The following is an 87,763-nucleotide window of genomic DNA, read 5'->3' as shown; positions in this document are numbered from 1 at the left end:
AGATTGTCTGATAAATTGTTAAAGAGCAGTGCCGCTTCGTTTTCGCTGCGGCGCGGGGTGTGCATATTACGCTTTCCCGCTACAGAGTCAAGCATTTATTTTCGCTTTTCTCCGGGATTCTTCAGCGGCTTTCGCCGGAGAACCCTGCTGACCCGGCGGCTTGCTTGCCGTTGTTCCGTGTCAGTGGAGGCGCATTATAGGGAGTTATTCTGAAGTGACAAGCATAAAATTCAAAAAACTTTTCGTTCGCTCACTTTTCAAACTTTGCGTTTATTTTACCTTCGAATCGGCCGTTAATTGTGCGATTTCACGCGCAAAACTGGCGACCTGCGCCCAGTCGGTATAGACCACTTCTTTACGGGTATCCGTTTCACCGCCGGTCATCTTCATAATAAGACGGATCATAAAGCGGTCGTACCAGCGATAACGTGGGTAACGCAGCGCGCCCGCAAATACGGCACACAGATCTGGCTGCCACGGAGAGCCCAGCAAAAACTTACGCGTGTAGCTGTTCGTCTGCGGTGTGCGTTTCTCTGCTTTGCGCGCAACCAGGTTTACGGAATAGAAAGCGCCAGGCAATGCATTCAGCACCGCCGTATGCTTTTTCACAAAGCTATCCAGCGCAGGATGGAAATGCCCGTAACGAATAGACGCCCCAATGACCACACGATCGTAGTCCTGCCAGCTAATCTCTTCTGTACGGTTCAGGTTCACGACATCCGCGTAAACCCCCAGCTCTTTTAATTCAGATGCCAGATAAGAGGCAATCTCACGGGTTTGCCCGTCACGTGTAGAGAATAGAATAAGTGTTTTCAACAATGACTCCCTTACTCGCGCCAGAATGTTGGGGTAAACAGCACCAGCAGCGTAAAGACCTCAAGACGCCCGAACAACATGTTGGCAATTAAGATCCATTTCGCCACCGGGTTCATACTGGCAAAGTTATCCGCCACCACGCCCAGCCCTGGCCCCAGGTTATTAAGCGTTGCCACCACGGACGCGAAAGCAGAGAAATCATCCACCCCAGTTGCAATAATGGCGAGCATACTGACGATAAAGACCAGCGCATAGGCAGAGAAGAATCCCCACACCGCTTCGAGGATACGTTCCGGCAGCGCACGGTTCCCCAGTTTAATGCTGTAAACCGCGTTCGGGTGGACCAGGCGTTTCAGCTCACGGTTCCCCTGCTTAAACAGCAGCAGGATACGAATCACCTTCAGACCACCGCCCGTAGACCCGGCGCAGCCGCCAATAAATGCAGAGCACAACAACAGCACAGGCAGGAACAACGGCCAGCGCGCAATGCTGTCGGTTGTGAAGCCCGCCGTTGTCGCCATCGACACAACCTGGAAGAAGGCCTGATTAAGCGTCGTGATTGCCGAGTTATAAACATCGTGAAGCCACAACACCAGAGTACAGATGACAACCAGAGTAAGCTGGACGCCAATAAACATGCGGAATTCCGGGTCGCGCCAGTAGACCTTCAGGCTACGCCCGCTTAATAAAGAGAAGTGCAAACCATAGTTACAGCCGGAGATCAGCAAGAAGATAGCAATAATGGTGTTGATTGTCGGGCTGTCGAAGTAGCCCACGCTGGCATCGTGCGTAGAGAAGCCACCAATGGCGATCGTGGCAAAGCTATGGCCAATGGCATCAAAGGCAGGCATCCCGGCAAACCACAGCGCCAGCGCACAGGCAACCGTCAGTAAGACGTAAATAAGCCACAGCGTTTTCGCCGTTTCGGCAATACGCGGGCGCATCTTGTTATCTTTCAACGGGCCGGGCATTTCGGCGCGATACAACTGCATCCCCCCGACGCCCAGAATCGGCAGAATGGCCACGGCCAGCACAATGATCCCCATACCGCCGAACCATTGCAGCATTTGCCGGTAGAAGAGGATCGCGTGGGGTAGTGAATCCAGCCCCACCAGCGTGGTTGCCCCAGTGGTGGTTAAGCCTGAAAACGATTCAAAGAAAGCGTCCGTGATGGTCAGATTCGGTTGCTCAGCAAAGATGAAAGGTAGCGCACCCACGCTCCCCAGCACCGTCCAGAACAAGACGACAATCAAAAACCCTTCCCGGGATTTCAGTTCACCTTTCTCACGACGGTTAGGCCACCACAGCATCGAACCGATCATCAGCGCGACAAAGAACGTCTGGGTAAACGCACGCCCCGCGCCGTCCCGGTAGATAAGTGCCACCAGGCCTGGGAGAATCATCGTCCCGGAAAAGAGTATGACCAGCAGTCCAACGATTCGGGTAATGGCACGAAAATGCATCTCTGCCGCTTCCTTTGGTATTCAAAAAGTAAGGTGGGGATTATTCTTCAATCGGCAGCAATTGCAACGAACCACGACTAAAATCAGCTAGTTTTGCTGAAAAAGCATCCAGTTCTGCCTGAGGAAGCGCCACACGCAACTGTACTGTCGCCTGGTAATCACTGTGCGCAATCACGCCATTAAATTGCTTTAGCAGGGTTTCGATACCCGATAACTGTGCGTAATCGCACAACAAAGTATATTCGGTAAGTGGCGTTTTGCGGGTTGTGATCAGCAGATTAAGTGCCTGCTGAACACCGCCACCGTAGGCTTTAACCAGCCCACCCGTTCCGAGCAAAATGCCGCCATAGTAGCGAACTACTACAGCGGTTATTTCTCCCACACCGCTTCCCATTAGCTGAGAAAGCATGGGTTTACCGGCCGTGCCAGCCGGTTCACCATCATCAGAAAAACCCAGTTGCTGTGAGTCATCCGGCGGCCCGGCCACCCACGCGACGCAGTGGTGACGCGCATCAGGATGTTGCGCGCGGACGGACTCCACAAACGCCTTTGCCGCCTCTACGCCGTCGGTGTGCGCCAACAGCGTAATAAAGCGGCTTTTCTTGATTTCCTCAACAAAGGTGACCGGTTCCGCCGGTATCAGCCAGCTTTCCATCAGGCCAGTTTCAGATCTCGCGTCATGTTCTCGACACCGTTTTCGTGGATAACCACGTTATCTTCGATACGAATACCGCCAAACGGTTTCAGCGCTTCAATTTTTTCCCAGTTGAAGTGCTTGCTGAACTGGCCTTCACGCCACGGCGCCAGCAGGGATTCGATAAAGTAGATACCCGGTTCAATGGTCAGCACCATACGCGGCTCGATAATACGCGTGCAGCGCAGGTACGGATATTTAGACGGTGCCGCCAGATGCGTGCCCGTGTCGTCCTGCATAAAGCCCGCGACATCATGAACCTGAAGACCCAGCGGGTGACCAATACCGTGCGGCATGAACGGCCCGGTCAGGTTGTTTTCCACCATCGCTTCTTCGCTCATATCCTTCACAATCTGGTGCTTACGCAGCAGCTTTGCGATGCGCTGATGGAACTGGATGTGGTAATCCACGTAGCTGGTTCCCGCTTTCATGGTGCCGATAAGTGCCAGCTGCTCGTCATTCACGTCTTTGATCAGATGTGCAAAATCGGTATCACCGTGGGCCGCCCAGGTACGGGTCAGGTCAGCGGCATAGCCGTTGTACTCGGCACCCGCATCCAGCAGGAAGCTGCGCATCTCGGACGGAACATGGTGATCCAGTTTGGTGTAGTGCAGAACAGACGCGTGCTCATTCAGCGCCACGATGTTGCTGTACGGCACATCGGTATCACGGTGGCCGGTTGCCGTCAGGTATGCCTGGTTGATATCGAACTCGCTCATGCCAGACAGGAACGCTTCATGCGCAGCACGGTGGCCCGTCACCGCCGTTTTTTGCGCTTCACGCATACAGAAGAGTTCGTAATCAGTTTTATAAGCGCGGTAATAGTGCAGATAATCCAGAACCCCTTTCGGATTCAGTTTGTCAGCCGGAATATCCAGACCCAGCGCACGCTCTGGCACAGGACCAATATAGGCAATATTGCCACGCGCAGCAGGCAACTGGCTGCCAATCCCGTCGGCTTTCGGCAGCGCGATCACGTCCACCTCTTCGGTCCAGAAGGTTGTTGGCAGCGGTTCAACGTTGTGCCAGTAATCCACCGGCAAATAGAACCACAGCTTCGGCTTGTTCACGCCATCCACCAGCAACCAGCAATTTGGAACCTGTGTCACCGGCACCCAGGCTTTAAACTGCGGGTTGACCTTAAACGGGTAAGCATGGTCATCAAGGAAGGTATTCATCAGCTCGCCGGAGTGGATAAGCAGGGCATCCAGCTTAAAACGAGCCAGTACATCGCGGGTACGTTCCTGTAGGGTAACGATATGATTTTTATAGAGCGCAGCCAGTGAGTCCATCATTTATCCTTTCGTTTTTTCGACCTCAAGTCTTCGCATCTTAGCACACCTGCCCTCACCTGCGTGATTTCCACCGAGCGTGATCAATGCAGCAATTTCTTAATGAGTAATTTGCATTTTATTAACATAAATTCCACACTCCGTTTCATCTGGTATGACCAGATCCAATTGCTGGATTCAGGAGACTGACATGCTCTACAAAGGCGACACCCTGTACCTCAACTGGCTGGAAGATGGCATTGCCGAACTGGTGTTCGATGCCCCCGGCTCAGTAAACAAGCTCGATACCGCGACGGTGGCCAGTCTTGGCCAGGCGCTGGATGTACTTGAAAAGCAATCTGATTTAAAAGGGCTGCTGCTGCGATCTAACAAAGCGGCCTTTATTGTCGGTGCCGATATCACCGAATTCTTGTCTCTGTTCCTGGTACCGGAAGAACAGCTGAGCCAGTGGCTGCATTTTGCTAACAGCGTCTTTAACCGCCTGGAAGATTTACCTGTCCCGACGATCTCCGCCGTTAACGGCTACGCGCTGGGCGGTGGCTGCGAATGTGTGCTGGCCACAGATTATCGTCTGGCGACACCAGACCTGCGTATTGGCCTGCCGGAAACCAAACTGGGCATCATGCCGGGCTTTGGTGGCTCTGTACGTATGCCACGTATGTTGGGTGCCGATAGCGCCCTGGAAATTATTGCCGCGGGTAAAGATATCGGCGCGGAGCAAGCGCAGAAAATTGGCCTGGTGGATGGCGTCGTTAAGCCAGAAAAACTGGTTGAAGGTGCTATCGCCATTCTGCGTCAGGCTATTAATGGCGATCTCGACTGGAAAGCGAAACGCCAGCCGAAGCTTGAGCCCTTAAAGCTCAGTAAAATTGAAGCGGCCATGAGTTTCACCATTGCCAAAGGCATGGTGATGCAGACCGCAGGTAAACACTACCCGGCCCCTATCACGGCGGTAAAAACCATTGAAGCCGCTGCCCGCTTTGGCCGTGAAGAGGCGCTTAAATTAGAAAACCAGAGCTTCGTTCCTTTGGCGCACACCAACGAAGCGCGCGCTCTGGTGGGCATCTTCCTGAACGATCAGTTCGTTAAAGGTAAAGCCAAACAGCTGACCAAAAACGTTGAGACACCAAAACACGCAGCGGTGCTCGGCGCAGGCATTATGGGTGGCGGTATCGCTTACCAGTCCGCCTGGAAAGGCGTGCCGGTAGTGATGAAAGATATCAGCGAAAAATCCCTGACGCTGGGCATGACCGAAGCGGCCAAATTGCTCAATAAGCAGCTTGAACGCGGCAAGATTGATGGCCTGAAACTCGCGGGTGTAATTTCCACTATCCAGCCAACCCTGGAATACAGCGGTTTCGATCGCGTTGATGTGGTTGTCGAAGCCGTGGTTGAAAACCCAAAAGTTAAAAAAGCAGTGCTGGCAGAAACTGAAGATAAGGTTCGCCAGGACACCGTTCTGGCATCCAATACCTCCACCATCCCGATTAGCGAACTGGCCAGCGTCCTGAAGCGCCCGGAAAACTTCTGCGGTATGCACTTCTTTAACCCGGTTCACCGGATGCCGCTGGTTGAAGTCATTCGTGGGGAAAAAACCGCTGATGACACAATTGCCAAAGTGGTGGCGTGGGCCAGCAAAATGGGCAAAACGCCGATCGTGGTGAACGACTGCCCGGGTTTCTTTGTGAACCGCGTGCTGTTCCCTTACTTTGCTGGTTTTAGCCAGCTGCTTCGCGACGGTGCAGATTTCCGCAAAGTCGATAAAGTGATGGAAAAACAGTTCGGCTGGCCGATGGGCCCGGCGTATCTGCTGGATGTGGTCGGTATCGACACGGCGCATCACGCACAGGCCGTCATGGCCGCGGGCTTCCCGCAGCGTATGAGCAAAGATTATCGCGATGCCATCGACGCCATGTTCGATGCCAACCGTTTTGGTCAGAAAAACGGTCTGGGCTTCTGGCGTTATAAAGAAGACAGCAAAGGCAAGCCGAAGAAAGAAGAAGATGCGGCGGTGGAAAGCCTGCTGGCGGACGTCAGTGCGCCAAAACGCGACTTCACCGACGAGGAGATTATCGCTCGCATGATGATCCCAATGGTTAACGAAGTGGTGCGTTGCCTGGAAGAAGGCATCATCGCCAGCCCGGCAGAAGCGGATATGGCGCTGGTCTATGGCCTCGGTTTCCCTCCATTCCATGGCGGTGCGTTCCGCTGGCTGGATACGCTTGGCAGCGCGAAGTACCTCGATATGGCCCAGCAGTATCAGCACCTCGGTCCGCTCTATGCCGTACCGGAAGGTCTGCGTAATAAAGCGCGCCATAACGAACCCTACTATCCAGCAGTTGAGCCTGCCCGTCCGGTTGGCGAGCTGAAAACGGCTTAAGGAGTCACAATGGAAAAGGTTGTCATTGTCGATGCAATTCGCACCCCCATGGGCCGTTCAAAGGGCGGCGCATTCCGTAACGTTCGCGCGGAAGATCTCTCCGCGCACCTGATGCGTAGCCTGCTGGCGCGTAATCCGGCGCTGGATCCCACCGCGCTGGACGATATCTACTGGGGCTGCGTGCAGCAGACCCTGGAGCAAGGTTTTAACATCGCCCGTAATGCAGCATTACTGGCTGAAATCCCGCATTCCGTACCGGCGGTGACCGTTAACCGCCTGTGCGGCTCGTCAATGCAGGCACTGCATGATGCTGCCCGTATGATCATGACCGGCGATGCACAGGCCTGCATGATTGGCGGCGTGGAGCATATGGGTCACGTGCCGATGAGCCACGGGGTCGATTTCCACCCGGGCATGAGCCGTAACGTGGCGAAAGCGGCGGGCATGATGGGGCTGACCGCCGAGATGCTCTCGCGAATGCACGGCATTAGCCGTGAAATGCAGGACGCCTTCGCTGCGCGCTCTCACGCCCGCGCCTGGGCTGCCACGCAGTCTGGCGCATTTAAAAACGAGATTATCCCAACCGGCGGGCACGACGCTGACGGCGTACTGAAGCAGTTCAGCTACGACGAAGTGATCCGCCCGGAAACCACGGTCGAAGCACTTTCCACACTGCGCCCGGCATTTGACCCGGTAACAGGTACAGTGACCGCAGGAACATCTTCTGCCCTTTCCGATGGTGCTGCCGCGATGCTGGTGATGAGCGAAAGTCGCGCCCGCGAGTTAGGCCTGACGCCACGCGCCCGTATTCGTTCGATGGCGGTGGTCGGTTGTGATCCGTCGATTATGGGTTACGGCCCGGTTCCGGCGTCGAAACTGGCGCTGAAAAAAGCGGGATTAACCGCCAGCGATATCGACCTGTTTGAGATGAATGAAGCCTTTGCCGCCCAGATCCTGCCGTGCATTAAAGATCTGGGGTTGATGGACAAGATCGACGAGAAGATTAACCTCAACGGCGGCGCGATCGCACTCGGTCACCCGCTGGGTTGTTCCGGTGCACGTATCAGCACCACCCTGATTAACCTGATGGAACGCAAGGATGCCCAGTTTGGTCTGGCAACCATGTGTATTGGGTTGGGTCAGGGTATCGCGACAGTGTTTGAGAGGGTGTAAATCAGGAAAAGTATCGTAGGCCCGATAAGCATCGCGCCATCGGGCTGTTGCCGGGAGGCGCTGCGCTTTCCCGGCCTACGAAAAGCATCTCGCCGTATTCACGAAGAGAGACAGTTTAGTTGCCGTTCTTCCCGCCTGTCAGGGGCGGGTTTTTTATTTCGTTTATTTAGATAAACGCAAATGCATCGCCGAACAGGCGGTCTTCACGCGCACCGCGTTCGTTACAGAACAGGTCACGAGCAATTTTCGCCATCTCAAAACGACCCGCAATATAGATATCGTGCTCCGCAAGCGTGCCGTAATCCTGCAATACCGCCGTCAGCACCGTGCCGCTGCGCCCACGCCAGCCTTCTTCCGGCTGCTCGACAACCGGCTCAATACGCAGGTTCGGATGGTTAATGCTCAGTGCTTCCAGCTCGGACAGATCGTAGAGATGTTTCTCTTCGCGTCCACCCCAGTAGATGGTGATATCACGGTCTGGATTGCGTGCCAGTGCGGTCAACAGAATAGAACGGGCGTAAGAGAAGCCGGTACCGCCAGCAATCAGGATCAGCGGACGGTCTTCGTCTTCACGCAACCAGGCGTCACCGTGAGGAATATCCACCAGGATTTCGCGCTCTTTCAGAATGCGATCCATCACGGCCATCGCATACAGGTTAAGCTCTGACGCACCAATATGAAGCTCGATGAATTCCTGCTCTGCTGGCGTAGAGGCCATAGAGAAAGGACGCTTATCTCGTTCATCCATCACGACCATCAAGTACTGACCAGCGCGGAAAGAGAATGCCGCTTCTGGCACTAAACGGACGCGATATACGGTGTCGGTGATAGCATCTACCGAGGTCACTTTACAGCTTAAGGTTGTCATTCGCTCTCTCTGTCGGGAAGTCTATAGGGCTTAACGGTCAGATTCGGGTTTACCGTTATTCATTATGGCCAGCTCGTCCCAGATCGCGTCAATTCGCGCGGTCACGGCAGGATCTTTTTTGATCGGGCGGCCCCACTCTCGGTCGGTTTCGCCAGGCCATTTGTTTGTGGCATCCAGTCCCATTTTTGAGCCAAGACCGGAAACCGGCGAGGCAAAATCCAGATAATCAATCGGTGTGTTTTCCACTAACACCGTGTCACGTGCCGGGTCCATCCGCGTGGTGATGGCCCAGATAACGTCATTCCAGTCGCGGGCATTGACGTCATCATCACAGACAATAACAAACTTGGTATACATAAACTGGCGCAGGAACGACCATACGCCCATCATCACGCGTTTGGCGTGACCCGCATACTGCTTCTTCATTGTTACCACAGCCAGGCGATAAGAGCATCCTTCCGGCGGCAGATAGAAATCAACAATTTCCGGGAACTGCTTTTGCAGAATAGGCACAAACACTTCGTTCAGCGCCACACCGAGAACGGCCGGTTCATCCGGTGGACGACCGGTGTAGGTCGAGTGATAAATGGCATCTTCACGCTGGGTGATGTGGGTAACGGTAAACACCGGGAAGTTATCGACTTCGTTGTAATAACCCGTGTGATCGCCATATGGACCTTCCGGTGCCATTTCACCCTGCTCAATGTAACCTTCCAGCACGATTTCCGCACTGGCCGGTACTTCCAGGTCATTGGAAATACACTTCACCACTTCGGTTTTGGTGCCGCGCAGCAAGCCTGCAAATGCGTATTCAGAAAGCGTATCAGGAACAGGCGTAACTGCCCCCAGGATGGTTGCCGGATCGGCGCCCAGCGCCACGGAAACTGGGAAACGCTCGCCTGGGTGTTCAGCACACCACTCCTGGAAATCCAGTGCGCCGCCGCGATGCGACAGCCAGCGCATAATCAACTTGTTTTTACCAATCAGCTGCTGGCGATAAATGCCGAGGTTTTGCCGCTCTTTGTACGGACCACGCGTAACGGTCAGTCCCCAGGTGATAAGCGGCGCAGCATCTTCGGGCCAGCACTGCATAATGGGGATTTTCGTCAGATCAACTGCCTCACCTTCCAGCACTTTTTGCTGGCACGGCGCACCGCGCAGGCGTTTGGTTGGCATGTTCAACACCTGCTTAAATTGCGGCAGTTTGTCGAACAGATCGCGGAAGCCTTTTGGTGGCTCCGGCTCTTTCAGAAAGGCCAGCAGTTTGCCCACTTCACGTAACGCAGTGACATCCTCTTGCCCCATGCCCAACGCCACACGACGTGGTGTGCCAAACAGGTTGCAGAGCACCGGCATGGAGTAACCTTTTGGATTTTCAAATAACAGCGCAGGGCCACCGGCACGCAGGGTGCGGTCAGCAATTTCTGTCATTTCCAGATAAGGATCAACAGGAAGCGTAATCCGTTTGAGTTCGCCCTGCTTTTCCAGCAGCGCCAGGAAGTCGCGTAGATCGTGGTATTTCATGCAGTTAGTCATGGCCTCTCTGTAAGCGCTTCATTATACGGCGTAAGACTGCGTGATGCTGTAATTTTGTTAAATTAGCGTGAACTTCCGCGTCTTACTCCACTTTCGGCCATTATAATCAACTTAGCGATCCCGCCAGGGTTTTGATATGCTTGCGCCCCGAACTAAGGGAAAGAGTGATTATGCAGGCCTGGTATTTACTGTATTGCAAACGCGGGCAACTTCAGCGCGCGCAGGAACATCTTGAACGTCAGTCAGTGCATTGCCTGACGCCGGTGATCACGCTTGAAAAAATGCAGCGCGGGAAACGTGCGATGGTCAGCGAACCTCTGTTCCCGAACTATCTGTTCGTCGAGTTCGACCCGGAAGTGATCCACACCACCACCATCAGTGCCACGCGCGGCGTCAGCCACTTTGTACGTTTTGGCGCGCACCCGGCAACAGTGCCTTCAACGGTCATTCACCAGCTTTCGGTCTACCAGCAACCTGAAGATATCACCGATCCAGAAACGCCTTACACTGGCGATGACGTGGTGATCACCGAAGGTGCATTTGAAGGGTTACAGGCCATTTTCTCTGAACCGGACGGCGAAGCACGCTCCATGCTGTTGCTCAATCTGTTGAACAAGCAGGTGCTTCAGAGCGTCAAAAACACCGATTTCCGCAAACTTTAAAACTGCACACCGAACAGGCGGCGCACGTTGTCATCCGTTTGTGCCGCCACCCACTGTGGTTCTTCTCCACGCCAGCGTGCCACGCTTTCCACAATATGCCCCAGAAATGCCGGTTCATTACGTCGTGAAGAGGGTTTTGGCGAGAGGTCACGCGGCAGAAGATAAGGCGCGTCCGTCTCCACCAACAGCCGTTCGGCAGGAATAACAGGCAGCAACTCTCGCAGCTCCAGCCCACGCCGTTCATCACAGACCCAACCCGTGATCCCCAGATATAGCCCCCGATTCAGGCAATCCAGCGCCTCCTGCCGGGAGCCGGTAAAACAGTGCAATACCGAGCCGGGCAGCTTATCCAGCCAGGGTTCGAGCAGCGCAAGAAAACGTTCGTGGGCATCACGGCAGTGCATAAACACCGGCATCCCCAGTTCAGCCGCCAGCGCAAGCTGAGCGGTAAAGGCGTGTTCTTGTTCAGCGGGGGTGGAAAAGTTGCGGTTGAAATCCAGCCCGCATTCGCCAATCGCCACCACTTCTGGCGTGTTTGCCAGCGCATGAAGGATTTCGGCACTCTCTGCATTCCAGGTGCTACTGTCATGTGGATGCACCCCCGCAGTTGACCAGCAGTGTGCATAATGCCGGGCAAGCTGCTGCGCCTGTTCGCTTTCATGCAGACTGGTTCCCGTCAGCAGCAGGCCTTTCACCCCGGCGGAGAAGGCGCGTGCGACAACGTCATCGCGATCTTTGGCAAACTGAGAGCTGGTGAGGTTAAGGCCAATATCAAACATGCGGTTTCCCATGTAAAAACCGCCCTGACGGGCGGCTGGTTTTATTCTTCAGTGGTCTTGTCTGACTCGTCGTCTTCTTCGCCTTCCTGCGGGCGTCGTTTGCCGACGTAGAACCGCGAGAAGAACACGCCAACTTCAAACAGACAGTACATCGGTATGGCCAGAAGCGTTTGCGAGAACACATCCGGCGGCGTCAGTAACATGCCGACCACAAATGCCCCAACCAGGATATACGGGCGTTTCTTACGCAGGTCTTCCGGCGTGGTCACGCCGACCCAGCACAGCAGCACAATCGCCACCGGGACTTCAAACGCCACGCCAAACGCCATAAACAGCGCCATGACAAAGCTGAGATAGCTGGCGATATCGGTCGAAACCTGCACCCCTTCCGGCGCAGTATGCGTCAGGAAGCCAAAGGCCAGAGGGAAGACCACGAAATAAGCGAACGCCATACCGATATAGAACAGCAGCGAGCTGGACACCAGCAGCGGGATCACCAGCTTGCGTTCATGCTTATAGAGCGCCGGGGCCACAAACGCCCAGACCTGGTACAAAATGACTGGCGCAGACGCAATCAGCGATACCCAGAAGGTCAGCTTGATTGGGGTAAAGAACGGTGAAGCAACGTCCGTTGCGATCATCGTTGCACCCAGCGGCATTTGCTTAATTAGCGGCGCAGAAACCACCTGGTAGATATCGTTGGCGAAATAGACCAATCCTAAGAAAATGATGCAAACCGCAATAATGCAGTTCAGCAGGCGCTTGCGCAGCTCAATAAGGTGCGCAATAAGCGGTTGAGTATCATCTACTGCCATGTTTACGCTTTATCACTCGACGAGGGGGATGATTCGGAAACAGACGCAGCGGCTTTAGCTTCGGTCGCCGCAGCGTTAACAACGGGCTCATCCGGCTGCACCTGTTTTTTCACTTCGGGTTCCTGCGGCGTCTGTTCAGGTGCTGTGGCCTGATGCTCTGCGCTGGCAGGGGTCACCCCCTCTCGCTGCGCTTCGCTCTCTTTTACCACCGGGTTATGGATGGTATTTGCTTCATCGCTCGCTTTTTCAGGATCGTTGACGCTGTAAGAGCGTTTCATGGATTCCGCGGCTTCGCGCAGTTCATCCATCGAGGCTTTGAGCTCTGGCGTCAGGTTATCCATGCTCGCCTTCTCAACCTTTTTCAGGCTATCCTGAAACTCCTGAAGCTTAAGCTCCTGCGCCAGTTCGTTCTGTACCGTGGTGGCCAGCGATCGAAGCGCACGCACCCAACCCGCAACAGTTTTTACCGCAACGGGTAAACGCTGCGGGCCCAGCACAATCAGGCCAATCACAAAGACCAGCAGCAGTTCACCAAAACCAATGTCGAACACGAATTACACCTGCTCTTTATCGTGGCGTTTAGCGTCTTCCTTTTTGGCTTCATCTTGCTTGTCGGCAATGGATTTAGCAGTAAAATCAGCGTCCTGGCTGGATTTTTCCTGCTTATTTTCATCATCACTCATCGCTTTCTTGAAGCCTTTGATGGACGCGCCGAGGTCGGAACCGATGGAACCGAGCTTTTTGGTGCCAAACAGCAGCACGACGATGACGGCAATGATCAACAATTGCCAGATACTGATACCACCCATACATGTTCCTCAGTGATAGATGATTAATTAATCAGGTCGCATTATACGTATGCGACCCGGCGATAGCGACGCAAATTCAGCGCGTTTTTCTCCAGCCCGCAAACCAGACCACCACACCGCCGGCCATCAGCCAGGCAGGCATCATCTGCCAGTCCGGGCGATTGATCAGCAGCAGCGTTCCGCTCAGCAGCAATGTCGCACCAATCCCAAAGAGATAACGGGACTGTCCCTGACGAACGCGATTGGACTGAAGCTCGCGGGCGATTTTATCCATGCTGTGCTGAAGGTTCTTGCTCTGACGCAAACTGTCGTAAACCAGTTCAGGTATTTCCGGCATTTTTTCAATCCAGAACGGGGCTTTCTCTTTGAAAGAGCGCACCAGCGCCGGAATGCCGACCTGATCCTTAATCCAGGATTCGAGGAAAGGTTTCGCTGTTTTCCACAAGTCTAACTGAGGATAGAGCTGACGGCCTACGCCCTCAACGTAAAGTAATGTTTTCTGAAGTAAAACTAACTGTGGCTGAACTTCCATATTAAAGCGGCGCGCGGTGTTAAACAGGTTCAGCAAAACATGGCCGAATGAAATTTCTGCCAGCGGTTTTTCGAAAATCGGCTCACACACGGTACGGATAGCGAATTCGAACTCTTCAACGTTAGTATCCGGCGGAACCCAACCAGAATCCACGTGCAGCTCAGCAACCTTACGGTAGTCGCGGTTGAAAAATGCGATAAAGTTTTCCGCGAGGTAGCGCTTATCTTCTTTGTTCAGTGAGCCCACAATACCGCAGTCGATACCGATGTATTTCGGGTTTTCCGGGTGCTCATAGCTGACGAAAATATTGCCCGGATGCATATCCGCATGGAAGAAGCTGTCGCGGAACACCTGGGTGAAGAACACCTGCACACCGCGTTCGGCCAGCAGTTTCATGTTGGTTCCCTGGTTTTCGAGAGCCACCACGTCTGATACAGGAATACCGTAGATACGCTCCATGACCAGCATATTCTGGCTACAGTAGTCAGAGTAAACCTCAGGAACATACAGCATCGGGCTGTCTTCAAAATTACGGCGCAGCTGGATGGCGTTTGCCGCTTCACGCAGCAGGTTGAGCTCATCAATCAGCGTTTTTTCGTACTCGCGCACAACTTCCATTGGACGCAGGCGTCGACCGTCCGGCAGCAGGCGCGGAACCCAGCGTGCAAGGCGGTAGATAAGCTTCATGTCCGCCTTGATAACCGGCAGGATGTCCGGGCGGATCACCTTGATGACGATCTCTTTGCCATTTTCTTTCAGGCGCGCAGTATGCACCTGAGCAATGGAGGCCGATGCCAGCGGCTGAATTTCAAAATCGTCAAACCAGGTTTCGACAGGGATATTACCCATCGCCTCTTCAATTTGCTGCTTAGCTCGCGCACCGTCAAAAGGCGCGACGCGATCCTGCAATAAAGCCAGCTGATCGGCGATGGTAGGCGGGAAGAGATCCCGGCGGGTAGAGAGCATCTGCCCAAATTTGATCCATACCGGGCCAAGTTCCTGCAATGCCAGACGCAGGCGTTCACCCAGCGGCTGATCCTTATGGCGATTTGGCATCCAGAACAACATCCGCCGCCAGATTCGAAGCGGCAGAGTGATACGCATTTTGGGGATAAGCTCGTCGAGCCCGTAACTCAAAAAGGTGTGGACGATAAAATAGAGGCGCCGAATTTCACCAGGCGTCATTTGCCCTCCAGTTTTTCCAGCCGTTTGGTTAGCGCGTCAACCGCACGTTCGACAGCAGCGGTTTCTTCTGCAAACCATGCCACTTCAAGTGGTCCCGGAGCCATACGCCACTCTTCAGTCAACACCTCGGCTGCGTAGCGCTGTTGGCGCTGAACGGTTTTACGCAGAAATGTAGAACCACCGTGAATGACTTTGCTGATCCCTTCGGCGGCGATGTCGCCAATATAGGGTGCAAGCAGTTCCGCCGGGTCGAACTCGGCAAGATCGCTTAGCGCAACGAAGTTCTGCACAACCTGAATGTCACCTTCGACTTCCAGTTCGCCGCTACGGATAAGCGCAGTCAGTTGCTGGCGGTCGCGCAGTTTTGGCAACACGCTCATGTGCGTGATAACCGAGCAGTCGGCCTCACCTTCCCACTCGCCCAGGACATCAAGCTGGCGCTCGCTGAACACCAGCACCAGCGGCGTCGAGAACTCTTTTAAAACAATACGTAATACCTTTCCGTTGAGCCGCTGACGCGCAGTTTTTAGCGCAGGAGCACGGTACAGAAAGGCATTCAGTGCATTCTCGATGCCTGCGGTGACTAAAGGTTTAAAGGGCACGGGACACCTCCACTCAGAACTTATAACCGCGATGCAGCGCGACGACACCCGCCGTCATGTTGAAGTACTCAACGTTTTCAAACTCAGCATCCTGCATCATCGCTTTTAAGGTGTCCTGATCCGGGTGCATGCGGATAGATTCCGCCAGATAGCGATAGCTTTCCGCATCGTTTGCCACCAGCTCACCAATGCGCGGCAGCACGTGGAACGAATAGGCATCATAAGCTTTGCTCAGCGGCTCGATAATCGGTTTGGAGAACTCGAGCACCAGCAGACGGCCACCCGGCTTCAGCACGCGGTACATGGAACGCAGCGCTTTGTCTTTATCAGTGACATTACGCAGGCCAAACGAGATGGTGATGCAGTCAAAAGTGTTGTCCGGGAACGGCAGCGCTTCGGCGTTTGCCTGTACATATTCAACGTTACCCACAACGCCGATGTTACGCAGCTTCTCACGTCCCATTTTCAGCATGGAGTCGTTAATATCTGCCAACACCACGCGACCGGTTTCGCCAACCAGACGTGAAAACTTCGCCGTCAGATCGCCTGTGCCACCCGCTAAATCGAGTACCGTTTGCCCACGACGCACACCGCTACAGTCAATGGTGAAGCGCTTCCACAAGCGATGAATGCCGAATGACATCAAGTCATTCATCACATCGTACTTCGCCGCCACGGAATGAAATACGTGGGCCACCATGTCAGCCTTCTGCGCTTTAGCAACAGTCTGAAAGCCAAAGTGCGTCGTGTCTTGTGAATCGTCAACCATCTCAGAGCCTGCTTATCAGTCAAATGTCCGTGAAGTGTAACAGATTGGGCGCGTTTGCCCTACGGTTCAACCACCGTGAAAGAAACGATTCGGCGGTTCGGAAGGTGATAAATCCGCGGCTAAATCGTTGTCTTCGCTGTCTGTATTTTGCTCACCTGCCTCTTCCCGCAGACGATATTCCTCATCCTGAGCGGTAGCCTGTTCAACCATTTCAGGATTAATCTCGCGTTTAACCTCCACCCCCAGGCTACGGAATGCCTCCGCTTGTGCCAGCAGGTTGCCGCGCCCGGAAGAGAGCTTTTTCATCGCCTGGCGGTAGTTATCCTGCGCGCGATCTAAGCTTTGCCCAACGGAGGACATATCGTCCACAAACAGGCGCATTTTGTCGTACAGCTTGCTGGCGCGATCGGCAATCTGCTGTGCGTTACGGCTTTGGTGCTCGTAGCGCCAGAGGTTTGCAATCGTCCGTAGCGCCACCAGCAGCGTCGTGGGGCTCACCAGCATAATGTTATTTTTCAGTGCTTCGGTTATCAGTTCGGGCTGTCTGTCGAGTGCCAGCAGGAATGCGGGCTCCACCGGAATAAACATCAGCACGTAATCCAGGGAGCGTAACCCCGGTAGCTGCTGATAGTCTTTGCGGCCCAGCAGACGAATGTGGTTGCGGACAGAGGCGATATGCTCTTGTAGCGCAGACTCACGGATGTCATCGTCCTCGGCATTGAAGTAGCGTTCGTACGCCACCAGCGTCATTTTGGCGTCGATAACGACGTCTTTGCCCTGCGGCAGGCGCACAATGACATCAGGCTGCATCCGCGAGCGGGCATCATTTTCGATGCTGACCTGCGTTTCATACTCGTACCCTTCACGCAGGCCAGAGGCCTCCAGCACGCGGGTCAGTACCACTTCACCCCAGTTGCCCTGCGCTTTGTTGTCGCCTTTAAGCGCGCGCGTCAGGTTAACCGCCTCTTGCGCCATCTGCGCGTTCAGTTGCTGGAGGTTACGTATTTCATGTGCCAGGGTGTGACGTTCGCGCGCCTCCTGGCCAAAGCTGTCCTGCACCTGGCGACGAAAACCGTCCAGCTGTTCACGCAGCGGTGTGAGCAGGCTGTTCAGGCTCTGGCGGTTTTGTTCGTCAACACGGCGGTTGCTGTGCTCAAAAATGCGGTTCGCCAGGTTTTCGAACTGTTCGCTCAGGCGCTGCTCGCTGTTGATCATCTGGCGGATTTTGTCTTCCGCATGGAGCTGGGTCGATTCAAGACGGGTGGTGACTTCGCGCAGATCGGCTTCCAGCGAGGTGTTGATGTCGCGCAGATTGCGCAGTTCGTTATTGAGCAGCTCGCACTCGTCGCGCCAGTGTCCGCTCTGGGTAAGCTGTTGTTTCGCGGCACTGAGCTCAGCGACCATCTCTTCGCGTTCTGCCAGTTGATCGGCCTTATGCTGCGCGTGCTGATAGCTGGAGATAAGCCAGCCTATTCCCACGCCCACCAGCGCAATCACCGCATAAATCAGGATTGAGATATCCACAATGCCCCCTGCATCAACGTTTTACCCGCACAAAATAGAATTGTGCTGTATAAACGTCCAGTTTGAAAGGCTTTTCCTGCGAGGCGCTACGCAAAAAAGAAAAGGCCGAACGAGTCGGCCTTTTATCGAAGAACAGAGGACTAGATCAGGCGGCGAGCCGCTTCAACCACAATTTTCACCGCATGGCTTTCAGTCTGCTTCATGGTTTCAGCGTTCGGGATCTCCTGCTGAGTACGGTTAACGATAACACCCGCCACCATACCGGCACGCAGACCCTGGCTTGCGCACATGGTCAGCAACGTTGCAGATTCCATTTCGTAGTTCATCACGCCCATAGATTGCCACTCTTCCATTGAGCCTTTGAAGCGGCTCACTACGCGACCAGAGAAGGTGTCGTAACGCTCCTGGCCCGGGTAGAAGGTATCGGAAGAGGCGGTAACGCCGATGTGCGTTGTTGCGCCCACAGATTTCGCGGCTTCAACCAGCGCGGTGGTGCATTCGAAATCCGCCACTGCCGGGAATTCCATTGGCGCAAAGTGCAGGCTTGCACCGTCCAGACGCACAGATGCCGTCGTGACCAGCACGTCACCCACATTGATATGCGGCTGAATTGCGCCGGTGGTGCCGATACGCAGGAAAGTACGGATACCCAGCTGCGCCAGCTCTTCAACCGCAATAGAAGTAGACGGGCCACCGATACCGGTAGAACACACGATCACCGCTTTACCATCCAGCTCTGCGCGCCAGGTGGTGAATTCACGATGGGATGCCAGCTTAACCGGCTTATCCATCAGCGCGGCGATCTTTTCCACACGCTCTGGATCGCCAGGGACGATAGCGAGCGTAGCCCCTTGTAAATCGTTTTTAGTGAGGCCGAGATGAAAAACATCAGACTTAGACATAGGTGACTCCTCTGTGGGTCGGTTTGTCAGAAGAAGTAAAACGGTACTTTACAGAAGCAGTGTGCGTAATTTCGTGACGAATCTCACCATGAATGAAAATGATTGCAGTTAATTTCCATAAATAAGTGATCAACATCACATTAACAATGTTATGCCGTGGTGTGTTGCACAAAAGATAGACCGTTTAAGGCACTGTGGGTTGTTAACCTTGTGACTATATTTACCTTTGCGCTAACTCAACATTGGTACGGAGAATGCCATGACTGAAAAAACCGGTTTTGCACCTGCTGCTGCCCCTCATGCTTCAACCATCGTCACGACTCCAGAAGAAGCCATTAGTGCAGGAGAGACATCCATTCCCTCACAGGGAGATAACATGCCGGCTTACCATGCACGCCCGAAATCGGCCGATGGTGCTCTGCCGGTCGTGATTGTGATACAAGAAATTTTCGGCGTACATGAGCATATTCGCGATGTGTGCCGTCGACTGGCGCTGGAAGGCTATCTGGCTATCGCGCCAGAGCTCTATTTCCGCCAGGGCGATCCAAATGACTACAGCGATATCCCGACGCTGTTCACCAATCTGGTCAGCAAAGTCCCGGACGCACAAGTGCTGGCAGACCTGGACCATGTCGCCAGTTGGGCGGCACGTAACGGCGGCGACCCGCATCGCTTGATGGTGACCGGTTTCTGCTGGGGCGGCCGCATCAGTTGGCTGTACGCCGCGCATAACCCGCAGCTCAAGGCTGCCGTGGCGTGGTACGGCAAGCTGGTCGGCGAAAAAACGTTGAACTCACCTAAGCAACCGCTGGATATCGCCGTGGATCTTAACGCCCCCGTGCTGGGTTTGTACGGCGGCCAGGATACCGGCATCCCGCTCGATACCGTAGAAACCATGCGCCACGCACTGCGGGCGGCAAATGCGAAGGCGGAAATCGTGGTTTATCCCGATGCAGGACATGCCTTTAACGCGGATTATCGGCCAAGCTATCACGAAGAATCCGCGAAAGATGGCTGGCAACGTATGCTGGCCTGGTTCCGCCTATACGGCGCTAAAAAGGGTTAAGCGGCTCACAAATTGGTGCATGAAGCGCCTGTGTTGTTTGACTTTTAAACACAATCTGGACGATATACAAAGCACAGGCGTGTAACTACGAGCCGTAGGCAAGACCTGAAGCCCTTCTCCTCTTTCGAGTGGAGAAGGGCTTCAGGTCTTTTTTTTGCTCTGGAGACAGGGGCCAGAACATGAACCACTTGCAAACTGCGCTGGACATCATCGCCCAGGTTGGCGGTGCTGAGAATATCGAACATATCGAACATTGCTCCACCCGCTTGCGGTTGAGCCTGTATGACAACAGCAAGGTCAATGAAACGGCGCTGACCAACATCGACGGTGTGCTGGGCGTTCGCGTCAACGTGCAGTGCCAGGTGATCATCGGTCACGAAGTGGTACAGGTGTTTGATGCGGTGCGTTCTCTGGTGGGCTCACCGCAGGCTGGCGGGCAACATACGCCCGCCAGAGTCAGTCGTGGAGCGCAGATTGTCGATTTTGTCATTAGCGTCTTTCAGCCGCTGGTGCCGGCAATTGCTGGCGGCGGGGTACTGAAATCCCTGCTGCTGTTGCTGGATGTGATGGGCTGGTTGAGCCGCGACAGTTCAACCTACAAGGTTCTGGATAACATCGGTTCTGCGCCGCTCTATTTCCTGCCGATCCTGGTGGCGATCACCACCGCCATGAAGCTCAAAGTGAACGTGCTGGTTGCCGTATCTGCCGTGTCGGTGATGGTGTTGCCAGCCATGACCAAACAGCTTGCCGAAGGAACGGCATTTATGTCATTCGACCTGCGCAACGTGGCGTATGCCTCGCAGGTGTTTCCGGCCATCCTGTGCGTGCTTTTTTACACCCAGACCGAAAAGCTGTTCAACCGCTACTCACCCGGCGCGCTGCGCATTTTCCTCTCGCCAATGCTTTCTCTGCTGGTCACCGTCCCAGTCACCCTGCTGCTCCTGGGGCCGCTGGGTTATGAGCTGGGTGCCGGGCTGGCAACGGTCATTTTGTGGCTGTACGGAAAACTGGGTTTTGTGGCAACCGGGCTGCTTGCCGCCGCCCTGCCTTTTATGGTCGCCGCCGGGATGCACAAACCGATGCTGCCGTACGCCGTCGCCTCTATGAGTCAGTTCGGGCGTGAGATGCTCTACCTGCCTGCATCGCTGGCGCACAACATTGCCGAATCCGGCGCGTGCCTGGCGATTGCACTCAAAAGCAAAGATAAAGTGCTGAAGTCCACCGCGTTCTCTGCCGGGATCTCCGCGCTGTTCGGTATTACCGAACCGGCGCTGTATGGCGTAACGCTGCTGAATAAAAAAGCGCTCTACAGCGTGATACTCGGGGGCGTGGTGGGCGGTGCATTTATCGGCTGGATGGGTATTCAGGCTTTCGCGCTTGTGGGCCCCGGTCTTGCCAGCATCTCAATGTTTGTCTCGCCAGATAACGCAATGAACATCGTCTGGGCCTTTGCCGGTGCGGGATTGTCGTTTGCCGTGGCATTTATCAGTGCATTACTGCTCTGGCGCGACAAGGTACCGGAAAAAACCGATACCCTGACGTTCACCCGCCCGGTAGAAGGGCAAATCATCCCGCTGGAAAACGTTAATGACGATGTTTTCTCACGCAAAATCATGGGTGACGGGATAGCGATTGTGCCTTCTCAGGGTGTGTTGCGCGCACCGGCAGACGGCACTGTGGTGAATGTATTTGAAAGTGGTCATGCGCTAAGCCTGCTCACCGATGCCGGTGTCGAGCTGATATTCCATATCGGGATCGACACCATCAGGCTGCAAGGCGAGGGCTTCTCAGCAAAAGTAGCCGAAGGCCAGCACGTAAAGAGCGGCGACACGCTGATTGAATTCTCACTGGACACCATAACCGCCGCCGGGCTCGATCCGGTGGTGATGATGGTGGTCACTAACGGCGAACGCTTTTCGCTGACACCAGGTAATACCGACGATAAGAATCCAAATCCTCATATCATCATGACGCTTAAGGAGTCCGTGTAATGGAGAAATCCCTCCCGTTTCCGCAAGGTTTTTTATGGGGTGGCGCAATTGCCGCCAATCAGGCCGAAGGGGCATGGAATGTGGACGGTAAAGGGCCGTCTGTGGCTGACGCTATCACCTGGAAGCCTAATCTGTCCGTTAAGGATTACAGCGGCCATATGGCACTGACCGACGATAACATCCGCGACGCGTTCGAAGGGAAAAATGACGTGCTGTACCCGAAACGCCGCGGCATTGATTTTTATCATCACTATAAAGATGACATCGCATTGTTTGCCGAGATGGGCTACACCGTGTTGCGAGTGTCGATTGCCTGGTCGCGTATTTTCCCGACTGGCGAAGATGCTGCGCCAAACGAGGCAGGTCTGCAATTTTACGAGAAGATGTTCCGCGAGCTTCGCCGCCATAATATTGAACCGCTGGTCACGCTTTCTCACTATGAAATGCCGCTGGCGTTGAGCGAAAAATACAACGGCTGGGTACATCGCAATGTGGTGGATGCCTTCGTGCGTTTCAGTAATGTCTGTTTTGATCGCTATAAAGATCTGGTGCGCTACTGGCTGACGTTTAATGAAATAGACAGCATTCACCGCCATCCGTTTACCACGGCAGGTATCCGCGAAGAGAAAAGTCTGCCGGGCAAAGCGAAACAGGATATCTACCAGGGGCTGCATCATCAGTTTGTTGCCTCTGCGCTGGTGACGCGCGATTGCCACGCCAAAATTCCGGGCAGCCAGGTCGGGTGTATGCTCACCAAGCTCACCACCTACCCGCATAGCTGCCGTCCGGAAGATGTGGAAGCCACGCTGAAGAAAAATCTCGAGAACTACTTCTACGCGGATGTACAAGTGTTTGGTGAATATCCGCCGCTGATCCTGTGCGATCTGGCGAGCCGGGACATTCAGATAGAGATGCAGACCGACGATCAGCGCATTCTGAAGGAACATACCGTCGATTTCGTCTCCTTTAGCTACTACATGTCGATGACCGAATCAACGCAGCCGGATGTCGAGCGTATCCCGGGTAACACCGTTCTCGGGGTGAAAAACCCGTATCTGCCGGCCTCTGAATGGGGTTGGCAGATTGACCCGGTCGGGCTGAAGATCTCCCTGCTTGAGCTATACGACCGTTACCAGAAGCCGCTGTTTATCGTCGAAAACGGCCTTGGCGCGAAAGATGTGGTCGAAAACGGTGAGATCCACGACAGCTATCGCATCGACTATTTCCGCGCCCACTTCGAGCAAACTTTGGCAGCTATTAATGAAGGGGTGGATGTGATGGGATTCACCACCTGGGGATGTATCGACATTATCAGCGCGGGCACGTCACAGATGTCCAAGCGCTATGGCTTTATCTATGTCGACCAGGACGATGAAGGCAACGGCACGCTAAAACGCCTGAAGAAAGACTCTTTCTGGTGGTACAAAAAAGTGATTGCCAGCAATGGCGCTGACATGAGCTAACCGACCCGGCTGCAGGAATAACCGTGATAACGATAAAAAAATCGCTTAATAACAGTATGCTGCTGGTCGACAACGACCAGCGGGAGATGATCCTGTTCGGCAAGGGGATCGGCTTTGGCGCAAAACCCGGCACCAACATCGATCTCGCACAGGTAGAGAAAGTTTTCCTGCCGCTGAGCGACCTCAAATCCCGCCATTTTTTATCGTTGACGGACACCATTCCTGCGGCGTTCTTCGATATCAGCCACGACATTCTTACCCTGGCACGCAGCCAGTGCGGGGACAAACTCAATTCAGTGCTGCTCTTCACGCTCGCAGAACATCTGCACTTTGCCGTGGAGCGCAGTCGGAGCGGGCAAATCATCCGCAATAAGCTCAGTTGGGAAGTGAAGCGCTATTACCCGCAGGAGTACGGCGTGGGGTTGCTGGCACGGGCGCAGGTGAACAATAAGTTTGACGTTGAGCTACCGGAAGACGAAGCGGTGAATATCGCCTTTCATCTGATCAACGCCAGCAGTCAGGATGATGACAGCAGCGCCCACCAGCAGGTTGAGCTGGTGAACCGTATCGCCGAAATCGTGCGCTATAAACTCGGCAAGGCCATTGATACGCAGTCGGTGAACTATATGCGCTTTATTACTCATCTGCGTTACTTTGCAGAGCGGGTGCTGGCGGGGAAGATTGCGCTGAGCGAAACCGAGGATTTTTATCAGGAGCTGATGCGCCACCGCCCGGATGCGATGACCGTGGCGTGGGTGATCCGCGACTATGTGCAGGATAAATATCAGCTCACCTTACCGAAAGATGAGCTGACATGGTTAAGCATTCATATTAGCCGCCTGATGGATGGGGTGGCGTAAAACGTGCGCAGGAGTTAACCCTGACGCAGGTTCTGCGCCGCCTTCACCATGTTCGCCAGAGCGGCGCGGGTTTCTGGCCAGCCGCGGGTTTTGAGGCCGCAGTCCGGGTTTACCCACAGACGCTCCGCCGGGATACGCTGCGCGGCTTTCTGCAACAGCGCTTCAATCCATTCCACGCTCGGTACGTTAGGGGAGTGAATGTCGTATACACCCGGTCCGATTTCGTTCGGGTATTCAAACTCCTCGAAGGACTCCAGCAGTTCCATGTCTGAACGTGACGTCTCAATAGTGATCACATCGGCGTCCAGCGCGGCGATGGAATCCATGATGTCGTTAAATTCGCAGTAACACATGTGTGTGTGGATCTGGGTGTCGTCCTTTGCGACGGCAGCGTTGATGCGAAACGCCTCTACGCCCCACGCCAGATAGGCATCCCAGTCGCTGCGACGTAGCGGTAAACCTTCACGCAGAGCCGGTTCGTCGATCTGGATAATGCCAATGCCTGCCGCTTCCAGGTCCGCCACTTCATCACGCAGCGCCAGCGCAATCTGCTTCGCGATAGTTTCACGGGTCACGTCTTCACGCGGGAAAGACCAGCAGAGGATCGTCACCGGGCCGGTCAACATGCCTTTGACGGGTTTGTCGGTCAGGGACTGGGCGTACTTCGCCCACTCAACGGTGATCGCTTCCGGGCGGCTGACATCGCCGATTACCACTGGCGGCTTCACGCAGCGGGAGCCGTAGCTCTGCACCCAGCCGTTCTGGGTAAAGACAAACCCGTCCAGATGCTCACCAAAGTATTCCACCATGTCGTTGCGTTCGGCTTCACCGTGTACCAGCACGTCCAGACCTAAACGTTCTTGCTCCACAATCGCCTGCTTGATGTGTTCGGCGATGCCAGTACGGTAGTTGTTCGCATCCAGGTTGCCCTTTTTGAAGTCCAGACGCAGGCCGCGGATTTCCGTGGTCTGCGGGAATGAACCGATGGTGGTTGTCGGCCAGGCTGGCAGGTTAAAACGGGCACGCTGGGCTTCGGCACGCACTGCATAGGCGCTCTGGCGCTGGCTGTCCTGAGCAGTGATGGCCGCAAGACGTTTTTCCACTGCCGCGTTATGCACGCGAGTCGAATGGCGGCGCGCCTGAATCGGTGCGCTCCATTCGCTAATGGCAGCCGTGTCGCCGCTGTTCAGGGCATCGCGCAACAGCGCCAGCTCTTCACATTTTTGCAGGGCGAACGCAAACCAGCTCTTCACTTCGGCATCCAGACGCGTTTCAACACTCAGGTCGATTGGGCTGTGCAGCAGTGAACAGGAAGAGGCCACCCACAGATCTCGTTTACCCACGATCGCGTTAACCTGGGCATATTTTTCCGTCAAATCAGCACGCCAGACGTTACGGCCATTCACCAGGCCAGCCGAAAGCAGCCAATCAGCAGGCAGGCGTTTGTGCAGCTCCGCCACATCATCCTTACCGTGGACCAGATCAACATGCAGGCCCTGTACCGGCAGCGCAGTGATAGTGTCGAGGTTCGGGGTTACCCCTTCAAAATAGGTGGTTAGCAGCAGCTTTACCTTTCCTGTGAGCGCGTCATACGCGGGTTTGAAGGCGTTCAGCCACTCCGGTGTAAGCTCCAGTACCAGCGCAGGTTCGTCGATTTGCACCCACTCGATACCGCGTTTTGCCAGCTCCGCCAGCACTTGCTGGTAAACCGGCAGGATGTCGTTCAGCAGGCTCAGGCGATCAAACTGCTCGCCTTTCACTTTACCCAGCCACAGGTAGGTGACCGGGCCAAGCAGCACAGGCTTCACCTTGTGACCCAGCGCCAGCGCTTCGTCCACTTCATCCAGCAGCTGCGTCCAGGTCAGTTTGAACTGCTGGCCTTTCACAAATTCCGGCACCATGTAGTGATAGTTCGTGTTAAACCACTTGGTCATTTCCGCTGCTGCCGCAGGCTCACCGCTTGGCGCACGGCCACGGCCGATACGGAACAGGGTGTCGAGATCGACCGATCCATCGCTGTTCTGATGACGAGCCGGCACGTTGCCAAGCAGCAGGCTGGTAGTCAGAACATGGTCGTACCAGGCGAAATCGCCCACCGGCAGCAGGTCAATGCCCGCCTGTTTCTGCTGATCCCAGTGACGGGCACGCAGCTCACGGCCCACGGCCAGCAGCTCTTCGCGGGTGGAGTTTCCTGCCCAGTAGCTTTCTTGCGCTTTTTTCAGTTCGCGACGCAGACCAACGCGAGGGAAACCGAGTGTGTGATTGCGGATTGTCATGTTTTCTTCCTCTAATTAATTGTAAATCCTTTGGATTTTGAATTTAGGGAAGGCGGCAAGTTTGCTCATCCCCGGGAGCTTACAGGAGTAAGTGACCGGGGTGAGTAAACGCAGCCAACGCACCATAAATTTAAAAGACGAAGGATTTTAGCCGTCCAGATGTTTACACATCCATAATTGGCAGTTACTGTATATTCCTCAAGCGCAAAATGTTCATGCCGAAGTGAAGGACTTTCATGATCGAGATAAAACACCTGAAAACGCTACAAGCGTTGCGGAACTGCGGTTCTCTCGCAGCGGCTGCGGCCACGCTGCACCAGACTCAGTCCGCCCTTTCACACCAGTTCAGCGATCTGGAACAACGCCTCGGCTTCCGTCTTTTTGTGCGTAAGAGCCAGCCACTACGCTTTACCCCGCAGGGTGAGATTTTGCTGCAACTGGCAAACCAGGTGCTGCCGCAAATTGCCAGCGCGTTGCAATCCTGCAACGAACCGCAGCAGACAAAATTGCGCATCGCGATTGAGTGTCATAGCTGTATTCAGTGGCTGACCCCCGCGCTTGAGAACTTCCGCCAGAAGTGGCCGCAGGTGGAGATGGACTTTAAATCCGGTGTGACGTTTGACCCACAGCCCTCGCTCCAGCAGGGCGAGCTGGATCTGGTCATGACTTCTGACATCCTGCCGCGCAGCGGCCTGCACTATTCGCCAATGTTTGATTATGAAGTGCGCCTGGTGCTGGCACCGGATCATCCGCTGGCCGCTAAAACGCGCGTCACGCCAGAAGATCTGGCCACGGAAACGCTGCTGATTTACCCGGTGCAACGCAGTCGCCTGGATATCTGGCGTCACTTCCTGCAACCGGCAGGCATCAACCCGCAGCTGAAAAGCGTGGATAACACCTTGCTGTTAATTCAGATGGTTGCCGCCAGAATGGGCATCGCGGCGCTGCCGCACTGGGTGGTGGAGAGTTTTGAACGCCAGGGCCTGGTGGTGACCAAAACCCTGGGTGAAGGACTGTGGAGCCGGCTTTACGCTGCCGTGCGCGATGGCGAGCAGCGTCAACCGATTACAGAAGCGTTTATTCGCTCAGCGCGGAACCATGCTTGCGACCATCTTCCGTTTGTGCGGAGCGCGGAGCGACCCAACGGCGATGTACCCACAACGAAGCCAGGATCACCGTTCCCCCAATAATAAAGCTCGGCCAGTGCGGTTGCTCCTGCCAGATAGCCAGGTTGACCAGCAGACCCGCAGGCACATGCACGTTGTTCATGATCCCCAGCGTACCGGCGTCTACTTGTGTAGCGCCGTAGTTCCACATGAAGTATCCCAGTCCTGATGCCACTACACCCAGCCAGACCAGAACGCCCCACTGCACGGAAGTGGTCGGCAGTTTTTGCGGGTTACCGAGCATAAACCACGCCGCCACGGCAACGATTGCCGCTCCCATATAGAACCAGGCAAAGGCGTTATGCTGCGGCATCGGACGGGTTTCCATCAGGCGTTTGTAACCCACCATGCCAATGGCGAAGCTGATATTCGCTAACTGCACAAACATCAGGCCGGTCCAGAAGTGGTCGCTCACTTTGTCGTAGCGAATGATCGCCGCGCCGACAACCGCCAACAGCGCGCTCAGCGCGTAGCCCCAGCGCAGGCGACGCTTACTCAGCAGATCATAAATCAGCGTGATATAGAGCGGTGTGAGCACGGTGAACAGCAGGAATTCGGATACCGACAGGTACACGTAAGCGCGGAAGCTGAACAGATACATGATGCCGAGCTGCATTGCCCCCACCAGCATGTACAGCAGAATGGTTTTCAACGTTTGCCCACGCGTACGCAGAAATGGCAGGAATACCAGCGCCGCCAGCCCCACGCGCATCAGCACTGAGAAATAGCTGTCCACCGAACCCGCAAGATATTCGCCAATCAGGCTAAAGGAGAAGGCCCACAGAATAGTGGTGATAATGAGTAGCGCCACAATGCTTGTCTCTCTGAAAGAAGGACAGGCATTGTAGCGAACTCTTTAGTTGACAACTGAGCAATAAATAACCGAATGAAGATTATTCAAGGAACAGCTTGCGCAGATATTTCGGCACGGCGTTATCGGCATTAGATCCGATCACTTCCAGTTCCGGGTGCAGATCCTTCAGACGCTGGTGCGCGTTCTCCATGATGCAGCCTTTACCCGCCATCGAGAGCATTTCCGCATCATTCATGCCGTCGCCGAAGGCGATGCAGTCTTTCAGTTCAAAGCCCATACGTTGTGCCACCGCTTCCAGCGCGTGACCTTTCGACACGCCACCGGCCATCACTTCCAGGCAGGTTAGCGTAGAGAAGCTAACGTTAACACGGTCACCCCAGCGGGCGTTGATCGCCTGCTCCAGCGGCAGTAACTCTTCATGGCTTTCACAAGTGAAGAACACCTTGCTGATCCCTTCTGGCTCGAGCAGGCCTGGCTCATACAGGGTGTAGTTGAATACTGCTTCTTTGAAGAAACGCATTTCGTCCGGGCGATGGCGGTTCATAAACCACTCATCATCGCGATACACGTTGGTCACGATGTCCGGGTTATTGTGCACCACGCCGAACAGATCGGTGGCGATATCCCGGTCAAGGTTATGCGTGAAAATCAGATTGCCATCGGTGTCGTGTACGCGCGCACCGTTGGAGGTGATCATGTAGGCTTTGATGTCCAGGTTATCGCGGATCTGCCCCACGTCCACGTGGTGGCGACCGGTGGCAAACACGAAGTTCACGCCACGGGCAGTCAGGAGCTTCAGGGTTTCTTTCGCAAAAGGCGATAAGGTGTGATCGGGGGAAAGCAGCGTGCCATCTAAGTCAGATGCAACAACCTGGTACATAGGGAAATTTAACCTCAATAGAAAATCAGTTATGCCTGTCGAAAAATTCGACAATGGCGTTGAGCGCGACTGAGCGCATGGTGTCCTTTTCAAAAAGGATCTCATGGTACGCGCCATTTATGACCAGCGGTTTACCCCCTTCACAAGGGTAACCGGCGGCGGCACGCAGTTCACAAAAGCGGTCGTGCATACGGTTATCAACCACACGTTCTTCTTCGGCCTGAAGCAGTAATGTCGGCGTGTTGTCATCGCCAGCGCCCGCCAGCGCCTGCTCACCGGCAAGAATGCCTTCCCGTACCCAGTGATAGGTGGGGCCGCCAACGCGTAAACGCGGTTCATCGGCATAAAAACGCAGGTTACGACGGTATCGCTGTCGGCTATGAGTCAGCACGTTCATCGTATACGGCAGCGCCCGCCAGCGACCGGTTCCGATAGCATAACCTTCCCGAATACGCTGATGGCCCTCAGCCCAGTCGAGAATATGGCGTACCATCCAGTCAGGAAAACGCATCACGATGCCAAACATGGGCGCGCTGAGCGCAATGGCATCACACTGATGCGAATGGCGCTGCAAGAACAGCGTGGCAATGGCACCGCCCATTGAATGCGCGAGAATATAGCGTTTTCGCCAGGGACCGGGCTGCACTTCCTGCTGCCAGAATGCCGCAAGATCGTCGACATAATCGCTGAAATTATCCACGTGGCCACGGTGAGTGTCCGACAGCATTCGCCCGGAAAGCCCCTGCCCGCGATGGTCAATAATCAGCACGTCAAAACCCATGTGGAAAAGGTCATAGGCCAGCTCGGCATATTTGACGTAACTCTCAATGCGACCCGGGCAAACCACAATGACCCGATCGTTTTTTTCAGCCCGAAAACGGACGAAGCGTACAGGAACATTGCCCACTCCGGTAAATCCGGCCTCTTCACGCTGACGCCAGAACTCGGTAAGCGGGCCCATAGAGAAAGCAGCAAATGCGTTTTCTCGAGTTTCCCAATCCTTTTTCTGCTGAAACATCGGGTTTCCACCCCTGTAAGCCAAGGAATATCGTTTTTTCGTGACAGGTCACAAAATGACTCAACAATAGCGTATTGTGGCATAAAAACAGACGATTCGGGAGTTTCAAATGACCTTCGAGTGGTGGTTCGCTTACCTGCTGACATCCATCATCCTCAGCCTTTCACCGGGCTCTGGCGCGATTAACACCATGACCACCTCCATCAACCACGGCTATCGTGGTGCGGCGGCATCGATTGCTGGTTTGCAGACCGGGCTGGGCATTCACATCGTGCTGGTCGGTATCGGCCTGGGGACCCTGTTCTCCCGCTCGGTGCTGGCGTTTGAAGTGCTGAAATGGGCCGGTGCGGCGTACCTGATTTGGCTTGGCATTCAGCAGTGGCGCGCGGCAGGCTCCATCAACCTGAACACCCTTGCGCAGGCGCAAACGCGTGGCCGTCTGTTTAAGCGCGCCGTGTTTGTTAACCTGACCAACCCGAAAAGTATCGTCTTCCTTGCTGCCCTGTTCCCGCAGTTTATCGTGCCTCACCAGCCACAGGTGATGCAGTACGTGGTGCTCGGGGCGACCACCATCATTGTCGATATCATTGTGATGATTGGTTACGCGACACTGGCGCAGCGGATTGCGGCGTGGATTAAAGGGCCTAAACAGATGAAGGCCCTGAATAAAGTATTTGGTTCGCTGTTTATGCTGGTTGGCGCGCTGCTTGCGTCAGCGCGTCATGCTTAGCGAGAAATGATGAGATGAATGCCGAAGCCGGTGAACAACGCACCGGCAAAGCCGTCAATCCACTTCGCAACACGCTGATACCCACGGCGCATCGCTGGTAAGGCAAACAGGCTCGCCACGATGGTAAACCAGGCGAACGTCTCAACGACGATCAGCAGGAAGATACCCCAACGCGCACCCGCGCCCACGCTATCACCCACAAACAGAGAGAACACGGAGCCGAAATAGATAATCGCTTTCGGGTTTGCCAGGTTAGTCAGTAGCCCTTTCACAAAGCTGCGGCCACCGGTTGCCAGCTCAACTTTTGGCTCTTCCGGCTTTTTCTCTTCTTTCTTCAGCGCCCCGCGCAGCATCTGGTAACCCATCCAGCACAGATATAGGCCACCACCGACCATAATGATGTTATGCAGCCAGGCCATCTTCGCGAGGATCAGGTTCAGGCCCAGCAACGCTACCGCCGCCCAGACCATGACGCCCATGGTAATCCCGAGCACGCCCATCATCGCCTCTTTGCGGGAGCGGCTGACGGCAGTTTGTGACACGAAGAAAAAGTCAGGGCCCGGGCTCATCAGGGCAACAATGTGCACTAACGCCACGGTGAGAAATAGCATTAACATAATTAACTCGCGGGGAAATAATTGAGTGAGTCACCATCCTGGCACTTTTTAGCCCGGCTGACTACTCCTCATCATCACCGTCAGCGTGAGAGCGAATGAGTGCCATAAACTCCTTACCAAACCGCTCGAGCTTACGCGTGCCAACGCCGTTGACGCTGAGCATCTCGCTGGCGCTGAGCGGCATCTGTTCGGCCATCTCAATCAGCGTCGCGTCGTTAAAGACCACGTACGGCGGGATATTCTCTTCATCCGCGATGGCTTTACGCAGCTTGCGCAGTTTGGCAAACAGCTTGCGGTCATAGTTGCCGCCGTAGGATTTCTGCATCACACGCGGCTTGAGGGCGATAACGCGTGGCACGGCGAGCTTCAGTTCGACATCACCGCGCAGCACCGGGCGCGCCGCTTCGGTGAGCTGAAGCGCAGAGTGCTGGGCAATATTCTGGGTGGCAAACCCCAGATGAATAAGCTGGCGGATAATACTGACCCAGTGCTCGTGGCTCTGGTCTTTGCCGATCCCGTAAACGGGCAGCTTGTCGTGGCCCATATCGCGAATACGCTGGTTGTTCGCGCCACGCAGCACTTCCACCACGTAGCCCATCCCGAAGCGCTGATTCACACGATAGATAGTCGAGAGCGCCTTACGCGCATCCATCAGGCCATCGTACTGTTTTGGCGGGTCAAGGCAGATATCGCAGTTGCCGCAGGACTCCTGTCGCCCTTCGCCAAAGTAGTTGAGCAGCACCAGACGACGACAGGTTTGCGCTTCAGCAAAAGCCCCCATTGCGTTGAGCTTGTGGCGTTCGATATCCTGCAATTGCCCCTGCGGTTTCTCTTCCAGGCAGCGGCGCAGCCAGGCCATATCCGCCGGATCGTAGAACAGCATGGCTTCCGCTGGCAGGCCATCACGCCCGGCACGGCCGGTTTCCTGGTAGTAAGACTCAATATTGCGCGGGATGTCGAAGTGCACCACAAAGCGCACGTTGGGTTTATTGATCCCCATCCCGAATGCCACCGTGGCGACCACGATTTGCAGGTCATCGCGCTGGAATTTCTCCTGCACGTCAGCACGGATGTGGTTTTCTAACCCGGCATGATACGCCGCCGCGCTAAAGCCACGGTTTTGCAGACGCGCGGCAGTGTCTTCCACTTTTGCGCGGCTGTTGCAGTAAATGATGCCAGACTTGCCGCGCTGCTCCTGCACGTAGCGTAAGAGCTGATCCAGCGGCTTGAATTTTTCCATCAGCATGTAGCGGATGTTTGGGCGGTCGAAGCTGCTGACCTGAATAAAGGGATCGTTCAGCCCCAGCAGACGAACAATATCCAGCCGGGTGGTGTCATCAGCCGTCGCGGTAAGCGCCATAAACGGCAGCTCGGGGAAACGCTGACGCAGTTGACCGAGGGCCGCGTATTCCGGGCGGAAATCGTGTCCCCACTGGGAGATACAGTGTGCTTCATCCACTGCCAGCAGCACCGGGTTCCAGTGCGCCAGATGCTCAAGGAAGTTATCCAGCATCAGGCGTTCAGGCGCAATGTACAGCAAGCGGATCTGCCCGGTACGGCAACCCGCCATGACCTCAAGTTGCTGCTCACGGGTTTGCGTGGAGTTAAGACAGGCCGCCGCGACGCCGTTGGCAAGCAACTGATCCACCTGGTCTTTCATCAGTGAGATAAGCGGTGAAACCACGACCGTCAGGCCGTTCAGCACCAGCGCGGGAACCTGATAACAGAGCGATTTCCCGCCGCCGGTCGGCATCACCACCAGGCAGTCGCGACCGCCCAGTACGGTGTCGATGATGGTTTCCTGGCCAGGGCGGAACTGCTGGTAGCCAAAGGTTTCGTGCAGAATCTGTTTAGCCAGCGATTCCTGATTCAATACTTCCGCCTGCGCCACGTTAACCCCATTTGCCAGAAATAAAACAGGCGCTATTTTCAGCGCCTGAGAGAGAAACTTCAACGTTTAACGCAAAAACATTCGAGCGGCCTAGAAAATATCATTCAGCATCACGCCCACACCGACGCGGGTTTGATTGAAGTTATAATCGATAAGTGACTCGCCGTAACCACTGTATACTTGCGTATAAAGACGCACATGTTTGCTCACCGGATAGCTCAGGCCCACTTCCGCGCCGCCGTAGCCGGTATTCCAGTTGTACTGCCCTTTCGCGCTCAGCACCGCATCGCCTAACTGGTAGCCAATTTTGAGCTGGTAGTAACCCATGTATTTGGTGATATCCGGGTTGTCGTCCGTGGCACCCACCACGTACCACGGCTTAACTTCCACCATCCAGTTACCGTTTTGCGCCATCAGGCGGGTATAAACCCGGTTCCAGCTGCGCGAAGTGGGGTCAGCGCGGCCATTGGAGTCGTGGTTAAAGCCCATCTCCACATCGCGCAGCGTCCAGCCGGCAAATTCGTAATCCGTTGCAAAGCCGAGGAACAGCTGCGGTTCATAGTTGGTTTCACGAAACGGCGAGGACTCGCCGCTGTTTGAAAGCTGCCACCAGGATTTTTGCGTATAAGAAGCACCCAGCACCGAGTTTGGCCCTAAGATACCGCGCCAGAACGGGAATGCCAGACTGAGCTGGTACTTCACTTCATCTTTGCGCGCATTATCAGACCAGCTGTAAGACTTAATCGCCTCTTTGTTGATATCGCTGGTCCAGGTGTAGAGCAAATAGTTGGTGTCATACGGGTAGAGCGTGAACGGATTGTCATGCTCCTGAAGTAAGTTAGCGATAATGCTGCCGCGAACGGCTGGCGTATCGTGTACTTCATTCACTGTCGCTTCCTGCGCATATGCTGTGAGGGGCAGCGCAACCGCCGCCAGTAACCAACCCAGATACGTCCGCATCGGTGGTGTTCTCCTGCAAATATTGAGATTTCATGAATAGTTTTATGGCGGACATTCTACAGACTTCCGCACTAACTTCCGCCTCCTCGTTTCTGAAAGTGGAATTCCTTATTGTTGAGGCATAAAATCAACATTTTATTAACAATAAGGACGTCATTTCTCATGTCAGCCACGCTAACCGCCGAAGAAGCTTTAAAACTCGTGGGCGAGATTTTTGTTTACCACATGCCGTTTAACCGCGCGCTGGGGCTGGAACTGGAACGCTACGAGAAAGACTTTGCCCAGCTCAGCTTCAATAATCAGCCGATGATGGTGGGCAACTGGGCGCAAAGCATTTTGCATGGCGGGGTGATTGCTTCTGCACTGGATGTAGCGGCGGGGCTGGTCTGCGTGGGCAGTACGCTGACGCGTCACGACACCATCAACGAAGACGAATTGCGCCAGCGTTTATCGCGCATGGGTACCATCGATTTACGTGTCGATTATCTGCGCCCTGGCCGGGGAAATCGCTTTACCTGTACCAGTAGCCTGTTGCGCGCAGGCAACAAAGTCGCCGTCGGCCGTGTCGAACTGCATAACGAAGAACAGGTGTATATCGCCAGCGCAACCGCCACTTATATGGTGGGTTGATGCCGCAAAATCGGGTAAAGTTAGTTCACTTTTTTGTAACGGATTTTCCCGATGGATGCTAAACAGACGCGGCAGGGCGTGTTACTCGCTCTGGCCGCTTATTTTATTTGGGGTGTTGCTCCGGCGTACTTCAAGCTTATCGCTTATGTACCGGCTGACGAGATCCTCACTCACCGCGTAATCTGGTCCTTCTTCTTTATGATTGCCCTGATGAGCATCAGCCGTCAGTGGTCAGGCGTCAAAACGCTGCTAAAAACCCCGAAGAAGGTCTTTCTGCTGGCGCTCTCTGCGGTGCTGATTGGCGGCAACTGGCTGCTGTTCATCTGGGCGGTGAATAACCATCATATGCTCGAAGCGAGCCTCGGGTATTTTATTAACCCGCTGGTGAACATTGTGCTGGGGATGATTTTCCTCGGCGAACGCTTCCGCCGTATGCAGTGGCTGGCGGTCATTCTGGCGTTCTGCGGCGTGCTGGTGCAGCTGTGGACCTTTGGCTCGCTGCCGGTTATTGCCCTGGGGCTGGCGTTCAGCTTTGCGTTTTACGGGCTGGTGCGTAAGAAAATCGCCGTTGAAGCGCAAACCGGCATGTTGTTCGAAACCCTGTGGCTGCTGCCCGTGGCCGCGATTTATCTGTTTGGTATTGCCGACAGCGCCACCAGCCATATGGGCAGCAACCCGTGGTCACTGAATCTGATGCTGATGGCCGCAGGTGTGGTGACAACCATCCCGCTGCTGTGCTTTACCGGTGCGGCAACGCGTCTGCGCCTCTCTACGCTGGGCTTCTTCCAGTACATTGGCCCAACGCTGATGTTCCTGCTGGCAGTGGTGTTTTACGGCGAAGTGCCGGGCGCAGATAAGATGGTAACCTTCGCGTTTATCTGGGTCGCACTGGCGGTATTCGTCGCGGATGCGATTTATACCCAGCGCAGGGTGCGCAAAGGGCTGTGATGTTGCCCTCACCCTAACCCTCTCCCACAGGGAGAGGGAATTCGATCGTAGGGCGGGTAAGCTCAGCGCCACCCGCCTGATTTTTACAGCCAGTTACGACGCTTAAAGTACAGATACGGCGCAAGCCCGGCGAGGATCATAAAGATAATCGCACCCGGGTAACCAAAGCTCCAGCGCAGCTCCGGCATAAACTCAAAGTTCATCCCGTAGCTTGAAGCCACAAGCGTAGGCGGCAGGAACACCACAGATACCACCGAGAAGATCTTGATGATGCGGTTCTGCTCGATATTGATAAAGCCCATTGCCGCCTGCATCAGGAAGTTAACCTTCTGGAACAGGGATTCGTTGTGCGGCAGCAGGGATTCGATATCGCGCAGGATCTCACGCGCCTGCTCCAGCTGACCACCCGGCAGACGCGCTTTACGCACCAGGAAGTTCAGCGCACGCTGGGTATCCATCAGACACAAACGCACCTTCCAGCCGATATCCTCCAGCTCCGCCAGCGTGGAAAGGGCTTCGTCATACTCATCGCCCTGATGGCCTTCCATGATCACGCGGCTCAGCTTTTCCAGATCGCTGTAGATGTTTTCAATCTCATCCGCCAGCTGTTCGATTTTGGTTTCAAACAGATCGAGCAGCAGTTCGTAGGCGTTTCCGTCAACCATTGCCTGGCTACGGGCGCGCATTCGGTAGAGACGAAACGCAGGTAATTCACGCTCACGCAGGGTAAACAGGCGACCATCACGGATGGTAAATGCCACGGTGGAGTTACCGGCGTGATCTTCGGCATCTTCAAAGAAGAAGAAGGAGTGAATATGCAGGCCGTCTTCGTCTTCAAAGAAACGGGCCGATGCTTCGATGTCTTCCAGTTCTGGACGGGTTGCCAGGCTTTGCCCTAGCTCGGATTGTACGCGAAGGCGTTCATCGTCGTCCGGCTCGACCAGATCCACCCATACTGCATCAATGAGGGGCTGCGACTCTTCGGCTTCAAGCCGAGTCAGTCGGTTATTTTCGAGTTGAAATGCGCTCAACATGACCGGGACTCCCAATGCAAAAAATATCGGACAGTTCGGTGGGCACACAGAAACAAATTGGGTTTCAGACCATTAAACAGCCTGACTCAGCGCGACGGGAATAATGCAGTCGCTGACAACCACTAAGGCCATCAGCAAGAGGAGATAGCCTTAGGAGTTGTTCCTGGTTGACAGGGAATTGAGCCAGTATCTACTGGGTGTGTCCAAGGCGAATGTCCTCTTAGCGTAATCGTGCGCGCATGTTACGCCAGCAGTAACTGTGGCGTCAACACGCAACGAAACGCTGAAGGGCATTAATTGACCTTCAACGTATAAGGCTAGCAGATTATTACAAAATAATGATATTTTTCTGAAAGTTACACAGTTTCCAGTCGGGCGTAGGCCGCCACCAGCCATTTGATCCCCTGCCCCTGGAATGCCACCTGCAACCGGCTGTGCTCGCCGCTGCCTTCAAGGTTCACAATGGTGCCTTCACCAAATTTCGCATGACGCACGCGCTGACCCAGCTTATAACCGGTGTCGTTTTCCGACATCGGCGTCCCCATGCGCTGATGGCTGACAGGACGGCTGACACTGGCGCGCAGGCGTACCTCTTCCACACACTCTTCCGGCAGTTCGCCGATAAAGCGCGACGGACGGTGATAAACCTCTTTGCCATACAGACGGCGGGTTTCGGCGTAGGTTAACGTCAGTTTTTGCATCGCGCGGGTGACCCCCACGTATGCCAGACGGCGTTCCTCTTCCAGACGTCCGCCTTCATCCAGCGACATCTGGCTCGGGAACATCCCCTCTTCCATCCCGACAATAAACACCTGCGGGAACTCCAGCCCTTTGGCGGAGTGCAGGGTCATCAGCTGCACCGCATCCTGCCAGGTATCCGCCTGCCCTTCACCGGCTTCCAGCGCGGCGTGGGAGAGGAATGCCTGAAGCGGCATCAGATCTTCATCTTCTTCGTTGTAGCTGAACTGGCGCGTTGCCGTGACCAGTTCCTCTAAGTTCTCAATACGGGTCTGACCCTTCTCGCCTTTTTCCTGCTCGTACATCATCCACAGGCCGGAATCTTTGATAACCCGGTCAGTCTGCACATGCAGCGGCATATCTGCCGTTTCCTGCGCGAGGGCGTCAATCAGTTCAAGGAAGCGTTGCAACGCGCTGGCCGCACGTCCGGCGAGGGCTTTTTCCTGCAACAGCTCGCGGCAGGCCTGCCAAAGCGTGAGCTGGCGATCGCGGGAAGCCTGACGCACCACGTCCAGCGTTCTGTCACCAATGCCGCGCGTTGGGGTATTCACCACGCGCTCGAAGGCCGCGTCGTCGTTGCGGTTGGCCATCAGACGCAGATACGAGAGCGCATCTTTAATTTCCTGGCGTTCGAAGAAGCGCATCCCGCCATAAATCCGGTACGGCATACTCACCTGCAACAACGCCTCTTCCAGCACACGCGACTGGGCGTTGCTGCGATAGAGGATGGCACACTGCTCCAGCGCGCCGCCGTTGTCCTGCCAGGTTTTGATGCGGTTAACCACAAAGCGCGCTTCATCGAGTTCGTTAAAAGCACAGTAGAGAGAGATGGGCTCGCCATCGACGCCATCGGTCCACAGCTTTTTGCCCAGACGCCCGTTGTTGTTTTCAATCAGGGCGTTCGCCGCGCTCAGAATGTTGCTGGTCGAACGGTAGTTCTGTTCCAGACGGATGGTTTCTGCGCCCGGGAAGTCGTTGAGGAAGCGCTGGATGTTTTCCACCTGCGCCCCACGCCAGCCGTAGATAGACTGGTCATCATCGCCCACGATCATCACCTTGCCGGTATCGCCAGCCAGCATCCGGATCCAGGCATACTGAATGTTGTTGGTATCCTGGAATTCGTCCACCAGGATATTGGTAAAACGTTCGCGGTAATGCTGGAGAATATGCGGCTTGTTCAGCCACAGCTCGTGCGCACGCAGCAGCAGTTCGGCAAAGTCCACCAGACCGGCGCGATCGCAGGCTTCCTGGTAGGCCTTATACACATTCTGCCATGTCTGCTCGACCGGGTTGCCGAAGCTCTGAATATGATGCGGGCGCAGCCCTTCGTCTTTTTGACCGTTGATGTACCACATGGCCTGACGCGGCGGCCACTGTTTCTCATCAAGGTTCATCGCCTTGATCAGGCGTTTCAGCAAACGGAGCTGGTCTTCGCTGTCGAGGATCTGGAAGTCCTGCGGCAGGTTGGCGTCCATATGGTGCGCGCGCAGCAAACGGTGCGCCAGACCGTGGAAAGTGCCTACCCACATACCGCCCTGGCTTGTGCCCATCAGCTGCGCGATGCGGTGACGCATCTCTGCCGCTGCTTTGTTGGTAAACGTCACCGCCATAATGGAATACGGTGAGCAGTTTTCTACGCTTTGCAGCCACGCGATACGGTGCACCAGGACGCGCGTCTTACCACTGCCCGCCCCAGCCAGAACCAGCAGGTTAGTTCGCGATGCGGCAACCGCGTCACGCTGTTTGTCATTAAGGCTGTCGAGAAGGTAGGAAACGTCCATTGGCACCGCCAGGTCATGTCGGGCAGGCGAACGTCATGCATTCGCCAAAACCCTGGTAATTTATACAATATTACTGGTGATTATATCAGCGTGGTGAGGGATGCCAACCGCGAAATTTCTATGTGTGGCAGCAGCCGGCTGTCCTGGGTCTGCATCAAATCAGCCTTTTCTGGCTTGATCCAGCACGCCTGCATCCCGCAGCGGATCGCCCCGGCAACGTCTGTAGTCAGATCATCGCCCACGTGCAGGATCTTGCCTGTCGGCAGGTCGAGTTTTTCCGCCGCCAGGTGGTACATGTCGTTGAACGGCTTAGAGCGCCCATCCGGGCCGGCACGCAGCACGAATTCAAAATAGTCGCCAAGACCAAAGAGCTCAGGCTGCGCGTTGCCGTTGGTGATCGCCACCAGCGGCCACTTTTCAGCCAGCGCTTTCAGGGTGTCGTGGGTTTCCTGCGGCACATCGATGCGGCTACGCCATTTTGCGAAGTTTTCCATCGCCGCTTCGGCACCGATGGCCGCATCGTGCGCACTCATGCCGACATTTAGCATCGCCTGCTCCACCGCACGGCGACGCCATTCAGAGACATCGTGATAAATATCCGGCTCGGTTTCCCGCAGCGCCTGACGCAGACGCTGGAAGTCTTTGTTCTGCATCTCTTTCAGGGCTGGGTGGTAGTTCTGTACAAACGCCAGGGACTCTTGCTCAGTGCGCAAGATAACCGGGTGGTTGTCATAAAGGGTGTCATCAAGGTCAAACGTCAGGGCTGAAATCTGACCTAATGGTCGGTAAAAACGCATTATTTCCCCCGTTTGGCGCGTGGATGCGCCGCATCGTACACCGAGGCAAGGTGTTGAAAATCAAGGTGGGTATAGATTTGAGTGGTCGATAAGTTGGCGTGACCTAACAGCTCCTGCACGCCGCGTAAATCACCGCTCGATTCAAGCATGTGGGTGGCAAAAGAGTGGCGCAGCTTGTGTGGGTGAACATGGCTGTTCAGCCCTTGCTTGATGCCCCACTCCGCAAAGCGTTTCTGCACGTTTCGCGCCGAAATGCGCTTGCCGAGCTTCGATAAAAACAGGGCGTTTTCCTCTGCGCCAAACAACCCGCGCAGATCCAGCCAGTGCTCAATCCAGGACACCGCATTGCGGCCAATCGGTAAGCGGCGCTCTTTGCTGCCTTTACCCATCACCCACACTTCACCGGTATCAAGATCGAGATGTTTTAAATCGAGGTTCACCAGCTCAGAAAGACGCAGCCCCGCACCGTACATCACCTCCAGCATGGCGCGATCGCGCACGGCCAGCGGATCGTTAAGATCGATATCCAGCAGGCGGTTTACATCGTCTACATCGATATTCTTGGGCAGATGACGCGGGGCTTTTGGCGTGGCGATCCCTTTTGCCGGATTGGCTTTCAGGCCGCCCTGGCTGACCAGCCAGTCGAAGAAACTGCGCAGTGCAGAAAGCCTGAGCGCCAGGCTTGCCGGGCTTAACCCCTTGCGGCGGCTACGCACCACAAAGGCGCGCACGGTAGCAGCGTCACATTGTTGCCAGCTTTTCAGGCCGATTTCTTCGGCAATCTGCATGATGGCATCAAGCTGACGCTGATAGTTGAGCAGCGTAATCGGGCTTAGCTGACGCTCGACGCCCAGATAACGCAGAAAGCGCGTGACGTCAGTTGTGAGCAGTACGTCCGTCATACCCGTTCAATCCAGCGCTCCAGTAGCTCAGGCAGCATGAGCGCCAGCTCCTGCAACAGGTGTGTCCCCTGCCCTTGCTCATAGTGGTGCGCATCACGGCTGGTGAACAACATCACGCCTAAATCGCCATCGCGCCCCATCAGCGACATCGCCACCGAACCAATGGCTTTGGCCTCTGGCAACACCACCAGCAGCTCAGGTCCGTTCAGCGGCCCAAGATAGTGGTTCTCGTGACCAAGACGCTGAATGCGCAGCGGTTCAAACGCCTGACGGTTTAGTGCCAGATGAGTAAAACCGGAGGGCGCGCCGATGCGCCAGCGGTCAGGGAAGAGGCGGAGCGTTGCGCCTGCCAGCCCCAGTTCACGCGCCCAGCGATGGAAGCGGCTGAGAAACTCGTCAAGGCTGTGCGCCGAGGCCAGACGCGCCTGCAAATGCAGCAAGCGATAGAACAGGCTTTCGTTGTTACTTGCCTGTTCCATTAACAGCGTCATGTTCTCTTCGAGCTGATTGATATGGTTACGCGAGCGTGCCATGTGCCATTCGACCAGCGACACAGATTCACGCACCGGATGGGGCACGCGCATCTGTTCGACAACGCGTGCATTACGGATAAAAAACTCAGGATTGCGCAGCAGGTAATCAATAACAGCTCTGTCGTCCAGTTCCGTTTCTGATGCCTGAAGTTCTTCCCCTGGTTGTTTCATAGATGGATAAACCCGTCATAGACATGTGCCGCCGGGCCAGTCATATACAGTGGATGACCCGGTCCTTTCCAGGCGATATCAAGGCGACCACCTGGTAACTCCACGCGAACCTCTTCCGCCAGTAATCCCTGAGAGATACCGACAGCAACTGCCGCACAGGCGCCGCTTCCGCAGGCCTGGGTTTCACCCGCACCGCGCTCGTAAACACGCAGACGGATGTGTTCGCGTTTTACCACCTGCATAAAGCCGATATTTGCACGCTCCGGGAAACGCTCGTGGCTTTCCAGCACCGGACCCAGCGTTTCTACTGCGGCGGTATCAACATTATCGACCTGAATCACGCAGTGTGGGTTGCCCATAGAGACAACGCCGCACAATACTGTCTGCTCGGCCGCACGCATAATATAGGTCTTTTCCGCTTTGTTAGCGCGAAACGGCACCGCGGATGGCTCAAAGTTTGGCTCGCCCATATTCACACGCACCAGCTCATCGTCGGTGACGCTCAGGATCATGCGTCCGTTTGCCGTGCTCACGCGAATATCACGCTTGTTAGTCAGCCCTTTCAGGCGAACAAAGCGGGCAAAACAGCGCGCGCCGTTACCACACTGCGACACTTCGCTACCGTCGGCGTTAAAAATGCGATAGTGAAAATCGAGGTCAGGATCGTAGGGTGGCTCAACCACCAGCAGCTGATCAAACCCTACGCCCAGATGTCGATCCGCCAGGCGGCGGATCAGTTCTGGTGAGAAAAAGACATTCTGCGTTACCGCGTCGACGACCATAAAATCGTTGCCAAGGCCATGCATTTTAGAGAACTGCATCATTTGCTCCATTGCGCGGGTACAGAACGTAATTATCAGAGATTAACCTGAGTCGGGCCGCCATTATCACCGCGATCGTTAGTATCCGGCGAAGAGGACTCGATGGTGCTTGGTGCCGGTTTCGTCGGCGGTGGCGCGGTTTTATCCGCTGGCGGGAAGTACAGTGGTCCCTTCAGCCCGCAGCCAGTCAGGCTAAACAGCGTGATGAGAACGGCAAGCGTTCGGAAAACGTTTTTCATTATAAAGTTGCCCGTAAGTTCAAATCTGTTTCTATCATCGCAGGAGAAGACACAAAAGCAAGAGTTTGCCGCTTTCCTGCAACGGGAATTATTTAGCGTTATACTGCCGCCATCACGAAAAACAGGAACAAAACCATGAACGACAGTGAATTTCATCGCCTTGCCGACAACCTGTGGATGACCATCGAAGAGCGTCTTGACGACTGGGAGGGCGACAGCGATATCGATTGTGAAATCAACGGCGGTATCCTGACCCTAAGCTTCGAAAATGGCAGCAAAATTATTATTAACCGTCAGGAGCCACTTCACCAGGTCTGGCTGGCAGCCAAGCAGGGCGGCTACCATTTCGATCTCAAAGAGGGCGAATGGGTTTGCGACCGTAGCGGTGAAACGTTCTGGGATCTGCTGGAACAGGCAGCGACTGCACAGGCAGGTGAGGAAGTGAGTTTCAGGTAGTTTTGTTGCCCGGTGGCGGCTACGCCTTACCGGGCTCACGAAATCAGGAGAAATACTGCTGCAACAGCGGCGCGGTATCCTGATTTGCAGGCGCTACAGGCGTGACGGCCTGCGTACGGAACGGGATCACCTGCACGCGGCCATCAACATTCACAATCTGGTAGAACTGCGGCAGGTTGAAGTTGATAAAGCTTGAGCCGTAGGTGAAGCGGTCGTGAGACGACGAGTAGAAGCGGCTGACATCGCGCACCAGCTCTTCTTTGCTGCCTTCACAGTGGTGATAAACCTCGGCACGGTTGGTTTCATCCAGAATGTAGATGTTGAAACCAGCGTCATCACCCGACTCTTCGAAGAAGAACTGAATAATCCCTTCGCTGGCAAAACCATCCACCACCTGCGGCAGTTTGACGTGGTTGGTTTCCACCTGCACGGACAGGCCATGCAGCTTGTTGTGCGAAATCGCGCCGTAGAATTCGATGGCGTTTTCCAGTTTCTGTACCGACACGTTCAGGCGTTCAAAGAACAAGCCCCAGGTCTGACCGGAGACGCGCAGCGCTTTAAAGCGCCCGGTTTCCTGGCGGGTACTGGAAAGACGCAGCTCAATACACTCAGAAACCAGCTGCTGTACGCGGGTACGAATCAAACCGCGCAGATGCTGGCTGTAGCAGAACACTTCAACGCTGTCTGGTGGCGCAGCATCCTGGTGCATCTTACCGAGAATGGTTTTCAGCGCTTCGATCATCGCCTGCTCGCCGTTGAAATGCAGCGTACGCACTTCGTTCCACGAGTTGCGATACAGCAGGTCAACGCTACCAACCAGGCAATTTTGCTGCTCACCGAAGCTAAAGACATCCAGCTTGCGGAAGTCAAAATGGACCACCTGATTGCGGAAGGCCGCCGTCGGGTCATATTCCAGGTTGACGATAATCGCCAGATGACGGATCTCACACGGGCTGTAGAGCGCTTTCGGCGTTGGCGCAGGCAAGCGCAGCGGGAAGTGGTGCGAAACGTCAGCCACCATCTCCTGCAACTTCGCCAGATCAACCACTTCGTTGCCTTTAATAAACAACCGGGTGCGTGAAGTCAGCAGGCCGTTAAACCAGGCCCAGGCCACCAGCTTGTTCAGATAGCGGTTATATTCCAGCGGCTGATGGCTGATGATCGAATCCATGCTTGGCGCACGGTTGTACAGATACCATCCGGTGCGGTTCGCGCGGCCCGGCGGCACATAGATAAAGGTCAGATTTGGTTCAGACAGGTCAGGTGAAATCTGCGGGTTAACTAGCGTGACTTTACCCGGCAGCGCTTCGAACGCGGCATACAGTTTACGGGTTAACACCCCGATGTCCTGCGGGCTGGCCGATACGCTGAGGTTATTACGGCGCGCAAAGCGGATAAGATTACGGTAGCTTTGCATCATCGCATCGAGCAGTTCGTTGTGCGCTTCACGCACCTGATCGATTTTCCAGTTGGCGCGGTTGTCGAGCATAGACAGACGTTCTTCGTCCCATCCCCACTCTTTAACTAACTGACTGACCACTTCACGACGCCAGCCAACGCAGGCGCGTTCGCGGCTCAGTTTTTCACAAACCTTGAGATAGAAACATCGACGCACCAGGTCAAGACGCGTGGTGTCATCAATGGCTTTCAGGTATTCGGTGACGCGTTCCAGCATCATGCAGTAGGCATCAAGCCCGAAGGAGACAATCTCGCCATCGTGCAGACGCTGTTTGATATCTTTCGCCAGCAGGCGCGGCGTTGGGTATTCCCAGGAATAGGCTTCAAGCAGCAGCGTTTTCAGCACCGCTTTGTACGGGGAATCGATACTTTTATACAGCTGCCACAGGCTCGCGCCAAAGTACTCTTCGGCCGACAGGGAGCTCAGGCCACCCAGATCCAGCCATTCGTTTGGCGTCAGTACGCCCTGCGCATACAGCGACATGACGTAATCGTCGTAATGCTCTTCTTCTTCGCACGGCACCATATTCCACAGAATACGCTTACCGGCCAGACGAACGGCAGTACGGTAAAATTCATCCAGCAACAATATGTGCTGCGTCGAGCCGCAGTCTTCACCACCCAGACTGCCGCTTTCGTTATGGCGGAAACGGTTTTCATCAATCAGGAAGAAGCTCACTTCCACGCCGAGCGAGGCCGCCCAGCTTTCCAGCAGGCTGCATTTACGCTGTAACAGCTGGCGTTCTTCGTTATCGAGCCAGGATTGATGGCAGACCCAGATATCCAGATCTGAGGAACAGCTTTGCCCTACTGATGAGGTACTTCCCATGGAGTAAACGCCGGTGATTGGCAGCTCACCTTTCGGTGATTCCTGCGGCGGCATCCCACGATAGAGTTCCAGCTCGTTCAGATAGTGCTGTTGGGTTTCATCAGGCGTGAAAAGGCAAATGCCCTGGGGAACGTTACCGTCGAGGTAACCCGGCATCAGCGGATGGTGATAGTGCAATAATGTCGGCAGCAGACTGTAAACCTGTTGGAAAGCAGGTCCCATGGCAGCAAGCGCGCGATCCACACGCAGTTGATTTATGGCATCCAGTCTCTGTTTCAGAGTCTCAATATAGAGGTACAAGACGTATCGCCTGATGTTTCCGGGTGTCGCAAACCATTCATAAATCGAATAATGGCGAGCCCGCAGTATTTCAAAAAGATAACCGTTACCCTTTTTCGCCCTTATCTTTATGGTAGTAGCGACGAAAAAATGGTCTAAAACGTGATCAATTTAACACCTTGCCGATTGACCGTAAAGAAAGTTGCGCTACATACAAAGTGTAGCATCAATCTGTACGTGTAAATTCCTGAATACGGCGGTGGGTGACGATAACGCCGCCCTGTCCCTCTCTGCATCATCTACCGTAAAACTGCCATCACAGAGACAACAATGTTAGGATGGTCAACGGTTGATAATGACGGTAACAAGCATGTTAGACAATGTTTTGAGAATTGCCACACGCCAAAGCCCCCTTGCGCTCTGGCAGGCACATTATGTTAAGCAGCGCCTTGAAGCCTGCCATTCTGGTTTGCGCGTCGAGCTGGTGCCAATGGTAACGCGCGGTGACATCATTCTTGATACGCCGCTGGCAAAAGTGGGCGGAAAAGGCTTATTTGTCAAAGAGCTGGAACTGGCATTGCTTGATAACCGCGCCGATATCGCCGTACATTCGATGAAAGATGTGCCCGTTGAGTTCCCGGAAGGTTTAGGGCTGGTGACCATTTGCGAGCGCGAAGATCCGCGCGATGCATTTGTTTCAAACCACTACGACTCACTCGATGCGTTGCCACAGGGCAGCGTGGTTGGCACGTCAAGTTTACGTCGCCAGTGTCAGCTAGCAGAACGCCGCCCGGATCTGGTGATTCGCTCGCTTCGCGGCAACGTGGGCACACGCCTGAGTAAGCTGGATAACGGCGAATACGATGCGATTATTCTGGCCGTGGCGGGGCTGAAGCGTCTGGGGCTGGAATCGCGCGTCCGCGTTGCGCTGCCGCCAGAACTGTCGCTGCCGGCAGTCGGCCAGGGTGCAGTCGGTATTGAGTGCCGTCTGGATGATGCGCGCACCCGCGAGCTGCTCGCGCCGCTGAATCATGACGACACCGCAATTCGTGTCAAAGCCGAGCGCGCCATGAACACCCGTCTTGAAGGCGGCTGTCAGGTGCCAATTGGCAGCTATGCTGAATTAACCGATGGCGAGCTGTGGCTGCGCGCGCTGGTTGGCGCACCGGATGGCTCACAGATGGTTCGCGGCGAACGTCGCGGTAAGCCGCAAGATGCCGAACAGCTTGGCGTTTCGCTGGCAGAAGAGTTGCTCAATAACGGCGCCCGTGAAATTCTGGCGGACGTATATAACGGAGAACCCCCTGCATGAGTATTCTTGTCACCCGCCCTTCTCCCGCAGGAGAACAATTAGTGAGCCGTCTGCGCACACTGGGGCAGGTGGCCTGGAGTTTTCCGTTGATTGAATTCTCCCCCGGTCGGGAGCTGACTGCGCTCGCCGACCAGATGAATACCTTGCAGGAAGGCGATCTGCTTTTTGCCCTGTCGCAACATGCCGTGGAGTTTGCCCATGCCCAGTTGCAACAGGCCGGATCGCACTGGCCCACTGCTCCGCGCTATTTCGCGATTGGGCGCACCACCGCACTGGCCCTGCATACCGTAAGTGGAATAGATATTCGCTATCCGTTAGATCGGGAAATTAGCGAAGTCTTGCTACAATTACCTGAATTACAAACTATTGCCGGAAAGCGCGCGCTCATTTTACGCGGTAACGGTGGGCGCGAATTGCTTGGCGAAACCTTAAGTGAACGCGGTGCTGACGTCACGTTCTGCGAATGCTATCAGCGCAATGCAAAAAATTATGATGGCGCGGAAGAAGCGATGCGCTGGCACATGCGCGGCGTCGATACCCTGGTGGTCACCAGTGGTGAAATGCTGCAACAGCTCTGGTCGCTGATTCCGCTTTGGTATCGTGAAAACTGGTTACTCCGCTGTCGGCTTCTGGTCGTCAGTGAGCGTCTGGCGAACCACGCCCGGGAACTGGGCTGGCAAGATATTCGGATCGCTGATAACGCCGACAACGATGCGCTGCTGCGCGCATTACAATAACTCTCATAATGGGAAGCCATAATGACGGAACACGAAAAATCCTCCGCCGTGGTTGAAGAGACCAGGGAGACTGTGGATACCACACCACAGTCAGAAACGACTGAGAAAACCGTTGAGAAGAAAAACGGCAGCAACAAAACCAGCCTGGTGCTAAGCGCGATTGCCATCGCCATTGCTCTGGCCGCCGGTGTTGGCCTGTATGGTCTGGTGAAACAACAAGGCACCAACCAGACGGCCACCAGCGATGCGCTGGTTAATCAGCTCACAGCCCTGCAAAAAGCGCAGGAAACACAAAAAGATGAGCTGGAAAGCTTTATCAAACAGCAGGCTACTGCACTTTCCGAAGCCAACAGCAAGCAGGAAGAGCTGACCAAACAGCTGAGCGAAGTGCAGCAAAAAGTCGCCACCATTTCCGGTACTGATGCCAAAACCTGGCTGCTTTCTCAGGCCGATTTCCTGGTGAAACTGGCCGGGCGTAAGCTCTGGAGCGATCAGGATGTCACCACCGCCGCCGCGCTGCTGAAAAGCGCCGACGCCAGTCTTGCCGACATGAACGACCCGAGCCTTATCACCGCACGTCGTGCCATTACCGAAGATATCGCCAGCCTGTCTGCCGTTTCTCAGGTCGACTACGACGGCATTATTCTCAAGGTCAATCAGCTCTCCAACCAGATTGATAACCTGCAACTGGCGGATAACAACGACGACGACTCCCCGATGGATTCCGACGGTACCGAGCTTTCCAGTTCGCTGGGTGAATGGCGCGTGAACCTGCAAAAAAGCTGGCAGAACTTTATGGACAGCTTTATTACCATCCGTCGTCGCGATGAAACCGCCGTACCGCTGTTAGCGCCGAACCAGGACGTCTATTTGCGCGAGAACATTCGCTCTCGCCTGCTGGTTGCCGCACAGGCGGTTCCGCGTCATCAGGAAGAGACGTACAAACAGGCGCTGGATAATGTCTCTACCTGGGTACGCGCTTACTACAACACCGATGATGCCACCACCCAGGCATTCCTCGAAGATATCGACAAGCTGAGCCAGCAGAACATCACCATGAATGTCCCGGATAAGCTGGCCAGCCAGCCAATTCTGGAAAAGCTGATGCAGACGCGTGTGCGTAACTTGCTGGCACAGCCAGGCGTTCCGGCAGAGCCTAACGCCGAAGCTCCTGCCGCCGCGCCAGCACCTGAAAACGCACCACAGGGAGAGTAATCATGTTGAAAGTGTTATTACTCTTCTTACTGTTGATCGCCGGGATCGTCCTGGGGCCAATGCTTGCAGGGCATCAGGGTTATGTCCTGATCCAGACCGATAACTATAACATCGAAACCAGCGTGACCGGTCTGGTGATCATTCTGATCCTCGCCGTGGTGGTGCTGTTTGCCGTTGAATGGGTTCTGCGCCGCATTTTCCGTACTGGCGCGCATACCCGCGGCTGGTTTGTCGGTCGTAAACGCCGTCGCGCCCGCAAGCAGACTGAACAGGCGCTGCTTAAACTCGCCGAAGGTGACTATCAGCAGGTTGAAAAGCTGATGTCGAAAAATGCCGATCATGCAGAGCAGCCGGTGGTGAACTACCTGTTGGCGGCAGAAGCGGCGCAGCAGCGTGGTGATGAAGCCCGTGCGAATCAGCATCTTGAACGTGCTTCCGAGCTGGCTTCAAACGATCAGATCCCGGTTGAAATCACCCGCGTTCGTCTGCAACTTGCGCGTAATGAAAATCACGCAGCACGTCATGGCATCGACCGTCTGCTGGAAATCACCCCACGTCACCCGGAAGTGCTGCGTCTTGCCGAGCAGGCCTATATCCGTACCGGTGCATGGGGCTCGCTGCTGGATATCATCCCATCGATGGCGAAGGCGGAGGTGGGCGATGACGAACACCGTGACGAACTTCAGCGCCTGGCATGGATTGGGCTGATGGATCAGGCGCGTGCCGATCTGGGCAGCGATGGTCTGAAAACCTGGTGGAAGAACCAGAGCCGTAAAACACGCCAGCAGATCCCGCTGCAAGTGGCGATGGCTGAACATCTGATTGAGTGTGACGATCATGACACCGCCCAGGAGATCCTCCTCGACGGCCTGAAACGCCAGTACGACGACCGTCTGGTGATGGTGATCCCACGCCTGAAAACCAACAACCCGGAGCAGCTGGAAAAAGTGTTGCGCCAGCAGATCAAAACCGTGGGTGACCGCCCGCTGTTATGGAGCACGCTGGGTCAGTCGCTGATGAAACACGGCGAATGGCAGGAGGCGAGCCTCGCTTTCCGTGCAGCGCTAAAACAGCGTCCTGACGCGTTTGACTACGCCTGGCTTGCCGATACGCTGGACAAGCTCCACAAGCCGGAAGAGGCGGCAGCCATGCGCCGCGACGGGCTACTGCTAACCTTGCAAAATAATGCAAATCAGCAGTAACAGAAAAGGAGGCCAGTCGGCCTCCTTTTTTTATCGCTCATCTCCTGCTACATTCAATCCAACATCACCCGGAAATGAACCCGCCAATGTAACGACATCTTTTCATTAACCTTTTTTCATACACGCGCTGATTGCCGCGTGGACTAAATCGTTTTTGAAAGGAATGTCTTCATGAACTCGCTTTTGTATGCGCTTGTTGAAGCGCTGCGCAGCCACCGCTGGCTTCGCTTACTGGCCTGCGCCTTTATCTTTACTTCACTGGGCAATGGATTAACTCAGGTTGTGGTGTTTGGCCTGCTGCTACAGTGGCAGGCACCCGCCGCCCTGCTAACCCTCGCCTATTTCTTTGCCACCGTACCCGGATTTATCGGCAGCCTGATCGGCGAAAGATTATGCCTGCGCTTTTCACCGATCGGTTTGCTGGTGCTGACGGAGCTGCTGGGGTTAATCGCCCTGCTCTTCCCTATGCTTGGCGTGCATTACCACAGCATTCCGGCGTTACTTGCCGTGCAATCCGCGGAAGCGCTCCTGAGCGGAATGAGCTGGCCAGCACTGACCTTATTGTTCAAACGTGGGCTGACAGAACATGAACTCCCCGCGGCCACTTGCCTTGAGAATGTGATTTTTGCCTCTCAGGTACTGTTAGGGACAGGGCTGGGTGTGGTGCTGTTTCAGCGGATCCCCGTTCAGCCGTTACTGGTAATAGATGCAGCGAGCTTTCTGGGTTCGATACTGATGTTGTTTCTGGCAGGAAAGGCGTTTATCTCCCGGGCAACAGCGATACCCGCTGATGAGCAACCGTCCGTCACGTTACGCTGGCAGCATCTCACGGTACGGCAAAAGCGTAGCCTGCTGCTGTTACCCGCGCTGGCGGCCGTAGGCTCGCCTGCTATGGCGCTGCTTCCGGCCCTGGTGCAGCAGATCCAACCTGCCGATGCAGCCAGCCTCGCCCTGCCCCTGCTCTTCGCCAGAAGCCTGGGCCAGCTGTGTGGCCCTATGCTGCTTAAGAAAGACAGCCTGGCGCGATACGCGGCGAAAAACCGCCTGCTGCTGATCTGCATGAGCGTATTTCTGCTGGCATATGGAGTGATACCGTTTGTATCAGGGGGCGCGGTGGTGGCTCTGGGGATGGTCTTTATCGCCCATCTGGCATCAAACATTGTCTTTGCGGCGGGAACGTTTGGGGTACTGAGTAGCTTTCATGCCATGCAGATCGCTTCAGCCAGCGGTAAAGCCTGGCGATGGCAGACGATCAGCGCCTCACTCTTTACCGGTATTGCCGCTCTGGCAACGATATCGCTTGGCGCAATTCAGACGCTGTATGTGGTCTCTGCCAGTGCGCTGTTGCTGGTTGCCCTCATCATGGCGCGTTTCCGGGAATAAGGCATAAAAAAACGCCTGCTAAAAAGCAGGCGTTAAAACAGGTCTGTAAGACAACATATTGGTGCTTCACTCAACGTTGTGTCCATGGTGTTTGATGAGGCCGAAGCGACATCTGTCTGTGGACGATAAGCACCGTAAACGGCTCTGCATCATTCCGGGGTTTATGAGGCACTAAGGCGAACATAAGAGATGGAATGAGCATCTACACGTATATTATTGCACGTTACATGCCAGAGTTGCACCAGGGAGTGTTATCCCGCGCAACATTTTAAGATAAAAGGCTTTTTCGTTATTCTGGCAACGGTTGTGCCCCAGAAAGCACAGGCAAAGCGATCAAAGTGTTGCCTGGAAGCGACAGCAATAGCGCCAGAAAGCTAAACGTTTATTTTTCAGTGAATTAGGTGTCGCTGAATCACGACAAAGAAACTGAGCGTTGTCGGGGAATGACAACAGCAGTGAGGAACGACAGAAAACAAAAAACCCCGCCGAAGCGGGGTTCAAAATTGGTCGGCGAGAGAGGATTCGAACCTCCGACCCACTGGTCCCAAACCAGTTGCGCTACCAAGCTGCGCTACTCGCCGATGTACTGCTTTTTTGAATTTTTAGTTCAATTCATTTTAAAAGTCGTGGTGCGAGGGGGGGGACTCGAACCCCCACATCCTAAGGACACTAACACCTGAAGCTAGCGCGTCTACCAATTCCGCCACCTTCGCAATTCACAACTCTTCAAATAATGGGGTGGCTAATGGGATTCGAACCCACGACAACTGGAATCACAATCCAGGGCTCTACCAACTGAGCTATAGCCACCACTGATAATACTTTCACGCGGTACTGACTACTTCTCAGACCACCGCAGCTCTAGCGCCGGGACAAAATGGCGCGCCCGACAGGATTCGAACCTGAGACCTCTGCCTCCGGAGGGCAGCGCTCTATCCAGCTGAGCTACGGGCGCTTAGCGCCGTTGCGGGGCTGGATATTACGTACCTCCGTCCCCGCTGTCTAGTGCTTTTTTTAAAAAAATGCGCGTTTGGTTATGCTTTGCACACTTTGCCGCTTATTCCTCCACTTTCTGCGTGGAGGCACGGCGGCCAAGGCCAAACAACTTGTACCCTGCGGTCACGGCGGCCAGGAAGATCATCCCGACAAACAGCGACATGCGGGTATCGTCATTAAAGTACATACCGATTAAAACGCAAATCAGGAACGCCATCGTTAAATAGTTCGCCCACGGGAACAGAATGGAGCGGAACGGATGGCTGGCAATCGCCTTCTTGTGTGCCTGACGGAAACGCAGCTGGCTAATCAGGATCACAAACCACGGGATCATCCCTGGCAGCACGCTGGCGCTATACACGTAGACAAACACGCGCTGTGGATTCGGGATGATGTAGTTCAGGCATGAACCAATCAGCAGGATCACAATCGATACCGCCACACCCGCAACCGGAACGCCTGCACGGGACACTTTCCCCATTGCCGCTGGCAGCTGGTTGTTTTTGGAAAGCGCATACAACATACGGCCACAGCTGTACATTCCGCTGTTACAACCGGACAGCGCAGCCGTCAGGACTACAAAGTTGATGATCCCTGCCGCTGCGGTGATACCAATCTTCGCAAAGGTCAAAACAAACGGGCTACCGGTCGTACCGATTTCATTCCACGGGAAGATGGTTACGATGACGAAGATAGCGCCCACATAGAAAATCAGGATACGCCACAGCACTTTGCCTACCGCACTGCGCAGCGTAACCTGCGGGTTTTTCGCTTCACCGGCGGTGATACCAATCAGCTCAACGCCCTGATAAGAGGCCACGACGATACACAGCGCGGTCAGGAAGCCCTTCCAGCCACCAGCGAAGAAGCCGCCGTTCTCGGTCAGGTTACCAAAGCCGATGGCGTGTCCACCGTTGCCAATACCGAAGAAGATCACGCCCAGGCCGACCACAATCATCACAATGATGGTGGTGACTTTGATCATCGCGAACCAGAATTCAATCTCACCGTACAGACGCACGGCGGCAAGGTTGGCCAGCGCCACCAGCCCCACGGCGATAAGCGCGGGTATCCATTGGACCATATCCGGGAACCAGAACTGCACGTAGACCCCGATCGCGGTGATTTCCGAGATGCCAACGGCCATCCACATAAACCAGTACGACCAGGCGGTCAGATAGCCAAAGAACGGGCTCATATAACGGTGCGCGTAAACGGCGAATGAACCGGTTACCGGCTCCAGGAAAAGCATTTCGCCCATCGAACGCATGATGAAGAAGACGAACAGCCCGGCGATGATATACGCCAGCAATACAGACGGGCCTGCCCATTTGAGCGTACTTGCGGAGCCCATAAACAGGCCAACGCCGATAGTGCCGCCCAGCGCTATCAATTCGATATGTCGAGCCTCCAGCCCACGCTGAAGCTCAGGTTTTTTCTCTGCCATAAATCCTCGGTTGTGTTTGCTGTTTCCCGGCTTTTACCGGTTTTATTTTTTTGGGGTACTGAAATATGCGGGGGAATGGTTTCTTAAATTCTGCTAAATGGCAAACGATGCATTAAAAAAATGAATGTATTGCACAGATACGCAGCAGTTTTGCAGGGGAGTTGCAGCGCGAACAGCATATCGCGCTACATTTTGATTACATTTTTCCGGTGTAGTGCCAGGTGAGGTAGCGCAGCAAACGAATCTGCCGTTTGATACGTGTAGGCTGAGATAACAGGCGATACAGCCATTCCAGCCCCAGGCGCTGCCACACCTTCGGCGCACGCTTAACATGGCCGGTAAAGACATCGTAAGTGCCGCCAACGCCCATGTAGAGCGCATGCGGGCATACCAGACGGCAATCGCGCATCAGGATCTCCTGGCGCGGAGATCCCATAGCCACCGTTACTATTTTCGCGCCGCTGTCGCGCACGCGCTCAAACAGCGCCTGCCGGTCTTCCGGTTTGAAATACCCGTTCTGGCTGCCCACAATATTCACATTCCACTGGCCACGTAGCTTCTGTTCCGTCTGTGCCAGCACGTCCGGCTTACCGCCTATCAGGAATACGGGCGTGCCTTCAGCCCCCGCACGCGCCATCAGGGCTTCCCACAGGTCTGCGCCTGCGACACGAGAAACCTGCGCACCCGGGTATTTTTTACGGACAGAACGCACCACGCTGATACCGTCGGCGTATTTAAACTCTGCGGCTTCTATCAGGCTTTTCACTTCAGCGTTATCTTCTATCGCCAGCATCTTTTCTGCGTTGATGGCCACCAGCGTGCCCGATTTCATCTGCCCTTCGGAGAACAGATAATCCAGCGCGTGTTGCATATCACGCCAGCCAATAAGCTGTATGCCGCGCAACGCGTAAAGCGGCGCGGAAGTCGTGTCAGTCATAACATCCTTACTCAGACTTGCGAAAGCGTTCTGCTACCGCGTGGCTCGCGCTTATGCACAAGCCCCGCGCTGTCAAATAACCAGTACAACAGTTTTGCCAGCAGCAGGCAGACGCCGAAAATTACCATGAAGAAAACCACGCGCGACACGAATGAATCCAGACCTTCGCGCGCCAGAACGATCATATTGAAAATGGCCCCAAAACAGAAACTGTGCAATATCGCTGCTTTGTAGCGATTAGTCTCTTCATTGCCGCGCTGATAAAGCCAGTCAAACCACTTAATGATTAACCCGACCACCACCGCGCCCGGCAGGATAAACCATGTCCCGCCCATCACCACCAGCGAACCAATCAGCGTAGGTGAAATTGCCAGCCCTGAGTGGTTGTTGAGGACTTCCCAGGTGAAGTAGTTTGCCGTATTCAGCACAATACCAGGGCGGTCAGGCCACAGCCACGTCGGAATAAAGACGTAGAAATCACGCACAATCGGCGCCAGGCCCTGGAAATCAATCTTGTCGTAGTTTTGCAGCAACAGCGCCAGGTTTTCCCACGGCGAGAAGGTATCGCGCGTGAGGTACAGGAAGGTGTAAAACGCCTCATCGCCGGACACGTTCATCCCGTAGCGCTTGAGCGCCAGCCAGAACATCCCCACTATGCCAAACACCCCTGCCGCCACCAGCATCCACAAAGAGATCCAGCCGCGAATGATGCCGATAAACAGGAAGATGGCGAACGCGATGATGATGTTGGCGCGCGTACCGCCAACAATCATGTAGGTCAGCACGCCAAACGCGACAGTACTGACCAGGAAAAACAGCCAGGCTTTGCTGTCCTGACGCAGGAAAAAGACCACCAGCATCGCCGGGATGAAGAAGTAGAAGAAGCGCTTAAGTGCCACGCCTGAGACTTCTGCGGAAAATATCTGGCTGTAGGACTGCAACTTAAACAGCAGAAAACCGTTATGCATAAAGAAGATGCCCACGCTCACCAGCGCAATGGCCATCAACATCACCCATGTCAGATGCGTCTCTACCCGGTTCATGGTAAAGAGCGCCCGGCGTGGCGCAGTCTCTTTTGCTGAACGCAGTCGGGTCTTATACGTGACGTAGTAAACCGCGTAGAAACAGGTTGCCGACAGTAATGCCTGCATCAGGATCTCCGGCGGGGCGACACTCACGTCAAACCGGAAAACCAAAATACTGGTCAGCGGGAAACCAAAGTAAAAGGTCAGCAGGAACAGCAGCGAGAAAAAGACGTTGAAATTAAAGCGCACACGCCGGAATTCAAACCAGGTCAGCGTGGCAATAAATAAGGCGCTCAGAAGCCAAATCACCAACAAGCCGCTAAATTGCAACTGGCTCATGCATTGTCTCCTGAAGCGATACGCAGTGCGCGATGCCACGGCGTGAGGTAATTCGGGCTGAAAAAGTCGATGGTATTTTTGTCCACCAGCGCCAGCTGACGCTGCGCTTCACGCACCACATCCACGGTCAGCGTGTCTGAGGTAAACAGCACCGGCAGATGCTGCGCGGCCATATCCTGCCAGAACGGGTTTTCGCGATTAAGCACGCACGGAATACCCGCCTGAATAAGCAGGCACAAGGTGCCGATCCCCTGCTGGCGGGCAAAGATAAAATACCCCAGGTCGCACCGGCGCAACAGCGCGAGGTAGTCATCAAATTCCAGCTTATCACTGAGAATTTGCAGGTTCTGCGCACTAAACAGTGCCAGCCCCTGCTGACGGACTTCGTCGATATACGCGTGATTATTCGCCGGATAACCCATCGGCACAATGACATTCACCGTATCGCCAAACTGGCGATGTATCGCCTTCAGGGCCGCGACATGATCGTTACTGCGATCGCCGGAGTTGCCCACCAGAATCGTCAGTTTGCCTTCCCGCGCGACATCATTTGCCATGTTGTTCAGCTCCGGGTTCATCCGGGTCGGGAAATAGAGCAGCTCACCCCGCACGTTCGGATGCAGTCGGGCAAAGTAACTGAGGTCGCCTCGGGTGGCAAAAACACAGCCCACGCGCCCCTGCGCCATCCGCCGCAGCGGATAGAAGAGACGGAATTTCCAGCCACGGGACACTTCATACAGATCCGCGCCCCAGATATGCCAGCTGCACTGGGAAGGTTTAATCCCACCGCTTAACAGCGCCAGCCACAGACCGGTGTTGAACTGACCGTGGAAAAAGAACCGCTGTTCGCGATTGGCTTTTGCTCTGGCTACAACCGCTTTTGCCAGCGCGGCCTTATCCGGCCAGAAGGTCACGCTTAGCGCCGGGTAAGCCGCGCTCAGGCCATTCTCCTGGCCTGCAACCATAAACTCGCGCGCATCCGTGTTGCCGGATGCCAGCCCATCATTGAAAAACCGTAGAACGGTCTGGTTATGGTGTGGGATGTCCGATCCCAGAATGTGAATCAGTGCAGTCATGCGCGTTTACGCCAAAGTAAAAATACGCCGCAACAGGCAGCGAAATAAACAATGTAAGTTGCCATATAGGCCTGTGCCGCCCCCAGAGCGCCGTGCGCAGGGATCAGCCAGTGAGAGAACGCAGTGAGTAGCGTAAACTGGCTAATCTCCGCCAGGATATACAACCGCAGCGAGGCTTTTGCTATCACCAGATAGCCGAATACGTAAGCACCTACTTTCAATACATCGCCCACCAGCTGCCAGGCAAACAGGTCGCGCATAGCGGTGAACTTCGCTGAGAACAGCAGCCAGATGGCAACATCACGCAACAGCCAGACGGTAAAACTGGCAACCGCAACAGCAGGAAGCACAAAACGCAGGGAGCGGATTATCTCACGCGTAATCGCTTTTCTTTCGGTCAGGCGCGATAAGGTTGGCAGCAACCAGACGCTAAAGGAAGCCGTTATAAATTGGAGGTAAGCATCAGAAATGCTGCTCACGCCCTGCCAAATCCCCACTTCATCCCAGCTGTAATGCGCGGCCAGCAGGTTTCGCATCATCACGTAAGCCACTGGAATGGTTACCGAAGTGATGAGCGCCATCAGGGTAAATTTCCCGAGCTGCCCCGCCAGCGCCTTGTCCCACTGCGGCTTGAGGTAGTGCAGCGGAATAGTCCCCCGACGCATCAGCATAAACGCAGCCGGCACCACTACCAGCGCCGGAACCAGCGCCAGACCTAACAACGCCCCTTCATAACCGCCCAGGAGAAAACAAAAATAGTAGGCGATTACCCCAATGATACTGCCGAGGATCAGCGCCAGTGCGTTACCGGCGGCGTCGCGAAAGCCTTTCATCAGCGCCAGCAGCAGGTTTGCCCAGGCAATCCCCATCTGCACCAGCGCAACCAGCCGCACCAGCCCCTGATAGTCGGCATGGCCAAACAGCCCCTGGCTGATGGGCGCTGAAGCCAGCAGGAAGACAACGGCCAACAGCGTAGAAAAGCCCAGCACCATCGCTGATGAGGTTCCCACCACAGAACGCAGTTTTTCCGCATCATCATGATGCTGCGCGACAAATTTGGTCACGCCGTTGAAAATTCCGGCACCAGCCAGAACGCCAAGTACCGTGACCAGCTGACGAAAATTCCCCGCCAGCCCAACACCTGAAGGGCCAAATGACACGGCCAGCAGCTTGACGACCAGTAATCCGGCGCCAATTTTTACAAGTGTGGACGCGGCGGTCCACACCGATGCTTTTGCCAGAGACATATCAGCCGAAATAACTCAGGAGGGTATTAATCACCGTACGCTGGTTAACTGGCGCGAGGTTGTAGAACAGTGGCAGGCGAAGCAAACGCTCACTTTCCTGCGTAGTATAACGGTCTTCACCGGCAAACACCCCGAAGGCTTCACCAGCCGGGCTGCTGTGCAGCGGAATGTAATGGAATACCGCCATAATTTCAGCTTCTTTGAGCCACGCAATCAGCTGGCCGCGGTCATTGTTATCGCGCAGCTTGATGTAGAACATATGGGCGTTGTGGACGCAGTCAGCCGGAATGGTCGGCAGCTCAATACGTCCGGCTTTTGCCAGCGGCTCCAGCGCATCATAGTAGGTTTGCCACAGCGTCAGACGCTGCTGGTTAATGCGCTCTGCGGCTTCCAGCTGTGCCCACAGGTATGCCGCCTGTAAGTCCGCCATCAGGTAGCTGGACCCAATATCGCGCCAGGTGTATTTGTCCACCTGGCCGCGGAAGAACTGGCTACGGTTGGTGCCTTTTTCGCGGATAACCTCAGCACGCTCGACCAGCGCGCAGTCGTTAATCAACGTCGCGCCGCCTTCACCGCCCGCGGTGTAGTTCTTGGTTTCGTGGAAACTAAAACAGCCGATATGGCCAATCGTCCCGAGCGCACGGCCTTTGTAGGTGGACATCACACCCTGTGCGGCATCTTCCACCACGAACAGGTTATGCTTTTTGGCAATCGCCATGATGGTGTCCATTTCACAGGCCACACCCGCATAGTGAACCGGGACAATCGCCCGCGTTTTCTCGGTGATCGCCGCTTCAATCAGCGTTTCGTCGATGTTCATGGTATCCGGGCGGATATCCACAAACACAATTTTGGCTCCGCGCAGCACAAACGCGTTGGCCGTGGAAACAAAGGTGTAGCTCGGCATGATCACTTCGTCGCCAGGCTGGATATCCAGCAACAGCGCGGCCATTTCCAGCGAAGCCGTGCAGGATGGGGTCAGCAGGACTTTAGCACTGTGAAAACGTTGTTCCATCCACTGCTGGCAGCGACGGGTAAAACCGCCATCACCGCAAAGTTTGCCGCTGCCCATGGCAGACTGCATATAGTCGAGTTCGGTTCCCACTACGGGAGGCGCGTTAAATGGAATCATCTTGTCACCTGTATAACCAGTAAGCGGTTGCGTCGACGTTGGCGCCACTCGCGATATAACGTTTAAGCGCGGCGGTGTTGCCCATCTGGGTCGCCACCCGCAAAGTCGAAAGTTGATGTTGCTGCGCCCAGTGCAGCGCCGCCTGCATGAGTTTGTCGCCCATGCCCCGCCCGGCTAATAAACCGATACGCGCGTCCTGCTCATTGAGCTTACGCAGCGAGACAAATCCCTGGATCTGACCATCCGGTGCGCGGAACACCAGGCAAACATGGTCAAACGTGCCCTTTACGGCATTCTCTATCCACTGAGCATAAAAACGGCCGCTGTCCTCGGGTGCATACCACGGGGTGCGAAAACGGCTTTGGGCAAAAGCCAGCGCTGCCATCTGACGCAGCACCGGGATATCCTCTGCGGTTGCGGGTTCAGCCCCAGGCGAGACGTATTGAGCCACGGCGATAGAGAGGTCAACCTCACCCTCTACCAGCTGAAATCCGTGCTGCTGGAGTGCATCCAGCAGGTCGCTGCGTCCCGCCGGAATTTTGGCCTGCACGCGCTGCCACGCAGCAAAGTCCGCTGCTGCGAGCGCCGGCGCATCATCGCGCAGACGCACAATGGCTGAAGGCAGGCCGAAAAAGGTGCTTTCCCACTGAAGGGACTCAAGCACCCCGTTGAGGTCACTCAACGCCATACGCCTTTCGTATCAACAATATATTGCTGACGTACGGCATCACCGGAGATGGCTTTAAACGCTTTGTGATCCACCAGCAATACCAGCACATCCGCCGTTGCCAGCGCGTCATCTAACGCCGTAAGCGTGCAATGGCCCGCCAGTTTTGCCGGAAGCTCATGAATGTTCGGCTCAACCACCAGAGTTTCACCGCTGTGCCATTCGGCGATCATCTCAGCAATTTCCATTGCCGGGCTTTCACGCAGATCGTCGATGTTGGGTTTGAATGCCAGACCAAAACAGGCGATTTTCAGCTCATTAGCCCGTTTGCCGCTGTCTGCCAGGCAATCGGCGACCGTGGCTTTAACCTGGTTTAACACCCAGTGTGGTTTGCTGTCGTTCACTTCACGGGCGGTACGAATCAGACGCGCCTGTGCCGGGTTTTGCGCCACGATGAACCACGGGTCGACGGCAATACAGTGCCCGCCCACGCCAGGACCTGGCTGAAGGATATTCACACGCGGATGGCGATTCGCCAGGCTAATCAGTTCCCAGACGTTAATCCCCTGATCGGCACAAATCAGCGACAGTTCGTTCGCAAAGGCGATGTTAACGTCACGGAAGCTGTTTTCCGTCAGCTTGCACATTTCAGCGGTGCGGGAGTTCGTCACCACACATTCGCCTTCGAGGAAAATCTTGTACAGCGTGCTGGCGCGTTCAGAGCAGACCGGCGTCATTCCGCCAATCACGCGGTCGTTTTTAATCAGCTCGACCATCACCTGCCCTGGCAGCACACGCTCCGGGCAGTAGGCGATGTTGACATCAGCCTGTTCGCCCGCTTGCTGTGGGAAGCTCAAATCCGGGCGGGCTTCTGCCAGCCACTGTGCCATCTGTTCCGTAGCGCCCACCGGAGAGGTCGACTCCAGGATCACCAATGCGCCTTTTTTCAGCACCGGAGCAATGGATTTTGCTGCGGCCTCAACGTAGACCATGTCAGGTTCATGATCGCCTTTGAACGGCGTTGGCACCGCAATCAGGAAGGCATCTGCCTCCACCGGCGTGGTGCTGGCTTTCAGGAATCCGCCCTCAACGGCGGCCTTAACCACGCGGTCGAGATCCGGCTCCACAATATGAATTTCGCCACGGTTAATGGTTTCCACCGCGCGCGCGTTGATGTCCACGCCTACAACCTGTTTTTGACGAGAGGCAAAGGCCGCCGCAGTGGGCAGTCCAATGTAGCCAAGACCAATGACAGAGATGGTAGTAAAACTCATAGCGATACCCGATTGTGTTTAAGTGCGTGCAAAATACGACCACAAGCCTGCCCATCGCCATACGGGTTATGGGCCCGGCTCATCGCCTGATACTCTTCTTCGTCGTGCAGCAAGCGCGTGACTTGTTCGACGATATGACGGGTGTCCGTGCCCACCAGGCGTACCGTGCCGGCTTTCACCGCTTCGGGGCGTTCTGTGGTTTCACGCATCACCAGCACCGGTTTGCCAAGCGAAGGCGCTTCTTCCTGAATACCGCCGGAATCCGTCAGGATCAGCCAGGCATGGTTCATCAGCCAGACAAACGGCATGTAATCCTGCGGTTCAATCAGGAACACGTTCTCTACGTGACCCAGAATACGGTTCACCGGCTCGCTGACGTTAGGGTTGAGATGCACCGGATAAACAATTTGTACGTCTTTGTTTTCTGCGGCGATCTCGGCCAGCGCATGGCAAATTTGCTCAAAACCCCGGCCGAAGCTTTCGCGACGGTGGCCGGTGACCAGAATGGTCTTTTTATTGTTGCTCAGGAACGGATAGCGCGCTGTCAGCTCGCTTTGCAGGCTGTCATTCGTCAGCACGCGATCGCGCACCCAAATCAGCGCATCAATGACGGTATTTCCGGTGACGAAAATTTTCTTATCCGCGATATTTTCGCGCAGCAAATTCTGACGAGAGTTTTCCGTTGGCGCGAAGTGGTACATCGCCAGGTGTCCGGTCAGCGTGCGGTTGGCTTCTTCTGGCCACGGCGAGTAGAGATTACCGGTACGCAGCCCTGCTTCAACATGGCCAACGGGAATACGTTGATAAAACGCCGCCAGGCTGGTCGCAACCGTCGTTGTGGTGTCGCCATGCACAAGCACGACGTCAGGCTTAAACGACTCCAGAATGGGTTTCAGCCCTTCCAGAATACGGCAGGTAATCTCCGTCAGCCCTTGCCCCGGTTTCATGATATTCAGATCATAATCCGGGACGATGGAAAAGAGCGTTAACACCTGATCGAGCATCTCCCGGTGCTGGGCGGTGACACACACTCTCGCTTCAAAATCAGGGTCCCTGGCCAGCGCATGAACCAGAGGTGCCATCTTAATGGCCTCCGGCCGGGTGCCAAATACGGTTAGTACTTTCACATCGATTCTCTTCGATTAGCCGATGAAGGCAGTCAGCCTTCATCGTAGACGGCCTTCTTAATTTCTGCGGCGACGTGATAACGCCACGCCCGCGCCAGTCAGAGCGCCAACAATTCCCCACATAATCATCAGGAACGCGCGGCGAGGACTATCGCGTTTTACAGGTTCTTCAGGCGTACGCAAATAACGATAGGTCTGAAAACGTGGATCCAGAGTCGGACCGACATTCAGGGTATTCAGCATCGCGCGATTTTGATCGTAGTCGAGGTCAAAATCTGGCCCGACAGCCTGTAAGTTTTCCAGGCGCGCCTGCAACATTGGGCGTCCAAGCAGGAACATTTCGGAATCAGGCAGTTCATCAGCCGGAACGTCCGTTTCGCTGCGCGAGATGTTGCGTTGTTCCGCAATCTTCAGCGCCTGCTCAATATTGTGTACCCGACGGGCGAAGATCGCTTTTGCCACTTCTTCCTGACGCTTAACCTGCGCTTTCATCTGGATGGTACGCGCAGCCCATGCGCCTTTAAGCTCATCATTCAGATGGCTTGCTGCACGCTGGCTGGCAAAGGCCACATACTGACGCAGCAGATTATTGGCATCCGGCGCCGTTTCGGCCACCAGCTTCACGTTGTCGTTCAGGTTGCGCAGCGCATCCCCTGGCGTGAACTGGATGTTGTTAATCATGTCATCCAGCAGCCCGGCATCGACTTTACTGTTACCGACCATGCGCTGCTTGTAATAATCAGTCTGGGACCAGAAATCACGACGGGTATCCCAGGACGCCAGTTGCATCACGAACTCTTTATAGGCCTCATCCATCACGGAAGCCTGGTCTGGCGTGGCCAGATTCGCTTTGATATCCAGATTACGCAGGAACTGCTGCTGCGAGTAGAACCCGCCGAGCATGTTGACCGTTGGTCTGTCTGTAATGGCGGTTGCGCTCCACTCCTGTTTTGCAAAGAAGGTGTAGGCGAGCGCGATTAACGCGAACCCTAACGCAACGCCTGCAATCCACAGTTTGCCCGCCCATAAAACGCGGAACAAGCCACGTATATCCAGCTCATTCTCGGTCATCTCTGATTTAGCTCCCGCCAACGGTTGAGTCATCACGATCCCAGTTCATTTAGTTAAAGTTGGATTATTGCCACTATTTCGACGCATCCTGCGCTTTATACGCTTAATAAAACGCGCGACTTTCCATGCGCGTTTAATGCAGTAGCCATACAGAGAAAACGCTAGCAAGAACAATACCAACATCACCCATTCAGGGATAAAGTGGGCGTATTCCGATGCAACACCAATCCCCGCAAGAATAGCAGCCGCCAGGGTTATCAGCACAAATGCCTGACGGGAAGTGAAGCCTGCACGCATGATCAAATGATGAATATGCTGGCGGTCGGCGGAAAAAGGACTCATCCCTTTTCGCAGACGGCGATACATAATCGCCACCATATCCATCAACGGAATGGCGATTATCCACAGCGCCGTCACCGGGCTAATGGGGTGAACTTTACCCTGCGTGGTTTCCAGCAAGATCCAGATAATCGTGAAGCCAATCAACGTACTGCCCGCATCGCCCATAAAGACTTTATAGCGACGACCCAGAACGCCGAGGTTGAGCAAAATATACGGCAGGATGGCGGCAATCATGGCGAAACACCACATGGCGAGACTGTACTGGCCATCAAACCACAAAATAATGCCGACAGCAGCGAAGGAGACGGAAGAAAGCCCGCCCAGCAGGCCATCAATGCCGTCCACCATATTGAAGGCGTTAATCGCCACCCAGACGGCGAAGAGCGTCAGGAAATAGCCGAACGGCCCCAGAACCATCTCCCAGGGCCCGAAAATATAACCGAGACTGCTTAAGTGAAGTTTGGCCGCCACCATCATGGCAATGCCGACGGCAGCCTGAACGAAGGCGCGGATTTTCACGCTAATGTCATAGCGATCGTCGAGCGCGCCGACCACAACCAGAACGGTGGCGCAGATCAGGTAGAGCCTGGCATGAGGAATATAGTAATCAGCAATCGCGAAGGTGAAGCAGATACCGGCAAATACGGAAATACCACCGACCAGCGGGATCATGCCTTGATGGCGTTTACGGAAGTTGGGTTTATCCACTAACCCCAGATATTTTGCCACCTTGCGCGCAAGAAACAAAAAGCAGGTGGTAAACAAAAAAATACTGGTTAGCTCAGTAAACGTATCGAGTAGGTTCACAATGGATGTTCTCAACAAATGTCAGTCAAGGAAGTATAACCATGAAGGCGCCGGGCCTGAAGGCATAAAGCAAGCCTCTTGCAACTCCATTTGTTTATTATTCAATCTATTAATGTTTTTGCTGTGCGAATAATCCTATTGTCGCACCGACAGGTCAAAATTGGGAGTCTGCGGTAATAGCGTATAGGCCATAAACGAAAAACGCCACGTAAAAACGTGGCGTTTGCTGGCTTTATTTGCGTTACGAGCGCTTCATCATGTCGAAGAAATCGTCGTTTGTTTTGGTCATCGCCAGTTTATTAATGAGGAATTCCATTGCGTCGATTTCGCCCATTGGGTGAATGATTTTGCGCAGAATCCACATTTTTTGCAGCTCTTCCTGAGTGGTAAGCAGCTCTTCCTTACGCGTACCGGAACGGTTGTAGTCGATAGCAGGGAAGACACGTTTTTCAGCAATCTTACGGGAGAGGTGCAGTTCCATGTTACCTGTACCTTTAAACTCTTCGTAGATAACCTCATCCATCTTGGAACCGGTGTCGATAAGCGCGGTTGCAATGATGGTCAGGCTGCCGCCCTCTTCTACGTTACGCGCAGCACCGAAGAAACGCTTCGGACGGTGCAGAGCGTTCGCATCCACACCACCGGTCAACACTTTACCGGAAGCCGGAACCACGGTGTTGTACGCACGCGCCAGACGGGTGATGGAGTCGAGCAGGATGATAACGTCTTTCTTGTGCTCAACCAGACGTTTGGCCTTCTCGATAACCATTTCAGCAACCTGAACGTGGCGAGATGCTGGTTCGTCGAAGGTAGAAGCGACAACTTCACCTTTAACCAGACGCTGCATCTCGGTCACTTCTTCAGGACGTTCGTCGATCAGCAGTACCATCAGCACACAGTCTGGGTGATTGTAAGCAATGCTCTGCGCGATGTTTTGCAGCAGCATGGTTTTACCCGCTTTTGGCGGTGCCACAATCAGACCACGTTGACCACGACCAATCGGAGAAGCCAGATCCAGAACGCGAGCGGTTAAGTCTTCGGTAGAACCGTTACCACGCTCCATGCGCAGGCGAGAGTTCGCGTGCAGCGGCGTTAAGTTCTCAAACAGGATCTTATTGCGCGAGTTTTCTGGTTTGTCGTAGTTAACTTCGTTAACTTTCAACAGCGCAAAGTAGCGTTCACCCTCTTTAGGAGGACGAATCTTACCTGAAATGGTGTCACCAGTGCGGAGGTTGAAACGGCGGATTTGGCTAGGGGATACGTAGATGTCGTCAGGACCGGCGAGGTAGGAGCTATCTGCTGAGCGGAGGAAACCAAATCCGTCCTGCAATATCTCCAGCACACCGTCGCCAAAGATATCTTCGCCACTCTTAGCGTGCTGCTTCAGGATGGCGAAAATGATGTCCTGCTTGCGCATACGAGCCTGGTTTTCCAGCCCCATATTTTCGCCGAGAGTGATCAGCTCAGAAACCGGCGTATTCTTTAATTCGGTAAGATTCATAATGGTGTGGGTTCTTAAACTCGGGGTGATTCTCGAACTTAATGTTGTGAATGGTATGGCAGGGTCATCCATGCCTGTTTAGCGGCCATCACCTCATGTCTGTTCGCTGTCTGGTCACAGGGAAAGAACGCAGAACTGAAACGACAAGACGGATTGAGTGACAAGCCCGGAATTTAGCAACTTCACGCACTGTGGATATCAACAACGGGAAGTTTCGGGTAAAGCAAGATTCAAACAACAAGATATGTTTAAAACGAAGTCATAGCTAACTTAGCACGACTAAAGCCGGGCGTCCAGAGATCCACATCATTTAGGCGCTCTGGACGCTCAGCCGAGAAACCTTACGCCAGGTTAGCGTCCAGGAACTCTTTCAGTTGACCTTTGGACAGTGCGCCCACTTTGGTCGCCGCCACTTCACCGCCTTTAAACAGCAGCAGGGTCGGGATGCCACGGATACCGTATTTTGGCGCGGTGCCCGGGTTCTGGTCGATGTTCAGCTTGGCAACGGTCAGTTTGCCCTGATATTCGTCAGCGATCTCATCCAGAATCGGGGCGATCATTTTGCAAGGACCACACCATTCAGCCCAGAAATCGACGAGGATCAGCCCGTCAGCTTTAAGTACGTCCGTGTCAAAACTGTCGTCAGTCAGGTGAATAATTTTATCGCTCATATATAACTCCACAGGAATAAGCCTGGTGCGTTGGTTTCGCATCAATCAACGACGTGTTGATGTAGCATTAACCAACTAAAGGTTGACTTTATTTCACCGGATACGCTTTCGTAAAGCAATAGTAAGCTGATATTCTACCACACTATGAGCAAAACACATTTAACAGAACAGAAGTTTTCCGACTTCGCCCTGCACCCAAAGGTGATCGAAGCCCTTGAAAATAAAGGGTTTCATAACTGCACGCCCATTCAGGCCCTCGCACTGCCGCTGACGCTGGCAGGCCGCGATGTTGCAGGGCAGGCGCAAACCGGTACTGGCAAAACGATGGCGTTTTTAACGTCAACGTTTCATTATTTACTTTCTCATCCAGCGATTGCTGACCGCAAAGTTAACCAGCCGCGCGCGCTAATTATGGCCCCGACGCGAGAACTGGCGGTACAGATCCATGCAGACGCTGAACCGCTGGCTCAGGCAACAGGCCTGAAGCTCGGCCTGGCCTATGGCGGCGACGGTTACGATAAACAGCTGAAAGTGCTGGAAAGCGGCGTGGATATCCTGATTGGGACCACTGGCCGTCTTATCGACTACGCGAAACAGAACCACATCAACCTTGGCGCGATTCAGGTTGTGGTGCTGGATGAAGCCGACCGTATGTACGATCTGGGCTTCATTAAAGATATCCGTTGGCTATTCCGCCGTATGCCTCCGGCGAACCAGCGTCTGAACATGCTGTTCTCTGCAACCCTCTCTTATCGCGTTCGCGAACTGGCGTTCGAACAGATGAACAACGCCGAATACGTAGAAGTGGAACCCGAGCAGAAAACCGGTCACCGCATTAAAGAAGAGCTCTTCTATCCATCCAATGAAGAGAAAATGCGTCTGCTGCAAACGCTTATCGAAGAAGAGTGGCCAGATCGCGCCATTATCTTTGCGAACACCAAGCACCGCTGCGAAGACATCTGGGGTCATCTGGCCGCTGATGGACACCGCGTTGGCCTGCTGACAGGTGATGTGGCGCAGAAAAAACGCCTGCGTATTCTCGAAGAATTCACTCGTGGCGACCTGGATATCCTGGTTGCAACCGATGTCGCCGCGCGCGGCCTGCATATTCCAGCCGTCACGCACGTCTTCAACTACGACCTGCCGGATGACTGTGAAGATTACGTACACCGTATCGGCCGTACCGGTCGTGCGGGTGCAAGTGGTCATTCCATCAGCCTTGCGTGTGAAGAGTATGCGCTGAATCTTCCAGCCATTGAGACTTACATCGGTCACTCTATTCCGCAGAGCAAATACAATCCGGAAGCACTGTTAAGCGAACTGCCGCCACCGAAGCGCCTTACCCGCGCCCGTTCCGGCAATGGTCCGCGTCGTTCCGGCCCACCGCGTAATCGTCGTCGTTCAGGTTAAGAAAATATGCTCAGTTCCACCTCGCTTTATGCGGCAATTGATCTCGGTTCCAATAGTTTTCATATGCTGGTTGTGCGCGAGGTGGCGGGAAGTATACAAACGCTGACGCGTATTAAGCGCAAGGTCCGCCTGGCGGCGGGCCTGAGCAGCGACAATCACCTCTCCCCTGAAGCCATGGAACGTGGCTGGCAATGTTTGCGTCTTTTTGCCGAACGTCTGCAAGATATCCCGCATAATCAAATCCGCGTTGTTGCGACGGCCACTCTGCGCCTGGCGGTTAATGCCGTTGATTTCATTGCCAAAGCGCAGGAAATTCTGGGCTGCCCGGTGCAGGTTATCAGCGGTGAAGAAGAAGCGCGTTTGATTTATCAGGGCGTTGCGCACACAACCGGTGGAGACGATCGCCGCCTGGTGGTGGATATCGGTGGAGCCAGTACCGAACTCGTTACCGGCACCGGGGCGCAAGCCACGTCATTGTTCAGCCTGTCGATGGGCTGTGTGACCTGGCTTGAACGCTATTTTACCGACCGTAATCTTGGCAAAGAGAACTTCGACGAGGCCGAAAATGCCGCGCGCGAAGTGTTGCGCCCGGTGATGGATGAATTGCGCTATCACGGCTGGAAGGTTTGCGTTGGCGCATCGGGAACCGTGCAGGCGTTGCAGGAAATCATGATGGCGCAGGGGATGGATGAGCGGATCACGCTTGCCAAACTCCAGCAGCTTAAACAGCGCGCCATTCAGTGCGGTCGTCTGGAAGAACTGGAAATTGAAGGCCTGACTCTGGAACGTGCGCTGGTTTTCCCTAGCGGGCTTGCCATTCTGATCGCCATTTTCACCGAACTGAACATCCAGTGCATGACCCTTGCCGGTGGTGCGCTGCGTGAAGGTTTGGTTTACGGGATGCTGCATCTGTCGGTCGATCAGGACATTCGCAGCCGCACGCTGCGTAACGTCCAGCGCCGCTTTATGGTTGATACCGATCAGGCTCAGCGGGTTGCGCAACTGGCATCGCTCTTTGCCGATCAGGTCGGTGGGGACTGGAGTCTTGAGCCACTCAGTCGCGATCTGCTGCTGAGCGCGTGTGCGCTACACGAAGTGGGTTTGAGCATCGATTTCAAACAAGCGCCGGCCCATGCAGCCTACCTGGTACGTAATCTTGATTTGCCGGGTTATACGCCTGCGCAGAAAAAGCTGTTGGCCACCCTGTTGCTGAACCAGACCAGCGCGGTCGATCTCTCTTCCCTGCACCAGCAAAACGCCGTACCGCCACGCGTTGCCGAGCATCTCTGTCGGTTGTTGCGCCTGGCCATTCTGTTTGCCTGCCGCCGCCGTGACGATCTGTTACCGACCATCACGCTGGTTGCGGAAAATGAAAAGCTGACGCTGACGTTGCCGGAAAACTGGCTGGACGATCACCCGCTTGGTGCGGAGATGATCGAACAGGAATGTCAGTGGCAGAGTTACGTGCACTGGGCGCTTGAAGTGAAGTAATACCCTGAACATTGCCGGGTGGCGGCTTCGCCTTACCCGGCCTACAAATAATTACCCTTTCTCTTTGGCTTTCGCCAGCATGGCGCGAATATTCGCCACGTTAGCCTGTCCCTTGTGCATCCGCTCTTCCGGGGTAATCACTTTACGTTCCTGTTCCCAGATGAGGTCGTCCTGCGGTAATTCCAGCAAGAACCGGCTCGGCTCCGGGCGCACCAGTTCGCCATACTGCCGGCGCTCTTTGCACAGCGTAAAGATCAGCTCTTTCTGCGCTCGGGTAATGCCCACGTAGGCCAGCCGACGTTCTTCATCGACATTATCTTCATCGATACTGCTCTGATGCGGCAGCAACCCCTCTTCCATGCCGACCAGATAGACATACGGGAACTCCAGCCCCTTAGAAGCGTGCAGCGTCATCAGTTGCACCTGGTCCGCCTCTTCTTCGCTTTCGCCGCGCTCCATCATATCGCGCAGCGTAAAGCGCGTGACGACCTGCGTCAGGGTCATTGGCTCGTCAATTTCTGAGCCTTCCAGCATTTCGGTCATCCAGCTGAACAGCTGGTTGACGTTTTTCATGCGCATTTCTGCCGCTTTTGGGCTGGCAGAAGTTTCGTACAGCCAGGATTCGTAATCGATGCCGTGGATCAGGTCACGCACGGCCGCCACAGGCTCGCGTTCAGCCAGGCGCTGCACTTCGCCAAGCCAGTGGGTGAAACGGGTTAAGGAATCATACCCGCGCCCGGTCAGCGTCTGACTCAGCCCCATATCGAAGCTGGCGGTAAACAGGCTTTTGTTACGGGTCATCGCCCATTCGCCCAGTTTTTGCAGTGTGGCCGGGCCAATCTCACGTTTCGGGGTATTCACGATACGCAGGAAAGCGCTGTCATCATCCGGGTTGGTGAGCACACGCAGATACGCCAGCAAGTCTTTGATTTCAGGACGAGAGAAGAACGACGTACCCCCTGAAATTTTGTACGGAATGCGGTTTTGCATCAGCATCTTTTCAAAGACGCGGGACTGGTGGTTACCGCGATACAGGATCGCGTAGTCCTTGTACTCGGTTTTATTGACGAAGTGATGCGCAATCAGCTCGCCGGTGACACGTTCCGCTTCGTGTTCCTCATTATTCGCGCTGAGGACTTTCAGCTCCGTCCCGTAACCCAGTTCAGAAAACAGGCGCTTTTCAAACACGTGCGGGTTATTGGCGATCAGGATATTCGCTGCTTTCAGGATGCGCCCGGACGAGCGGTAGTTTTGCTCGAGCTTGATAACCTGGAGTGCCGGGAAATCTTTGCTTAACAGCACCAGGTTTTGTGGACGCGCACCGCGCCAGGAGTAAATAGACTGATCGTCATCCCCCACAACGGTAAAACGCGCGCGCTGCCCCACCAGCAACTTCACCAGTTCGTACTGGCTGGTGTTGGTGTCCTGATATTCATCCACCAGCAGGTAACGGATCTTGTTCTGCCAGCGCTCACGCACCTCTTCATTACGCTGAAGCAGCAGCGTTGGCAGCAAAATAAGATCGTCGAAATCCAGCACGTTGCACGCTTTCATGTGCGCATCGTACAGGCTATAGCAGTGGGCGAAGATCCTGTCCCGTTCGCCTTTTGCACTCGCTGCCGCCTGAGCAGGCGTCATCAGATCGTTTTTCCAGTTGGAGATCGTCGAGATCAGCTGTTGCAGCAGCACTTTGTCATCTTCGATCAGCCCTTCGGTCAGCTCTTTAAGCAGCGCCACCTGGTCGGTGTCATCGAAAAGCGAGAAGTTAGACTTCATGCCCAGCGCAGCGTATTCACGTTTGATGATATCCAGCCCCAGGGTATGGAAGGTAGAGATCATCAGCCCGCGCGCCTCTTTGCGCCCCAGCGTCTGGCCAACACGTTCTTTCATCTCACGTGCTGCTTTGTTGGTAAATGTCACCGCCGCAATGTGGCGTGCCTGATACCCGCATCCACGAATCAAATGGGCGATTTTGTTGGTGATCACGCGGGTTTTACCGGAACCGGCCCCTGCCAGCACCAGGCATGGTCCAGTTACGAATTCGACCGCTTGTTGTTGTCCAGGGTTTAAACGCATGGGGGCATTGCTCAATCTGTAAACACGGGGGTGTGGATTGTAGCAGAAAGTCAGGCTGAGATTTACCCGCCGAATGGTAAAGTGTTGGGTAGCAAACCAACGATAAGAGTGACCTTATGGCAAAGAGCGCGGCAGCCCTGCACATCCTGGTAAAAGAAGAAAAACTGGCGCTGGAGATCCTCAGCAAACTGGAGCGAGGAATCAGCTTCGATCATCTGGCAAAACGCTATTCCCGCTGCCCTTCCGGGCGCAACGGTGGCGATCTTGGCGAGTTTAAGCAGGGGATGATGGTGGGGCCATTCGACGCCGCCGTTTTTAGCTGTCCGCTACTTAAGCCTTTCGGGCCGGTCAAAACCAAATTTGGCTATCACATCATCAAGGTGCTGTATCGGCGATAAGCCATGCTAAAATCGCCAGCCATACAGACTCGCTTATAGAAAGGCTCAATCATGGCAAAAACAGCAGCAGCAGTGCATATCCTGGTGAAAGAAGAGAAACTGGCACTGGATCTTCTGGAACAGATTAAAAACGGCGCCGATTTCGGCAAGCTGGCGAAGAAGCACTCCATCTGTCCATCGGGCAAACGCGGCGGTGACTTAGGTGAATTCCGCCAGGGCCAGATGGTTCCGGCGTTCGATAAAGTTGTCTTCTCCTGCCCGGTGCTGGAGCCAACCGGCCCGCTGCACACTCAGTTCGGTTATCACATCATTAAGGTGCTGTACCGGAAATAAACAGCAACGCCTTCTCATGGAGAAGGCGTTTAGTGTTTGCACCCTCTCTCCCCGTGGTGTGTACGGTCCGGGGTGAGGGCACCAGCGTACTCTGTAATTAACCAGCAACGCCGGTTTTTTTATTTCTGCGATTGCAGCGTCTGCTGGGCGTTATGCTTCATCACGTGAGTGCTCACTGCTGCCTGGAACACCTTAAACATCAGCCCGTTAATCAGCGTGGTGATAGTAATCACGATAAACGCCGTCATCACCCAGTCAATCAGCGCAAAGCCGCTGTTCAACAGCGCCGGGCGATATACCGCCATCCCGCCAAATACCACCCAGTGGCTTAAGCAGTAAAAGCAGTGAAACAAGTGCCCCATCAGCGCGTTCTTTTTGGTCGTCCATTCGCGAAACGCGGCAAACAGTTCCGTCTGCGTCACCGTCATCGAAATACTGCTCGCCGCCATCGCAATCATCAGGCAGGTTGTTAAATTTTCAATCATGGTCGTGGCCTTTGTCGTTGAAGTAGCTAATAAATTCGCTGCCAATATCCTGTAGCGTCAGGCGCTTAAAGCGATCGATGATCAGCGTCTGCGCATCGGCGAGCGTCTCTGACATCACCCGATTTACCCCCTGTTCCACCAGGCACTGCGGGTTTTCGCTACGGTTGCCCAACGCAAACAGCGCCGGTTCGCCGAGTGCCATGTAGATATCGTAAAGCGTGATCTCGCCAACCGGTCGGCACAGCCGCCAGCCGCCGTGGTGCCCCTTGGTGGCACAGACAATGTTGTTTTCCCTGAGCCCGGCAAGCAGCTTGCGGATGAATGCCGGATTACCGTCGATAAAGGCGGCCATCTGTTCGGACGTCAGAGGTTTGTCCATCTGCTCCAGGTGAAGCAGGATGTGCAGCGTTGCTGAGAATGAGTTGTTTGTTTTCATGTAACTTACGATATTACATTAAGACAGTAATGAGCAATCCTGAACCCTAAAATTTATGTAAAATGCAAATTATCACAATGATAAATATAGATATTTATATTTTTTAGCAAAACCATTGATCAAAAATCATCTTATGTTACTTTGAATATTACATGAAATTCATCGTCTACAAACGAGGTGGTTATGCACGACGTTGAGCAAAAGCCGGAAGCCTTCTGGGAATCGCATTATGATGCGATGTCTCCACTCTCCAACGGCATTCCGGGCAAAATACTGGTGCGCTTTACCGAAGGTTTAGCGCCGGGTAAAGCGCTGGAACTGGGCTGTGGACGTGGTGATGATGCGGTCTGGCTAGCAAAGCAGGGTTGGCAGGTGACGGCGGTCGATCTCTCGCATCGGGCGATTGAATATGCGGCCGCGAATGCCAAACGTGCTGGTGTCGATATCACCTTCCAGCAATGCGATCTCACTCAGGCATTCCCGCAGGATGAATTTTCCCTGATTGTCGCCTCATTCCTCGAGTCACCGCTGGCGTTCGATCGGGCCACTATCTTTCGCGCCGCGCTCGATCACGTTGCACCTGGTGGCATTCTGCTTATCACCTCGCACGGCAAAGTTCCAGGCTGGTCAAAACACACCCGCCCGTTCCTGCCCGCGCATGAAGTGCTGGCCTCTCTGGGTCGTTTGCCACCGGGCTGGGAAGTACAGTTTTGCGAGGAAGTCCCACGAACGATGACGGGGCCCGAAGGACAGCAGGATGAGGTATCAGATGCGGTCGTCGCGTTAAAGCGCAGATAAAAAAACGACCCGGTAGCGAGGCGCTGACCGGGCCGGATGATAACGAGGTTTTATTAGCCTGCGACTGCGATACGCTTCATATCGGTCATGTAGCCGCGCAGTTTCTTACCAACTTGCTCGATAGTGTGGCCGCGAACCGCTTCGTTCACGTCACGCAGCTGCGCATTGTCTACGGCACCTTCAGCAATCGCTTTGCCCAGGTCACCCGTTTGCAGAGTGGTCATGAACTCTTTCAGCAGCGGTACACATGCGTAAGAGAACAGGTAGTTGCCATACTCAGCGGTATCAGAGATAACCACGTTCATTTCGTACAGACGCTTACGGGCGATGGTGTTCGCGATCAGCGGCAGCTCGTGCAGTGATTCGTAGTAAGCCGACTCTTCGATGATGCCGGAATCCACCATGGTTTCGAACGCCAGCTCAACGCCTGCTTTCACCATGGCGATCATCAGTACGCCTTTATCGAAGTACTCCTGCTCGCTGATTTTGCCATCAAACTGTGCAGCCGTTTCGAACGCGGTTTTGCCGGTCTCTTCACGCCAGGTCAGCAGGTTTTTATCGTCATTCGCCCAGTCAGCCATCATGCCGGAAGAAAACTCGCCGGAGATGATGTCGTCCATGTGTTTCTGGAACAGTGGAGCCATGATGGTTTTCAGCTGCTCGGACAGCGCGAATGCACGCAGTTTAGCCGGGTTGGACAGACGGTCCATCATCAGCGTGATGCCACCCTGTTTCAGCGCTTCGGTGATGGTTTCCCAGCCGAACTGAATCAGTTTTTCCGCATAAGCCGGATCGGTGCCTTCTTCCACCAGCTTGTCGAAGCACAGCAGAGAGCCGGCCTGCAACATGCCGCACAGAATAGTCTGCTCACCCATCAGGTCAGATTTCACTTCTGCAACGAAGGAAGATTCCAGAACGCCCGCACGATGGCCACCGGTTGCGGCTGCCCATGCTTTCGCAATCGCCATACCTTCACCTTTTGGATCGTTTTCCGGGTGAACAGCAATCAGGGTTGGCACGCCGAAGCCACGTTTGTACTCTTCGCGAACTTCAGTACCTGGGCACTTCGGTGCAACCATCACAACGGTGATGTCTTTACGGATCTGCTCGCCCACTTCAACGATGTTGAAGCCGTGGGAGTAACCCAGCGCTGCGCCGTCTTTCATCAGCGGCTGCACGGAACGCACAACGTCAGAGTGCTGTTTGTCTGGAGTCAGGTTAACGACCAGATCCGCCTGTGGGATCAGCTCTTCGTAGGTGCCTACTTTGAAGCCGTTTTCGGTCGCTTTGCGCCAGGAAGCGCGCTTCTCAGCAATCGCTTCTTTACGCAGTGCGTAAGAGATATCCAGACCGGAGTCGCGCATGTTCAGGCCCTGGTTCAGACCCTGTGCGCCACAGCCGACGATGACCACTTTCTTACCCTGAAGGTAGCTTGCGCCATCAGCAAATTCATCGCGCGCCATAAAGCGGCATTTGCCCAGCTGTGCCAGCTGCTGGCGCAGATTCAGTGTGTTGAAGTAGTTAGCCATGGTGATACCTCGTGATGTTGTACTGTCTTATTGTTCGGTTCGCATATGCGAGAATGAACTTACTATATGACAGGAAATTTATTGCGGAAATTGATATATTCACAACGTCACGTTGCAATTTCTGCAATGTAAAAAGAGGGAGTGGAATCAGTGGATTTACGCGATCTGAAAATGTTCCTGCATCTGGCGGAAAGCCGTCACTTCGGGCGCAGCGCACGCGCCATGCACGTCAGCCCCTCCACGCTTTCGCGCCAGATCCAGCGCCTTGAGGAAGACCTCGGCCAGCCGCTCTTTGTGCGTGACAACCGCACCGTGACGCTCACAGAAGCAGGGGAAGAGCTACGCGTCTTTGCCCAGCAAACGCTGTTGCAGTATCAACAGCTACGCCACACCATCGACCAGCAAGGGCCGTCGCTCTCCGGCGAACTCCATATTTTTTGTTCTGTGACGGCGGCCTATAGCCACCTGCCGCCAATCCTCGACAGATTCCGCGCGGAGCACCCGTCGGTCGAAATCAAGCTCACGACCGGTGATGCAGCCGATGCCATGGAAAAAGTGGTGACGGGAGAAGCCGATCTCGCCATTGCCGGGAAACCGGAGATGTTGCCTGGCGCCGTTGCGTTCTCAATGCTGGAAAATCTGGCGGTAGTGCTGATCGCCCCGGCACTGCCCTGCCCGGTGCGTAACCAGGTGTCGGTGGAAAAGCCAGACTGGTCAACGGTGCCGTTTATCATGGCCGATCAGGGCCCGGTGCGCCGCCGCATTGAGCTGTGGTTCCGCCGTCAGAAAATCAGTAACCCGTCGATTTACGCCACGGTCGGTGGCCATGAGGCGATGGTGTCGATGGTAGCGCTGGGTTGCGGCGTGGCGCTGCTGCCGGAAGTGGTGCTGGAAAACAGCCCGGAGCCGGTTCGTAATCGCGTGATGATTTTAGAGCGCAGCGATGAAAAAACGCCATTTGAGCTTGGCGTGTGCGCACAAAAAAAGCGGCTGCATGAGCCGCTTATTGATGCGTTCTGGAACATATTGCCGAACCACTGAAGCCGGTACCCAGCCTACGTACAGCCCAACCTCTAGCCAGCCAGGAAGAACCTGAACGCCGGGTTATGGGTTTCGTCGTGACAGTCGTAACCCAGTTCGTTCAGCCGTGTTTCGAAATCAGGTTCGTGCTCGCCCAGTTCGAATGCCGCCAGCACGCGACCGTAGTCCGTACCGTGGCTACGGTAGTGGAACAGGGAAATGTTCCAGTGCGTACCCAGCGTATGCAGGAACTTGAGCAACGCCCCTGGTGATTCCGGGAACTCGAAACTGTACAGACGTTCCTGGAGCGGCTTCGACGGACGCCCGCCCACCATGTAGCGAACGTGCAGCTTCGCCATTTCATCGTCGGAAAGATCCACCACGCTGTAGCCACCTTCGTGCAGCATGTTGAGGATCTCTTTGCGTTCTTCCAGGCCGCGACTCAGGCGCACACCAACAAAAATGCAGGCATCTTTGGCGTCAGCAAAGCGATAGTTAAATTCCGTCACTGAACGGCCGCCAAGCAGCTGGCAGAACTTCAGGAAGCTGCCTTTTTCTTCCGGGATGGTCACCGCCAGCAGGGCTTCGCGCTGTTCACCCAGCTCGCAACGCTCGGACACATAGCGCAGACCGTGGAAGTTAACGTTGGCGCCAGAGAGCACATGCGCCAGACGCTCGCCGCGAATGTTGTGCTGTGCGATGTATTTTTTCATCCCTGCCAGCGCCAGCGCGCCAGAAGGTTCCGCCACCGCGCGAACATCCTCGAACAAGTCTTTCATCGCCGCACAGATAGCATCGCTATCAACGGTGACGATATCATCGAGATACTCCTGACACAGGCGGAAAGTTTCATCGCCGATGCGTTTAACGGCCACGCCTTCGGCAAACAATCCGACTCGCGGCAGATCCACCGGATGTCCGGCATCCAGCGCCGCTTTCAGGCAGGCTGAGTCTTCCGCTTCCACGGCAATGACTTTGATTTGCGGCATCAGCTGTTTGATCAGCACTGCCACGCCTGCCGCCAGGCCGCCACCGCCAACCGGCACGAATACGCGGTCAAGGTGAGCATCCTGTTGTAGCAGTTCCAGTGCCAGCGTACCTTGTCCGGCAATCACCATCGGGTGATCGAATGGCGGCACCCAGGTAAAACCCTGCTGTTGCGCCAGCTCGATGGCTTTGGCTTTTGCTTCGTCAAAGTTTGCGCCGTGAAGCAGCACTTCGCCGCCAAAACCACGCACCGCATCCACTTTGATATCTGCCGTGGCAACCGGCATCACAATCAGCGCTTTCAGCCCCAGGCGGGCAGAGGAGAACGCCACACCCTGAGCGTGGTTGCCCGCAGAGGCAGTGATCACGCCACGTGCTTTTTGCTCGTCGCTCAACCCGGCCATCATCGCGTAAGCACCGCGCAGCTTAAAGCTGTGTACTGGCTGGCGGTCTTCACGCTTCACCAGAATCACGTTGTCGAGGCGCGAGGAGAGCTTTTCCATTTTTTGCAGTGGAGTGACCTGCACTGCTTCATAGACCGGTGCGCGTAGCACCGCCCGAAGATATTCCGCCCCCTCAGGGGCGGCGGATAAGGGTTGTGATTCGGCCATCATTAGCCCCCAAGTTTCGATTTATCGCGCACCGCGCCTTTATCTGCACTGGTGGCAAGGCTTGCGTAAGCACGCAGAGCGAAGGAAACCTCACGCTGACGATCTTTCGGCGTCCAGGCTTTGTCACCGCGCGCTTCTTGTGCTTCACGACGCGCCGCGATTTCCTGGTCGCTCAGTTTCAGCTGAATACCGCGATTTGGGATGTCGATTTCGATCAGGTCACCATCTTCGATGATGGCGATATTGCCGCCGCTCGCCGCTTCAGGGGAAACGTGGCCGATAGACAAACCGGATGTACCGCCAGAGAAACGACCGTCGGTGATCAGCGCACAGGCTTTACCGAGGCCCATGGATTTCAGGAAGGTGGTTGGGTAGAGCATCTCCTGCATCCCCGGTCCGCCTTTCGGACCTTCATAGCGGATCACAACCACATCACCTTCCACGACTTTGCCGCCGAGGATAGCGTCTACCGCCTCGTCCTGGCTTTCGTACACTTTGGCCGGACCGGTGAATTTCAGGATGCTGTCGTCCACACCCGCGGTTTTGACGATACAGCCGTTTTCAGCGAAATTGCCGTAAAGGACAGCCAGACCGCCGTCTTTGCTGTACGCGTGTTCAAGCGATCGGATGCAGCCTTCAGCACGATCGTCATCCAGAGTGTCCCAGCGGCAATCCTGCGAGAATGCCTGGGTGGTACGAATACCGGCCGGGCCCGCGCGGAACATGTTTTTCACCGCTTCGTCTTTAGTCAGCATCACGTCATATCTGTCCAGCGATTCTGGCAGCGTCAGACCCAGCACGTTTTTCACTTCGCGATTCATCAGACCCGCACGATCCAGCTCGCCCAGAATACCGAGCACACCACCTGCGCGGTGCACGTCTTCCATGTGGTACTTCTGGGTACTTGGCGCGACTTTACACAGCTGCGGCACTTTGCGGGACAGCTTATCGATATCGCTCATGGTGAAGTCGATTTCTGCTTCCTGCGCGGCAGCCAGCAGGTGCAGAACGGTGTTAGTGGAACCGCCCATGGCGATATCCAGGGTCATGGCGTTTTCGAACGCGGCTTTACTGGCAATATTGCGCGGCAGCGCGCTGGCATCGTCCTGCTCGTAGTAGCGTTTGGTCAGCTCGACAATGCGCTTGCCCGCGTTGAGGAACAGCTGTTTACGATCGGCGTGGGTCGCCAGCAGTGAACCGTTACCCGGCTGGGACAGACCCAGCGCTTCGGTCAGGCAGTTCATGGAGTTTGCGGTGAACATGCCGGAACAGGAGCCACAGGTCGGGCACGCGGAGCGTTCAACCTGATCGCTTTGCTCATCAGAGACTTTCGGATCCGCACCCTGAATCATCGCATCAACGAGGTCGAGCTTGATGATTTTGTCGGAAAGCTTGGTTTTACCCGCTTCCATTGGGCCGCCGGAAACGAAGATCACCGGAATGTTCAGACGCAGGGAAGCCATCAGCATCCCCGGGGTGATTTTGTCGCAGTTGGAGATACAGACCATCGCATCAGCACAGTGGGCGTTCACCATGTACTCGACCGAGTCGGCGATCAGCTCGCGCGACGGCAGTGAATAAAGCATCCCCCCGTGGCCCATTGCGATACCATCATCAACAGCAATGGTGTTGAACTCTTTCGCCACACCGCCAGAGGCTTCGATTTGCTCGGCAACCAGTTTACCCAAATCGCGCAGGTGCACGTGGCCCGGTACGAACTGCGTAAAGGAGTTAACCACGGCGATAATTGGCTTGCCGAAATCGGCGTCGGTCATCCCGGTGGCGCGCCACAGCGCGCGGGCCCCCGCCATGTTACGGCCGTGGGTGGTGGTGGCGGAACGATACTTAGGCATGCTTTATTTACTCCCGTCTGACTATTAAATGGGACGGTGCGTGCCGTCCCATATTTATACTTAGTTGTTAACTTGATCCAACCAGCCGTATTTATCTTCCGTTTCACCGGTGAAGAGGCCAAAGAATGCCTGCTGAATACGTTTAGTGACTGGGCCACAACGGCCTTCACCCACCTGAATACCATCTACGCTACGAACTGGCGTGATCTCAGCGGCGGTACCGGACATGAATACTTCGTCGGCCAGATACAGGGATTCACGAGACAGGACCTGCTCGCGCACTTCGATACCCAGATCTTTCGCCAGTTTGATAATGGCATCACGGGTGATACCTGGCAGCGCGGAAGAGGTGAACGGCGGGGTGAACAGGATACCGTCTTTCACTTCAAACAAGTTTTCGCCTGCGCCTTCAGAGATATAGCCATTCACATCCAGCGCGATACCTTCCTGATAACCATGACGACGTGCTTCGCTGCCAACCAGCAGAGAGGAAAGGTAGTTACCGCCCGCTTTTGCAGCAGTCGGGATGGTGTTTGGTGCCACGCGGTTCCAGGAAGAAACCATTGCGTCGATCCCCTGATCCAGTGCTTCAGCACCCAGGTAGGCGCCCCACGGGAACGCAGCAATGATCACATCGGTGGTGTAGCCGGCTGGCGGGTTAACACCCATGCCCACATCGCCAACAAACACCAGCGGACGAATATACGCGCTGGACAGGTTGTTTTTACGCAGCACTTCACGACACGCTTCCATCAGCTCATCAACGGTCTGAGAAACAGGGAAACGATAGATTTTGGCTGAATCATGCAGACGCTGCATGTGTTCGCGATGGCGGAACACCACTGGCCCTTTGTGAGAATCGTAGCAACGGATGCCTTCGAACACGGAAGTACCGTAGTGCAGCGCGTGGGACATCACGTGGACTTTCGCGTCCTCCCAACGAACCATCTCACCATTGAACCAAATGTAATCAGCTTTTTTCGTCGTCATTTTTTCTTCCTGTCGCGCTTAAGCGCGGATTTGTTGTGATGTGGTTGTGCTCTGGCAGATGGCAACATGGGCAACGTCTACCAGTTTTGTTAACTGACTAAACAGTAAGTCGACCGACCGCGCGCTGGCAACGGTTAATTCGATACTGATGTTCTGTGCGTCTGTGGCCGTCTCCATATTCATAGAGCAAATTTGAAAACCACGATGACGGACCACACGCAAAACACGTTCTAAAGTTTCTGGGTTGAAGCGAGCCTGCACGGCGACCTGATGTTGCATCATGATAATTTCTCCAGCATTTGTGAATTACTGGCACCTGGCGGTACCAACGGCCAGACATTCTCAAGCTCGTCGATTGAGACATGAAGCAGGTAAGGCCCTTCGCTTGACAGCATAGTGTCGAGTGCCGCTTCAACCTGGTCTTTACGGGTGATGTGCTGGCCGGGGATACCAAACGCGCTGGCCAGCATGAGGAAATCGGGGTTATCGGTCAGGGTGGTTTCGCTGTAGCGTTCCTGGAAGAACAGCTGTTGCCACTGGCGAACCATGCCTAAGCGCTGGTTATCGAGCAATACGATTTTCAGCGGTAACTGCTTACGCTTAACGGTGCCCAGTTCCTGAACGTTCATCATGAAAGAGCCGTCACCGGAGATACAGATAACGGTATCGTTCGGGCGGGCAACCTGTGCGCCTACCGCAGCTGGCAGGCCAAAGCCCATCGTGCCGAGCCCGCTGGAAGTGATGAAGTTTTCCGGGCGAGTGTAGGTCATGTGCTGCGCGGACCACATCTGATGCTGGCCCACATCGGTTGTCACCACGCTGTCTGCCGGTTTACGGTCGGACAACTGCTTCAGCAACAACGGCGCGTAGATGGCTTCACCCGGATGGTCGTAACGCCAGGCATGTTCAGCACGCATTTCTGCCGCGTGTTGACGCCATTCATTGATGCTCAGTGGTTGCTGCAAAGCAGGCAACAACGCGTTGAGATCGCCCTGAAGGGCCACGTGCACCTGACGCAACTTATTCATTTCCGCAGGGTCGATATCCATGTGGATCACCCTCGCATTCGGCGCGAAGGTATTCAGCTTGCCGGTTACGCGGTCATCAAAACGGGCGCCTACGGCAATCAGCAAGTCGCATTCCTGAACCGCCAGGTTGGCGGCTTTGGTGCCGTGCATCCCCAACATGCCCAGATAGAATGGGTAATCTGCCTCTACCGCCCCAAGGCCTTTCAGCGTACAGGTGGCTGGCATTTGGGTGGCGGCGATAAAGTCCCGCAAGGCAGGTACGGCCTGCGCCATGCCCACACCACCACCGACATACAGCATCGGCTTTTGCGCTTCCGCTATCATCTGACGCGCCGCGTCCACTTCGGAATGCGGGAAAACATCGTCGCTTTCAACGGTGGAGAAATGCGGCTCCAGCTCACCCAGAGCAACCTGGATATCTTTCGGGATATCAACCAGAACCGGGCCAGGGCGGCCAGAGCTGGCAACATAAAACGCTTCCGCCATTACGCGCGGCAGCTCTTCCAGAGACTGAACGAGGAAACTGTGCTTGGTGCAGGCCAGTGACAGGCCCAGTACGTCAACTTCCTGGAAAGCATCGGTACCGATGAACGGAGAAGCCACCTGGCCGGTGATGGCAACAACAGGAACAGAATCAAGCAGTGCATCAGCCAGGCCGGTGATCAGGTTGGTTGCGCCCGGGCCAGATGTTGCCATGCAGACGCCAGTTTTACCCGTAGAGCGCGCATAGCCAATGGCCGCCATTGCAGCACCCTGCTCGTGTCGGCACAACAGGTGTTCCACGCCGCCGTCATACAGTGCATCGTAAATCGGCATAATTGCGCCCCCCGGATAACCGAAGACTGTTTCGACTCCCTGTGCGCGCAACGCATGTACTACCCACTGTGCACCATTCATAGTTAGTTCCCCGTCATAAATCGGGAGAAACAGAATTTTGTGCTAGTCGTCATTCTCTGCTCCTCGTTTAAGTTTTTTAGTCATAAAAAAACCCCCGGACCTTTCGGTGCGGGGGTCTTAGTTCGTTAAGGCTTGATTTCTATGCCTTTCCTCGTCCAAGTGCAGCCCCGCACGGTGGGATAATAATCACCACCACGCTAATCACGACCAGGCTAATCACTCGTAGAAGGGCTGTCATTTTCAGTTCTTTTTGCATCTTGTTCGAAGGAATACCTAAAGAGGTATCACAGATTTTGAATCAAACACAAGATTTATTTATGACGCATTTGTTTAGCACGCGAATGATTTTTCTAAAAATCTTTGTTTTATATGAGGAAAATAGAAAATGAATTTTTTTCATTTTTTTACGTTCCCGCCAGCGCTCAAAACGGGGAGTTATCCCTCTTTGCGGTACCGATTCCATCCTGATGCAACAATTGCACTTAGTCGCTAAAAGTGGTGAATACGACTCGTAAAGTCGCGAATATGCGTTCAACAACAAAAACACGAACTGGCATAGTTGCCCGACAAGGAGGGTTTCTATGTCACTGTCGGTTGTTTATACACGAGCCGCTATTGGTGTGAAGGCACCACTGATTTCTGTTGAAGTACATCTGAGTAATGGCCTGCCAGGGCTCACTCTCGTTGGGCTACCAGAAACCACCGTAAAAGAGGCCAGGGATCGGGTGCGTAGCGCCATCATCAATAGCGGTTATACCTTCCCTGCCAGAAAAATTACCATCAACCTGGCACCCGCTGACTTACCCAAAGAGGGAGGACGATATGATTTACCTATCGCTATTGCGCTTCTCGCCGCTTCTGAGCAGCTGAATACCACCAGGCTAGGCTCGTATGAGTTCATCGGCGAACTTGCTCTTACAGGCTCATTAAGAGGCGTTCCTGGAGCGATCTCAGGTGCCCTGGAAGCGATAAGCGCAGGCCGACAAATCATTGTGGCCAATGAAAATTCTCCTGAAGTGAGCCTGATTGCAGAAAAAGGGTGCCTGATAGCCGGCCATCTACAGGAGGTTTGTGCGTACCTGGAGGGGCGACATGAGCTTGCCGAACCACGGGAGGCCGAAGATATCCTGCCGGATAACCGGGACGATCTCCGCGATATTATTGGTCAGGAACAGGGTAAGCGGGCCCTGGAGATTACCGCCGCAGGTGGGCATAACCTCTTATTGATTGGCCCACCAGGAACAGGCAAAACAATGCTGGCAAGCCGCCTGAATGGCTTACTGCCGCCATTAAACAATCGCGAGGCGCTTGAAAGCGCCGCCATATTTAGCCTCGTTAGCTCAACATCACTGCAAAAGCAGTGGCGGCAGCGCCCCTTTCGCTCCCCGCACCACAGTGCTTCTTTGGCAGCAATGGTGGGTGGGGGCTCAATCCCCGGGCCTGGCGAAATATCGCTGGCGCACAATGGCATCCTGTTTCTTGATGAACTGCCTGAATTTGAACGACGTGTTCTGGACGCCCTGCGTGAGCCGATTGAGTCGGGACAAATACACATCTCCCGGACACGAGCAAAAATCAGTTACCCTGCACGGTTCCAGCTGGTTGCTGCGATGAACCCCAGTCCAACAGGACACTACCAGGGGAACCATAACCGGTGTACGCCCGAGCAGACGCTTCGCTATCTTGGAAAGCTATCAGGTCCTTTCCTCGACCGGTTCGATTTATCGCTGGAGATCCCTCTTCCGCCCCCCGGGCTACTCAGCCAGAACAACGGACAGGGAATAACTTCAGCGGAAGTGCGCGAAAGAGTTATCACTGCCCAGGCGAATCAATATGCCCGTCAGTGCAAACTCAATGCTTATCTTGATAATGCGGAAATTCGGCGATTCTGCCATCTGGCCCCGGAGGATGCACTTTGGCTGGAGGATACCCTGGTACGGTTTGGGCTTTCCATTCGTGCCTGGCAGCGTTTATTGAAAGTCGCCAGGACTATCGCTGATGTTGAAGGGTGTATTGAAATCCAGAGGCAGCATCTGCAAGAAGCATTGAGCTATCGTGCAATCGACCGTTTGCTACTGCATCTGCAAAAAATGCTGGCGTAAAAAAAGGGGCCATAGCCCCTTTTCTTGTCACACTAGTCGTCAGACTCGGTGTAATCTTCAGCACCTTCCATCTGCGGCTTACCGCCAGACAGGGTGTGGAAACGCTTAGGACGCTTGATACGCGCCATATACTTAACCCATACGCGTTCTGGTTCTGATACCGGCTCACGCTCGCCACGGCAAACTGCAACAAACTGTTTTTCGTCTTCCGTTTCTGGTTCACGTTTCCCCAGATCCAACTCGTTGAAGGCATAACCGTGACGCTCAAGCAGTTGTGCCTCTTTAATGGTGAAGTCACCATGGCGAGAGAACCCGCGCGGATAATTTTTATTGTCGAAAAAACGATTCGTCGTCGTAAAGCTTTCCGCCATCCTACACGCTCCTAATTCTTTGGCCGAGCTATTTATGGCGCGGAGTATTAGTTACGCTTGACAGAGTGTAAAACAAAACATTTAAATCATAACGACAAATAATTTTGCGGAGAAAGATGTGGATACGGAATTGCTAAAAACTTTCCTCGAAGTGAGCAGAACGCGTCACTTCGGGCGAGCAGCGGAAGCCCTTTACCTGACGCAGTCTGCGGTCAGTTTTCGTATTCGTCAGCTGGAGAATCAGCTGGGTGTGAATCTTTTTACTCGCCATCGCAACAACATCCGTTTGACGCCTGCCGGTGAAAAACTATTGCCCTATGCAGAAACGCTGATGAATACCTGGCAAGCGGCGCGCAAGGAGGTTGCGCATACCTCACGGCATAACGAATTCTCTATTGGGGCCAGCGCATCGCTATGGGAATGTATGCTCAGTCAATGGCTTACCCGGCTATATCGTTCCCATAACCACCTACAGTTTGAAGCAAGAATTGCGCAACGTCAGTCGCTGGTTAAGCAATTACACGAACGCCAGCTGGATCTCCTGATCACGACAGAAGCCCCCAAAATGGACGAATTTAGCAGCCAGATTATTGGGCAATTTAGCCTTTCGCTGTATGCCTCTGAACCCTCGATGATGAAAGCTGATCTTAACTATTTACGCCTGGAATGGGGGCCGGATTTTCAACAACATGAGGCTGGATTGATCGCAAGTGATGACGTGCCTCAGCTCACCACAAGCTCGGCTGAGATCGCCTGTCAGCAGCTTTCTTTGCTCAAAGGTTGCACCTGGTTACCCACGCGTTGGGCGGACAATAAGCCGGAATTGCATACTGTGGCGGATTCCACAACGCTCTCAAGACCGCTCTATGCCATCTGGTTGCAGAACAGCGACAAACAATCTCAGATAAAAGATCTGTTGAAAATCAACATAATGGAATGATGCTAATCACCTGCATGGACGCAGGTAGCATTTTCAGAGGCGGGATTTTACTATTATAAAGGCAAAAAAAAATCCTTTGCCTAAGCAAAGGATTATATATGGCAGGGGCGGAGAGACTCGAACTCGCGACACCCGGTTTTGGAGACCGGTGCTCTACCAACTGAGCTACGCCCCTAAATTTTCTTACCATTAAGCCTGCTAAGATATAGCAGGCTTAATGTCTTAATAAGTGGCGGAACGGACGGGACTCGAACCCGCGACCCCCTGCGTGACAGGCAGGTATTCTAACCGACTGAACTACCGCTCCACCGAAGACTTCTGTAACCACCGGATTTATGCACCGGCTTACTA

General features: G+C 54.6%; 80 protein-coding genes and 6 tRNA genes. 25 read left to right on the top strand and 61 right to left on the bottom strand.

From position 1 onward, the window contains the following. Positions 1–270 precede the first annotated feature (270 nt). Genes hemG through pepQ form a run of 4 tightly spaced genes read right to left on the bottom strand, consistent with a single transcriptional unit; the run spans position 271 to position 4,265 of the window. Positions 271–816, bottom strand: a complete 546-nt coding sequence (hemG, locus tag F3J30_RS22070; RefSeq protein ID WP_014072238.1) for a menaquinone-dependent protoporphyrinogen IX dehydrogenase — start codon at positions 814–816, stop codon at positions 271–273. Positions 817–827: 11 nt separating this feature from the next. Beyond that, entirely contained in the window at positions 828–2,279 is a 1,452-nt protein-coding gene (trkH, locus tag F3J30_RS22065) for a Trk system potassium transporter TrkH (RefSeq protein WP_166718580.1), read from the bottom strand. A 40-nt stretch (positions 2,280–2,319) separates the two neighbouring features. Further along, the gene (locus F3J30_RS22060) at positions 2,320–2,934 is read right to left on the bottom strand and encodes an IMPACT family protein (RefSeq protein ID WP_014072240.1); all 615 of its coding nucleotides are present in this window, start codon (positions 2,932–2,934) and stop codon (positions 2,320–2,322) included. Next, positions 2,934–4,265, bottom strand: coding sequence for a Xaa-Pro dipeptidase (pepQ, locus tag F3J30_RS22055; protein WP_166718581.1), 1,332 nt, complete (start codon positions 4,263–4,265; stop codon positions 2,934–2,936). The genes F3J30_RS22060 and pepQ overlap by 1 nt, the downstream gene beginning before the upstream one ends. 190 nt (positions 4,266–4,455) lie before the next feature. On the opposite strand from pepQ, the gene fadB reads away from it, so the two are divergent. Together fadB and fadA are read left to right on the top strand one after the other, a co-directional pair. Next, positions 4,456–6,645: a fatty acid oxidation complex subunit alpha FadB gene (fadB, locus tag F3J30_RS22050; RefSeq protein ID WP_166718579.1), complete on the top strand. Its 2,190-nt coding sequence runs from the start codon at positions 4,456–4,458 to the stop codon at positions 6,643–6,645. A 9-nt stretch (positions 6,646–6,654) separates the two neighbouring features. After that, on the top strand, positions 6,655–7,818 hold the full coding sequence (gene fadA, locus F3J30_RS22045) for an acetyl-CoA C-acyltransferase FadA (protein ID WP_166718578.1): 1,164 nt from the start codon (positions 6,655–6,657) through the stop codon (positions 7,816–7,818). Positions 7,819–7,984: 166 nt separating this feature from the next. On the opposite strand, the gene fre is transcribed toward fadA, so the two are convergent. Both fre and ubiD read right to left on the bottom strand, forming a co-directional pair. After that, positions 7,985–8,686, bottom strand: a complete 702-nt coding sequence (fre, locus tag F3J30_RS22040) for an NAD(P)H-flavin reductase (protein WP_014072244.1) — start codon at positions 8,684–8,686, stop codon at positions 7,985–7,987. Positions 8,687–8,716: 30 nt separating this feature from the next. Next, a complete protein-coding gene (ubiD, locus tag F3J30_RS22035) occupies positions 8,717–10,222 on the bottom strand; it encodes a 4-hydroxy-3-polyprenylbenzoate decarboxylase (RefSeq protein WP_014072245.1) in 1,506 nt (501 codons plus the stop codon). A 170-nt stretch (positions 10,223–10,392) separates the two neighbouring features. Here ubiD and rfaH point away from each other — a divergent pair, with 170 nt between their 5' ends. Then, positions 10,393–10,884, top strand: coding sequence for a transcription/translation regulatory transformer protein RfaH (gene rfaH, locus F3J30_RS22030; RefSeq protein ID WP_166718577.1), 492 nt, complete (start codon positions 10,393–10,395; stop codon positions 10,882–10,884). Here the strand turns inward: rfaH and tatD are convergent. From tatD to udp, 9 genes are all read right to left on the bottom strand, one after another. After that, positions 10,881–11,663 carry a 3'-5' ssDNA/RNA exonuclease TatD gene (tatD, locus tag F3J30_RS22025; protein WP_166718576.1) on the bottom strand — a complete coding sequence of 261 codons (783 nt, stop codon included), beginning with the start codon at positions 11,661–11,663 and terminating at the stop codon, positions 10,881–10,883. The two genes, rfaH and tatD, sit on opposite strands and share 4 nt — an antisense overlap. Before the next feature lie 41 nt (positions 11,664–11,704). Next, positions 11,705–12,478: a Sec-independent protein translocase subunit TatC gene (gene tatC / locus F3J30_RS22020; protein WP_166718575.1), complete on the bottom strand. Its 774-nt coding sequence runs from the start codon at positions 12,476–12,478 to the stop codon at positions 11,705–11,707. A gap of 2 nt (positions 12,479–12,480) precedes the next feature. Next, positions 12,481–13,029 (bottom strand): Sec-independent protein translocase protein TatB, encoded by a 549-nt coding sequence (gene tatB / locus F3J30_RS22015; protein ID WP_166718574.1) that lies wholly within the window; start codon positions 13,027–13,029, stop codon positions 12,481–12,483. A gap of 3 nt (positions 13,030–13,032) precedes the next feature. Beyond that, positions 13,033–13,287: a Sec-independent protein translocase subunit TatA gene (gene tatA / locus F3J30_RS22010; RefSeq protein WP_014072250.1), complete on the bottom strand. Its 255-nt coding sequence runs from the start codon at positions 13,285–13,287 to the stop codon at positions 13,033–13,035. Between the two features lie 76 nt (positions 13,288–13,363). After that, positions 13,364–15,004, bottom strand: a complete 1,641-nt coding sequence (gene ubiB, locus F3J30_RS22005) for a ubiquinone biosynthesis regulatory protein kinase UbiB (protein ID WP_014072251.1) — start codon at positions 15,002–15,004, stop codon at positions 13,364–13,366. Continuing rightward, entirely contained in the window at positions 15,001–15,606 is a 606-nt protein-coding gene (gene ubiJ, locus F3J30_RS22000) for a ubiquinone biosynthesis protein UbiJ (protein ID WP_166718573.1), read from the bottom strand. The genes ubiB and ubiJ overlap by 4 nt, the downstream gene beginning before the upstream one ends. A 13-nt stretch (positions 15,607–15,619) precedes the next feature. Beyond that, positions 15,620–16,375, bottom strand: a complete 756-nt coding sequence (gene ubiE, locus F3J30_RS21995; protein WP_014072253.1) for a bifunctional demethylmenaquinone methyltransferase/2-methoxy-6-polyprenyl-1,4-benzoquinol methylase UbiE — start codon at positions 16,373–16,375, stop codon at positions 15,620–15,622. Between the two features lie 66 nt (positions 16,376–16,441). Next, positions 16,442–17,899 (bottom strand): DNA recombination protein RmuC, encoded by a 1,458-nt coding sequence (gene rmuC / locus F3J30_RS21990; RefSeq protein ID WP_166718572.1) that lies wholly within the window; start codon positions 17,897–17,899, stop codon positions 16,442–16,444. Between the two features lie 140 nt (positions 17,900–18,039). Next, positions 18,040–18,801: a uridine phosphorylase gene (gene udp, locus F3J30_RS21985; RefSeq protein ID WP_014072255.1), complete on the bottom strand. Its 762-nt coding sequence runs from the start codon at positions 18,799–18,801 to the stop codon at positions 18,040–18,042. A 259-nt stretch (positions 18,802–19,060) separates the two neighbouring features. On the opposite strand from udp, the gene F3J30_RS21980 reads away from it, so the two are divergent. The 4 genes from F3J30_RS21980 to F3J30_RS21965 all read left to right on the top strand — a co-directional run bounded on the left by F3J30_RS21980 (position 19,061) and on the right by F3J30_RS21965 (position 24,181). Next, positions 19,061–19,867: a dienelactone hydrolase family protein gene (locus tag F3J30_RS21980; RefSeq protein ID WP_166718571.1), complete on the top strand. Its 807-nt coding sequence runs from the start codon at positions 19,061–19,063 to the stop codon at positions 19,865–19,867. A 179-nt stretch (positions 19,868–20,046) separates the two neighbouring features. Further along, positions 20,047–21,858 carry a beta-glucoside-specific PTS transporter subunit IIABC gene (locus tag F3J30_RS21975; RefSeq protein ID WP_166718570.1) on the top strand — a complete coding sequence of 604 codons (1,812 nt, stop codon included), beginning with the start codon at positions 20,047–20,049 and terminating at the stop codon, positions 21,856–21,858. Continuing rightward, a complete protein-coding gene (locus F3J30_RS21970; RefSeq protein ID WP_166718569.1) occupies positions 21,858–23,321 on the top strand; it encodes a family 1 glycosylhydrolase in 1,464 nt (487 codons plus the stop codon). The genes F3J30_RS21975 and F3J30_RS21970 overlap by 1 nt, the downstream gene beginning before the upstream one ends. Before the next feature lie 23 nt (positions 23,322–23,344). Next, positions 23,345–24,181 (top strand): PRD domain-containing protein, encoded by an 837-nt coding sequence (locus F3J30_RS21965; protein ID WP_166718568.1) that lies wholly within the window; start codon positions 23,345–23,347, stop codon positions 24,179–24,181. A gap of 14 nt (positions 24,182–24,195) precedes the next feature. Here the strand turns inward: F3J30_RS21965 and metE are convergent, their stop codons facing one another. Then, positions 24,196–26,457, bottom strand: coding sequence for a 5-methyltetrahydropteroyltriglutamate--homocysteine S-methyltransferase (gene metE, locus F3J30_RS21960; RefSeq protein ID WP_166718567.1), 2,262 nt, complete (start codon positions 26,455–26,457; stop codon positions 24,196–24,198). Between the two features lie 236 nt (positions 26,458–26,693). Here metE and metR point away from each other — a divergent pair, with 236 nt between their 5' ends. Next, the gene (gene metR, locus F3J30_RS21955; RefSeq protein ID WP_014072261.1) at positions 26,694–27,647 is read left to right on the top strand and encodes an HTH-type transcriptional regulator MetR; all 954 of its coding nucleotides are present in this window, start codon (positions 26,694–26,696) and stop codon (positions 27,645–27,647) included. On the opposite strand, the gene F3J30_RS21950 is transcribed toward metR, so the two are convergent. The 3 genes from F3J30_RS21950 to pldB form a co-directional block, all read right to left on the bottom strand. After that, positions 27,535–28,434, bottom strand: coding sequence for a carboxylate/amino acid/amine transporter (locus F3J30_RS21950; RefSeq protein ID WP_014072262.1), 900 nt, complete (start codon positions 28,432–28,434; stop codon positions 27,535–27,537). The genes metR and F3J30_RS21950 overlap by 113 nt on opposite strands. A gap of 82 nt (positions 28,435–28,516) precedes the next feature. Next, positions 28,517–29,317 carry a sugar/pyridoxal phosphate phosphatase YigL gene (gene yigL / locus F3J30_RS21945; RefSeq protein WP_014072263.1) on the bottom strand — a complete coding sequence of 267 codons (801 nt, stop codon included), beginning with the start codon at positions 29,315–29,317 and terminating at the stop codon, positions 28,517–28,519. 25 nt (positions 29,318–29,342) lie between these two features. Further along, positions 29,343–30,335, bottom strand: coding sequence for a lysophospholipase L2 (gene pldB, locus F3J30_RS21940; protein ID WP_166718566.1), 993 nt, complete (start codon positions 30,333–30,335; stop codon positions 29,343–29,345). A 109-nt stretch (positions 30,336–30,444) separates the two neighbouring features. Here pldB and rhtB point away from each other — a divergent pair, with 109 nt between their 5' ends. Continuing rightward, entirely contained in the window at positions 30,445–31,065 is a 621-nt protein-coding gene (rhtB, locus tag F3J30_RS21935; RefSeq protein WP_166718565.1) for a homoserine/homoserine lactone efflux protein, read from the top strand. Here the strand turns inward: rhtB and rhtC are convergent. From rhtC to pldA, 3 genes are all read right to left on the bottom strand, one after another. Further along, positions 31,062–31,682, bottom strand: a complete 621-nt coding sequence (gene rhtC, locus F3J30_RS21930; protein WP_014072266.1) for a threonine export protein RhtC — start codon at positions 31,680–31,682, stop codon at positions 31,062–31,064. The two genes, rhtB and rhtC, sit on opposite strands and share 4 nt — an antisense overlap. Before the next feature lie 61 nt (positions 31,683–31,743). Beyond that, a complete protein-coding gene (gene recQ, locus F3J30_RS21925; protein WP_166718564.1) occupies positions 31,744–33,573 on the bottom strand; it encodes an ATP-dependent DNA helicase RecQ in 1,830 nt (609 codons plus the stop codon). Positions 33,574–33,663: 90 nt separating this feature from the next. Beyond that, positions 33,664–34,533, bottom strand: a complete 870-nt coding sequence (gene pldA, locus F3J30_RS21920; protein ID WP_014072268.1) for a phospholipase A — start codon at positions 34,531–34,533, stop codon at positions 33,664–33,666. Positions 34,534–34,695: 162 nt separating this feature from the next. Between pldA and yigI the strand changes: the two genes are divergently transcribed. After that, positions 34,696–35,163 carry an acyl-CoA thioesterase YigI gene (yigI, locus tag F3J30_RS21915; protein ID WP_166718563.1) on the top strand — a complete coding sequence of 156 codons (468 nt, stop codon included), beginning with the start codon at positions 34,696–34,698 and terminating at the stop codon, positions 35,161–35,163. Between the two features lie 51 nt (positions 35,164–35,214). Further along, positions 35,215–36,111: an EamA family transporter RarD gene (gene rarD, locus F3J30_RS21910; RefSeq protein ID WP_014072270.1), complete on the top strand. Its 897-nt coding sequence runs from the start codon at positions 35,215–35,217 to the stop codon at positions 36,109–36,111. Positions 36,112–36,194: 83 nt separating this feature from the next. On the opposite strand, the gene corA is transcribed toward rarD, so the two are convergent. The 7 genes from corA to F3J30_RS21875 all read right to left on the bottom strand — a co-directional run bounded on the left by corA (position 36,195) and on the right by F3J30_RS21875 (position 43,127). Next, a complete protein-coding gene (gene corA, locus F3J30_RS21905) occupies positions 36,195–37,145 on the bottom strand; it encodes a magnesium/cobalt transporter CorA (RefSeq protein WP_014072271.1) in 951 nt (316 codons plus the stop codon). Positions 37,146–37,501: 356 nt separating this feature from the next. Beyond that, positions 37,502–39,664, bottom strand: coding sequence for a DNA helicase II (uvrD, locus tag F3J30_RS21900; protein WP_014072272.1), 2,163 nt, complete (start codon positions 39,662–39,664; stop codon positions 37,502–37,504). Positions 39,665–39,744: 80 nt separating this feature from the next. Next, entirely contained in the window at positions 39,745–40,461 is a 717-nt protein-coding gene (yigB, locus tag F3J30_RS21895) for a 5-amino-6-(5-phospho-D-ribitylamino)uracil phosphatase YigB (RefSeq protein WP_014072273.1), read from the bottom strand. Further along, entirely contained in the window at positions 40,461–41,363 is a 903-nt protein-coding gene (xerC, locus tag F3J30_RS21890) for a tyrosine recombinase XerC (RefSeq protein WP_166718562.1), read from the bottom strand. Before xerC ends, yigB begins: the two co-directional genes overlap by 1 nt. After that, positions 41,360–42,067: a DUF484 domain-containing protein gene (locus F3J30_RS21885; RefSeq protein WP_014072275.1), complete on the bottom strand. Its 708-nt coding sequence runs from the start codon at positions 42,065–42,067 to the stop codon at positions 41,360–41,362. Before F3J30_RS21885 ends, xerC begins: the two co-directional genes overlap by 4 nt. Continuing rightward, positions 42,064–42,888: a diaminopimelate epimerase gene (gene dapF, locus F3J30_RS21880; protein ID WP_014072276.1), complete on the bottom strand. Its 825-nt coding sequence runs from the start codon at positions 42,886–42,888 to the stop codon at positions 42,064–42,066. The genes F3J30_RS21885 and dapF overlap by 4 nt, the downstream gene beginning before the upstream one ends. A gap of 35 nt (positions 42,889–42,923) precedes the next feature. Next, positions 42,924–43,127 (bottom strand): lipoprotein, encoded by a 204-nt coding sequence (locus F3J30_RS21875; protein WP_014072277.1) that lies wholly within the window; start codon positions 43,125–43,127, stop codon positions 42,924–42,926. A 135-nt stretch (positions 43,128–43,262) separates the two neighbouring features. On the opposite strand from F3J30_RS21875, the gene cyaY reads away from it, so the two are divergent. Further along, positions 43,263–43,583 carry an iron donor protein CyaY gene (cyaY, locus tag F3J30_RS21870; RefSeq protein WP_166718561.1) on the top strand — a complete coding sequence of 107 codons (321 nt, stop codon included), beginning with the start codon at positions 43,263–43,265 and terminating at the stop codon, positions 43,581–43,583. Between the two features lie 43 nt (positions 43,584–43,626). Here the strand turns inward: cyaY and cyaA are convergent, their stop codons facing one another. After that, entirely contained in the window at positions 43,627–46,170 is a 2,544-nt protein-coding gene (cyaA, locus tag F3J30_RS21865) for a class I adenylate cyclase (RefSeq protein WP_014072279.1), read from the bottom strand. 349 nt (positions 46,171–46,519) lie between these two features. Here cyaA and hemC point away from each other — a divergent pair, with 349 nt between their 5' ends. From hemC to F3J30_RS21840, 5 genes are all read left to right on the top strand, one after another. Beyond that, a complete protein-coding gene (hemC, locus tag F3J30_RS21860) occupies positions 46,520–47,461 on the top strand; it encodes a hydroxymethylbilane synthase (protein WP_166718560.1) in 942 nt (313 codons plus the stop codon). Continuing rightward, complete coding sequence (hemD, locus tag F3J30_RS21855; RefSeq protein WP_166718559.1) at positions 47,458–48,198, top strand: uroporphyrinogen-III synthase; 741 nt, start codon at positions 47,458–47,460, stop codon at positions 48,196–48,198. The genes hemC and hemD overlap by 4 nt, the downstream gene beginning before the upstream one ends. 21 nt (positions 48,199–48,219) lie before the next feature. Next, positions 48,220–49,413, top strand: a complete 1,194-nt coding sequence (gene hemX, locus F3J30_RS21850) for a uroporphyrinogen-III C-methyltransferase (protein ID WP_166718558.1) — start codon at positions 48,220–48,222, stop codon at positions 49,411–49,413. Between the two features lie 2 nt (positions 49,414–49,415). Further along, positions 49,416–50,615, top strand: coding sequence for a protoheme IX biogenesis protein HemY (gene hemY, locus F3J30_RS21845; protein WP_166718557.1), 1,200 nt, complete (start codon positions 49,416–49,418; stop codon positions 50,613–50,615). 171 nt (positions 50,616–50,786) lie between these two features. Next, the gene (locus F3J30_RS21840) at positions 50,787–51,998 is read left to right on the top strand and encodes an MFS transporter (protein WP_166718556.1); all 1,212 of its coding nucleotides are present in this window, start codon (positions 50,787–50,789) and stop codon (positions 51,996–51,998) included. Positions 51,999–52,502: 504 nt separating this feature from the next. On the opposite strand, the gene F3J30_RS21835 is transcribed toward F3J30_RS21840, so the two are convergent. The 17 genes from F3J30_RS21835 to trxA form a co-directional block, all read right to left on the bottom strand. Further along, positions 52,503–52,579: transfer RNA gene (locus tag F3J30_RS21835), tRNA-Pro, on the bottom strand. 46 nt (positions 52,580–52,625) lie between these two features. Beyond that, positions 52,626–52,711: transfer RNA gene (locus F3J30_RS21830), tRNA-Leu, on the bottom strand. A 21-nt stretch (positions 52,712–52,732) separates the two neighbouring features. Beyond that, a tRNA-His gene (locus F3J30_RS21825) sits at positions 52,733–52,808 on the bottom strand. Between the two features lie 68 nt (positions 52,809–52,876). Further along, positions 52,877–52,953, bottom strand: a tRNA-Arg gene (locus tag F3J30_RS21820). A gap of 102 nt (positions 52,954–53,055) precedes the next feature. After that, positions 53,056–54,441 (bottom strand): amino acid permease, encoded by a 1,386-nt coding sequence (locus F3J30_RS21815; RefSeq protein ID WP_014072285.1) that lies wholly within the window; start codon positions 54,439–54,441, stop codon positions 53,056–53,058. 196 nt (positions 54,442–54,637) lie between these two features. Next, positions 54,638–55,378, bottom strand: a complete 741-nt coding sequence (gene wecG / locus F3J30_RS21810) for a lipopolysaccharide N-acetylmannosaminouronosyltransferase (RefSeq protein ID WP_166718555.1) — start codon at positions 55,376–55,378, stop codon at positions 54,638–54,640. Positions 55,379–55,389: 11 nt separating this feature from the next. Further along, a complete protein-coding gene (gene wzyE / locus F3J30_RS21805) occupies positions 55,390–56,742 on the bottom strand; it encodes an ECA oligosaccharide polymerase (RefSeq protein ID WP_166718554.1) in 1,353 nt (450 codons plus the stop codon). Further along, positions 56,739–57,818 (bottom strand): TDP-N-acetylfucosamine:lipid II N-acetylfucosaminyltransferase, encoded by a 1,080-nt coding sequence (locus F3J30_RS21800; RefSeq protein WP_166718553.1) that lies wholly within the window; start codon positions 57,816–57,818, stop codon positions 56,739–56,741. Before F3J30_RS21800 ends, wzyE begins: the two co-directional genes overlap by 4 nt. After that, positions 57,815–59,065: a lipid III flippase WzxE gene (gene wzxE, locus F3J30_RS21795; RefSeq protein WP_166718552.1), complete on the bottom strand. Its 1,251-nt coding sequence runs from the start codon at positions 59,063–59,065 to the stop codon at positions 57,815–57,817. The genes F3J30_RS21800 and wzxE overlap by 4 nt, the downstream gene beginning before the upstream one ends. Before the next feature lies 1 nt (position 59,066). After that, a complete protein-coding gene (gene rffA, locus F3J30_RS21790) occupies positions 59,067–60,197 on the bottom strand; it encodes a dTDP-4-amino-4,6-dideoxygalactose transaminase (protein WP_166718551.1) in 1,131 nt (376 codons plus the stop codon). A gap of 4 nt (positions 60,198–60,201) precedes the next feature. Further along, entirely contained in the window at positions 60,202–60,879 is a 678-nt protein-coding gene (rffC, locus tag F3J30_RS21785) for a dTDP-4-amino-4,6-dideoxy-D-galactose acyltransferase (protein WP_014072291.1), read from the bottom strand. Next, positions 60,876–62,138: a UDP-N-acetyl-D-mannosamine dehydrogenase gene (gene wecC / locus F3J30_RS21780; RefSeq protein WP_166718550.1), complete on the bottom strand. Its 1,263-nt coding sequence runs from the start codon at positions 62,136–62,138 to the stop codon at positions 60,876–60,878. Before wecC ends, rffC begins: the two co-directional genes overlap by 4 nt. After that, a complete protein-coding gene (gene wecB, locus F3J30_RS21775) occupies positions 62,135–63,265 on the bottom strand; it encodes a UDP-N-acetylglucosamine 2-epimerase (non-hydrolyzing) (protein WP_166718549.1) in 1,131 nt (376 codons plus the stop codon). The genes wecC and wecB overlap by 4 nt, the downstream gene beginning before the upstream one ends. Before the next feature lie 57 nt (positions 63,266–63,322). Then, positions 63,323–64,369 carry an ECA polysaccharide chain length modulation protein gene (wzzE, locus tag F3J30_RS21770; RefSeq protein ID WP_014072294.1) on the bottom strand — a complete coding sequence of 349 codons (1,047 nt, stop codon included), beginning with the start codon at positions 64,367–64,369 and terminating at the stop codon, positions 63,323–63,325. A 12-nt stretch (positions 64,370–64,381) separates the two neighbouring features. After that, positions 64,382–65,485 carry a UDP-N-acetylglucosamine--undecaprenyl-phosphate N-acetylglucosaminephosphotransferase gene (gene wecA / locus F3J30_RS21765; protein WP_014072295.1) on the bottom strand — a complete coding sequence of 368 codons (1,104 nt, stop codon included), beginning with the start codon at positions 65,483–65,485 and terminating at the stop codon, positions 64,382–64,384. A gap of 241 nt (positions 65,486–65,726) precedes the next feature. Then, positions 65,727–66,986 (bottom strand): transcription termination factor Rho, encoded by a 1,260-nt coding sequence (rho, locus tag F3J30_RS21760; protein WP_001054528.1) that lies wholly within the window; start codon positions 66,984–66,986, stop codon positions 65,727–65,729. Between the two features lie 341 nt (positions 66,987–67,327). Beyond that, the gene (trxA, locus tag F3J30_RS21755; RefSeq protein WP_014072297.1) at positions 67,328–67,657 is read right to left on the bottom strand and encodes a thioredoxin TrxA; all 330 of its coding nucleotides are present in this window, start codon (positions 67,655–67,657) and stop codon (positions 67,328–67,330) included. Between the two features lie 144 nt (positions 67,658–67,801). On the opposite strand from trxA, the gene rhlB reads away from it, so the two are divergent. Beyond that, positions 67,802–69,067 (top strand): ATP-dependent RNA helicase RhlB, encoded by a 1,266-nt coding sequence (gene rhlB / locus F3J30_RS21750; protein WP_166718548.1) that lies wholly within the window; start codon positions 67,802–67,804, stop codon positions 69,065–69,067. A 6-nt stretch (positions 69,068–69,073) separates the two neighbouring features. Beyond that, on the top strand, positions 69,074–70,558 hold the full coding sequence (gene gppA, locus F3J30_RS21745; protein ID WP_166718547.1) for a guanosine-5'-triphosphate,3'-diphosphate diphosphatase: 1,485 nt from the start codon (positions 69,074–69,076) through the stop codon (positions 70,556–70,558). A 51-nt stretch (positions 70,559–70,609) separates the two neighbouring features. On the opposite strand, the gene rep is transcribed toward gppA, so the two are convergent. Then, complete coding sequence (gene rep / locus F3J30_RS21740; protein WP_014072300.1) at positions 70,610–72,634, bottom strand: DNA helicase Rep; 2,025 nt, start codon at positions 72,632–72,634, stop codon at positions 70,610–70,612. A gap of 116 nt (positions 72,635–72,750) precedes the next feature. Here rep and ppiC (F3J30_RS21735) point away from each other — a divergent pair, with 116 nt between their 5' ends. Both ppiC (F3J30_RS21735) and ppiC (F3J30_RS21730) read left to right on the top strand, forming a co-directional pair. Continuing rightward, positions 72,751–73,032 (top strand): peptidylprolyl isomerase PpiC, encoded by a 282-nt coding sequence (gene ppiC, locus F3J30_RS21735; protein ID WP_035896545.1) that lies wholly within the window; start codon positions 72,751–72,753, stop codon positions 73,030–73,032. A 51-nt stretch (positions 73,033–73,083) separates the two neighbouring features. Continuing rightward, positions 73,084–73,365, top strand: a complete 282-nt coding sequence (gene ppiC / locus F3J30_RS21730) for a peptidylprolyl isomerase PpiC (protein WP_023309650.1) — start codon at positions 73,084–73,086, stop codon at positions 73,363–73,365. A 119-nt stretch (positions 73,366–73,484) separates the two neighbouring features. On the opposite strand, the gene F3J30_RS21725 is transcribed toward ppiC (F3J30_RS21730), so the two are convergent. Together F3J30_RS21725 and F3J30_RS21720 are read right to left on the bottom strand one after the other, a co-directional pair. After that, positions 73,485–73,850 carry a hypothetical protein gene (locus tag F3J30_RS21725; RefSeq protein WP_035896547.1) on the bottom strand — a complete coding sequence of 122 codons (366 nt, stop codon included), beginning with the start codon at positions 73,848–73,850 and terminating at the stop codon, positions 73,485–73,487. Then, positions 73,843–74,286 carry an Rrf2 family transcriptional regulator gene (locus F3J30_RS21720; RefSeq protein WP_166718546.1) on the bottom strand — a complete coding sequence of 148 codons (444 nt, stop codon included), beginning with the start codon at positions 74,284–74,286 and terminating at the stop codon, positions 73,843–73,845. The genes F3J30_RS21725 and F3J30_RS21720 overlap by 8 nt, the downstream gene beginning before the upstream one ends. 183 nt (positions 74,287–74,469) lie before the next feature. Between F3J30_RS21720 and F3J30_RS21715 the strand changes: the two genes are divergently transcribed. After that, positions 74,470–75,084 carry a class I SAM-dependent methyltransferase gene (locus F3J30_RS21715; protein ID WP_166718545.1) on the top strand — a complete coding sequence of 205 codons (615 nt, stop codon included), beginning with the start codon at positions 74,470–74,472 and terminating at the stop codon, positions 75,082–75,084. 53 nt (positions 75,085–75,137) lie between these two features. Here the strand turns inward: F3J30_RS21715 and ilvC are convergent, their stop codons facing one another. Next, entirely contained in the window at positions 75,138–76,613 is a 1,476-nt protein-coding gene (gene ilvC, locus F3J30_RS21710) for a ketol-acid reductoisomerase (protein ID WP_166718544.1), read from the bottom strand. Between the two features lie 150 nt (positions 76,614–76,763). On the opposite strand from ilvC, the gene ilvY reads away from it, so the two are divergent. Then, positions 76,764–77,654, top strand: a complete 891-nt coding sequence (gene ilvY / locus F3J30_RS21705; protein ID WP_166718543.1) for an HTH-type transcriptional activator IlvY — start codon at positions 76,764–76,766, stop codon at positions 77,652–77,654. A 32-nt stretch (positions 77,655–77,686) separates the two neighbouring features. Here the strand turns inward: ilvY and ilvA are convergent, their stop codons facing one another. The 7 genes from ilvA to ilvL form a co-directional block, all read right to left on the bottom strand. Beyond that, on the bottom strand, positions 77,687–79,231 hold the full coding sequence (gene ilvA, locus F3J30_RS21700) for a threonine ammonia-lyase, biosynthetic (RefSeq protein WP_088201855.1): 1,545 nt from the start codon (positions 79,229–79,231) through the stop codon (positions 77,687–77,689). A gap of 2 nt (positions 79,232–79,233) precedes the next feature. Beyond that, positions 79,234–81,084, bottom strand: coding sequence for a dihydroxy-acid dehydratase (gene ilvD / locus F3J30_RS21695; RefSeq protein ID WP_166718542.1), 1,851 nt, complete (start codon positions 81,082–81,084; stop codon positions 79,234–79,236). Between the two features lie 60 nt (positions 81,085–81,144). Beyond that, on the bottom strand, positions 81,145–82,074 hold the full coding sequence (ilvE, locus tag F3J30_RS21690; protein WP_166718541.1) for a branched-chain-amino-acid transaminase: 930 nt from the start codon (positions 82,072–82,074) through the stop codon (positions 81,145–81,147). Positions 82,075–82,092: 18 nt separating this feature from the next. Next, on the bottom strand, positions 82,093–82,356 hold the full coding sequence (gene ilvM, locus F3J30_RS21685; RefSeq protein ID WP_014072310.1) for an acetolactate synthase 2 small subunit: 264 nt from the start codon (positions 82,354–82,356) through the stop codon (positions 82,093–82,095). Beyond that, a complete protein-coding gene (ilvG, locus tag F3J30_RS21680) occupies positions 82,353–83,999 on the bottom strand; it encodes an acetolactate synthase 2 catalytic subunit (protein WP_166718540.1) in 1,647 nt (548 codons plus the stop codon). The genes ilvM and ilvG overlap by 4 nt, the downstream gene beginning before the upstream one ends. Before the next feature lie 2 nt (positions 84,000–84,001). Next, positions 84,002–84,052 (bottom strand): peptide IlvX, encoded by a 51-nt coding sequence (gene ilvX, locus F3J30_RS22530; RefSeq protein ID WP_166792073.1) that lies wholly within the window; start codon positions 84,050–84,052, stop codon positions 84,002–84,004. 86 nt (positions 84,053–84,138) lie between these two features. Further along, positions 84,139–84,237 (bottom strand): ilv operon leader peptide, encoded by a 99-nt coding sequence (gene ilvL / locus F3J30_RS21675; RefSeq protein WP_001311244.1) that lies wholly within the window; start codon positions 84,235–84,237, stop codon positions 84,139–84,141. Between the two features lie 343 nt (positions 84,238–84,580). Here ilvL and F3J30_RS21670 point away from each other — a divergent pair, with 343 nt between their 5' ends. Then, complete coding sequence (locus F3J30_RS21670) at positions 84,581–86,101, top strand: YifB family Mg chelatase-like AAA ATPase (protein WP_014072312.1); 1,521 nt, start codon at positions 84,581–84,583, stop codon at positions 86,099–86,101. Positions 86,102–86,133: 32 nt separating this feature from the next. Here F3J30_RS21670 and F3J30_RS21665 read toward each other — a convergent pair whose 3' ends face one another. Beyond that, a complete protein-coding gene (locus F3J30_RS21665; RefSeq protein WP_014072313.1) occupies positions 86,134–86,472 on the bottom strand; it encodes a DUF413 domain-containing protein in 339 nt (112 codons plus the stop codon). 118 nt (positions 86,473–86,590) lie between these two features. Here F3J30_RS21665 and hdfR point away from each other — a divergent pair, with 118 nt between their 5' ends. Further along, a complete protein-coding gene (gene hdfR / locus F3J30_RS21660) occupies positions 86,591–87,412 on the top strand; it encodes an HTH-type transcriptional regulator HdfR (protein ID WP_014072314.1) in 822 nt (273 codons plus the stop codon). A 99-nt stretch (positions 87,413–87,511) separates the two neighbouring features. Here the strand turns inward: hdfR and F3J30_RS21655 are convergent. Together F3J30_RS21655 and F3J30_RS21650 are read right to left on the bottom strand one after the other, a co-directional pair. Continuing rightward, positions 87,512–87,587: transfer RNA gene (locus tag F3J30_RS21655), tRNA-Trp, on the bottom strand. A 55-nt stretch (positions 87,588–87,642) separates the two neighbouring features. Continuing rightward, a tRNA-Asp gene (locus F3J30_RS21650) sits at positions 87,643–87,719 on the bottom strand. Between the last annotated feature and the right edge of the window lie 44 nt (positions 87,720–87,763).

Origin of the sequence: Enterobacter sp. Tr-810 (assembly GCF_011752765.1) — a bacterium.
GTDB lineage: Bacteria > Pseudomonadota > Gammaproteobacteria > Enterobacterales > Enterobacteriaceae > Enterobacter > Enterobacter soli.
This window is presented reverse-complemented; position numbering and strand designations above follow the sequence as displayed.

What these genes read in the sequence shown, in the direction of transcription:
- trkH (WP_166718580.1), bottom strand. Translation starts at nt 2,279, where the DNA reads ATGCATTTTCGTGCCATTACCCGAATCGTTGGACTGCTGGTCATACTC.
- F3J30_RS22060 (WP_014072240.1), bottom strand. Translation starts at nt 2,934, where the DNA reads ATGGAAAGCTGGCTGATACCGGCGGAACCGGTCACCTTTGTTGAGGAA.
- pepQ (WP_166718581.1), bottom strand. Translation starts at nt 4,265, where the DNA reads ATGGACTCACTGGCTGCGCTCTATAAAAATCATATCGTTACCCTACAG.
- fadB (WP_166718579.1), top strand. Translation starts at nt 4,456, where the DNA reads ATGCTCTACAAAGGCGACACCCTGTACCTCAACTGGCTGGAAGATGGC.
- fadA (WP_166718578.1), top strand. Translation starts at nt 6,655, where the DNA reads ATGGAAAAGGTTGTCATTGTCGATGCAATTCGCACCCCCATGGGCCGT.
- fre (WP_014072244.1), bottom strand. Translation starts at nt 8,686, where the DNA reads ATGACAACCTTAAGCTGTAAAGTGACCTCGGTAGATGCTATCACCGAC.
- ubiD (WP_014072245.1), bottom strand. Translation starts at nt 10,222, where the DNA reads ATGACTAACTGCATGAAATACCACGATCTACGCGACTTCCTGGCGCTG.
- rfaH (WP_166718577.1), top strand. Translation starts at nt 10,393, where the DNA reads ATGCAGGCCTGGTATTTACTGTATTGCAAACGCGGGCAACTTCAGCGC.
- tatD (WP_166718576.1), bottom strand. Translation starts at nt 11,663, where the DNA reads ATGTTTGATATTGGCCTTAACCTCACCAGCTCTCAGTTTGCCAAAGAT.
- tatC (WP_166718575.1), bottom strand. Translation starts at nt 12,478, where the DNA reads ATGGCAGTAGATGATACTCAACCGCTTATTGCGCACCTTATTGAGCTG.
- tatA (WP_014072250.1), bottom strand. Translation starts at nt 13,287, where the DNA reads ATGGGTGGTATCAGTATCTGGCAATTGTTGATCATTGCCGTCATCGTC.
- ubiB (WP_014072251.1), bottom strand. Translation starts at nt 15,004, where the DNA reads ATGACGCCTGGTGAAATTCGGCGCCTCTATTTTATCGTCCACACCTTT.
- ubiE (WP_014072253.1), bottom strand. Translation starts at nt 16,375, where the DNA reads ATGGTTGACGATTCACAAGACACGACGCACTTTGGCTTTCAGACTGTT.
- udp (WP_014072255.1), bottom strand. Translation starts at nt 18,801, where the DNA reads ATGTCTAAGTCTGATGTTTTTCATCTCGGCCTCACTAAAAACGATTTA.
- F3J30_RS21980 (WP_166718571.1), top strand. Translation starts at nt 19,061, where the DNA reads ATGACTGAAAAAACCGGTTTTGCACCTGCTGCTGCCCCTCATGCTTCA.
- F3J30_RS21975 (WP_166718570.1), top strand. Translation starts at nt 20,047, where the DNA reads ATGAACCACTTGCAAACTGCGCTGGACATCATCGCCCAGGTTGGCGGT.
- F3J30_RS21970 (WP_166718569.1), top strand. Translation starts at nt 21,858, where the DNA reads ATGGAGAAATCCCTCCCGTTTCCGCAAGGTTTTTTATGGGGTGGCGCA.
- metE (WP_166718567.1), bottom strand. Translation starts at nt 26,457, where the DNA reads ATGACAATCCGCAATCACACACTCGGTTTCCCTCGCGTTGGTCTGCGT.
- metR (WP_014072261.1), top strand. Translation starts at nt 26,694, where the DNA reads ATGATCGAGATAAAACACCTGAAAACGCTACAAGCGTTGCGGAACTGC.
- yigL (WP_014072263.1), bottom strand. Translation starts at nt 29,317, where the DNA reads ATGTACCAGGTTGTTGCATCTGACTTAGATGGCACGCTGCTTTCCCCC.
- pldB (WP_166718566.1), bottom strand. Translation starts at nt 30,335, where the DNA reads ATGTTTCAGCAGAAAAAGGATTGGGAAACTCGAGAAAACGCATTTGCT.
- rhtB (WP_166718565.1), top strand. Translation starts at nt 30,445, where the DNA reads ATGACCTTCGAGTGGTGGTTCGCTTACCTGCTGACATCCATCATCCTC.
- rhtC (WP_014072266.1), bottom strand. Translation starts at nt 31,682, where the DNA reads ATGTTAATGCTATTTCTCACCGTGGCGTTAGTGCACATTGTTGCCCTG.
- pldA (WP_014072268.1), bottom strand. Translation starts at nt 34,533, where the DNA reads ATGCGGACGTATCTGGGTTGGTTACTGGCGGCGGTTGCGCTGCCCCTC.
- yigI (WP_166718563.1), top strand. Translation starts at nt 34,696, where the DNA reads ATGTCAGCCACGCTAACCGCCGAAGAAGCTTTAAAACTCGTGGGCGAG.
- rarD (WP_014072270.1), top strand. Translation starts at nt 35,215, where the DNA reads ATGGATGCTAAACAGACGCGGCAGGGCGTGTTACTCGCTCTGGCCGCT.
- corA (WP_014072271.1), bottom strand. Translation starts at nt 37,145, where the DNA reads ATGTTGAGCGCATTTCAACTCGAAAATAACCGACTGACTCGGCTTGAA.
- uvrD (WP_014072272.1), bottom strand. Translation starts at nt 39,664, where the DNA reads ATGGACGTTTCCTACCTTCTCGACAGCCTTAATGACAAACAGCGTGAC.
- yigB (WP_014072273.1), bottom strand. Translation starts at nt 40,461, where the DNA reads ATGCGTTTTTACCGACCATTAGGTCAGATTTCAGCCCTGACGTTTGAC.
- xerC (WP_166718562.1), bottom strand. Translation starts at nt 41,363, where the DNA reads ATGACGGACGTACTGCTCACAACTGACGTCACGCGCTTTCTGCGTTAT.
- F3J30_RS21885 (WP_014072275.1), bottom strand. Translation starts at nt 42,067, where the DNA reads ATGAAACAACCAGGGGAAGAACTTCAGGCATCAGAAACGGAACTGGAC.
- dapF (WP_014072276.1), bottom strand. Translation starts at nt 42,888, where the DNA reads ATGCAGTTCTCTAAAATGCATGGCCTTGGCAACGATTTTATGGTCGTC.
- F3J30_RS21875 (WP_014072277.1), bottom strand. Translation starts at nt 43,127, where the DNA reads ATGAAAAACGTTTTCCGAACGCTTGCCGTTCTCATCACGCTGTTTAGC.
- cyaY (WP_166718561.1), top strand. Translation starts at nt 43,263, where the DNA reads ATGAACGACAGTGAATTTCATCGCCTTGCCGACAACCTGTGGATGACC.
- hemC (WP_166718560.1), top strand. Translation starts at nt 46,520, where the DNA reads ATGTTAGACAATGTTTTGAGAATTGCCACACGCCAAAGCCCCCTTGCG.
- hemD (WP_166718559.1), top strand. Translation starts at nt 47,458, where the DNA reads ATGAGTATTCTTGTCACCCGCCCTTCTCCCGCAGGAGAACAATTAGTG.
- hemX (WP_166718558.1), top strand. Translation starts at nt 48,220, where the DNA reads ATGACGGAACACGAAAAATCCTCCGCCGTGGTTGAAGAGACCAGGGAG.
- hemY (WP_166718557.1), top strand. Translation starts at nt 49,416, where the DNA reads ATGTTGAAAGTGTTATTACTCTTCTTACTGTTGATCGCCGGGATCGTC.
- F3J30_RS21840 (WP_166718556.1), top strand. Translation starts at nt 50,787, where the DNA reads ATGAACTCGCTTTTGTATGCGCTTGTTGAAGCGCTGCGCAGCCACCGC.
- F3J30_RS21815 (WP_014072285.1), bottom strand. Translation starts at nt 54,441, where the DNA reads ATGGCAGAGAAAAAACCTGAGCTTCAGCGTGGGCTGGAGGCTCGACAT.
- wecG (WP_166718555.1), bottom strand. Translation starts at nt 55,378, where the DNA reads ATGACTGACACGACTTCCGCGCCGCTTTACGCGTTGCGCGGCATACAG.
- wzyE (WP_166718554.1), bottom strand. Translation starts at nt 56,742, where the DNA reads ATGAGCCAGTTGCAATTTAGCGGCTTGTTGGTGATTTGGCTTCTGAGC.
- F3J30_RS21800 (WP_166718553.1), bottom strand. Translation starts at nt 57,818, where the DNA reads ATGACTGCACTGATTCACATTCTGGGATCGGACATCCCACACCATAAC.
- wzxE (WP_166718552.1), bottom strand. Translation starts at nt 59,065, where the DNA reads ATGTCTCTGGCAAAAGCATCGGTGTGGACCGCCGCGTCCACACTTGTA.
- rffA (WP_166718551.1), bottom strand. Translation starts at nt 60,197, where the DNA reads ATGATTCCATTTAACGCGCCTCCCGTAGTGGGAACCGAACTCGACTAT.
- wecC (WP_166718550.1), bottom strand. Translation starts at nt 62,138, where the DNA reads ATGAGTTTTACTACCATCTCTGTCATTGGTCTTGGCTACATTGGACTG.
- wzzE (WP_014072294.1), bottom strand. Translation starts at nt 64,369, where the DNA reads ATGACTCAACCGTTGGCGGGAGCTAAATCAGAGATGACCGAGAATGAG.
- rho (WP_001054528.1), bottom strand. Translation starts at nt 66,986, where the DNA reads ATGAATCTTACCGAATTAAAGAATACGCCGGTTTCTGAGCTGATCACT.
- trxA (WP_014072297.1), bottom strand. Translation starts at nt 67,657, where the DNA reads ATGAGCGATAAAATTATTCACCTGACTGACGACAGTTTTGACACGGAC.
- rhlB (WP_166718548.1), top strand. Translation starts at nt 67,802, where the DNA reads ATGAGCAAAACACATTTAACAGAACAGAAGTTTTCCGACTTCGCCCTG.
- gppA (WP_166718547.1), top strand. Translation starts at nt 69,074, where the DNA reads ATGCTCAGTTCCACCTCGCTTTATGCGGCAATTGATCTCGGTTCCAAT.
- rep (WP_014072300.1), bottom strand. Translation starts at nt 72,634, where the DNA reads ATGCGTTTAAACCCTGGACAACAACAAGCGGTCGAATTCGTAACTGGA.
- ppiC (WP_035896545.1), top strand. Translation starts at nt 72,751, where the DNA reads ATGGCAAAGAGCGCGGCAGCCCTGCACATCCTGGTAAAAGAAGAAAAA.
- ppiC (WP_023309650.1), top strand. Translation starts at nt 73,084, where the DNA reads ATGGCAAAAACAGCAGCAGCAGTGCATATCCTGGTGAAAGAAGAGAAA.
- F3J30_RS21725 (WP_035896547.1), bottom strand. Translation starts at nt 73,850, where the DNA reads ATGATTGAAAATTTAACAACCTGCCTGATGATTGCGATGGCGGCGAGC.
- F3J30_RS21720 (WP_166718546.1), bottom strand. Translation starts at nt 74,286, where the DNA reads ATGAAAACAAACAACTCATTCTCAGCAACGCTGCACATCCTGCTTCAC.
- F3J30_RS21715 (WP_166718545.1), top strand. Translation starts at nt 74,470, where the DNA reads ATGCACGACGTTGAGCAAAAGCCGGAAGCCTTCTGGGAATCGCATTAT.
- ilvC (WP_166718544.1), bottom strand. Translation starts at nt 76,613, where the DNA reads ATGGCTAACTACTTCAACACACTGAATCTGCGCCAGCAGCTGGCACAG.
- ilvA (WP_088201855.1), bottom strand. Translation starts at nt 79,231, where the DNA reads ATGGCCGAATCACAACCCTTATCCGCCGCCCCTGAGGGGGCGGAATAT.
- ilvD (WP_166718542.1), bottom strand. Translation starts at nt 81,084, where the DNA reads ATGCCTAAGTATCGTTCCGCCACCACCACCCACGGCCGTAACATGGCG.
- ilvE (WP_166718541.1), bottom strand. Translation starts at nt 82,074, where the DNA reads ATGACGACGAAAAAAGCTGATTACATTTGGTTCAATGGTGAGATGGTT.
- ilvM (WP_014072310.1), bottom strand. Translation starts at nt 82,356, where the DNA reads ATGATGCAACATCAGGTCGCCGTGCAGGCTCGCTTCAACCCAGAAACT.
- ilvG (WP_166718540.1), bottom strand. Translation starts at nt 83,999, where the DNA reads ATGAATGGTGCACAGTGGGTAGTACATGCGTTGCGCGCACAGGGAGTC.
- ilvL (WP_001311244.1), bottom strand. Translation starts at nt 84,237, where the DNA reads ATGACAGCCCTTCTACGAGTGATTAGCCTGGTCGTGATTAGCGTGGTG.
- F3J30_RS21670 (WP_014072312.1), top strand. Translation starts at nt 84,581, where the DNA reads ATGTCACTGTCGGTTGTTTATACACGAGCCGCTATTGGTGTGAAGGCA.
- F3J30_RS21665 (WP_014072313.1), bottom strand. Translation starts at nt 86,472, where the DNA reads ATGGCGGAAAGCTTTACGACGACGAATCGTTTTTTCGACAATAAAAAT.